We start from the raw sequence: 93,464 nt of genomic DNA, 5'->3' as shown, positions 1-93,464 counted from the left end.
GACCTGGGTGGACGAACCTCCGGTACGCCGGTTGTCACGCCAGTGGCACCGCCGGTTGGCTGCGTTCGGAAGGGATAACCGCTGAAAGCATCTAAGCGGGAAGCCCGCTCCAAGATAAGTATTCCCAGGGCCCTCCGGGGCCTGAGACCCCCCATGCAGAACACGTGGTCGATAGGCCGGACGTGGAAGCCCCGCGAGGGGTGGAGCCGACCGGTACTAACGGGGAAGCGCGACACACTCAATCCCAACCCATGGTTGGGACGGCATCAACCTCTTCTGCGAATGCACGCGACACGGAGCAACCGTGACGTCACAACCCAAACGATCAACATGAAGCGTCCACCATCCGGTCCCCAAGCCACCAGCATCCAGGGAGGAACATCCCTGATAAGAGAAGATTTGCGGCGGTCATAGCCCAGGAGAGACGCCCGGTCCCATTCCGAACCCGGAAGCTAAGACCTGGCACGGCGATGGTACTGCACCCGAGAGAGTGTGGGAGAGTAGCACGCCGCCGCATCCACACGATAAGGAAGGCCCTTGGTCGAGCAACAGCTCCCAAGGGCCCTCGCATATCTACAGACACACGCCATCACCCCCTCAGCCCGCCTCGCGGGCAGCTCCCCCTCACAAGGGGAGCAGAGGGAGGAACCACAACAACAGGTGACGGACCCCCTCAGCCCGCTTTGCGGACAGCTCCCCCTTGGAGGGGCGCAAAGAAAATGCAGGGGAGCAAAAGACGACACCAAGAGGGAGCACAAGAAGAAGGAGTGCTCAGGGGGTTTTCAGGGTTTATGCAGACGAGTACGATAGTTTCGTCAATGATTGGCTTCAACGAGGCGATGCCGATCAGGCGAACGAATGCGAGGGAATGGACAAGGAAATGACTGAGCACACGGAAGCATCGGTGACCGAGCCGCGGCGAGACCTGCCGGAGCGCATCGTGATTCCGCCCATCCGCGGCGAAATGGTGCACCTGCGCCCCGCCACCGTGGAGGACCTGCCCAAGCTCGACGAGCTCGAGGCCTTCAGCGGCGCCACGAAGATCACCGGCAAGGATGAGGCCGCCGAGCGTGCCGTCGTACACGCGTGGGTCCGTCGTTCCGTCGCGTGGACGGAAGGCCAGGCCCCCAGCGAATCCGGCGTGGGCGATCCGGAATCCCGTCGCACGATGGCATGGGCGCTGCTCACCGACGCCGATCATGACGCCGATCACGAGGTCGACGCCGCGGCTACCGGCAACGTCATCGGCATGATTTTCCTCATCGACATCGACGGATGGTCCCGGTCCGCACGCATCCAGGTCATCCTCGGCAAGGACTATCGCGGCCGCGGCTACTCGCGCGACGCGATGCCGCGCGTCATGACCTACGGCTTCGCACCCGAACCCGCCGGCCTCGGCATGCACCGCATCTGGGTGGCCGTGCCCGAACAGAACTCGCGATCCGTGTCCGTCTACCAGTCGCTCGGCTTCGAACCGTCCGGCACCTCGCGCGACGCGCTGTGGGATCCGGCGAGCGGCAAGTACCAGGACCTCATCGTCATGGACACCCTCGTCGACGAATACGATCCGATCCGCTCGCTCGACGCGTTCGGCATGCACGTCATCGAGGACAATCCCGGCGTGAAGGAGGCGCTGAGCGCGCGTGAGCACTCGATCGCCATCCAGCAGCGTCGACGCGACGGTGCCGATGCGGTGGACGGCGCGACGCGCGCCGACGACGCAATCGCGCCGAGCCGCGGCGACGCACACCACATGACGCCGGACGAGGCGCGCGAACGGCTCGGACTACCGCCGAAACAGGCGGAAGCGGCGGGAACGCACGCCGGCGAGACGGACGAGGAAAGCAACTGGCCGTACGGTCAGAGCGAACGCAAGACGTCCAAAGAAGCGTGGTGGCGCACGCTCGGCCGCGGGCGCAAACGCGAATCGGAAAAGTGACGCGTCGCGCCGGGAACCGCCGCCGGCGGCGGAACGGCGCAAAGGACCGGGCTATCGGTACAGTGGTAGCCGGTAAAGTACGACCGACAGGACGGGCCGCATCGGCGACGGGAACGTCGCGATGCGGCCATTGGTTTGAGAAGGACAAGCGATAGACATGAGTGCCGAGGATCTCGACAACTACGAAACCGACGCCGAACTGGCGCTGTACAAGGAATACCGTGACGTCATCAAGCTGTTCACCTACGTGGTGGAGACGGAACGCCGCTTCTACCTGGCGAACAAGGTGGACTTCAACGTGCGTTCCGCCGGGCAGGACGTGTACTTCGACGTGCAGCTCACCGACGCGTGGGTGTGGGACGTGTACCGTCCGAGCAGGTTTGTGAAGAACGTGCGCATCGTGACGTTCAAGGACGTCAACGTGGAGGAAGTGCAGAAGTCGGATATCGACATTCCGGACGATATCCACTGATTCTGAGCGAGTGCGGCCGGACTGAGCGGGGTCTACCCCTCAGTCGGCTTTCAGCCGACAGCTCCCCTGCAAGGGGAGCCGAGAGATGGCGGCTCGAGATTTGAGCGGGACGGGATGCTCCCTCAGTCGGCCTTCGGCCGTCAGCTCCCCCTGAAGGGGGCGCAAGGGAGCAGGGAAGGACGTCGCCCGGCGTTCATGCGGGGGTGGGGGAGAGTTCAGACGGTTCACCTCGCCGACGCGTGTCCCGTTCGATTTGCCCCGATAGAACGGGGGCATGCGTATAGAGAGAATCCACAGGGGAATCATAGGTTCCGTCGCGGGTCTCGCCGCGTTGGCCACGCTGATGGCCGGCGGCGTGACCGCGCCGATCCCGTCCGCCGCCGCGTTGTCCGGCGACGGCCAGTACTACAGCAGCAAGCAGCCGTACGTGGCGCCGAGCGACGAGACCATCGCCGCCTACAGCACGGCCCCGGCCGGCTACGAGCCGATCTACACCGAGTCGATGGCCCGCCACGGCTCGCGCGGCCTGTCCAGCTACAAGTACGACGCGTTGCTCAAGAAGATGGCCGAGGCCGCGGCCAAGGACGGCGGCTTCAAATCCGACGCCATCCGCGACGAGTTCACGAAGAACCTCGACGCCATCACCGCCGCCAACGTGGAGAACGGCTACGGCATGCTCACCGGCCAAGGCGCCGACCAGCATCAGGGCATCGGCGCACGCGCCTACCAGCGCAACAAGGCGCTGTTCGACGCCGCCGCGAAGAGCGGCGACGACGCGGCCATCGCCTACCAGACGTCCGGCGAGGCGCGTGCCACCGAATCCGGCGAGAACTTCGCGCGCGGATTCGACCAGGCATCCGGCGGCGAGCTCAAGGACAGCACCGTCACGCCCGCGGACCCGGCCGGCACGACCGGCGAGACCGCCAAATTCGACAAGACGCCCAACACCCTCTACTTCCACAAGAGCGAGAACCCGGACGGCACCACGAAGACCGGCGACGCGCTGAAGATCGCCCAGGAATACGAGGACTTCGTCGCCAACGACAAGACCATCGCCGGCGCGGAGGACACGATCGCCGCCGACCCGCAGCTCACCCAGGCCGCCCACGACCTGCTCTCGCGGATCTTCACCGACGACTTCCTGAACAAGCTCAAGGCCGGCGACTACACGTGGTACAACACCGCCGACGGCACCAAGGGCGGGGCCGTCAACTGTGCGCCCGGCGCCGATCCCGCCAAGGACGCCGACGCGTGCGGCGAGGCCAAGAAGAAGATCGCCTCCGAATACGACGCCGCGATGGACCTGTACAACCTGTACATCATCGCCGCCGACATGAAGAACGAGAACACCGGAAGCCACACGTTCGACTTCGACCAGTACTTCACCGGCGACCAGGCCAAGGACGCCGAGCTGTTCGCATGGGCGCTCGACGCCGAGGACTTCTACGAGAAGGGCCCGAGCCGCGCCGGCCAGAACGAGACGTACAAGATCGCGCAGCCGCTGCTCGACGACTTCTTCAACGCCATCGACAAGCGCGTGGCCGGCGGGAAGACCGTCGCCACGTTCCGCTTCGCCCACGCCGAGACGATGATGCCGTTCGCCGCGCTCCTCGGCCTGCCCGGCTCCACCCAGCAGGCGCCCGACAGCACGACCGACGTGTACACCTACGCGAACAACAAGTGGCGCGGCGAATCGGTCACTCCGATGGCCGCCAACGTGCAATGGGACGTGGTCGCCAAGCCCGGCAACGATCCGAAGACCGGGCGCGCCTACACGCCGCTCGTGCGCATGCTCTACAACGAGACCGAGATCCCGTTCCGCGACGAATGCATGCCGATCGCCGAAGGCTCCCACTGGTACAAGCTCACCGAACTCAAGACCTGCCTCAACGCGGACCAGAACGGCAAGCACGCCACCCTCGGCGACGCCGCCCGCCTGACCGACGGGTCCAACCCGCTCGTCGGCCTCACCTCCGAATTCGGCACCTACTGGCAGGCGCCGCAGTTCAACGACGACGGCACGCTGAAGAGCGCCGGCAAGGTGCTCAACAAGCAGGTGCTCGCCGAGAACGACGAGAAGGTCGTGGCCATCAACCATGCGGCGGCCCAGGGCGCCACCAAGGACACGCCCAGCCCGCAGCAGCAGCGCGCCCTGTCCGACCGCGACGCCGACCAGGACGTGGCCACCGCCTTCAAGGACGGCTTCGGCCCCGTCATCGGCGAATACTTCGCCGAAGGCTACAACGACGGCAGCCTCAAGGACGTCGCCGACATCATGAACGGCAACGGCTGGTCCGGCAACCCCGCCAAGAACGTCAACCAGTCGCCCCGCCCCTATGTGGACGACCGGTCCACATGGGCGCCCATCAAGGACGAGACCACCGGGTACAACGCGAACACCGGATCCAACGATCTCGCCGGACTGGCCAAGCGGCTCGACATCACCAAGGTCCCCACCAACGCCGACGGCAAGGCGCCCGGCTCCGACGGCAAGCTCCACTCGCCCGACTATCCGAAGAACTCCTATGAGGGCTCCTTCCCGTCCGGGCACACCAACAAGGCGTACTCGCGCGGCGTGGTGCTCGCCGTCATGGTGCCGCAGCTCGCCCCCGAGATCCTCGCCCGCACGTCCGAAGCCGGCAACAACCGCATCGTGCTCGGCGTGCACTACCCGCTCGACGTGATCGCCGGCCGCATCGGCGGCCAGGCGTCCGTGGCCGAGTACATCAACGCGCATCCCGACGAGTTCCGGGCCGCGGCCAAGGAACTCACCGACTACCTCACCGCGCGCTGCAAGGCCGACGGCCACGGCGACACGCTCGACCAGTGCATCGCGAACACGGGAGCCGGCTCCTCGCATGGCTACACGAACGCGTTCACCGACGAGGTCTCCACCAAGCCGGTGACCGACCGCGCCTCCGCGCTCGCCGCTTACCAGGCGCGCATGACCTACGGCTTCCAGCGCACCACCGCGGCCGGCAAGACGTTCGCCGCGCCGCAGGGCGCCTCCGCGCTGCTCGCCGCCGCCTATCCGACCCTCACCGACGTCCAGCGCGATCAGGTACTCGCCAAGACCGCCATCGACTCCGGATATCCGCTCGATTCCTCGTCGCAGGGATGGCAGCGCATCGACCTCGCGCTCGCGCTCAGCGCCAAGGTCTCGGTGAACCGTTCCGGCGACGTCGTGGCCGTCGAGGCCGCCGACAAGCCGTCCGTCGTGACCGTCGCGGACGGCGGCAACGGCGGCAACGGTCAGCAGTCCGGCCAGAACAGTCAGAACGGTCAGCAGAACGGTCAGCAGAACGGTCAGTCCGGCCAGAGCAAGCCGCAGAACCAGGCTTCCGGCAGCCGCAAGTCCGTCGCGCTGTCGCGCACCGGTGCGGATGTGTCCGGAGCCGCGTGGTTCGCTGTCGTGGCGACGGCGTTGGCGCTCGCCGGCGTCTCGATCCGCCTGTGGCGCGATCGTCGGGTCCGTCGCTGACGGTGTGACGGTACCGGCGTGAGGATGCGGCCGTCTCGTTCCTGCGGACGAGACGGCCGCATCGTTTGTCGTGTGGTTTCGCCGTTTGCCGTTCGCCGTTTCGCCGCGACTTCCGTCACGTTGTGGCGACGATGATGGGGATGATTCTGTGTGTATCCGCACATGTGCGGCGTGCGGTTCCGGGCGCTCCGGTAGGATATGCGTGATTTTTGTTATAAGGAGATGAACGTGACCGACAAGCAATCCGTGGTGATCATCGGCGGCGGCCCGGCGGGCCTGACCGCGGCATGGGAGCTCATCAAGGACGGCGGCGCCGACAAGTATGACGTCACCGTTCTGGAGGAGACCCGCGAATTCGGCGGTATCTCGCGCACCGTGAAGCATAACGGCAACCGCATGGACATCGGCGGCCACCGTTTCTTCTCGAAGGACGACCGCATCATGGACTGGTGGAAGGACGTCCTGCCGCTGCAGGGCGCGCCCTCCTACGACGACAAGAAGCTCGGCCGCGAGCACGACATGGAGCCGGGCGGCCCTGATCCGGAGAAGGAAGACAAGGTGATGCTCAAGCGCCACCGCGTCTCCCGCATCTACTGGAATCGCCACTTCTTCGACTACCCGATCTCCCTGAGCCCCAACACGCTCAAGGCGATGGGCTTCAAGCTGACCATGGTCGCCGGCTTCTCCTACCTCAAGTCGATGATCCACAAGCTGCCCGAGGACAACCTCGAGAACTTCTACATCAACCGCTTCGGCCGCAAGCTGTACTCGATGTTCTTCGAGGGCTACACGGAGAAGCTGTGGGGACGCCACCCCTCCCAGATCTCCGCCGACTGGGGCGCGCAGCGCGTCAAGGGCCTGTCCATCCTCGGCGTGCTCAAGAACGCGTTCCAGAAGCTCATGCCCAAGAAGCGCTCCAACGCCGAGGTCGAGACCTCCCTCATCGAGGAGTTCTGGTACCCGAAGTACGGCCCCGGCCAGCTGTGGGAGACCGTCGAGCACAACTGCGAGGCCGCCGGCGTCAAGGTCGTCACCGACGCGAAGGTCGTCGAGGTCCGTCAGGACGGCGGCCACATCACGTCCGTCGTGACCGAGGACTCCGAAGGCAACCGCAACGAGCTCACCGCCGACCAGTTCATCTCCTCGATGCCGGTCAAGGACCTCGTCAACGCGATCGACGCCGGCCGCGAATCCGTCGACGGCACGCACGCCCCCGCCGACATGGTCGAGGTCGCCAACGGCCTGCCGTACCGCGACTTCGTGACCGTCGGCCTGCTCGTCAAGCACCTGCGCCTCAAGAACACCACCGACATCCCCACGCTCGGCACCCCGCAGATCGTGCCGGACTGCTGGATCTACGTGCAGGACCCGGGCTACAAGGTCGGCCGCCTCCAGATCTTCAACAACTGGAGCCCGTACCTCGTCAAGGACGTCGACAACACCGTGTGGATCGGCCTCGAATACTTCTGCGAGGAAGGCGACGCCTTCTGGAACATGAGCGAGGAGGAGGCCACCAAGTTCGCCATCGCCGAGCTCACCCGCATGCACGTCATCAACGGTCCCGCCGACGTGCTCGACTCCCACCGCGAACGCGTCAAGAAGGCGTACCCCGCCTACTTCGACACCTACTCCCGCATGGACGAGCTCGTCGAATACCTCGACGGCTTCGGCAACCTCTACTGCGTCGGCCGCAACGGCCAGCACCGCTACAACAACATGGACCACTCCATGGCCACCGCCATCGAGGCCGTCGGCAACATCAAGTCCGGCAAGACCTCGAAGAAGAACGTGTGGTCGGTCAACACCGATAAGTCCTACCACGAACAGAAGTAGTCGGTAAGGCACGTCCTGCATAGCCCCCTCGGTTCCCCGAGGGGGCTTTTGCGTTGGTCGGCTCGACGTTGTAGAGTGAGTGCAGTTCGCGGGCATTGCATTGCGGCGAACGTTTCGTAGCGGCCAAGGCCGCAATCACATTTCAGGCGCGTGCCGGTGCGGTATGCCGTAACGGTGGGCGCTGTGGAAAGGTAAGAACACCGTGGCCAATAGCCAGAATCTTGAGGATATGAAGCTGCCGGAGCTCAAGGAGCTCGCCAAGCAGATGGGTCTGCGCGGCACGTCGACCATGCGCAAGCCGGAGTTGCTCGCCACGCTGCAGGCGGCGCGTTCCGGAGGTGCGGCTCCCGAAGGCGTCACCGTGCGCGCTCCGAAGAAGACCACGAAGTCCTCCGCCAAGACCGCCGCCAAGAGCGCGAAGACCGCGGCGAAGTCCGACGAGCAGCCGGCCGCCGCGACCGAATCGAACGCGGCCGAACAGGCCTCCGCCCAGACCGAGGCCCCCGTCGCCGAGTCCGCGACGAATCATGAATCCGCCGAATCCGCCCAGACCGAGGCCCAGCCGGCCGCCCAGACCGCGGAATCGCCGATCGACGCCATCGACTTTCCCGCGCCGAAGTCCCGTCGCAGCGCGCGCAGGAACGACGACGAGGAGCGTCCCGCCCGTCGCGACCGCCGCACCAACGCCGCGGCCGACACCCCGCTCATCGACACCACGCACCTGCTCGACACGCTCGACCTCGGCAAGGCGACCGACGAGCCGGAACATCCGCGCGGCCGTCGCCACACCATCGACGAGAACGGCGACGAGATCATCGTCGCGAACGTGCGTCGCCGCCGTCGCCCGTCCGAGGAGAAGGAGCCGCAGGAGGAGGTCGTGCGCGACCTCGACGACATCCTCGCCACGCTCCCCACGCAGGACAACGCCCCGCGCAAGGACGACGAGGAGGAGCCGCGCCGCGGCCGGAACGACCGCAACATGCGCGGCGAGCGTCGCGACCGCGGCGACGCGCGCGACGATCACGCGGATCGTCGCGGCCGTCGCCTGCGCGGTCGCGGACGCGACTTCGACGATCGCGACGACCGCCGCAACAACCGTGACGACCGTCGCGACGCCGATCGCGACGTGCGCGACCTGCGGTTCGACGATCGCGGCGACCGCAACATGCGCGGCGACCGCGACGCCCGCGGCGAACAGAACGACCTCGTGCCGGTCGCCGGCATCGTCGACGTGCTCGACTCCTACGCGTTCGTGCGCACGTCCGGCTACCTGCCGGGCCCGAACGACGTGTACGTCTCGATGGGACAGGTCAAGAAGTACGGTCTTCGCAAGGGCGACGCCGTGCACGGCGCCATCCGCGCGCCGCGCGAAGGCGACCGCCGCAACCAGCGTCAGAAGTTCGTGCCGCTGCAGTCCATCGATTCAATCAACGGGATGACCGTCGAGCAGGCGCTGAACCGCCCGCAGTTTAGCAAGCTGACGCCGCTGTACCCGCAGGAGCGACTCAAGCAGGAGACTACGCCGAACAAGCTGACCGGCCGCATCATGGACATCGTCTCGCCGATCGGCAAGGGTCAGCGTGGCCTGATCGTCTCCCCGCCGAAGGCCGGCAAGACGATTACGCTGCAGAACATCGCCAACTCGATTACCGCGAACAACCCGGAAGTCCACCTGATGGTCGTGCTCGTGGACGAGCGTCCGGAGGAAGTCACCGACATGGAGCGCACCGTGCAGGGCGAGGTCATCTCCTCGACCTTCGACCGCCCCGCCTCCGACCACACCACCGTCGCCGAACTCGCCATCGAGCGCGCGAAGCGACTTGTGGAGCTCGGTCAGGACGTGGTCGTGCTGCTCGACTCGATGACCCGACTCGCGCGCGCCTACAACATCGCCGCGCCCGCCTCCGGCCGCATCCTTTCCGGCGGTGTCGACGCGCAGGCCCTGTACCCGCCGAAGAAGTTCTTCGGCGCGGCCCGCAACATCGAGAACGGCGGCTCGCTGACCATCATCGCGTCCGCGCTGGTCGAAACCGGCTCCAAGATGGACGAGGTGATCTTCGAGGAGTTCAAGGGCACCGGCAACATGGAGCTGCGCCTGTCGCGCGAACTCGCCGACAAGCGACTCTTCCCGGCCATCGACATCAACGCGTCCGGCACGCGTCGCGAAGAGCTCATCACCGCGCCGCAGGAACTGCCGGTCGTCTACCGACTGCGTCGACTGCTCGGCGGCATGGAGCCCGAGCAGGCATACCAGACGCTCGTGCCGCGCCTCAAGAAGACCGCCACGAACCGCGACTTCCTCGCCGCGATCGTGCAGCAGACCGGCGGCGGCTCGGTTAACGGCAACTGAGTTAGGGAGCCGGTCGGCTGGGTTGCTGGATTGGCCGGTCCTGCCGGTCCTGCCGGTCCTGCCGGTCCTGAACCGCCGGTGACTACCCCTCAGTCCGGCTGCGCCGGCCAGCTCCCCTGACAAGGGGAGCCGAGGACATCGTGAGCCCCGTCCGTGACGATTGTTACGGACGGGGCTTGTTCGTTTCGGGGGGATTACCGGTGAGTGCACCGCGTTTCCGCGGGTTTTCGGGCGTCACCGGGCGGTTACACGGGAACAATGCGGCCGAATCACGCGCCTCGTACCGTCGGGAACCAAGATTCAAGCGAACGGTTCATACGAATCATCAAGCGGGAATCCCGACATCACGAAGCATAGAGAGGAACGTGATGAGGCTATGAGGAAGACACGAACGAAGAACACGACGCACACGAGGATCATGGCGTTGACGGCGCTGGTCGCCGCCGCGGCGATGGCGCTGGCCGGCTGCGGCTCGGCCGGCTCGGGCGATTCGGGCGCGAGCGGGTCGGGCGGCGCGAGCGGCGGCTCCGGCGCGTTCCTGGCGGCCGGACTGTTCCCGTCCACCGGTTCGATGGCGTACATCGGACCGTCCAACGTGGCTTCGCTGAAACTCGCCGTCGACGACATCAACGCGGCAGGCGGCGTGCTCGGCAAGGACGCGTCCGGCACCACCGCCGACACGTCCGACGCGGACCACGCCGACCAGAACACGGCCGCCGCGCAATCCGTGCTGAGCAAGAACCCGTCTGTCGTGATCGGCCCGCCGTCCAGCTCCGTCGTCAAGAACAGCTACAAGCAGGTGACCGCGGCCGGCGTGCCGATGATTTCCAACGGCGCCACCTCCACCGCGTTCAGTGGCCTCAACGACCTCTTCTTCCGCACGATTCCGCCGGACACCGTGCAGGGCGCCGTGCTCGGCCAGGTCATCGCCCAGGCGGGCGTGAAGAACCTCGCCATCACGGTGTTCAACGACGAATACGGCACGTCGCTGCGTGACGTCGTCGTCAAGACCGTCGAGAACGCGGGCGTCAACGTCGTCTACGGCGAGAAGGACACGTTCGATCCGACCGAGACGAATTTCTCGTCGATCGCCACCGCCGTGAAGGCCGCCAAGCCGGACGCCGTGCTCGTCATCGCGTTCGACCAGACCGTCTCGCTCGTCAAGGCGCTGAAGACCGCCGGCATCGACACGCACAAGCTGTACATGACCGACGGCAACACCGTCGACCATTCCGACGACTTCGAAGCGGGACTGCTGGAAGGCACCGTCGGCACCATCCCCGGCGCGCATCCGACCGACGAGTTCCAGGCGCGCGTGAAGAAGATCGACCCGAAGGTCAAGGACTTCACCTACGCGGCCGAGACATACGACGCGGTGATCCTCGCCGCGCTCGCCGCGCAGAAGGGCGGCGCGACCGACGGCAAGACCGTGGCCAAGAACCTGCCCGCCGTGTCCGGCGTGGGCGGCGGCGAGAAGTGCGACTCGTACAAGGCGTGCCTCGCGCTGCTGAAGGACGGCAAGGACATCCAGTACAAGGGCCAGGCCAGCATCGGACCGTTCAACGACGCGCACGACCCGTCCACCGCGTCGATTGGCATCTACAAGTTCGACGCGAACAACAAGCCGGTCTTCGACCACGCGCAGGAGGGTTCCGTGCCGAAGGCGTGAGTCGGGTGATCGCAGTCGCGGGAAGTTGCGCGTTCGCGGTGATGGACCGCGAGTCCGCAGCGACGAAGAGGCGGTTTCCGGGTGATTCCGGGAACCGCCTCTGTCGCGTCTGGGGGTACGGGAGACCCCCTCAGTCGGGCTTCGCCCGCCAGCTCCCCCTGCAGGGGGAGCAAGAAAGCCGGAATGTGGCGTATACACGATTCCTTTGCGCCCCCTTGAGGGGGGGAGCTGTCCGCGACGGCGGGCTGAGGGGGTGAAGACGCGCGCTTACGCCGCGAGGGCGCTGAGGGCGTCGATTTCGGCGTAGTAGCGGTCCGGGTCGAGACCGTCGACGGTGGCGACGTTGGTCATGTGGACGCCGTCGAGGCCGCCGTGCGCGACGATCGTCGCCAATGTCTCGCGATGCCACGCGGACTTGAGATACGGGTCGATCGCCGGCTGTCCCATTGCGCGCATCGCGCAGACGAGCGCGTGCGCGCCCCAGTTCGACGTTCCGGACACGATGAGCTCGTCCGTCGCCACACGGCACGCGATCTTCTCGCCATGGTCGACGACGCCCTCGATCGCGTATTCGGCGACGCGGCCCATGCCGATCTCGTTGCCGCCGTCGCCCACGCCGATCGTGTGCAGCTGCAGCTGCGTGAGCCGGCTCAGCGGCGCCGTCCACTCGGTGATGTCGATGCCGCGCATGTTGCGCGGATGGCCGTCCGCCGCGGGTCCGACGCGTTCGATGTAGATGATCGTGTCGATGTCGTTCGCCTTCGCCAGGTCGATGACGCCGTTCATCCATCCGTCGAACCGGTCGCGCACCGGCGCGATGAGGATGTGGTCGTCCGGCAGCATCATCGCTGCGCTCGGGCGGATCACCGATTCGCAGCAGTCGTCCGTGACGAGCCACGCGTCGCCGCCGATCGCGCGCAACGCCATGCACACCTCCAACGCGCCCAGCGGTCCGTCGGTTTCGGCGGCCGGGACCTGGGCCTTCGGGATATAGAAGCCGGTGACGACGAGCGCCTTGGCCGGTTTCCCGGTGACGAGCTGGCGCGCCGCGCGGAACAGGTCGCCGCGCGAGAACGTCATCAGCGTCTCCGAGCCGCGGCCCACGTCGCGGCTCGCCAGGTTCGCGATCTTCGCGATCCGCGGGTAGAAGCGCCAACTCGCGAGGTTCGCGATTGAAGCGGTATTGCTGTCCATGATGATTCCCTTCTCTTGTGGTGTACACGGAACCCCCTCAGTCGGCCTGCGGCCGCCAGCTCCCCCTCAAGGGGGCGCAAAGCAGTCACCGTTTCCCTGCGCCCCCTTTCAGGGGGAGCTGTCCGCGATAGCGGACTGAGGGGGTGCCTACTTTGGCCCCCCTCGTCAGAGGGGGCCAAGGTCAGCGGACCTCGCCTAATTGGCCGTCGAAGGCGACGGAGTCGCCGGGTTTGGCTTGCTGGTGGACGGTTCCGGCGATGGGGGCGTCGATCTCGGTCTCCATCTTCATCGCCTCGACCACGACCACCGGGTCGCCGGCGGCGACCGTCGCACCGTCATCGACGAGCCAACGGACCACCGTGCCGGTGATCGTCGAACGGATCGCGCCGGCCGGTCGCGCATCAACACCGGGCGCGCCCGCGGTACCGGCGATGCCGGACGCGGGTGCGGCGGAACCCGCGAGGCCGCTCGCACCATTTGCGCCGGCGAGGCCGCCGACGCCAGCGAGCGACGCGGCGAGCGTGGCGGGCAGGCCGAGCCGCATGCGTCTGCCATCCAGTTCAATCCACGCATTGACCGGTTGCGGCGCGACGCCGCGCGCGCCGGGAGCGCCGGACGCGAGCGTCGCGGCGTCCGTGCGCGGCAGCAGGTCCTCTTCGATCCATCGCGTGTAGACGCGGAAACGATCAGAGGAGGGCGTCGCGGCGTCACGTGCGTCGGTGATATCGCGGGAGTCGGGTGCGACACCGGTGGTATCACGGGAATCGTGCGTGACGGTGGTGATATCACCGGAGTCGCGCGCAACCGTGGTGATATCACTGACGGGCATTGCGGTGAAATCGGGGTCGTTGATGACCGTCTCGTCGAACGCCTTGACCGTCGGAACGCCGTCGATCTTCAGCTCGGCGAGGGCGCGACGCGCGCGTGCCAAGCACGCGGCGCGCGTCGGCGCCCACACGACGAGCTTCGCCAGCATCGAATCGAACTGGTCAGGCACGATCGAACCGGCCTCGACGCCCGTATCGAACCGGATGCCGGGACCGCTCGGCGCGCGCAGACCGTCGATCGTGCCGGGGAACGGGACGAATCCGCGCGACGGGTCCTCCGCATTGATGCGGAACTCGATCGCGTGACCGCGGGAGGGGAAGGCGGGAGTTCCGGCGGCGTCGGCTGCGGCAGGAGTGCCGGCTGCGGTAGGCGTGCCGGTCGTGCCGGGAGCGGCGGGAGTGGCAGGAGTGCCGGCTGCGGTAGGCGTGCCGGTCGCGGTGATTGTGCCGACGGGCGGCAGACCGGCGTCGGCACGGGCCCGCGCGACGATGTCCGCCGCGGACTCGCCCTCGGCGATCGCGAACTGCGCTGCCACCAGATCGACGCCGCTCGTCACCTCGGTGACCGGATGCTCCACCTGGATGCGCGTATTCACCTCCATGAACGACATCGTGCCGTCCGGATCGACCAGAAACTCGACCGTGCCGGCGCTCGTGTACCGCGCGCGCTCGCAGATCGCGACCGCCGCGCGCTTGAGCCGGTCCTCGGTCTGCGGCGCGAGGAACGGGGCGGGCGCCTCCTCGATGAGCTTCTGATTGCGGCGTTGCAGCGAACAATCGCGCGTGCCGACGGCGACCACGCGGCCGGCACGGTCGCCGAGCACCTGCACCTCCACGTGACGTGGGCGGGCGAGGAAGCGTTCGATGAAGCAGTCGCCGTTGCCGAACGCGACCTCCGCCTCATGCGTGGCCGAGACGAACGCCTCCTCGACGTCCTTGAGCTCGTGGACGACCTTGAGGCCGCGCCCGCCGCCGCCATACACGGCCTTGATGGCGAGCGGCAGACCATGCTCGCGGGCGAACGCGACCACCTGCGCCGGGTCGTGCACCGGTTCCGTCGTACCCGGGGCCATCGGCGCGCCAACCTCGGCGGCGATGCGGCGCGCCTCCACCTTCGAACCGAGCATGCGGATCGTCTCCGGGCTCGGGCCGATCCATGTGAGTCCGGCATCGATGACCGCCTGCGCGAAGTCCGCGTTTTCGGAAAGGAAGCCGTAGCCGGGGTGCACGGCGTCCGCGTGGGCCTTGGTTGTTGCGATGTCGACGATTTTCGCGATGTCGAGGTAGGTGTCCTTCGGGGTCACGCCGTCGAGCGCGTAGGCTTCGTCGGCGAGATGGACGAACAGGGCGTCCGCGTCCGGGTCGGCGTAGACGGCGATGGCTGTGCGACCCGTGTCATGGCACGCGTGGATGATGCGCACCGCGATTTCGCCGCGGTTCGCGACGAGGACGCGGGAGAGACGGGGGCGGGTTGGTGTTGGTGTGGTGGGTGTGGCTGTGGCTGGTGGGGTTGACGTGGTAGACATCGGAAGGTGCTTCTTTCGCGGGGTGTACGTGGACGTGTGGATAGGGTGTACGTGGACGTGGGCTGGTGCTGTGGGCGGAATCGGCCCCCTGACGAGGGGCCATCCGCGAAGCGGACTGGGGGAGAGACCGGCTGACCAGTGCGGTGGTCTACCCCTCAGTCCGGCTTTCGCCGGACAGCTCCCCTGTCAAGGGGAGCCGGGTCGTGGGTGGGGGTGTTGATGGTGAAACGGACTTGGGCGCCGGGCGGGAGTTGGCCGGCGGTGGCGAGGGCCGCACGGGTGAGCACGGCGATCACCGGGTAGCCGCCGGTCACCGGCTGGTCGCGCAGGAAGATGAGCGGCAGTCCGTTGCCCGGCACCTCGATGCTGCCGGGGACGGTTGCCTCGCTTTTCAGCTCGGCATGTGGGTCTCGGCGTTCGATGATGGGGGAGCCAGAGGATACGGCCGGCGCGGTGGGTGCGGCTGACGTGTGCGGCGCGGACGATGGGATTGGCCCCCTCTGTCGAGGGGGCTGTCGGCGAAGCCGACTGGGGGAGAGCACGGCCGGTACGGCCGATGTATCGGCTGGTGTGGAGGCTGCCGCTGGTACGGAAGACGGTGCGGCGAGGCGGAGGCCGACGCGGTTCGACTGGGCGGTGACGGTCCACGTGGTGCCGAGGAACGTGGCGATGCCGGCGTCGGTGAACCAGTCGTCGCGCGGGCCGAGCGTGACGGCGAACTCGGTGGGGGCGGGCGCGGCAACGTCGGTGCCGGCGTTGGCGGCGACGCGCGGCAGATCATCCGGCCACGGCTGGGGCAGTCCGATGGTAGCGATGGGGTAGGGGAGTCGGGAGAGGGGATTGACGGGGAGGAGATCGCCGGGCTTGAGCGGGGCTGGACCGATGCCGCTCATCGTGTCGGTGGAGGCGGAATCGAGAATCGTGGGGACTGCGAATCCGCCGCGCACGGCGATGTAGTCGCGCAGGCCCGCGGTGGGGGTGCCGATCGTCACGGTCTCGCCGTCGCGCAGCAGGAACGCCTCCTGACGGGTGATGGGGAAGGCGGGCTCCGGATTGCGGCGGATGCCGGTCCGACGACCATCCTCACCCGGCTTGTGTCGGGAACTTTTGTCGGTATTGGTGTGCGTGAAGGTGATGGTGATGGGGGCCGGGGCGCCGGTGACGGCGATGGTGAGGTCGCCGTGGGCGGTGAACGAGGCATTGCCGGCGGTCAGCTCGATGACCGGGGTGTGCGCGGGATTGCCGACCAGCTCGTTCGCCAGATGGAAGGTCCGCGGGTCCGCCGCGCCCGAACCGGTGACGCCCATTTCGGGCGCGTTGCGGCCGGCGTCTTGGAACGTGGCGAGAATGCCGGGATTGACGACTTCGAGGGCGGCAGGAGTGGCAGATGCGGTGCCGGCGGGACTGACCAACCGACCACCCCCACCCGCTCCGCGGGAGCCCCCGCCAGCGGGGGCGGAGAAAGGGGCGTTATGCATGGTCGAGCCGTCAACGTGCATGGTTGAGCCGTCAACCTGTACGGTTGAGGCGGCATCATGTAGGTTTTCCGATGCGACGTGCAGGTTTTCCGGGGCAACGTGTGGGGTGTCGTGCTGAAGAGCGCGCCGGACCGTGGCTTCGGCGCGCGCCGGCGTGAATCGTACGGTGTCGCCGGGGCGGAGGAGCGCGGGCGGGTTCATGGCATCGTTCCACATCGGAACGGAGGTTCTGCCGATGAGCTGCCAGCCGCCCGAACTGGCTCGCGGGTAGACGCCGGAAAACGTGCCGGCGAGCCCCACCGACCCCGCAGGAACGGCCAAACGCGGCGCTTTTCGGCGTGGCACGTCGAAGATCGGGTCGCCGTCCACGAGGTAGTCGAAGCCGGGCGCGAACCCGCCGAACGCGACCTTCCACGCGTGCCCGGAGTGCCGCGCGACCACCTGTTCAGGGCTGATGGCGAGCAATTTGGCAACGTTCCCAAGGTCCTCGCCGTCATAGACGACCGGAATCTCCACGACCCGCGCATCACGGGTCTTCAGCACCCCACCGTGCAGGTTCGTGATTTTCGACTGCAGGATACTTCGGAAATCCTGCACGTTTGCCCCCAAACCATGCACATTCATCGGCGAACCATGCACGTTCGCACGGGAACCATGCACATTCGTCGCCGCAATCGCCGCAATCAGCGGGTCGAACGCCACATACACCGTGCGCGCCGCCGGCAGCACCGTCGTCACCCCGTCGAAAGCCGCCGCTTCGATCGCCGCATACAGTTCCAGCGCGGCGTGCAGATCGGCGCATTCGACGATCATCGCCGTTTCGCCGCAAGGCAGGAACCGCAGCGCATCGGGGTTCGTGGCGTCATCCTTCACGCCGGTCGTGGCGTCGGTTCCAGCGTCGGTCATCGCGCTCACCGTCCCCTCACGCCGCGAACGGACGAATCGTCACGCCGTCGGCGGTGAGGCGCTCGCGGACCGCCTTCGCGAGCGCGACGGCCGCCGGCGAGTCGCCGTGCACGCATACCGAGTCGGCGTGGATCGGCACGATCGTGCCATCGATCGCCTTGACCGTGCCATCGGTCACCATGCACGAGACGCGCGCGGCGACCGCATCCGGATCGGCGATGACCGCGCCCGGCAGGCGACGCGAGACGAGCGTGCCGTCGGGCGTGTACGCGCGATCGGCGAACGCCTCGCGGAACACGCGCAGTCCGGCGGCCTCGGCCACGCGGCCCACCACGGAACCGGGCAACGTAAGCAGCGCGAGTGCGGGGTCGACGGCGCGGATCGCCTCGACCACCGCACGCGCCTGCGCTTCGTCGGTGACGATCCGGTTGTAGAGCGCGCCGTGCGGTTTCACGTACCGTACGCGCGTGCCGGCGGCCTTCGCCATACCTTCCAACGCGGCCAGCTGGTACATCACGTCCGCAGTGAGTTCGTCGGGAGTGTCGTCGACGTATCGGCGGCCGAATCCGGCGAGATCGCGGTAGGCGATGTGCGCGCCTACCGCGACGCCGTTCGCCGCCGCGTTTCCCAGCGTGCGGCGCATCACGATCGGGTCTCCGGCGTGGAAGCCGCAGGCGATGTTCGCGCTGGAGACGACGGTGAGCAGCGATTCGTCGTCGCCGAGCTTCCAGCGTCCGAAGCTTTCGCCCATGTCGCTGTTCAGATCGATGGTGGTCATGTCCGTATCCGTCCTTTCCGATTGCGCGTGGCTCACACCATGTAGTCGAGGTCGCGTTTCGAGGTGATGAGCATGTGGCCGGGCGCGTGGGTGATTGCGAATGGCGGTTTCGAGGCCATCGCGGCGGCCTGCGGGGTCACGCCGCACGCCCAGAAGACCGGCACGTCGCCGTTTTCGAGGATTGGGGCGTCGCCGTAGTCGGGGTGCGTGAGGTCGGTGACACCGATCGCCGCCGGATTGCCGACGCATACGGGCGCGCCGTGCACGGACGGGTAGTAGCCGGAGATGCGCACCGCGTCGGCGACCTGCGTGGACGGGATGCCGCGCATCGAGACGACCATGTTCGCGTGGAACGCGCCGGCCGGGCGGCAGGCGATCGACGTGTCGTACATCGGCACGTTGCGGCCGGCGGTGATGTGCCGCACCGGCACGCCCGCCTCCATCAGCGGGAATTCGAACGTGAAGCTGCATCCGATCACGAACGTGACGAGGTCGTCGCGCCAATAACCGGTGATGTCCGGCACTTCGGCGACGAGCTTGCCGTGCTCCCACACGCGGTATAGCGGCACGTCGGTGCGGATGTCCGCGCCGGGGCAGGTGACCGGTTCGGTCTCGCCCGCCTCCATCACCTCGAGCAGCGGGCATGGTTTCGGATTGCGCTGCGCGAACAGCAGGAAGTCGAAGGCGAGGTCCTTCGGCAGGATCATCAGATTCGCCTGCGCGTAGCCTTTCGCGATGCCGCAGGTCGGGCGCACGAGTCCGTCGCGGAAGGCGAGGCGCGCGGCCTCCGGGGTGGAATCGGCGTTCAGTGCGGGTGCCGGGTCGTCGGCGGTTCCGGCGGTTTCCGTGGTTTTCTCGGTCTCCGTGATTCCGGTCTTGTCTGCGATTGCGGTCATGACATCCCCCATTCCTGTGCTGTCCGACACGATACGGTCGTGCCGCGTTACGGTTCATGTCCGTTTGTGACTGTTGCATTTCGACCGTGCTACGCGGCTTGTTCCACATGAAACAATCCGCGGTTAGGTTGGGCGCGGATAACGGAATCCGGCGGATGGGCCCGGCAACGGGCCCGACGGCGGGACGACAGGACGACGGAATGGAAGGGAAGAGAACGAGATGAGTTCGATCGTGCTGGGAATGGGCAACGGCAAGGCGATGTTCGGCGACGAGAAGGTGAGCGACGCCGATCTCATCACGCTGGTCGACCCGAACGGGCTCAACATCAACGCGTTCGATCTGAGCGTGCTGCGCGGCGACGGCATCTTCGAGGCGACGACCGTGTGGAAGGGGTACCCGGTCTCGTTGGAGAACCATCTGCGCCGTCTCGCCCAGTCCGCGGCGATGGTCGACCTGCCCAAACCGAACTTCGACGCGATCACGCGCGGCGTCGAACAGGTCATCGACGCGTACGACGACCCCGAACCGGGCCCGCTGCTGCGCATCATCGTCTCGCGCGGCCTCGATCCGGACACCGGCGTGGGCAAGGCGTCCGACCGCACGCCCACCGTCTTCATCTTCCTCGACGCGAAGGGCACGCTGCACGAGACCGACCCGATCACGATGGCCTCGATGACGCGCGGCTACCCGTCGGACATCACCGAACGCGCGCCGTGGCTGCTCAACGGCGCGAAGACGCTCAGCTACGCGTTCAACTGCGCCGTGCACCGCGAGTGCGCGCGCCGCGGCGTCGGCGACGCCGTGCTCTACACCGAGGACGGCTACACGCTCGAATGCCCGAACTCGTCGATCGTGGCCCGCTACGGCGACACGTTCGTGACGCCCGACCCGTCGATCGGCATCCTCAACGGCACGTCCCAGCGCGAACTGTTCGCGTGGGCGCGGCAGGAGGGCAAGTCCATCGAATACCGCAAGCTGCCGATCGCCGAACTGCGCGAGGCCGACCGTCTGTACATGACGCACGGCGGCTGGATCATCCCCGTCAACGAGCTCGACGGCCGCGCGCTCGACTATTCGGCCGACGAGATCGCCCAGGCCAACGAGGCGATCCACACCGGCCGCACCCACGACGACGCCCTCACCATCGGCCCGGACTACCGGTACTGAGGGTTCCGGCTGTTCGGGGTTTTCCTGCGCCCCCTTGAGGGGGGAGCCGTCCGGCGCACGCCGGACCGAGGGGGTGCCCCGACAGTCCGGTTGGAGTAAGGTAGCTCGTATGACTGAAACGACGAGCACGACCGCATCCGAAGACGGCGGCGACTGGCTGAGCGCCACCGTCACCCGCAATCCCGGCGAACACGCCACCGTCATCGACTCCGCGAAGGCCGCGGAGGATCCCGAGACCGCCGAAACCGTGGCGAAGATCAAAGCGCTGCGCCAGTCCATCGACAACGTGGACACGGCCATCGTCTCCCTGCTCGCCGAACGCTTCAAATACACGTCGCAGGTGGGCGTGCTCAAGGCGCGCGCCGGCTTCGCGCCCGCCGACTACAAACGTGAGGACTACCAGATCGAACGCCTCCACCGCATCGCCGTGGCCGCGGGTCTCGATCCGGACATCGCCGAGATGTACCGCGAATTCGTCGTCACCGAGGCGAAGAAGCGCCACCAGCGCATCGCCGAGGCCGGGGGAGACCCGGGCGTGCTGGACGTCTTCGCCTGATCTCTCCGTTTCCCCAGGCGGCTGCGCCCGATTCCATTCGACTATGCGACGGCCGAGTGCACTCACCGGTCGACTATATTTACTGACGTACGCGCGATGAGGCCGCGACACCATGCCGGTGCGCGGCCTTTCGCGTGAGAAGACGGAACCATACGACACGCGGGCGCCGGGAATCCGGTACAAGGATTCCGGCCGCCGGATTCCCGTGGGAGGATGCCGGTAACGGGACACCGGAAACGGGAACGTCGGCAACAGGAACACCGGAAACATGAACACCGGAAACAGTTGGGAGGTGAGGTGCCATGGGCCACGCTACGGACCGCCGCCGCAACGCGTTGACCTGCGCGATCGCGGTCGTCGTCGCGGCGGCGCTCGCCTTGGGCGGCGCGGGCGGCTCGGCGGCGCTCGCCGCATACCACGCCATCCCGGCGCTCGCCGGCCACGACGTGCTCACCGTGACCGAGGTGGGCGGCGGCGCCGGCGCGTTGTATCTGACGGACGGCGGCGACGCGGCGTCGGCGGCATCGCGCGCGGTCACGCGCGTGCGCGCCGGCGCGCGACGGCTGCCGGTCGGCGCGCACGTCACCTATTCGCTCGACGGTCCGAACGTGAGCCGCGAGAAGGTCGCCGGTTCCAGCGGACTCGTCGGCGTGCACATCGAACTTTCACCGTCGTTGTTCGGCGGCGATGCGGCGCGCGCCATGCGATCGCGGCGCATGCTCGTCGCGTTCACGATACCGACTCGCGTCGCCGACGACGTGAACGCGAACCATGACGCCGTCATCACGACGCAAGGCTCGAGTACCGTCGTCGCCGCCCTGCTGCGCGTCGGCGAACGCCTCGACTGCTACATGACCGCGGAGAAATTCACGATGGGCGATCTCGTCGTCGCCTCGGCCGGTGACTCCAACGACGTCTCCGCGCTCGCCACGACCGCCGCGGCGATGGGCGACGGAACGCTGGATCCGGATTCCGGTGCCGGGAACGGCGGCGGTGACGGTGCGGGAGCCGGGAATGCGGGCGCGCATCAGGACCTCATCGACAAGCTCACCACGCTGCGCGACCTCGAACGGTCGCTCGCCACCAGCGAAATCGCCGCGAAACAGGCCGATTACGACAAGGCGTTCGCCGAATACATGACCGCCTACGTCGGGTCGTACACGAACCACCTGTCCGGGTCGATCGGGTCGTCGACGCAGCTGACCGCCCTGATGGGCACGGCCGGCGAACTCAGCGGCGACACTCCGCTCGCCGCCGCCGTGCTCGGCGAGGCGGACGCGACCGACGCGCTCGCCTCCGCGCACCAGCACACGGGCGCCGCCGACGCGCTCGACCAGGTGATTCGCATCGTGCGCACGCAGGGTACCACTGGACTCGCCGACACGTTGCGTCGTCGCGCCGGCGAAGAGACCACCGAAGGTGCGAAGGAGTACGCGGCCGGGCAGTCGCAGCTCTCGCAGGCGATGATCCCGTATTCGATGGCCTACACGGACGCGTACACGAAGCACTTGAGCGAGCTGACCGGCGGGACGTCGGCGGAGGCGTCCGTGCATGCGGGCGAGGCGAACGAGGCCACGGCGAAGGAGTTCGGAATCACCGGCGTCGGCGGTGATGGTGGCGATGCTGGTGCCGGTGCGGCGGATGGTGGCGCCGCCGGTTCTTCCGGTAATGCGCATGCGGATGATACTGCGAAGGTGGATGCGGCGATGGCTGCGCTCGCCGCGGCGCGCGAGCGTACCGGCGCGGGTAGTGCGTATTGGCAAGTGCTGCTGCGATTCGCGGGGGAACTGAACGGTTCGGGTTCGGCTGGTTCCGGCGCGGGTGCTGGCGTGGCTGATGGCGATACGACTGGCGGCAGTGACGGTGCTTCTGGTGACGGTGCCAAGAGTGCGGGGGCCGCATCCGGTGCCGCGTCGGCGGGACGGTTCGTTGATCGTGCCATGGCCGGCGACGACTCGCTCGCCGCACGCGCCGAGACGACACGTCTACGGCGTCAGGCCGCGGCCGAGCGTCGCGCCGCGAAACAATCGAGCGACGACGTGACGACCACCGTGGTCGACGAGAACGCGGGCAAAGCCGATGCCGGCGACGTGATGAAGTTCGCCGGCGGTGTGCCGGGCGTCAGCGGCGGGAAGTCGGATTCGAACGGTTCGGGCGACTCGGCCGGTTCAGCTGGTTCGGATGATGCGGCGGACTCGGGTGACGCGGCTGGCTCGGGCGATGGTGCGGCGGATGGTGCATCCTCGGCGACGGGCACGGCGGGTGACGCGACGAAGTCGGCGTCGGATTCGTCCTCTGCGGCCAGCGCGGTGGCATCCGCGCTGGCGCAACTGTCGCCGTACATCGGCATGAACGGTGCCGCCGGTGCGGCGGGTTCGGGTGCGGCGGGTTCTGCTGGTGCCAGTGGTTCCGGCACGCGTCTCGTCATCGACACCACGCAGCTCATCGACGATGCCGCGTCGCTCGGCGACGCCGGCGCACTCATCCAAACGCTGCTCGCCAATGCCGACGTTCAAGCGAAGCTGGGTGGCAGGACGTCCGGTGCCGCGGACGCTGCGGGTGCGGACACCGCGGGTGCCGCCGACAACACGTCCGCTGCATCCGCCACGGGCTCCCTCACCCGTTTCCTCATCATCCAGCCCGGCCTATGAGCTCCGCGCATAAATAACCCCATGATGCGGTAACCACACCCGTGCAATACCTCCCACCGTGCGGTGATTCTCCCATGGTGCGGTAAATCCCTCATGGTGCGGTGCGCGAAAATGGCGGAATTCCAACGTTGTGGAGAAAGTGTGTTGCCGCACCATGGGAAGGCGGAGCCGCATGTGGGCCGCGCATGTGGGCTACGGAAGCAATGCGGATGTGAAGAAAATGTGTTTTAGACTTTTTTAGAGTTTTTAGATTCTTTAGACTTTTTTAGATTCCTTGGCACTTCAGAATCGTTGGTTCCGTCGTCGGGATTTTTAGCACTGCCTCGAATCGCTCGGATGATGGAGGCACCGGCAATGGCGACTCCGGCGGCACCACCGAGAATAGCCGCGGCACTTTGCCCGTTAAGCAGTCCTACGATACACACAATCCATGGCAGCGTGGATGACGCTATCGATGCGACGATGACGGCAGTTACGTCTCCAAGTACCAGACGCGAATCGTTGGTGATATTGGCATTCAGCTGTGCTTTCGCCATACCCACGATTTCTCCGGGAAGAGCTGGATCTATGCGATGGTATGCTTCCAACGTTTCGGGAGCCGGCAACGGTCCTGAGAAACGTCGTTCCAATACGAGGTTCAGCTCTTGGGGGTCATGTCGTAGGAGTTCATCGATTGCGTCAAGCTCCTGCCTACGGCGGTCCAGGATTCCGCCATCAGATTCCTGTTCCGGAGTTCTTCGCGGCGGTGGTGCAGTATGTCCATCGGCATCGGTCTGGTCACGATGTCCAGCCCACGCAGAGTGCCGGTTGATATGGCTTTCAGCATCGTTTTGGCCGTCATAGGCATCTCCTTCGTTGTTGGTTTCGATAGTACCCTCTTGCTGATCGTGTGGAGGATTATCGGGCGCTGGCTTCTTTACTGTACCCTTCCTTTCCGTGGATTCCGTGATTCGGTAGCCGAACATTGGGTGGTACGGACAACGGTAAAGGAGCAGGGATGGGAGAGGGAATCTTATCGGAAGGATGTGGATAATGCCCTCCGGACGCTTATTCCGCAACGATGCGGTACCTCTTGCAGGGATGTGGATAACTCAGGCGGTGCGTTATCGCCCGGAATAAGAGAGGGGCTCCGACCGGGTGTAGTGGTCGGAGCCCCTTGAGGTGAGGTGGGTGGAAGGGTTGGGCCTTCTTGCCCCCCTCAGTCCGGCCTTTGGCCGGACAGCTCCCTCTGAAAGGGGGAGCGGGAATCGGATGCGCGGAGCGCGGGTCTTTGGCGCCTGTGGCGCCTGTGGCGCGGTCTCTCCCTCCGGCGCTGCACGCCACCTCCCTCATCAGAGGGAGGCAAAGGGCAGGGACACTCGCTGCGCGGCGGGAGACCGCCGCGCCCGCTGCTACTTGCGCGGCTTCTTGGCCGGGGGCTCGCCGAGTTCGGACTGCTCGACGATGATTTCGGCGGCGGCCTCGGTTTCGGCCTTGGCCTCCTTGGCGGCGTCCTTCGCTGCCGCACGGGCGGCGTCGACGGTCTCCTTGGCGGCCTTGACGGCGGCGGCGAGACCGGCGAACTGGATCTTGCCCACCACGCGGCCGGCTTCGGCGATGTCGTCCAGCGCACCGGCCAGCGATTCGCGCACGTCGTCGGCCACGCCCAGCGTGACGGACAGGATCGGCGTCTTCATCGAGACCTTCGCCTTGGACTTGATGCCACGCAGCGCGGCCAGCGCCTCGCCGGCGTGGTTGAGCAGCTCCGGGGCCACCTTGAACGCGGCCGCCTCGTACACGTCCGGGGTCGGCCATGCGGCGCGGTGCACCGAGCCGGAACCGGCGTGCATCCAGCTCCACACCTCTTCGGTGGCGTACGGCAGGAACGGCGCGAGCAGGCGGGTGAACGCATCGAGGCCGAGACCCAGCGCGGTACGCGCGGAACGCACGGCCGCCTCGGAAGGCACGTGGCCGGTCGCGTCGGCGGTGCCGTAGGCGCGGTTCTTCACCAGCTCGATGTAGTCGTCGCAGAACTGCCAGAAGTAGTTCTCGATGGCCTCGAGCGCCTTGGAGTGCTCGTAGTTGTTCAGCGCGGCGGTCGCCTCGCGAACCACGAGCGCCATGCGGGCCATGGCGGCGCGGTCGAGCGGCTCGGTCACGTCGGCCGGATCCCAGACCGCCTCGGTGCCGGAGGACACGTGGTGGTTCTCGTCCTCGCGGCCGATGGCCAGCGCGAACTTCGTCGCGTTGAGCAGCTTGATCGCCAGACGGCGACCGATCTTCATCTGACCCTCGTCGTAGGTGGCGTCCAGGCCGAGGCGCGCGGCGGCGGCCCAGTAGCGCACCGCGTCGGCGCCGAACTGCTCGATCGGCTTGTTCGGCACGACGACGTTGCCCTTGGACTTCGACATCTTCTTGTGGTCCGGATCGAGGATCCAGCCGGAGAGCGTCGTGTGCTTCCACGGCAGGCACTTGTTCTCGAGGTGCGCGCGGTCCACGGAGCTGAACAGCCAGGTGCGGATGATGTCCTGGCCCTGCGGGCGCAGATCCATCGGGAACGTGGCCTTGAACAGGGCCTGATTCTCCTCGCCGGGCTCCTCCCAGCGGGTCACGATCTGCGGAGTGAGCGAGGAGGTCGCCCACGTGTCCATGATGTCCTTCTCGGCGGTGAAGCCGCCGGGCACGTCACGCTGGTCCTCGGTGTAGCCGGACGGCACGTCGGTGGTCGGGTCGATCGGCAGGATGTCCTCGGACGGGGTGATCGGATGGTCGTAGTCGGCCGAACCGTCCTCCTTGACCGGGTACCACAGCGGGAACGGCACGCCGAAGAAGCGCTGGCGGGAGATCAGCCAGTCGCCGTTCAGGCCGTGCACCCAGTTCTCGTAGCGCACGCGCATGAAGTCCGGGTGGAATTCGAGCTCGCGGCCGCGCTCGATGAGCTCGGCGTTCAGCTTCTGGTCGGTGCCGCCGTTCTTCAGGTACCACTGGCGGGAGGTGACGATCTCGAGCGGCTTGTCGCCCTTCTCGTAGAAGTTCGTCATACGCTTCGTCGGCGTCGGCTCGCCGTCCAGGTCGCCGGACTCGCGCAGGTGGTCGACGATGATCTTGCGGGCGGAGAACGTGGTCTTGCCTTCGGTCTCCGCGAAGATCGCCTTGCCGCCCTCGTCGGTGATCCAGTCCGGCACGTTCATGATGATGCGGCCGTTGCGCTGGATGATCGGACGGGTCGGCAGGTCGAGGTCACGCCACCATTCGACGTCGGTCACGTCGCCGAAGGTGCAGCACATGGCGATGCCGGCGCCCTTGTCCATCTCGGCGGCCGGGTGCGCGAGGATCGGCACCTTCACCTTGAACAGCGGGGAGTAGACGTACTGGCCGAAGTACTGCTTGTAGCGCTCGTCGTCCGGGTGCGCGATCAGCGCGCCGCAGGCGGCCAGCAGCTCGGGGCGGGTCGTCTCGATGTAGATCGGGGTGCCGTCCTCGAAACGGAACGCCACCTTGTGGTAGAAGCCCGGGTATTCGCGGGATTCGAGCTCGGCCTGGGCCACGGCGGTCTGGAAGGTCACGTCCCACAGGCCGGGGGCGTCCTTCTGGTAGGCCTCGCCGCGGGCGAGATTGCGCAGGAACGCCTTCTGGGCGACGCGGCGCGGGTGCTCGCCGATCGTGTGGTAGGTCTGCGACCAGTCGATCGACAAACCCAGCTTGCGCCACAGCGCCTCGAACAGCTTCTCGTCCTCGGCGGTCAGCTTCTCGCACAGTTCGATGAAGTTCTGGCGGGAGCACGGCACCTGGTCCTTGGCGTCGATCTTCTTGCCGTCGGTGCCTTCGAACGGCGGCTTGAAGTCCGGATCGTACTTGAGGGAGGTGTCGACGCGCACGCCGTAGTAGTTCTGCACGCGACGCTCGGTCGGCAGGCCGTTGTCGTCCCAGCCCATCGGGTAGAACACGTCGAAGCCCTGCATGCGCTTGAAGCGGGCGATCACGTCCGTGTGCGTGTAGGAGAACACGTGGCCCACGTGCAGGTGGCCGGACACGGTGGGCGGCGGGGTGTCGATGGAGTACACGGCCTTGCGGTCGCGGGTGTCGTTGAACTTGTAGGTGCCCTGTTCGTCCCAGACGGCACGCCACTTGTCTTCGAGGCCGTCCACGCCCACGCGGTCGGGGAGCGGGGTGAGGTTGGCCGTGATGGATTTGGCTTCAGTCATACACGCGAGTTTATGCGGCTTAGGTGACAACGCCTACTGTTTTGCGAGGTCCTTCAACGGCAGTCGGGTGTCGGTGAGCTGGGTGGGATAGCCGTTCAGCGTCTTCTTCACGGCGACCGCGTTGCGCTTCGCGTACAGCCAGTCGCTGGCCGCGTCCTCGCTCACCGTGCGCGCGTACGTCTTCAGTCCGTTCGCATAGTCCGTCTCGTTCGCGGCGCCCGCCGCCGCCGCGTACTGCGACTGCGCGTCCGCGTTCGTGTAGTGCGGCGTCGAGTCGGGCGTCGCGAAGATCGCCGATCCGTCCTCGCCGTCGAGTTCGGTGAGCATGAGCTGGAAGTCGCGTGACTGCGCGCGCTGGTCGAGCTGCGTGGCGTCGACCGTCTCCACGTCGACGGGGATGCCCACCGTCTGGTACTGCGCGGCGATCGCCTGCGCCAGCGACGTGTACGTGGCCGTGGTGACGAGCTTCAGCGTGCCGATGTATCCGGAGGAGAAGTAGCTCATCATCGACCGTCCCTTCGCGCTGTCGAACGGCAGTATGGAGGTGAGGTCCTCGTAGCCGGGTTCGAGCGGGCCGATCGGGCCGCCGAGCACCTGCGCGACGTCCGCGCGGCCGTTCGCCAGCGCGGACTTGTCGAGCATGAGGCGCATCGCCTGCCGCGCCTGCACGTCGGAGAGGATCGAGTCGGCGTCGTTGTTGTAGAGCAGCGTCACCTTGCGCGTGCTGGAACCGGTCGTCGTCGTGAACGAGGAATCGCCGTTGAGATGGTCGGCGGAGGTCGCGGAATCCGGCAGGACCATGTCGAGGCCGCCGAAATCGGCCTGCTTCATCATCGTGTCGTCGTCGGCGTAATACTTGAGCGTGACGGTGCCGACCTTCGCGCCGCCGCCGGAACGCGCCTTGAGCGTCATCACGCCGTCCTTGAACGAGTCGACGGTGAACGGGCCGGAACCGGCGGTCCGCTTCGCGTAGTCGATCTTCGCCTCCGAATCGTAGACGATGCCGAGGCGGCCGGTGAGCGTGCGCGTGAGCGTCGGATCCGGCTCGCTGAGCGTGATGACCACCGTCGTCGGATTCGGGTTCGTGACGGAGGCGAGGCGCTTGAACTTCGCCTCCGCGTCCGGCCATTTGCCTTCCACGGCCTGCTGGATCGACCACACGGCGTCGGTCGAGTCGAGCGTGTGGCCGTTCGCGAACGTGAGGCCGGAGCGCATCGTGAGCGTGAGCGTTTTGCCGTCCGCCGACGTCTCCCACTTCGATGCGAGACCGCCGGTGATCTGGTTCTTGTCGTCCACGTCGAGCAGCGTCTCGTACACGTTGCCGAGGAGCACGCGGCTCAATCGGTCGGACTGCGCGCCGGACGCGGTGCGGATGTCGAGCGAGTCGGGCGCGCCGGTCAGTCCGATCGTCACGGCACCGTCCGCCGCGTCGCCGCCTTCGAACACGGCGGCGACGTCGCGGTTCCGCACGACCGTCCAGCCGAGCCAGACGAGCGCGGAGAGCGCCAGCGCGACGCCGAGGAAGACGCCCCAGCGTCTGAGTTCGTCGAGGGCGTTGCCGTTGCGTGGATTGCGTGTGCCGTTGCCGTGATTCGCCATGTGGCTCAGTCTACGCGGAAGTCCGCCGGCGGGAGCGGAAGGAGCGGGAGGCTACGCGACGGACGGTGCGGACGGACAGGTGGCGGCGAGCGGACAGTCGGCGCAATCGGGCGTGCGCGCGTGACAGACCGCACGGCCGAACAGGATGAGCCGGTGGCTCAGATCCGTCCACTCCTCGGGCGGGAAGCACGCGGTGATCTCCTTCTCGACGGCCACCGGATCGGGGTGACGGTCGCGCCAGTCGCTGCGCCAGCGCAGGCGTCCGGTCACGCGCATCACGTGCGTGTCGACGGGGAAGCCGGGCACGTCGAACGCGTTGCCGAGCACGACGTTCGCCGTTTTGCGGCCCACGCCCGGCAGGCTCGTGAGTTCCGCCATCGTGCGTGGCACCTCGCCGCCGAAACGCTCGTCGAGCGCGGCGGCGAGTCCCAGCAGATGCTTCGTCTTGGACCGGTAGAAGCCGAGTGGATGGATGATGTCCTCCACGTCCTCGGGATTCGCGACGGCCAGCGCCGCGGCGTCCGGGTAGCGGGCGAAGAGTTCCGGCGTGACCGTGTTGACACGTTTGTCGGTGGTCTGCGCGCTCAGGACGGTCGCGATGAGCAGTTGCAGCGGCGTCGAGAAATCGAGTGCGCACTTCGGTTCGGGGAACAGTCCGGTGAGGATCGCGTATTCGCCGTGCATGCGGGCGATGCGGGCCCGCTTTGATTCACGTGGCATATCGGATGCTTTGGGTGATTGGGATGATCGCGCTCGGATGATCGATGACGGCGCGGACCGTCACTCGCCCTTCGGCGCGTTGCGCGCGGCGGATTTGGCGGCCGACTCCTCGGACTCCTCGTCCGGCGGATCGAAACGGTAGCCGACGTTGCGCACGGTGCCGATGAGATGCTCGTATTCGCCGCCGAGCTTGGCGCGCAGACGACGGATGTGCACGTCGACGGTTCGCGTGCCGCCGTAGTAGTCGTAGCCCCACACCTCCTGCAGCAGCTGCGCGCGCGTGAACACGCGGCCGGGATGCTGCACGAGATACTTGAGCAGTTCGAACTCCTTGTACGCCAGATCGATCGGGCGGCCGTGCAGGGAGGCGGTGTAGCCGTTCGTGTCCACGATGAGGTCGCCGGAACGGATCTGGCCGTCCTCCGTGGTCACGCCCTTGTCACCCGCGGCCGTGCTCGCGCTCGCGGCAGGTGCGTTGCCGCGTTCGGAGACGAGGCGCAGACGGCCTTCGACCTCGGCGGGGGAGGCGGTCGCGACGACCACGTCGGCGATACCCCACTGCGAGTTGACGACGGTGAAGCCGCCCTCGGTGAGGATCAGCACGATCGGCGTGGACAGGCCGGACGCGTGGATGAGATTGCACAGGGTCTTCGCGGTGGCCAGATCGTCGCGCGCGTCGAGGAACAGGATGGTGTTCTCCGGCATCTTCACCAGACTGGCCGCGTCCATCGGCAGGACGCGTACGCGGTGGGAGAGCAGGGCGAGCGACGGCAGCACGGAGGCGGGGTTGCTTGCGAACGTCATCAACGTCAGATCAGTCACGTCTTGCCCCTCTCTTGTATCGGGCTCCGGCGCGGGCCGGGCCTTGTCAGATGGAAGGCGACCATTGCGGGAATGACCGAGACGGGTGTGGCGCACCGAATCGGAGATTCGTGATGGAGACCCTTACGAATTCTGCGCCTCATTGTACGCGCACAGATGGGACACATGATGTTAACTTCTGTGACAACAAGCGGCAATATGCGTGCGGAAAACGTTGCGTTTCCGGGGGTCGGCGGCTGCTCCGACGCGGACCGGGATGGGAAAACCGATGCGAAAACGGGGGAAATCGGGGCGGGGATGCATCCACCATGTGGTCATGTCCACTATGCGATGGCGTCTGCGATGCGGTCGCGGATATGGCCGGCGTGCGGTGCCGTGGGTTCGGCGGCGTGCGGCGGGAGCTTGCGCGGATGTCCGGCGGGTGGTGGCCCGGCATCCGCCGCGGCGGGTAGGATTGGTGCAGTTAAGAGGCCGCATTGTGGATTCGGGAGTGGATTGGTATGACCGGTGAAGCCGTAAGCCAGTGGAACGCCAAGCGCGGGGCGATGCTCGGCGTGCAGGCGCTCGCGTACGCGTTGCTCATCGTGGTCGGCGCCGTGTGGGGGCTGGCCGGCGCGGGAGCCGGCATCGTCGCGCAGATGGCCGTGATCGTGCTGTTGGCCGCGGCGCTTGTGCTGTTCCACGTGTTCTGGCCGTTCCGCGCGACGATCGTGGACCGGGTGATCGGGATCCTCGCCGGTGCGCTGTCGCTGGTGTTCGTCGCGTTCCCCGCCGCGGGCGGACTGTTCATGGTGAAGGATGACGCGCGTGGCACCCTGTTCGACGCGAACTCTGACGAGATTCGCTGGGCGGCAGCCGTGGCCGGCCTGCTCGTCGTGCTCACCATCGTCTCGTTCGGACGGCAGATGCTGCGCGAGGAGCGTTCGCATCTCATCCGCGCCCTGTCGCATTGCGTGACCGGCGGCGCCGCATCGATCTCGCTCGCCGGCTGGTACTTCATCCCGTATGTGGTCTCCGGCGGGTTCAGGGTGTCCGACGGCCTGTTCGCCGGCGTGGTCGTGGTGATGGTGCTGTTCGCGCTCGTGCTTGCCTACGCCTCCGTGTGGTGGCTCAGGGAGCTCGATCCGGATCCGGCGCAGCGTGCCCCCTGGGTCGGCGTCGCACTGCTGCCCGTCATGTTCTACGGTCTCGTCGTCTTCGCCGCCGCCCTGCTTCTGCAGATCGTCGGCTGAGTCCGGTTCATCGTACGGATACGGAGAAGGCTCGCTCACCCCGATGAGGGTGAGCGAGCCTTCTGTCTTTGGCCCCCTCTGACGAGGGGGCTCCCGGCGAAGCCGGGTGGGGGAGAGACCGCGGCCGTAGGCCGCGGGGGAGACAAGGCATCGGCCGGAGGCCGATTCAGTTTCCCCCGCGGCCTACGGCCGCTCTTCTTCTCTCCCTCCGTCATCGCTTCGCGATGACACCTCCCTCGTCAGAGGGAGGCAGCGAAGTCCGAGCTCAGAACGCGATGATGCCCAGGTGTTCGAGGAGCACCTTGACGCCGATGAGGATCAGCACGACGCCGCCGGCGATCTGCGCGGGCTTCTGCCAGCGGGCGCCGAACGCGCGGCCGATGTAGATGCCGGCGATCGAGAACAGGCCGGTCACCACGCCCATCGCGGCGACCGTGAACGCGATGTTGACCTTCATGAGACCCAGGCTCACGCCCACGGCGAACGCGTCGATGCTGCACGCCACGGCGAGCGGCAGCATGTGCTTCCAGTCGAATTCGGGCGTCTCCTTCGCGTTCTCCTCGTCCTCCTCGAACGATTCGCGGATCATGTTGCCGCCGATCACGGCCAGCAGGAAGAAGATGATCCAATGGTCCACGCTCGTCACGTAGGAGGCGAACGCGGAGGCGGCGAAGATGCCGAGCAGCGGGAACAGCGCCTGGAACCCGCCGAACCACAGGCCGCATTTCAGGGCGTCGATGAACCGTGCCTTCTTCACGGTCAGGCCCTTGCCGATGGACACGGCGAACGCGTCCATCGAAACGGAAACGGAAATCAGCAACGATTGGATAATCATCGAAATCATGGTGTGTGCGTGAATGGTTCATCCCCCGGCGGCCCGATCGGCCGTCACCACGGGATGGGCCTCGACCAGCGTTCCCACACGCCGCCTAGGCCTAGGTGAAATTACGGTATTCGATTATATACGGATGCCGGTCTTTCGGCTCCCCTTGCAGGGGAGCTGTCGTCGGAGACGACTGAGGGGTAGCGGATGCTTGGATCCGACTACCCCTCAGTCCCGCTTCGCGGGCCAGCTCCCCGGCAAGGGGAGCCTAATCACGCGAAATCACTTCGCGCCACGCGTTTCACGCGTGCTTCGCGGCAAGCCGCTCACTTCGGCTAGTGACAGTCCACTGGACTGTCACTTAGACGCCTCAGCAAGGCGCTCGCGCGCTTCCTTGATCTCCTTCTCGGCGACGTCCGCACCGGTCCAGTAGTCGCCCGGGAGGACTTCCTTGTTGGGCTCGAGGGCCTTGTACTGCTCGAAGAAGTGCTTGATCTCCTTCAGGTGGTACTCGTTGACGTCCTTGACGTCCTGGATGTCGTCGTAGCGGACGTCGGCCGGCACGCACAGCACCTTGTCGTCGCCGCCCTCTTCGTCCTCCATGTGGTACAGGCCCACGGCGCGGCACTCGATGACGCAGCCCGGGAACACGGAGTTGCGGACCATGACGAGCGCGTCCAGCGGATCGCCGTCCTCGCCCAGCGTGCCCTCGATGTAGCCGTAGTCGTCCGGGTAGCCCATGGCGGTGAACAGCTCGCGGTCCAGGAAGACGCGGCCCGTCTCCTGGTCGACTTCGTACTTGTTCTTCGAACCGCGCGGGATCTCGACCACGACGTTGAAGGTTTCAGCCATTTCGGTTTCTCCTTGATTGGTTGTTGTTCGCTAATCACCTTACCGCGAAACACGCGGCGGGCGGAATCATTCGCCGTATTCGTGCACGACGCTGAACACGTGCGCCACATCCGCCCACGGGGCGAGCGAGACGAAGTTGTCCCAGCCCCAGGCGAAGTCGCGGCCGGTCAGCTCGTCGCGCAGATGCGCGCCCCACTTCGGATCGACGCCGAACTCCGGCATCTCGAAGTGGACCATCGCCTGATGCGCGTTGTGGCAGTCGAGGTTGACGACCACGATCAGCGTCTCCGGCTTGCCGGACTTCGTCAGGTTCGCCGGCGTGTGGCGCGCGAACGCGACGATGTTCGGGTCGCTGGTCTCCAGCACGTGCAGGTTGTGGTAGCTGAACGCCTCCACATGCTCGCGGCGGATGCGGTTGAGCGAGGTGAGCAGCTCGGCGATGCCGAACTTGTCCGCCTCGGACCAGTCGCGCACCTTGATCTCGTACTTCTCGTTGTTGCGCTGCTCCTCGAAGCCGTCGCGCTGCTGGTTCTCGATTAGCTCGAAGCCGTTGTAGATGCCCCAGCTCGGCGAGCCCATCGCGGCGAGCACCGCGCGCACCGCGTGGCCGGCGATGCCGTTGTCGCGCACGTAGGCGGTGAGGATGTCCGGCGTGGTCGGCCAGAACGTGTTGTGCTGGTAGTAGCCGTCGTCGCCGTTCGTGGTGCCGAGGTACTCCTCCAGCTGCTCCTTCGTGTTGCGCCACGGGAAGTAGCAGTGCGACTGGGTGAAGCCCACGTAGCTCAGCGCGCGCATCATGCCCGGGCGGGTGAACGCCTCGGCGAGGAACAGCACCTCCGGGTGCTTCTTCGTGACCGCGGCGATGACGTCCTGCCAGAAGCGCACCGGCTTCGTGTGCGGGTTGTCGACGCGGAAGATCGTCACGCCCGCCTCGACCCACAGGTCCATGATGCGCTCGACTTCGCGCTCGATGCCCGGCATGTCCGCGTTGAAGTCGATCGGGTAGATGTCCTGGTACTTCTTCGGCGGGTTCTCGGCGAACGCGATCGTGCCGTCCGGCTTGGTACGGAACCAGTTCGGATGCTCCTTGACCCACGGGTGGTCGGGCGAGCACTGCAGGGCGAAGTCGAGCGCGATTTCCAGCCCCAGCTCATGCGCCTTCGCGCACAGGGCCTTGAAATCGTCCATCGTGCCGAGCAGCGGGTCCACGGTGTCATGGCCGCCGAGCTCGGAGCCGATGCCGAACGGCGAGCCCGGATCGTCCGGGCCGGCGACGAGGGAGTTGTCCTTGCCCTTGCGGTTCGTGTGGCCGATCGGGAAGATCGGCGGCAGGTACACGATGTCGAAGCCCTCGGCCTTCGCGCGCTCCAGGCCGGAGACGGAGGTCTTCAGCGTGCCCTGCACGATCTTGCCGGTCTCCTCGTCCACGTACGCGCCCTCGGAACGCGGGAAGAACTGGTACCAGGCGGCGAAGCTGGACTTCGGGCGCTGGACCAGGAAGCGCTGCGGGGCGCTCTCCGACAGGCCGTCGCGCAGCGGGTTCGTCTCATGCAGCTCGGTGACCTCGGCGGTCGTGGCGGCGGCGAGACGATCCTCGGGGGAGAGGGTCTCGTCGGCCATCGTCTTCGCGGCGGCCTCGAGCACCTTGCGCTGGGCGGCCTTGAGCTTCGCGTCCGGGGTGTGCGCCCAGCGGTCGAGCAGCTGCGCGCCGGAGATCAGCGCGTTCTCGACGTCGTCGTTCACCTTCACCTTGATGGTGGCGTCGTGCAGCCAGGAACGGTAGGTGTCCTCCCAGCCCTCGACGGTGACGGACCATTCGCCAAGCTGGCGCTTGATCTGGGCGAACTCCGGCTCCCACGGCTTCACGTCGGAATGTTCGCCGCAGGTCAGGGTCACGGCCCAACGGTCGAGACCCGGGTTGGCGCAGGTCATCGGGATGCGCTGCATCTCCTTGCCGCGGTGGTTGCGCACGACCGCGGTGGCGCCCACCTTCGTGCGGCCTTCGATGAACACCTGCGCGGTGACTTCGAACGGCTCGCCCAGCTCGACGCGCGCCGGGTAGACGCCGCGCTCCTCGTTCGGCGTGACGTCCATGATGTTGATGCGGCCGAACTGGCCCGGTTCGGTGATGGGAATCGACTGCGCCGGGGTCTCGCCCACGACGGTGACCTCGACCTGGGTCGGCTTCGCGGCCTTGCGGCGGCGCGTGGTGGTCCTCTTCCTCGTGGTCTTCGCGGTCTTGACGCCCTTCTCCGCCGTTGCCGCCTCGTGATCCTCCGACTTCGTATCGGCCACGGCGTTGTTCGTATCGCTGTTGGTCGTCTTCGACATGGCGACCTCCTCCTTACTTCTCACACGTATCGCACGGACCGCAGCGCAATGTTGCGGCCACGCGACCTTGGATGTGCCACGGCACCCATTGTAGGGGCGGGTGTGCCGGAAATACAGCCTTTTCGGCCCGTCGCGGTGGATAACCCGGTGGACGGGCGACAACGTTTGTGGACGACCGTCGTGGGAAGCGCCCCGAATCGGCGGAATGTGGACAAGCAAACGTTTGAACTTATCCACAACACGCCCGGCCTCGGGGGCTCCGACCACAAGGCCCGGAAAACGGGGTGCGCGCCGCCCGTTTCCGCGAACATGAACGCATCCGTCCGACGGCCCCGGCACGAGGGCGGACGTAGGGAACAAGCAGCGCCCCGTCGGGGCGCAGGACAGGGAGGACACGAGCATGACCGACGAATCGAATCTCGGGTCGCATGGTGAGACGCGCGCACGGAAGCGCCCCCGTCTCGCCGCGGTCATCGCGGCCATATCGGCAATGATGACGATGATGGCCGTCGGCGTACCCGCGGCGCTCGCCGACGGCGGCATGAGCTGGGCGCCGGTGAACACGTATCTCGAATACGACGTGGGCACGCTGAAGGGGCAGCGGATCGGCGCGATCACCAGAACCGCCGACGGACGCCTCGTCTACTGCATGGAAGCCGGCAAGACCGCCGGAACCAGCTACTCGTCGTCGCACATCCGCGACGACGGCGAGGCGGCGAGACGCATCGGATGGCTCGCCGACCACTATCGGGAGAACCGCGACGCACGCACCCACGCCGCCATCGGCATCCTCGTGCACGACCACTTCGACGCGGATCCGGGCGAATGGCAACGGCACTACGCGGCGATCCTGCAACGGTATCCCGGACTCGACGCGCGGGCCGCCGAGCTGTGGCAGGAGGCGGGCGCGCGCGTGCCGATGGGCATCCGCGTCGAATCCGAAACGGTCGACGGCGTGCGCAACGGATGGGTCGACGTGCAGGTGACCAACGCCGGCGGCCAGGGCATCGCCGGCATCCGCTACGAACTGCGCATCGAAGGCCCGGCGCGGTTCGACGCGGGCGACGGCGGCGCGGCGGGCGCCGTCGTGAGCGGCGTGACCGATCTGAAACCGATACGGCACACGTGGACCGCCACCGGCAAAGGCGAGGTGAAGGTCCACTCAAGCTACGACCGTCCGCGCATCGAACAGTTCGTCAGCGACCAGGACTACATCGGATTCGGCAAGCAGGAAAGCGTGTCCAACGTGGGCGTCGCCTTCCGCGTGCGCAAGGACTTCACGCCGACGCTCGCCACCGTCACCGCGGCGAAGATCGTCGACGCCGGGCAGGAGGTCGGCGACCAGGTGACCTCCGGCGTGGCCGGCGACGACGATCACTGGAAGGACGGATTGAAGCTCGTCGCCGACGGCTGGTACTTCGACGACATCCCCGCCGACCGGCTCGTCGACCGCATGGAACCGAAGGAAGGCGAAAGCGTCGAGGACTTCCTCGCGCGCGTGAAACGACGCGGCTACGAGCCGGCCGCCCAAGGCGAGGCGACGTTCACCGGCGCCGGACAGCAGATGACCGCGAAGGCGACCGGCAAGGACGGCAAGCCGTACCATGCGCCCGCGCGCGGCGGCTTCGGCACCTGGGTGTGGGCGATCGACGCGTCGAAACAGAGCGACGAAGCCAAGGAATACGTGCTCGCCGACGTGGTCACGCCGTTCCTCGACGCGACCGAAAGCAACTCGAACCGCGCGAAGCTGGAGGTCGAATCGACCGTCACCGAGCACGCGGCGCAGGTCGGCTCGCACCTGAGCGACACGATCACGGTGAAGGGATTCCCCGACGACCACGGCACGTTCGCCGGCGACGAGACCTACGGCATCGGCGCCGACCAGCCGCTCGCGCAGGTGAGCGTCTGGTGGTCCGGCGACCCGGACGATCCCGCGAACGATGACGCATACGAGCCGAAGGGTGCCGAGGAGCCCGTCGAGGACGCCAACCATCGGCTCGTGGGCACCTGGGACTATCCGGCCGTCAACGGGCGGATCCGCGTGGGGGCGGGATCGCCCGACGCGCACGGCAATCCGGTCGAGATCAAGGCGGACGGCCACGGCTGGTACGTGTTCGTCTGGAAATTCGCCGGCGACGACCGCGTGATGCCCGCCGCCAGCCGCTACGACGACAAATGGGAGCACACGCGCGTGACCGTCGAGGAGCCGGACGAGCCGTGCGAGCCCGAGGAGCCGTGCGAACCGGAGGAGCCGGAGGAACCCTGCGAACCGGATGAGCCGGACGAGCCATGCGAACCGGAGGAACCCGAGGAGCCGTGCGAGCCCGAGGAACCGGTCGAGCCATGCGAACCCGACAACCCCGACGAGCCGTGCGAACCGGTGGAGGAGGAGTGCAAACCGGACGAGCCGAAGGAACCGCTGCCCCAGACCGGCGTGAACGTGGGACTCGTGTTCGGCGTGGGCATTTCCGCGCTCGCGGTCGGCGCGTTCATCCTCGCCGTGATCAAGCGCCGGAGCCTGTAGCAGAGGTCCGCCTCCGTGGCGGCCCACTTCCCCTGCGCCCCCTTCAGGGGGAGCTGGCGGCGAAGCCGGCTGAGGGGGTCTGGGTATCCGCCCGGCAAATGCCCGGCCCGGAAAACGAAAAAACGCTAGGAATCATTGCGATTCCTAGCGTTTTCTGTTGGTAGCGGGGCATGGATTTGAACCATGGACCTCTGGGTTATGAGCCCAGCGAGCTACCGAGCTGCTCCACCCCGCGTCGGCTTGTCTTTGTGACAGCTCTATCTAAGATACCGGCGAATCGGTATACGTCAAATCGGAGCGCTATCGGCGTGTCGCGCTTGCGTGGTTCGCGGGGCGGAGGTTGATAATCCGCGATAAAAAAGAAGTATGGCGTCGGGGAAGCGGGCGACGTGCGGCAAATCCGCGTTACGGTCATAATGAAGACATGCCTATCAAGATTCCCAGCGGCCTGCCGGCCAGAGCCATCCTCGACTCGGAGCGCATCTTCGCGCTTGAGAAGCCCGAGGCGGAGCGTCAACGCGTCCGCCCGCTCAAGCTGGTGATCCTGAACCTCATGCCCAAGAAGATCGAGACCGAGACCCAGCTGCTGCGTCTCATCTCGAAATCCCCGCTGCAGGTCGAGGTCGACTTCATGAAGACCTCGACGCACGAGGCCACGCACGTGTCCGCCGACCATCTGCTCAAGTTCTATGAGAACCTCGACGCGTTCGCCGACAACTACTATGACGGCTTCGTCGTCACCGGCGCCCCGGTCGAGCACATGCCGTTCGAGGAAGTGGACTACTGGGAGGAGTTCCAGACGATTCTCGACTGGGCGTCCACGCACGTGTTCTCCACGATGTACCTGTGCTGGGGCGCGATGGGCGCGCTCTACCGGCGCTACGGCGTGCGCAAGGTCGACTACGCCGAGAAGGTGTTCGGCGTGTTCCCGCAGTATCTGCAGGACGAATACTGCTTCCTGACGAACGGCTTCGACGAGATCGCGCTGCAGCCGCACTCGCGCCTCGCCGGCGTGGACGAGCGCGATGTGCGCGCCAACCCCGATCTGCAGATCCTCACGTGGGGGCCGGAGTCGGGGCCGGGGCTCATCGCCACGCGCGATTTCTCCGAGGTGTTCGCGCTCGGGCATTGGGAGTACGGCAAGTACACGCTCGCCGAGGAGTACGAGCGCGACATGGCGAAGGGCATGAGCAACGTGCCGTTCCCGAAGAACTACTTCCCGCACGACGACCCGTCGATCGAGCCGCTGTTCGCGTGGCGCGCGCACGCGAACCTGCTGTGGCGCAACTGGCTCAACTGGGTGTACCAGACCACGCCGTACGACCTGACGGAGGTGCCGGAACTGCGGGCCGAGAAGCGGCTCGGCACGGACCGGTCGATCCGGCATGAGCCGGGCGGACCCCGCAAGGACGGTTTCGCGCCGTTCGCGCACGACGGCTACGGGGTGATCCGGGGCTGATCCAAGGCCGATTTCGGGTTGCTTCGGAGCCGGCCTGCTTGCGATGCGGACAGTGAACGTCCATTATTTGGTCTGGTAAATGGTCACAATATGGCAACGGATTACTTCTGGAAAACCGCTTGAAAAAGCCGGAAACCCGCGTCGTTCCAACGATGTAATACGACAACACGCCGATGTGGCGGCCATTTGGTTTTGTCCCAAGACCGGCCAATAATCGGCAATCAGTCAATTTCGGAGCTCGACGCCGGCCCGACCCATGCCGAGGCCGGTGGTTCCGAAGAGGGAAGACGGAAGACGAATTCATCGACACGTCACATTCGCCGACCCAGTTGGTCTAAACTGACACCTGACTAGAAGAAGCAGGAGGCGCGAATGATTGGTGCTGCACTCAACTCGCTGACGTTGGCGAGTGCCACGCAACCGGAGTACCCGAGCATCGACGATTTTCTCCCTCCGGAACTGCTGTTCCAGGGAACCCCGTTCGCCATCAACCGAATCATCCTGGTCCGCATTCTCGCGACCATCATCATGCTGATTGTGCTGGGCATCACCGCGCACCGCGTGAAGCTGATCCCGGGCCGTTGGCAGGGCGCGGTCGAATGGCTGATCGAGTTCGTGCGCGACCAGATCGTCTACCAGGTGATGGGCGAGGTGCGTGGCAAGCGCTACGTGCCGATGGTCACCACCGTGTTCTGCACGCTGCTGGTGTTCAACCTGTGCGGCATCATCCCGGGCTTCAACATCGCCGCCTCCGCGACGATCACGCTGCCGCTGGTGTTCGCCATGTGGTGCTTCTGCCAGTACTGGATCGCCGGCATCCGCGAGAAGGGCCTCGGCCACTTCCTGCGTGACGAGCTCTTCCCGAAGGGCGTGCCCGCGCCGATCTACATCCTGCTGTCGCCGATCCAGCTGCTCGAGCTGCTCGTCATCCGCCCGTTCTCGCTGACGATCCGACTCTTCGCCAACATGGTCTCCGGCCACCTCATCCTCGGCCTGTGCCTGTCGGCCACCCAGTTCTTCCTGATCGACATCGCCAACAAGGCGATGGCCCCGTTCGGCGTGATCACCTTCGCCGCCGGCATGTTCATGTTCCTGTTCGAGGCGCTGGTCGCCTGCCTGCAGGCCTACATCTTCGCGATCCTGACGACCGCGTACATCAATATGAGCTTCCCCGAGGCCGACTGACCCAGGGACAACAAACTGTTGCTATCACGGCAATAACCAGAAAGGAAACAACCATGGATATCGTTACCCTCGCTGCGGTTGCGGGCAACCTGAACGTCGTCGGCTACGGCCTCGCGGCCATCGGCCCCGGCATCGGTCTGGGCATCCTGATCGGCAAGACCATCGAGAGCACGGCCCGCCAGCCCGAGCTCGGCGGCCGCCTGCAGACGCTGATGTTCCTTGGTCTGGCGTTCGTCGAGGTGCTGGCGCTGCTCGGCTTCGTCGCCGCCTTCATCTTCCAGTGATCGATAGCCCATCCGAAACGAATCTCCAAGGACATGAAAGGAGGAAGACGTTATGGTGACTGAAGCCGCGAGCGGCGTCGAGCTGTTCCTGCCTGAGACCTATGACATCGTGTGGTCGCTGATCATCCTCGTCATCGTCGCCGTATTCTTCTACAAGTTCTTCCTGCCGAAGTTCCAGGCCGTGTTCGATGAGCGCGCCGCCAAGATCGAGGGTGGCATCGCCAAGGCCGAGCAGGCCCAGAAGGACGCCAACGCGGCCAAGGCCAAGTACGAGGCCCAGATGAGCGAAGCCCGCGTCGAAGCCGCGAAGATCCGCGACGACGCCCGTGCGGAAGCCTCCCACATCGTCGCCGACGCGCGCACCCGCGCCGAGGCCGATGCGGCGCAGATCACCGCCAACGCTCAGCGTTCCCTCGAATCGCAGCAGCAGCAGGCCCTCGTCTCCCTCAAGGGCGAGGTCGGCACGCTCGCAACCGCGCTGGCCGGCAAGATCCTCGGCGCCAAGCTCGAGGACAAGGACGTGCAGTCGTCGATGATCGATTCGATGCTCGACGATCTGGACGCCAAGAAGTGAACATCCGCAACGAGAAAGGGAGGTGACCATGCGAGGAGAGGCATCTCGTATTGCAGACCGCGAGTCGCGTGATTCGCTGGCCCCGAAGCTTCGCGACACCCGTGAGGACGCGTGGCGGATCGGCAACGAACTGTTCACGATCACCCGTGTGCTGGATGACAACATCGCGCTCGAGCGCGCGCTGACCGACCCGTCCCGTCCGGTCGCCGACAAGGTGGCCGTGCTCAAGGAGATCGTCGGCGACCGCGTGCACCCGATGACGATGGAGATCCTGACCGATCTGGTCGGTCGCCAGTGGAGCAAGGCCCGCCACATCGCGAACGCCGTCGAGGACTTCGGCGTCGACGCGATGATGTACTACGCGGACGCCACCGGTGCCACGCTCAAGGTGTCCATCGAGCTGTCCCAGCTGAACTCGGCGCTGCTGACCCTGCCGGTCGTGCGCGCCAAGCTGTACGACGACCAGGCCACGAGCCAGGCGCGCGTCGCGCTGTTCCGCGAGTTGTTCGGCGGCAAGGGCCTCAACAAGGTCACGATGCGTCTCGCCGAGCACGCCACGTGCAACCTGCGCCGTCGCCGCTATCTGGAGACCATCCAGTGGCTGATCAACAAGTTCTCCCGCCACATGGGCGAGTCGATGGTCACCGTGACCACCGCCACCCCGTTGACGAAGGAGCAGATCCTGCGACTGGTGAAGATCTACACGGCGAAGGTCGGACGCCCGGTGCACATCAACGCCGTGGTCGACCCGTCCGTGCTGGGCGGCATGCGCATCCAGGTCGGCGACGAGGTCACGGACAACACCGTGGTCGCGCAGCTCGAACATCTCCACCGCACGGTGAAGGCCGGCACGAACTGAGCACCGACTGACAGGCCCGCGTGCGCCGGGCGGGGCCATCGGCCTCCGCAAGCGCCGCACGGCTGAACACACAAGCAAAGACTTGCACTGAACAAGAAACCAAATGAAGGAGTGATCATGGCAGAACTGACCATCGATCCCGCCTCGGTACGCAAGGCCTTGGACGACTTCGTGTCGTCCTACCAGCCGAGCGACACTCCCACCCAGGAAGTGGGCTATGTCGCCACGGCCGGTGACGGCATCGCGCACGTGACGGGGTTGCCTGGTTGCATGGCCAATGAGCTGCTGACGTTCGAAGACGGCACGCTCGGCCTGGCGTTCAACCTTGACGCCCGTGAGATCGGCGTGGTTATCCTCGGCGATTTCGCTGGAATCGAGGAAGGCCAGGAAGTGCGCCGCACCGGCGAAGTGCTCTCCGTGCCCGTCGGCGACGGCTACCTCGGCCGCGTCGTGGACCCGCTGGGCAAGCCGATCGACGGCCTCGGCGAGATCAAGAGCGAAGGCCGCCGCATCCTCGAAGCCCAGGCTCCGGACGTGATGCACCGCCACCCGGTCGACGAGCCGCTATCCACCGGCCTCAAGGCCATCGACGCGATGACGCCGATCGGCCGCGGCCAGCGCCAGCTCATCATCGGCGACCGCCAGACCGGCAAGACCGCCATCGCGATCGACACCATCATCAACCAGAAGGCGAACTGGGAATCCGGCGATCCGAAGAAGCAGGTGCGCTGCATCTACGTCGCGGTCGGCCAGAAGGGCTCCACCATCGCCTCCGTGAAGCAGAGCCTCGAAGACGCGGGCGCCATGGAGTACACCACCATCGTGGCCTCCCCGGCCTCCGATTCCGCCGGCTTCAAGTACATCGCCCCGTACACCGGATCGGCCATCGGCCAGCACTGGATGTACAACGGCAAGCACGTCCTCATCGTCTTCGACGATCTGTCGAAGCAGGCCGAGGCGTACCGATCGATCTCCCTGCTGCTCCGTCGTCCGCCGGGGCGCGAGGCCTACCCGGGTGACGTCTTCTACCTGCACTCCCGTCTGCTCGAACGCTGCGCGAAGGTCTCCGACGACCTCGGCGGCGGCTCGATGACGGGTCTGCCGATCGTCGAGACGAAGGCGAACGACGTGTCCGCCTACATCCCGACCAACGTGATCTCCATCACCGACGGCCAGATCTTCCTTCAGTCCGATCTGTTCAACGCCAACCAGCGTCCCGCCGTGGACGTCGGCATCTCGGTCTCCCGAGTCGGCGGCGCCGCACAGACCAAGGCTCTCAAGAAGGTCTCCGGCACGCTGAAGATCTCCCTGGCGCAGTACCGTTCGCTGGAATCCTTCGCCATGTTCGCGTCCGATCTGGATGCGGCGTCCAAGGCCCAGCTGACCCGTGGTGCCCACCTGACCGAGCTGTTGAAGCAGCCGCAGTTCCATCCGTACTCGATGGAGCAGGAGGTCGTGTCCGTCTGGACCGGCACCCACGGCAAGCTCGACGACCTCGAGCTCAAGGACGTGCTGCCCTTCGAGCAGGGTCTGCTGGACTACCTCGATCACAACACCGACATCCTCAAGACCATCCGCGAGACCGAGGACTTCACCGCCGACACCGAGGCGGAGCTGGCCAAGGCCGTCGATGCGTTCCGTGCGACCTTCGTGTCGTCCACCGGCAAGCCGCTGGTCGACAAGAAGCCGGACGTGTCCAAGGCCGCTCCGGTCGAGCAGGAAAAGATCGTGGCGGGAGAGAAGTAAGCCATGGGCTCGCAACTCGCATTGAAATCACGCATCCACTCCACCGAGTCGTTGGAGAAGATCTTCAACGCCCAGGAGATGATCGCGTCTTCGCACATCGCCAAGGCCCGTGACGTCGCCTTGAACGCGAAGCCGTACACCGATGCGATTTTCGATGCCGTGCAAGCGTTGGTGGCACACACCCATATCACGCATCCGATCGCGGTGAAGGACGAGAACAACCCGCGCGTGGCCGTTCTCGCCCTCACCTCGGATCGTGGCATGGCCGGCCCGTACACCTCTTCGATCATCCGCGAGACCGAGTCGCTGCTGGCTCGTCTCGAGGATGCCGGCAAGAAGCCGGAGCTGTTCGTGTACGGGCGTCGCGGTTCGACGTACTACAAGTACCGCAACCGCGACGTCGCGGCCACATGGGAGGGCGACACCGACCAGCCCGGCGTGGAAATCGCTGAGACGATCTCCAACGCCCTGATGGACGCCTATATGAAGCCGGCGGACCAGGGCGGAGTCTCCGAACTCTACATCGTCTACACCGAGTTCATCAACATGGTGGTCCAGAAGGTGCGCGTGCTGCGCATGCTGCCCGTCGAGATCGTGGGCGCGCCGACGGCGCGCGCATCCGAGGAGGAGTCCTCCGATTCGGACGACGTCTCGCCGCTGTACGCCTTCGAGCCGAGCCTGGACGAGGTGCTGGATGCGATTCTGCCGAAGTACATCCAGTCCCGCATCCACGAGTGCCTGCTGACCGCCGCCGCCTCCGAGACGGCGAGCCGTCAGAACGCCATGCACACGGCTACGGACAACGCACGCAATCTGATCGACGATCTCACGCGCAAGCTCAACGCCTCGCGTCAGGCCTCGATCACGCAGGAACTTACCGAGATCATCGGCAGCGCCGACGCGCTGAATACAAAGGAAGAGTAGGAACGCACTATGGCTGAGAATCAGACCACTGTGGCTTCCGAGAGCAACGGCGAGCCGATTCACGGACGCGTCACCCGAGTCCAGGGTTCGGTCATCGACGTTGAGTTCCCGGTGGGCCATCTGCCCGACATCTACAACGCCCTGAAGGTGACGATCGTCAACACGGGCGCCAAGGAGGAAGGCGAGGCCAAGTCGACCACGATCACCCTCGAGGTCGAACAGCACCTCGGCGACTCCACCGTGCGCTGCGTCGCGCTGAAGCCGACCGACGGCCTGGTGCGCGGCGCCTCCGTGTTCGACACGGGCGCGCCGATCTCCGTGCCGGTCGGCGACGTGACCAAGGGCCACGTCTTCGACGTCGCGGGCAACGTGCTCAACAAGAAGCCGGACGAGACCATCACCGTGACCGAGCGTTGGCCGATCCACCGCAACCCGCCGGCGTTCGACCAGCTGGAGTCCAAGACCCAGATGTTCGAGACCGGCATCAAGGTCATCGATCTTCTGACCCCGTACGTGCAGGGCGGCAAGATCGGTCTGTTCGGCGGCGCAGGCGTCGGCAAGACCGTCCTCATCCAGGAGATGATCCAGCGCGTGGCGCAGAACCACGGCGGCGTCTCCGTGTTCGCCGGCGTCGGCGAGCGTACCCGTGAGGGCAACGATCTGATCGGCGAGATGGACGAGGCCGGCGTTCTCGAGAAGACCGCCCTGGTCTTCGGCCAGATGGACGAGCAGCCGGGCACCCGTCTGCGCGTGCCGCTGACCGCACTGACCATGGCCGAGTACTTCCGCGACGTACAGAACCAGGACGTGCTGCTGTTCATCGACAACATCTTCCGCTTCACGCAGGCTGGTTCCGAGGTGTCCACGCTGCTGGGCCGTATGCCTTCCGCCGTGGGCTACCAGCCGAACCTGGCCGACGAGATGGGCGCGCTTCAGGAGCGCATCACCTCGACGCGAGGCCACTCCATCACCTCGCTGCAGGCCATCTACGTGCCGGCCGATGATTACACCGACCCGGCCCCGGCCACGACCTTCGCCCACCTCGACGCGACGACCGAGCTTTCCCGTGACATCGCCTCGAAGGGCATCTACCCGGCCGTGGACCCGCTGAGCTCCACGTCGCGAATCCTCGATCCGCGTTACGTCGGCCAGAAGCACTACGAGTGCGCCAACCGCGTCAAGGCGATTCTGCAGCGTAACAAGGAGCTGCAGGACATCATCGCCCTGATCGGCATCGACGAGCTCTCCGAAGAGGACAAGACCACCGTCAACCGTGCCCGCCGCATCGAGCAGTTCCTCGGCCAGAACTTCTACGTGGCCGAGAAGTTCACCGGTCGCCCGGGCTCCTACGTGCCGGCCGACGAGACCATCGAGGCCTTCACCCGCATCTGCGACGGCGTGTACGACGACGTCCCGGAGCAGGCGTTCTCCGGCATCGGCGGCATCGACGACCTCGAGGAGAAGTGGCACAAGATGCAGAAGGAACTGGGTGCGTGATGGCAGGATCGGAAAAGACCACGATGAAGGTGAACATCGTCGCGGCCGACCACCCCGTGTGGCACGGCGAGGCGAAAAGCGTGACCATCCCCGCCTCCGAAGGCGGCATGGGCATCCTGCCGAACCATGAGCCGGTGCTCACGGTCATCAAGCAGGGTACGCTCACTGTGGTCGAGCCCGACGATGCCCGTCACACGTTCGAGGTGACCGACGGATTCATCTCCTTCGACTCGAACAAGCTGACCGTCGCGGTCGAACGCGGCCACGACGTGCAGTACTCCGGTCCCGAGCAGTGACCGGGTCCCCATTGACCCGCTGACCTCGGCGTCCTAAAGCCCTCTTCAGGATTCAAGGAATCCCGAAGAGGGCTTTTTCGTCCCATGGTGCGGCAACACACTTTCTCCATATCCCCGGAATCATGCGGTTTTCGGCGACCGCACCATGGGAGTTTTACCGCACCATGGGAGTTGCGCCGGGGGTGTGAGTGGGTTGTGGGTGAGGTGTGGTGAGTGGGGTGGGGAGGATGCGGTACAGTGAGCCGTTATGCGCATTCTTGTGGCCGATTGCTCGGCGGAATACTCCGGACGACTCAACGCATCCCTGCCGTTCGCCAGGCGCGTCCTGCTCATCAAGGCGGACAACAGCCTGCTGATCTTCTCCGAACTCGGCTCGTACAAGCCGCTGAACTGGATGAGCGCCCCCTGCACGATCCGCGAAATCGTCCCGGAAGCGGGGGAGAAGGGCGCGGACGCGACGGATGCAGACGCGGCGGACGCAACCGCACCGCAGCCCGAGAAGGTGCTGCGCGTCACGGCGGACAAGTCATCGGACATCCTGGAAGTCACGCTGTACCACGTGTATTCGGACGAAAGCTATGATCTGGGCGTCGATCCCGGTCTCGTCAAGGACGGCGTCGAGGACCATCTGCAGCAGTACCTCGCCGAACAGATCCACCGCATCGGCGACGGCGCGAAACTCGTGCGCCGCGAATACCCGACCGCCATCGGCCCGGTCGACATCATGGCCGTCAACGCGGACGGCGAACACGTCGCCATCGAGATCAAACGCCACGGTGGCATCGACGGCGTCGAACAGCTCACCCGATACTGCGAGCTGCTGAATCGCGACCCGCTGCTCGCCCCCGTGCACGGCATCTTCGCCGCGCAGACCATCACCCCGCAGGCGCGCGTCCTCGCCGAGGACCGTGGCTTCCGCTGTCTGATCCTCGACTACGAGGAGATGAAGGGTACCGAGGACGACTCCCTGCGTCTGTTCTGAACAGGCCGTGATGGCGCGTCGGCCGCGTTGCTCCTCGGTCGACGTGCCTGCGCACGCCTTCCCTCGGTGCGCCTTGCCGACACGCGCATCACGGCCCGTTCTAGCCCAACAGCAAAGCCCCCTCTGACGCAGTTCAGTCAGAGGGGGCCGACATGTGGGACGTAATCGTGCGACCGATCAGTAGGCGCCGAGGATGTCGATGACGAAGACGAGGGTCGAGTTCGCGGGAATCGAACCTTGGGCGGTGTCGCCATACGCCTTGTCCGGCGGGATGATGAGCAGCACCTGCGAGCCGACGGTCTGGCCTCGCAGACCCTCCTGCCAGCCGGTGATCACCTGATGCTGGCCGTTCGTCGAATCGCTGAACAGGTCGGCGTCGAGCGTCGTGTTCTTCGACCAGGAGGAGTCGAACTGTGTGCCGTCGGTCAGCCAGCCCGTGTACTTGACGACCGCGGTGTTGTCCTTGGTGAGCTCCTTGCCATTGCCCTTGACGAGCGTCTGCACGACCAGCGAATCCACGGAGCCCTGGCCGTTCATGTCGATGGACGGTTTGCCGTTCTTGGCGCGCGTCACCTTCGGCAGGTTCGACGGGATGTCGGTCACGACGTCGCCGGTGGCCTTGGTCAGGTCCTTGGAGCGGGAGACGAGCGTGTAGGCGAGCAGGTAGGACGTGCCGGAGCTGTTCGAGTCGTTGACGCCGAACACGATCGTCGAGTTGAGCTTCAGGCCCACCATCTTCGTGTACGGCGGGATCTGCTTGAGGTTCGAGTCGGACAGCTGGATCGAGCAGTCGGGCGTGTTCTTCTCCCACGAGCTCATCAGCTCGGAGCCGTCCTTCGCGTTGATCGCGATGCCCTGGGCGCACACGCGGTCGCCCTTTTCGATGGTCTCGCCGTCGCCGTTCTGCACGACCGCGTACGTGTTGTTCTGCACGGTCATCGGCGTCTTGAACTTGATGCTCGGCTTCGAGCCGAGATCGCCGGTCGCCGTCACGCCGGCGATCTGGTCCATCTTCGTCGACGAGGAGCTGGAGGAGGAGTCGGACGAGGACTTCGAGGAGTCCTTCGAATCGGAGTTCGAACCGCCGCACGCGGCGAGCGTCGCGCACATGGCGAGCGAGCAGATGGCCGCCAGAGCGGTGCGGATCACGGAATGAGAAGTGTTGCGCATGGGCACCACCCTAGCCGCCAACCGCGATTTTCCCGCCGTTCCCACCCGGCTTTCAGGCCTGGCTTGTAGAATGGCGCTCATTATGAGTGTTGAGGAATCCAAGAACGAGAACGAGCGCGCGGACGAGGCCGGCCGCAAGGACGGCCGCACTCCGCACGATCGGCGCCGCGCGACCATCATGCGCGGCGTGGTCACGCCGTTCGTCGGCCTCCTGGCCGTCGCGGCGATCGTCGTCGGCGTGCTGAACGCCACGATCTGGCAGCCGAGCCGCATCATCACCGCCGATGCCAAGGTCAGCGGCTCCCGCTACATCGTCACCGATCCGAACGTGCTCGGACTGGTCGACAGCACCGTGAACATGAACGTGGACGCGGGCGGCGGCGACGTGTGCGTCGCGACCGCCTCGTCGAAGGACGCCTCCGGGTGGCTGTCCGGCGCCGCCTACACGCGCGTCACCGGACTGGCCGACTGGGCGACGCTGTCCACCGAGAAGGCGGACGGCGGCCAGGATGAGAGCGCCTCGGGTGCCGCGTCCGCCACCGGCGACTCCACCGAAGTCGCGTTCAAGGACTCCGACATGTGGACCGCCGTCAAGTGCGGCAAGGGCGAGGTCACGATGAAGGCGACGTCGCGCAACTCCACCGACGTCGCGATCGTCGATCTCGGCTCGTCGACCGCCGCCGACGTGTCGTTCACGTGGACACGCCGCACGCTGCCCGACTATGCGACCCCGCTGTACTTCATCGGCGGACTGCTCGCCGTGCTCGCCGTGTTCACCGCCACCGTCTTCGCGATGCCGCCGCACAAGCGCCGCAAGCGCCACGTCGAAAGCGCTCCGGTCGAGCCCGAGGAGGAGGTGTCGATCGGCGCTGCCGTCGCCGGCAGCCTCGGTCTCAGCCCGAGCTACGAGCCGAAGACGAAACGCGGCGGGCGCGGCCGTCGCCGCCGCCACGCCGTCGGCACCGACACGGGCACGATCGAGCCGGTGAAGGTCGATTCGCCGGTGGTCGTCGATCCGACGTCGCGCAATCTCGTCGCCGACGCGGCGGGCGCGGCCGAAGCCGCCGCCACGCCGCAGCCGGCCGTCGCCGCGCAACCGGACGTCAACGACGAGGCGACGTCCGTGATCTCCCCCGACGAACTGCAGGCGTACTTCGCGCGTCTCGCGCAGGAGGTCGGCGGCGACGGTTCGGATGATTCCGGCGATTCGGGCGCGGCCGGAGACGCCGCGACCGACGACACGACCACGGACGGGGAGGAGAACCGATGACGAAACGTATGGGAACCATCGCGGCGAAACTCACGGCGCTCACCCTCGCCGCCGGCATGCTCGTCTCGCTCGGCGCGTGCGAAGGACAGGTGCCGAAGGTCGCGACCGCGGAATCCGCGGCCCGCACGCCCGACCTGACCGTCGCGCAGGAGAAGAGGATCCGCACGGACATCCTCGACGTGATCGACGCGGCGAACGAGTCGAAGAACGTGGACGGACTCGCCGCGCGACTGACCGGACCGCAGCTCGAGGTGCGCACCAGCGAACTCACCATCGCCGCGGCGACCGGCACGCTCGACGCGAAGGCGACGATTCCGCGCAAGATCACGCAGACCGTCATCCCCGTCGACGACGGATGGCCGCGCACCGTGTTCACGATCACGACGACCACCGAGGACCAGCAGTCGAAGCGGCTGCTCGTCATGACGCAGGATTCCGCGCGCGAGAACTACAAGCTGTGGGGCGTGGCCCGCCTGTTCCAGGGCGCGAAACTGCCGAAGTTCGAAGTGCCGAAGCTCGGCACCGAGATGGGCACCACGAAGGACGCCAAGCTCGTCGCGACCCCCCAGGACGCGGTGGACTGGTACACCGATCTGCTCAACAACGGCGACTCCAGCCAGTACAAGGACAAGTTCGCCGACGACCTGTTCCGCTCCGACCTCCAGCAGCTGAACGCCACCGTGCAGCAGGGTATGGAGGCGAACAAGGGCACGCAGGAGCAGGAGTTCACCGCGCCGAAGAACCAGCTCGCGATCATGCGGTCCACGGACGGCGGCGACCTGGTCGTCGCGCGCATCGACTCCACCTGGACGCGCCAGGCCGGCGAGGGCCGCGAATCGCTGCCCGCCTCCGACCAGGAGAAGGCGCTGTTCGGCGATGGCAAGGCCACCAGCACGATGAAGGTCACGTACGTGAACGTGATCGCCATGTACATCCCGCCGGCCGGCGCCACCGGCGACGCCGCGAAGATCACCGCCGTCGGCGCCGAACGCCAGCCCGTCAAGGTCGAAGCGCTGTAGTGAACGCTGTAGGCGAAGCGGGGATGCCGTCACTAAGATGAGTGGCGGCATCTTTTTGTATTCTCACGACAAGTTGGAGGCGTGGCATGGCCGATCAGCCGAAGTTCAATCCCGGGGTCTCGTTGGCGGGAGCCGTCGATCTCGAGGCGCTCGCGCATCAGGTGAAGGCCGAACCCGGCCAGGAGGGCGGCGCGCCCGCGGCCGGCGGCTACGTGATCGACACCACGGAGAACACGTTCCAGGCGATGGTGCAGACCTCCGCCACGTTCCCGATCCTGCTGCTCCTGTGGATTCCCACCGACGACCGTCTCTTCCCGATGGCGCGCGCGCTCGCCGACGCGGTGAACGCGATGAACGGCCAGATCCAGCTCTCCCGCATCGACATCAACGAGAACCCGTCGATCGCCCAAGCGCTGCAGGTGCAGGGCGCGCCCGCGCTGTTCGCTCTGATCGGCGGCCGTCCGATGCCGTTGCTGCAGGGTCTGCCCTCCGATGACGAGCTCACGCAGATCAAGGAGCAGGTGCTGCCGAAGATCGTCGCGATGGCGCAGCAGTCCGGCGTGACCGGCACCGCCCCATACTCGGGCGACCCGTCCGCGGCGGGCGCCGACGGTTCCGGCACGGACGGCGCGGGTGCCGCCGCGACCGCCGTCGTGCCGCCGGAGCATCAGGAGGCGCACCAGCTGGCGCAGGCCGGCGACTACGCGGGTGCCGCCGCCGCGTACGGCAGGGTGCTCGAATCCGATCCGAACGACGCGCTCGCCGCGCGCGAACGCGCCAAGGCGCTGCTGCTCGCGCGTTCGGCCGACGCCGACGTGCGCGAGGTGCGCGCCGCCGCCGCGGCCGCGCCGGATGACGTGGAGGCCCAGCTCGCCGTGGCCGACATCGACATGATCGGCGGGCAGATCCAGGACGCCTTCGACCGTCTGCTCGACTTCGTGGCCGCCGGCCACAAGGCTGACATCGAACCGGTGCGCAAGCGCCTGCTCGAATACTTCGCGATTCCCGAGCCGACCGACGCGCGCCTCAAGGCCGCCCGCCGACGCCTCGCCACGCTGATGTACTGATTTCCGCTTCCTTGCCTCCCTCTGACGAGGGAGGTGGCCGCCGTAGGCGGTCGGAGGGAGAGAAACGGAAGTGACCGTAGGTCGCGGGAATATCGCATCGACCGAAGGCCGATTCCGTTTCCTGCGGCCTACGGCCGTGGTCTCTCCCCCAGTCCGCTTCGCGGACAGCCCCCTCGTCAGAGGGGGCCGGGTGCGCGGTCTGCCCGCGTTCACTCCATTTTGTTCTTGCCGAAGAACTGTTGGAATTGGGGGCCGGTGGCGGCGAGTTCGCGCTCGAAATCGTCCTTCCATTCGCCGAATGGGCGACCGGCGAGACCATCGTTGTTGAAGCGCGGCTGGTCGGTGATTTCGGTGACGCAGAATTTCGGGATCGTGAGATTCGTGACGGGCGTGGCGCGCTCCGCCTCGGCGACGATGAGCGGCGCGTTCGCCCCGCCGAACACGTCCACGCTCCACCCGTCCTCCGCGATCCACACGGAATACCGGTTCTTGATGATCGGCCTGCCGCCCCGCCGCACCAGTTCGACGGCGATGCGCGTGTCGATCTCACGTTCCGCCTCATAGCGTGTGCCGCCCACGGACGGCCCTTTCACGGTGACGTAGGCGCGTTCGAAATCGTCGCAATGCTCCTCGAGCACCGCGCGCGGGTCGAGGTCGGGCGTCATGTCGATGCGCACACGTCGCGTCTTCAGGCGCACGCGTAGCGCATAGTTGTCCTCATAGACGAAATAGCTCTGCAGGATGAGGGCGGGTGCATCGCCGTCATCGTATTCGGGCGGCAGTTCACGACAGAAGAACCGCCGCTCGAATTCGAATTCGCTCACAGTCTCGGACATAATCCCAGTGTAGCTTTCACGGCGTCATATTCGCCCGATATCGCCGCGGATCACATGCCTTCGAACAGCACGCTCTTCTTGATCCAGTCGATCACGTCGTCGACGCCAGCGCCGCCCATCAGGTCGGTGAAGATGAACGGGCGGTCGCCGCGCATCTTCCTGGAATCGCGGGCCATCACGTCGAGGTCGGCGTGCACGAGCGGCGCGAGGTCGGCCTTGTTGATGACGAGCAGGTCGGAACGCGTCACGCCCGGGCCGCCCTTGCGCGGGATCTTGTCGCCCTCGTCGGTGGCGATCACGTAGATCGTCGCGTCGGCGAGGTCCGGGCTGAACGTGGCGGACAGATTGTCGCCACCGGACTCGACGAACATGATCTCGACGTCCGGGTGGGTGCGCGCCATCTCCTCGCACGCCTCCAGGTTCATCGAGCAGTCCTCGCGGATCGCGGTGTGCGGGCAGCCGCCGGTCTCCACGCCGACGATGCGGTCCGGCGCGAGACGCGAATGTTCGATGAGGAATTCGGCGTCCTCCTTCGTGTAGATGTCGTTGGTGACGACGCAGATGCTGTAGTCGTCGGCCATCTTGCGGGTGAGGCGTTCGATGAGTGCGGTCTTGCCGGAACCGACCGGGCCGGCCACGCCGATGCGCACGTAGGACATGTGTGCTCCTTGGGTTGGTAGATGGATGTGGGTTGCGTGTTGTGGTTTTGTGGTTTGTTTTTTGGTTGGTGATTGCGGATCGCGTCAGCTCATGTACAGGCGCGAATACAGCGTCTCGTGCTGCATCGCGGCGATGTCGAGGAACGCGCCGGAAATGCCCAGATCGTCCGGCCCGAGCGTCATCGCGATGTCGACGGCGCGCACGAGCCGTGGGAACGAATCGTGCAACGCGACCTGGCCCGCGTACTGGCTTAGCGGGATCGCCTTCGCCGCGCACATGGTGAGCGCGCTCAGCAGCGAATAGCCGTACATGATGGCCGCGTCGCGGATGTCCGGCGCATGGTCGGCCGCGTACAGGCCCATCGCGATCGAATGTAGCCCGCGGCAGCGTTTCGCGCGGATGAGTTCCGCGTACAGGCCGAGCTTGGGGGAGTGCCCGAGTCCCGGATCCATCTCGCCGGCGAGCTTGATGAGGCGCGTGCACATGCGCTCGCCGCCCTCGCGGATCTCACGCGCCGACTGCAGCGCGCCCGACAGCTCGTCGAGCGCGGCGAGCCGTTTCGCGAGCCCGTTGCGCGACAGCCGCGCGTCGGCGGCCGCCCTGCCGGCGAGCACCATCTGCCCGATCTCCTTGTACGGCGCGACCTCGAGATAGTTCTTCATGTACTGCTCGAAGTCGGGGCCGCGGCGCAGGAAATCGCGCTGCACGAAGGTCTCCATGCCGTTGGACAGCGCGAACGCGCCCACCGGGAAGACGCTGTCGCACACCTGCAGCATGGCGAGGCGGCGTGCCTCGGTCTCGTTGACGTTCATGGTTTCGGCTTTCCTGGGGCGGGATCGGGGATCAGTGCGTGTGCCAGGTGCGGCCGCCGTCGTGGCTGTGCGAGCCGTCCGGGCGGTGCAGCACGCCGTTCGACTCGTATTCGCCCGGCTTGAGCTGGTACGGGTGGTCGGCATCGACGCCGGGCTCCTCGACGACATGATGGTGGTGATGGCCGTGCTCGTCGGCGTGCTCATGCTCGGCGTGATCGTCGTGCTTCCCGCCGGCCTCCTGCGCGGCCCACGCGGCGTCCGCCTCGGCTTCCTGCTCCTCCTCGGCCACGTCGCCCGTCGTCTTGTTCGTGCCGGGGATGATCGTGCCCGAACCGGCGTGTGCCTTGACGATGAGGAATCCGTCGAAGCCGCCCTCGATGATGTGCGGCTCGTAGCCGATCTTCTTCGTGTACTCCATCGTCGGATGGTCGTAGGGGACGAGCACGCGGTCGTCCTCCACCTTGAGGCTCAGGTGACGGTTGCCGAGCTCGAAGCACAGGCGGCCCATCTCCTTCATCGAGTCCACGGGGATCTCGATGAGCTGCGCGGTGCGGATGCGCGCGAAATAGCGCTTGTCGTCGGTCTCGGCGAGCACGTCGCCGTCCTTGATGGTGCGGCCCACCATGATGCCGAACTCGGTGCCGTCCTCGGCGACCTTGCGCATGCGCTTCTTGTCCGTCTCGAACCAGTCGAACGCGATCGGCACGGCGAGCTTGCCGTCGTCATACCGCTGGCTGATGATGTTGCCGGTGATCTCCTTGGCGATCATCCGCCCTCCTTCAGTGTCGGGGTGTATGGCCGTCCGACTGCCGGGCGGCGATCTGCGAACAGTGTAGAAGCGTCGCCGCGCGCGTATGTAACGGATGGGAATCATCGGGGAAATACCGCCGGAAAATACCGTCCGGCATATGGACGGCTCGCGTCCGCGCATCGGCGTTTCGCAATGATTGCAACGGTCGGCGGGCCGCCGGACCCTGCCCGAATCACGGATGTGATATTACGTCACACGATACGACACGAAACCCACGAACCGAAGCGGAACCGACCGCGGCGGAGCAGAAGGAGCGCGCATGATCACCGACACCCCATCCGCACAGGCCGCCACGCTGGCGATGCACATCCCCGACAACTTCGTCTCGCCGTCCACCGGCGCGCTGTTCTGGGCCGTCATGATCCCGATCTGGGTGCTGTGCCTGCGCCACGTCATGCGTGACGCCACGCCGGAACGGATGGCGTATCTGGGCGCCGGCGCCGCGTTCTCCTTCCTCATCATGATGTTCAACGTGCCCACGCCCGGCGGCACCACCGCGCATGGCGTCGGCGGCGCGCTCATCGCGCTCCTGCTCGGACCGCAGTACGCGACCGTCGCCGTGTCCGTCGCGCTGTTGCTGCAGGCGCTCCTCTTCGGCGACGGCGGCATCATCACGCTCGGCGCGAACTGCTTCAACATGGCCGTCGTGCTGCCGTTCGCCGCATACGGCATTGCCGCGGCGGGTCGTGGCGTCGCGCGTCTCGTCGCCGGACGCCGCGACGGCGCGGACGGTGCGGACGGTGCGGCCGCGAACGCGCGTGCGCGTCGCGACGGCACCGCGCGCGCGGCCGGCCGCGTCGCGACGTTCCTCGCCGGCTACGTGGGCCTCACCCTCGCCGCCCTGTGCGTGGCGCTCGAACTCGGTGCGCAGCCACTGCTCTTCCACGACGCCGACGGACAGGCGCTCTACTTCCCGTTCCCGTTCGCCGTCACCATTCCCGCGATGCTCGTGCCGCACCTCGCCGTCGCCGGCGTCGTCGAAGGACTGCTCGCCGTGGTCGTCGTCGAATTCGTGCGGCGCACCGCACCCGAGATCATCGCGACGGGCGTGGGCGGCACCGGTGCCGTGACGGTTCGTGGGGAACGTGACGGACTTGTCGGACATGACGGTGGCACCGGCCGCGACGGACTGCGACGCAGCGCGTGGATCGCGCTCGGCGTCGTCGCGCTGCTCTCGCCGATCGGACTCATCGCCACCGGCGACGCGTGGGGCGAATGGGGAGCCGAGGACTTCATGACCGCGACCGGACTCGACTACGTGCCGCAGTACATCGCGCACGGATTCAGCTGGAACGCGCTCCTGCCCGACTACGCGCTCGCCGGGCTGCCGGACGTCGCCGGATACCTGCTGAGCGCCGTGATCGGCATCGCCGTGCTCACCATCGTCTTCCGCCTGCTCGCCTTCGCCGTGCGCGGGCGTGCGCGGCGCAAGGCCGTGTCCGCGGCATGACCGGCGAGGCGGACGCGCGCTTGACCGGACATTCGACCGGGCGCTCGGCCGAGCGCCTGGCCGGGCCGACGACTGGCGGCGAGACCGATGCCGTGACGATTCCCGCGTGGCTGCGGGCATCCGAACGCTACGATCCGCCCACGGACCGGTCCACGTTCATCGAACGCAATCTCGCACGGCTGGGCGGCATGCTCGGACAGGTCGGCGCTCCCGTGTCGGTCGCGGGCAGCCCGCTCGACCGCGCGCTGGGGCGGGTCTCGCCCGGACTGCGGCTCGTCGGCATCATCGCGATCATCGTCTGCGTGAACGCGACGCGCGGCATGGCGTTCTCCTATGCGGCGCTCGCGCTCGTGCTCGTCATGCTGGCGGCGCGGCCGGCGCGGCTCATCCTGGCGATTCTCAGGCCGGCGTTCGCCGTGACCCTGCTGAGCGTCGTGATCGGGCTGCCGGCGCTGCTCGTCGGACAATCCGGGGCGGTCGTGGTGCGGCTCGCCGTGCGCGCGTTCGTCGCCGTCGCGCTCGTGGTCGCGCTCGCGCGCACCGTCGCGTGGAACCGGCTGCTCGCCGGGCTGCGTGGCGTGGGCGTGCCGGACAGCGTCGTGTACGTGTGCGACGTGACCATCCAGTTCATCGACATCCTCGGGCGGTCCATGGTGGGGCTGCTCGACGCGTTGCGGTTGCGTAGCGTCGGGCGGGACCGGCGCAAGATGATGTCCGCGGGGCGTGTGATCGGCGCCGTGTTCCTGTGGGCGCACGTCGAGGCGAAGGCCATGGCCGAGGCGATGACCTGCCGCGGGTTCGACGGGCGGTACCATGTGCGGCGCGAACCGCTGGCCACCTGGGCGAACGCGGCGTATGCGGCGGGCGTGGCGGTCGTGGCGGCGGTGGCCGTGGTATTGGGATGATGGAGACGGTTATGAAGACGATGGTGAGGGGCTGTTGTGGAGGTGGTCGATGATGGCTGACGGGGCGATTCGTGAGGATGCGATTCGAGATGACGTGTTCGGCGCGGGGACGGCCAGTGTGGCTGGGACGCCGCTGGTGGAGTTGGAGCATATCGGATTCTCGTACTGCGATCCGTATGACGATGGTTCGCATGCGGTGCTGCGCGATTTCTCGCTGACCATCAGGCGCGGCGAGTGCGTGGCGCTGCTCGGCCCGAACGGGGTGGGCAAGACCACGATCATGCGCATCATCAACGCGTTGGAGTTCCCCGATGCGGGCGAATACCGGTTCGCCGGCACGCCGGTGACGCGCGCGGCCGTCGAGGCGCGGAACAGCCGGTTCGCGAAGGCGCTGCACCAGCGCGTCGGATTCGTGTTCCAGAACTCGGATACGCAGCTGTTCTGCCCGTCCGTTGAGGAGGAGATCGCGTTCGGACCGATGCAGATGGGATTGGACGAGACCGAGGTGGCGCGGCGCGTGGACGACATGGTGGCGTTGTTCGGATTGGAACGTCTGCGCGGCCGTGCGCCCTACCGGCTGTCCGGCGGCGAGAAGAAGCGCGTCGCCATCGCGTGCTGCCTGTCGATGAACCCGGATCTGCTCGTGCTCGACGAGCCCACCGACGGCTTGGACGAGCGCAACACCGATGTGGTGGTGCGCGTGCTGCGTGCGTTCGTGGATGCCGGCAAGACCGTGCTGCTCTCCACCCACCACCACGACATCGTGGAACGGCTCGGCGCACGCGTGGTACAGGTCACGCCGCTGGAGGAGTGAGTCAGAAGAGACAAAAGAGAAAGCGCCGAACCGTGAAAGCGCCTGTCGGCGCAAGGGCTGACGCGTCGAGCGGGGAATCCGGTGGATTCCCCGTAGCGTCAGCCTGAGTGAGCCGACAGGCGAACGAAGGCAGAATTGAGGCTTCGCGTAGCGAAGTCCGTAATTGCAAGGCCCGAAGGGGCTCGCGGCGGCGGATTCCGTGTGCGCGGCGTGGCATGAGCTTGTCAATGCTTATACTGTTATCCGCGTCGGGCCGTGCTTAAGCCCCGGGCTCCATTTTTTGCCGCCGCGAGCGGCCCTTGCGCCGACAGGCGCTTTCACGGTTCGGCGCTTTTCTTTTTGCTTTTTTCTTTTTTTCTTTCCGCTACTCCAGCTTGCCGCGCCGCCAGAGGTTCGCGGCGTGGTGGAAGTCCTTGGCGGTGACGAACAGGTTCGCGGCCGTGTGCATGAGCCGCGCCGCCTTGTCGGCGTTCGACTTGGCGCCCAGCGTGGCGGCCTGTTCGGCGAGATGCTTCGCCTCGATGCGCAGTCCCAGCGCCACCACGTCGGTGAACGCGGCCGCGCGTTCCATCGCCACGGCGAAATCGCCGGTGAACGCGCCGGACAGAATCGAATCGGCGAGACGCGCGATGTCGTCCTCGGTCGGCGCCTGGTCGACGCCGGCGATCGCGGAGGCGGACGTCGCGACTGGCTCGCCGACGCGCCACAGCCGCGCAATCGCGTCGCGGTGCGTGCGCATCCACGTGCGCAGCATGTACAGGCGCCACAGCACGCCGGGCAGCGTGTCCGCCGGCGACGAGCTCCACAGTTCGGCGATGTCGTCCACTCCTTCGCGCTCGACGACGGTGAGCACGCGCGCGACGACCGCCGGATCCTCGCTGTGGCGCACGCGGTCGAGCAGCGCGGAGGCGGAGGAGTGCGCGATCTCGTTGACGACGCCCGGGTCGTTGCCGCCCGCCATCTGCTCAAGCAGGGCGGGGGCGAGCTGGCCGGGGCGCGACGGGCGCGGCGCGGAGCCGGGCGTGGGCACGAAGCCGGAGCGGGAGGCGAGCACGGAGCCGTTGCCCGTGTTGCCGGTGATTCCGGCGGTTCCTGTGGTGGGGAAGCTAGTAGACAAGCGGAATGACCTTCTGGATATCGATGATGCGGGGGCCCCTCGGCGTGGCGATGGCGAACAGCGCGAGCGCGCTGCCGGTGGGCATGTAGGGCGACTTGGCGATCAGACGCTTCGCGAGCGAATCGGAGACGCACAAGGCGCGCAGATGGTCGAATATACCACCGATCACCGGCCGGTGCATGCAGACCGCGGCCGGATTGCGGTGTTTGAGCGCATAGTCGATCTCGGACTTGAAACATTCCCATGCGGCCTGCGGGTCGGCGGCGAACGCGTCCTCGGTGAGCGGGTCGAGTTTGACCATGTCGCGGCCGGTCTGCCAGGAGAACGTCTCCAGGGTCTCCATGCAGCGGATCCATGGGGAGGTGGCGAGGCGCACCGGGTTGAAGCAGGCGAGTTCGTGGCTCAGGGCGAACGCGGCGGCGGCTCCGCGCGGTGTGATCGGACGGTTCGCGTCCGTGCCCTTCCAGGATTTGCGGGCCTCCGCCTTGCCATGGCGCACGAGAATGACCGGCACCGCGTCGGCCGCGCCCTCCTGGAGGCGGTCGATGAACAGGGCGAGGATCTCCTTGTCCGTGGAATGGGTGAGCTTCTTGCGCGCCTTGTCCGGGGTGAGCCATATTACGTCGTCGATCTCGCCCACATCGGCGCGGTGTACGGGACCGAGTGCGGCGGTGCGCTTGAGCTTGTCGACGGGGGAGATGGCGGTGGCCATCCAGAAGCGGATGTGCTTCGTGTTCACGTCGGGAGCGTAGTTCTTCGTGTGGCGGCGCTTGCTGCCTTCTTCGGACTGCGGGTATTCGACGTCGCCGAGGTACGGGCCGAGCGCGACGGGCAGGCCGGTCTCCTCGCCGATCTCACGCACGGCGGCGTGCATATGCGATTCGTTCGGGTCGACCTTGCCTTTCGGCCAGCTCCAGTCGTCGTATTTCGGGCGGTGTACGAGGCAGACTTCGATGTCGTCGAACCGCGGGGTGCCGAATGCTGGGGAGGCGGTGGAAGCGGTGGTTGCGGAATTTTCCGTGGTGGTTGCGTTGCTTGCGGCGACGTCCGTGGGGATTGCGGTCGTCGCGGGGACCGCGGCGGTGGCCGTGGCCGTGATCACGGAGGAGCCTTCGTCGGCGCGTCGTCGCGCAACGTCGTCAGGAAGACGGCGACGTCTGTAGAGGATTCCGCCGGCCGCTTCCACGATCTTGCTCATTTTCTTGTTCACCCTTCGATTGTACGCAGGGTCGCAGGCGGGGGCTCGCGTAGGACTCTACGTAGTTTTCCCGCTGCAACGACGAAGGCCGACCCATATCGGGTCGGCCTTCATTTGCGTTAACGTTCACGAATTCCGGGTTTCATCATACGCCGTTTGGCGCGAATCCGTCGCGCCGGTGGCCAAAGGTTCCACCGGCGCGACCGCTATGCGAACGTCGGGCGACGGGGTCTCATGCGAGGCCCGTCGCTTCAGCTGCGGCGTCAGCTGTGGTTGTCTCAGCTGTGGTTGCCGCGACGACGCGTGTGCTTGCGGATCAGGTACTCCTGGCAATCCACCAGCGGGCGTCCCTCCTCGTCCTTCGAGTGGCGCTCGTAGGAGCCGTCCGGCAACATATGCCAGCTGGAGGTGGAATCGGCCATCTGCAGGTCGATGTAGTCCAGCAGCTCCTGGATCTGCTCGGGTGCGGTGATGCGCACCAGCGCCTCGACACGACGGTCGAGGTTGCGGTGCATCAGATCGGCGGAGCCGATCCACACCTCCGGGCCGGACAGCGGGCCTTCGCCGATCTGCGGGCCGTCCGCGTTGCAGAACGCGTAGATACGGCTGTGCTCGAGGAAGCGGCCGAGGATCGAACGCACTCGGATGTTCTCGGACAGGCCGGGAACACCGGGCTTGAGCGAGCAGATGCCGCGCTCGACGATGTCGATCTTCACGCCCGCCTGCGAGGCGCGGTACAGGGCGTCGATGGTCTTCTCATCCACCACGGAGTTGACCTTGATCTTGATCCACGCCTCCTTGCCGGCGCGGGCGGCATCCTCCTCGCGGCGGATGCGCTGGATCAGGCCGGTGCGGATGGTGCGCGGCGCGACGAGCAGACGGTGGAAGCTCGACTTCGGCGCGTAGCCGGACAGCTGGTTGAACAGGCGGGTGAGGTCCTGGCCGACCACCGGGTCGCAGGTGAGCAGGCCCAGATCGGTGTAGATGCGGGCCGTCTTCGGGTTGTAGTTGCCGGTACCCACGTGGCAGTAGCGGCGCAGGCCGTCGGCCTCCTGACGCACCACCTCGATGAGCTTGCAGTGGGTCTTGAGGCCCACGATGCCGTACACGACGTGCACTCCGGCGCGTTCCAGCTTGCGCGCCCACGCGATGTTCGCGTCCTCGTCGAAGCGGGCCTTGATCTCGACCAGCGCCAGCACCTGCTTGCCGGCATGCGCCGCGTCGATCAGCGCGTCGATGATCGGCGAGTTGGAGCTGGTTCGGTAGAGCGTCTGCTTGATGGCCAGAACCTTAGGATCCGCAGCAGCCTGCGCCAGAAACGCCTGGACGGACGTGGAGAACGAGTCGTAGGGGTGGTGCAGCAGGATGTCACGCTCGCGGATCGCGGCGAAGATGTCCTGCGCGCGGCTCGACTCGACCTCGGCGATCTGACGGTTCGTGGTCGGGATGAACGGGCGGTTCTTGAGGTCCGGACGATCGATGCCGCCGAGCTCGAACAGCACGGTCATGTCGAGCGGTGCCGGCAGACGGTACACCTCCTCCGGCGTGACGCCGAGCTGGTCGGCGAGCAGCTGGGAGAGGAACGGGCTGGTCTGGTCGGAGATCTCGAGGCGGATCGGCGGTCCGAAGCGACGGCGGAGCAGTTCCTTCTCCATCGCGTTGAGCAAGTTCTCGGCGTCATCCTCTTCGACGTCGATGTCCTCGTTGCGGGTGACGCGGAAGGAACGGGCCTCCTTGATGATCATGCCCGGGAACAGGGATTCCAGGTGGGCGATGATGAGGTTCTCCATCGTGATGAACCCGTAGCGCTCCTCCTTGGACTCCTCGTCGGTCATGTCGTCGACCGGCACGAGTCGGTTGAGGTTGCCCGGGATCTTCACGCGTGCGAAGTGGGACTTGCCGGAAGCCGGGTTCTCGACGATCACGGCGAGGTTGATGGAGCCGCCGGAGATGTACGGGAACGGGTGGGCCGGGTCCACGGCGAGCGGGGTGAGCACGGGGAACACCTGCTGGCGGTAGTAGCGCGACAGGCGCTCCTGCTCGGCGGTGGTGAGCTTGTCCCAGCTGAGCAGCACGATGTGCTGTTCGGCGAGGGCCGGGAACAGCTCGTCGATCACGTAGTGGGCGTGCTCGTTCTGCAGCGCGTGCGCCTGCTCGCTGATCGAGCGCAGCAGCTGGCGCGGGCTCAGGCCGGCGGCGGAGGGCACGGCGATGCCCGAGTCGATGCGGCGCTTGAGACCGGCCACACGGACCATGAAGAACTCGTCGAGGTTGTTGGCGAAGATCGCCGCGAAGCTGGTGCGCTCCAGCAGCGGCTGGTCCTTGTCTTCGGCGAGTTCGAGGACGCGCTTGTTGAACTTGAGCCAGCTCAGCTCGCGGTCGAAGAAGCGGTCGGTCGGCAGCGGGGCCTCGCCTTCAAGGGTCTCGCGCCGATCGTTCTTGTCGGTTTCGGCGATGTGCTCTGCGATTTGGCTTCGCAGAATCGCTTTCGATGGTGCGTCAAAAATCTGTGCCATGATTGTCATCCTAGGCCTTGAGACGGTTGGGTTGTGGGTATACGCGCCAAAGTTCAACGCGAGTTCACATTTTGGGCGTCGCCCGGTGGGCGGGAGACGGTGCTGTGAGCGGTAACGCGTGGCCGGACGGCCGGCGGATGCCTCACAGCGCGAACGAGACGATGGCCGGTATCACGCCGATGAGCACGAACGCGGGCAGGAAGCACAGTCCGGTGGGCGCGAGCAGGCGCACCGAGAGCTCGGCCGCGGCCCGCTCGATGGCCGCGGCCTCGTCCCGGCCGTACCGCTCGATGGCGAGTTCCAGCCGTGCCGTCGGCGAGACGCCGTGCATCCACGCCTCGCCGAGGCAGTCGCGGACCGATTCGAGCGGCAGGCCTCCCGCACCCGCGCCGATCCATGCCTCATGCCAGGTCGCGCCGCGCGTGAGCGCATAGCCGGCCGCGCGCAGACACGTGGGCAGGTCCCGCGCCGGGCCGCGGCGCTTCGGTCCGTCATGTCGTGGTCCGTCACGCTTCGGTCCGCCGCGCCGTGTGCCGTCGCGCCTCGCCCGGTCACGCTCCGTATCGTCCTGCGCCGGGCGCTCGATCGCCTCGCCCACGGCAATCAATGCCCCCGGGATGGATGCGCCCTGCCTGAGCGCGGCATGGAGCATGGCGAGCGTGATCGGCAGGTCGGCGTCCGTGTCGCCTCCCGCATCGTCGAACGACGCCAACATCCGATGCGTCCACACCAGACCGGCCGCATACCACAATCCGCCCAATCCCAAGCACAGCAGTCCCTGCGGTGAGCCGAACAGGAACGCGACCGGTCGCGCTCCCAACAGCTCGCCGAGCGCCACGGTCACGGCCGGCAGTGCGGAAAGCAGCCGTATCGTCGCCTTCGGCATCGCGAACGTCTGCCGTTTCAGCTCGGCGGCGCGACGTGCCCGGCTCTGGTCCGAGGCCACCGCCTCCAGGCAGCGCGCCAGCTCGCATCCCGTACGTTCGCTCAACCGGCATGCCGCGGCGAGATGCCGTGCCGCCGTCGCGACGTCCGTTTCGGATTCGTCGTCCTTGGCGCGCACGCGCAGCACCGTCGCGGCGCGCGCGACGGTCACGCGCGGCGTCGCGAACCGTACGCCTCCCTGCTCTTCGAACGCTTCGACGGCGGTGCCGCCGCCTTTCACGCGCGCGATGACGGCGGCGATCGTCGCATCGATGCCGATGCGCGGCGGCGCGGCGGAAGCGACGACGCCGTTCCCAAGCCGTCCGCGAGTCCCGCGCGCTCGGTTCCGCGCGCCCGGCGGCATGACGGGGCGCACGATGGCGGGCATGACGATGGGCGCGATGGCGACGGCCGCCGCCGCTATCGCGAGAACCGCGATGAGCGGGCCGATGACGCCCGGCGCGATGCCGGCCGAGGCGATGATCGTGGTCGTCGTCATGGCAGCCTCCACCGGTCGGTGAAACGACGCCATTGCGGCGCATATGAGGGCTGGTCCGCGCCTGTCCACGTGGCCAGCGGCACTCCCGCGAGCGCGGCCGGGCGGACAGGGGTTCCGCCCGTCGCCGTGACGCCCGTCGCCATGCCGGTCGCGTCATCCGTCATCGCGTCATCCGTCATCGCGCCGTTCGTCATCGCGCCGCCCGCCGTCCCGCCCAACAGGCCGATCTGCGCGATGCGGCGTCGTCCGTCGACGCGTTCCAGGTGCAGGACCGCGTCGAACGCGTCACGGGCGAGCATGGCCGTCGCCTCGGGGGCGAGACCCGCCAACAGGCCGAGCGCAATCAGACGCGACGGCACGCGCGCGACGCTGTCGGCGTGCAGCGTGGTCATGCCGCCATGGTGGCCGGAATTGTAGGCGCGCAGCAGGTCGGCGATTTCCTCGCCGCGGCATTCTCCCAGCACCACGCGGTCGGGGCGCATGCGCAGCGTCGCCTTCACCAGTTCCGGCAATCCGACCGCGCCGGCGCCCTCCACGTTCGCCTCACGCGTGACCATCGACACGTGATCGTCGAGCGGCAGGACGCCCAGCTCGCGCACCTCCTCCACGGTGACGATGCGTTCCGCCGGGTCGCATTCGGCGAGCAGCGCCTTGAGCAGCGTGGTCTTGCCGGCGCCGGTGCCGCCGGTGAGGAGCAGCGTGGCGCGTCGCGCGACCAGACCGCGCAGCACGGGCAGCCAAGGCGCGGGAAACAATCCACGGCGGCACAGGTCCGTGAGCGTGGACGCCGTGCGGTCCGGCAGACGGATTGACAGGGACGCGCCATACGGCACGATCGGCGGAATCACGGCGTGCACACGGATGCCGCCGCCGCTGGAAGCATCGGCGATGGGGCATGCGTCGTCGAGACGGCGGCCGAGTTGCGCGCACAGGCGCACCGCGTAGTCGCGCACGGTCCGCGCATCGCGGAACGGTATGCGCGGCCGGCGCTCGCGCATGCCGTTTCCGTCGTCCGCCCAGACGCGTCCGTCGCAGGTCACCGCCACGTCAGTGACGCGCGGATCGCGCACGATGGAGTCGAGCGGCCCGAACGCGATCGCCGTGACGTCCGTCATCGCGTCCGTCATCGCGCCCGCCATATGGTTTCCGCTCATGATGGCCTCCGTTCCCCGTCCGCCGCACGGTTTCCTCCCGGCACGCGGATGCCGGCGGCCGCGAGGATGCCGTCGGCCAACGCGTCGACCACGCGCCGGTTGCGTTTCGGCACCGTGCGGATGCCCAACCCCGCGAGCATGTCCGCGCACAACGCCGGTGCGCAGCGTACGGGGCCGAGCATGTCCTCGCCGATATAGGCGACCGCCTCCGCCACCGCGACCGACGAGGAGGCCTTGGATCGGGCCGGTCCGCGCGGCTCGACGCCGACGACGAGCGGCTGGGGAGGCACGGCTCCCGTCGTGCCGGCGCTCCCGGTCGTGCCGCCTCTGCCGCCGCGCATGGCGTCACGCAGCCGGTCGAGCATGGCGAGATGCGATTTCGCGCGGGCCATGCCCAGCACGGACAGGTCGACGGCCACCACCTGATGCGCGGCGGCGAATCGGGGCATGCGCGGGATGACCGTGCCCCGGCCCGCATCCACCATCACGATGTCGTTCGCTTCGGCCAGCGCGTCCGCCGCGGCCTCGAGCTCCCACCATTCCGGATTCCCGCCCCGCCACGGCGTATGGGCGAGCACGCGCATGCCCTCCCAGGCGGGGAGTTCGTGGTTCAGCGCCGATCCCTCGATATGCCCGAGCGGCGCGTCGAGATCCTGCAGGGTGAGGCCGGGCTCGTGCTCGATACCGAGCAGCACGCCGAGCCCGCCGCCATCCAGATCGGCGTCGAGCAGCGCGCAGTCGACGCCGTGTCCGTCCAGCGCCAATCCGGTGAGCGCCATGAGCGTGCTCGTGCCGATGCCGCCGCTGGGCGAGGTGAACACGACGAGATTGCCCGGGGGCGAGGTCTCCGGGAGCGGGCATGGTACGGACGGCTTGGCGCGATGTACCGTCGCGATCGCGCCCCGACGAGACATGAGGCGTTGCGGCGTCGCCTTTCGTCTGGGGCCCACGGCCTTGGACGCGCCTTTGCGCCGTCGCCGGTCGAGTGGCGTGGAAGCGGCGGACTGCGGTGGTACCGGCGTAACCGGAGCCGGTACCGTCACGGTCGGGACCGGCGTCGGCGTCGGCGCGAGCGTGGATTGCGGAAGGGCGTAGTGGCGCCGTGGCGTCGGCCCATGCGCCGTGGTCACGATTCGCGGCGTGGCCGGGCCGCGTCGGGGCAGGGCGACGGACGGCGGGTCGGCCGGCATCGGGATGGCCGGCGTCGGCGCGGCCGGAGGAGCGGCCGATGAGGCGGTCGATGGAACGGGCGATGGGACGACGGCGGACGACGTGATGTCGGCGTGAATCGTCCGGTCATCCATCGGCGGTGGTATCGATGGCGATGGCGTGAGTGGTGCTGGCGTGTTCATGATTCGATTGAAGCGGTGTGGGCGGGTGCCGGGCAAGCCGTGCGGGGTGATGTGGTCGGAGCCCATGGTTTACCCGCGTAAACCGCCGGATTGTCCACCGTGTTCCGGCAGGTTGTCCACAACCGCCGACGGGTTGTCCACAATCGGGCGTTGTTGTCGTCCGGATGGTGACGGTCCCTCGTATCGGTCAGGCGGCGGCCGGATGTCAATCGGACAGCGCTCGGCGCCAATTGGGCGACACGCCGCGATGACATCCGAAACGCACGCAATGGCACAGAACGCCGGCGAAAAACGAACAGGAAACGCCAAAAAAGCGTTTTTCCGACGGTCGAACGACCAATTGCGCAAAGAAACGCACAACGCCCTTTCCCAGGTTGCGTGGTGCCGCCCGCACGCCTAGATTATGAACTACAAGGAAAACCGAACAGAGCAGAGCCCACAAAGAGTAATGGTCACGAGGACTGATACGTTGGACGGGCATTGGAAAGACTTACCGTTGCAACGATGATGTTGTGCTGAGATTCTGCTCCTAGGTTGGACTTGTGGAAAAGGCCCGCTTCGGCGGGCCTTTTCGTTTGTCCGAGCCTGGTTCCGTATGTATGTATCCCTGCATGTTTCGGAATCGGGGGTTATCGGCGGAAAGCCGGTGATATCACGTGCCCTGTTATCCACAACGATGTGGATGACACGCCCGGGATGTGGAAAACCAGGGGGGTACTGACCACATGCCCCGGAATCCGTTGCGAGTTCCGGCACCCATCGCGCACAGTGGAACGACCGATCGGTCCATAACTCAATATCGTGCCTCCTCCGGCGTCGCCGCCGACCTTCATCGCCAACCCCTATGGCAGCTGCCACCCCATCCTCCGTCGATTCCCGCCAACCGGCGAACATCCACATCCATGCCAACCCCACCACCCACCATCCTCAAGGAAAGGAACTCCCATGAACACCGTCATCCCCGTCAACGGCGAAGGACGGGCCGGCATCTTCACCCATGCCCGCGAGCGCGCCGAACGCCTGCGCGAGACGTGCCGCGCCCGACTATGCGTAATGGACGCGCGCATGCGCACGCTCGCCGCCGAACCCGAGGAGGGCGCCGCCACCGCCGAATACGCGGTCGTGCTGGTCGCCGCCACCGGTTTCGCCGCCCTGCTCGTCGCCATCCTCAAATCCGACGCCGTGCGCAAGATGCTGCTCGACATCGTCAAGAAGGCGCTGATGATGGGAGGCTGATCGCCATGATCGCACGCTATATGCGGCGTCGGGCCAGACGCCCGCCGCATGCCGATCCCGGCGCGGTCACCGCGGAATTCGCCACGGTGCTGCCCGCCGTCGTGGCGCTCGCGCTGCTGCTGCTCGCGCTTGCCCGCACGGTGATGGTGTCCATCGGATGCCAGGACGCCGCTTCGGCCGCCGCGCGCACGGCGGTCACGGCCGGCGACGACGCCGATCCCTCGGCCGTCGCCCACGCCGTCGGCGGTGGCGGCATCACGGTGAACGTGAGCCGCGCCGGTGATCGGGTGACCGTGACGACGCATTGCCCGGTGATCCCCGATCCGATGGGCGTGCTGCCCACCCGGGTCGAGGGTCGGGCCGTGGGGGTGATCACATGAGCCGCGCCGCGATCGGACATGCCGACGAGGGATCCGGCACGATGGCCGGCATCGCGCTCATCATGCTCGTCGCCGTGCTGCTGACCGCCGCCGCCTCGGCCGGCCACCTGCTGGTGCGTCGCGCCGTCGGCCGGTCTGCCGCCGACCTGGCCGCGTTGTCCGCGGCGGTCGCGCGGAACGTCGGTGGCGGCGAGCCGTGCGCCGTCGCCGCCACCGTCGCGACGGCGCACGCCGGCCGCCTCGCCTCCTGCGAGGTCGGCGGCGAGGACGGCGGCGACGTGACGGTGCGCGTCGCGCTCGCCACCGACGTGCCGTTCATGCCCGAGATCACGGTCGACGCGCGCGCCGGACCGGTGCCGTGCGACGGCTGAACGCCATCGCCTCATCGGCACTGGCGGTTCCGCCGGCTTTCCGGTTATCGTGAAGGCATGACGGAGAGCAAGGATTACGGCGTGGTCGCGATGGTCGGCAACCCCGCGTCCGACAAGGGCAAGGGGACCGCGGTCGGTGAGCGCGTGCGCGGGCTGCTGGCCGCGGCCGGCGAACGGTACGGGTTCGACGTGATCGATCTGACCGGCGACGGTTTCGACGATTCCCTCGCCAACGCGCGCGGGCGTATCGCCGACTATGACCATCTCGTCGTGGTCGGCGGCGACGGCATGATCGCCCTCGGCGCGAACGCCGTCGGTTCCAGCGGCAAGCCGCTCGGCATCGTCGCCACCGGATCGGGCAACGATTTCGCCCGTGGCCTGAAGCTGCCGGTGAACCGTGTGGATACCGCGGTGGAGGGCATCGTCGGCGCCATCGTGCGCGGTTCGCACATCGACGTGGACATGGGGCGGGTGACGGCGCTGGCCGGTGCCGTCGCGACCGACCCGACCACCGGCGAGGAGGTGAAGCCGTCTAGCGAGGCGCATGCCGGAACGGCGTCCGCGTTCGACCGCTACTATGCGGGCATGCTGTCGTGCGGATTGGACGCGAGCATCAACGACCGGGCCAACCGTTCGCGGCTGCCGGGCGGTTCGCTGCGCTACTTCGCCGCCGTGCTCGTGGAGGTCGCGCATCTCGAACGGTACGGCTACCACGTGAAGGCCACGTTGGCGGACGGCTCGGTGGAGGAGCGGGACATCGTCTCGCCGATGCTCACCGTGGCGAATTCGCGGCATATCGGCGGCGGGCTGGAGGTCTCCCCGTATTCGCGGCTCGATGACGGTCTGCTCGACCTGATCTGGATCGACCACATGCCGAATGTGGTGGAGATCGCCGATGCGATCTCGAAGGGCTACAACGGCAAGCTGCTCGGCTCGAAGGTGTTCGGCTGGAAGCGTGTGCGCGACGTCGAGATCACGCGTGCGGGGGAGGGCGTCGAGCCGCCCGTGCTCATGGCTGACGGCGAGTACGTCGGCCGGCTGCCGGTCGCGGTGCGGGCGTGCGGCCATGCGTTGCGCGTGCTCGTGCCTCCCGCCGTCGCCCGGCTGCAGGAACGCGAGCATGGCGAGGACCGTGTGCTCGCCATGCTTGGGCGCGACGGCCGCGACCCGGTCACCGGCGCGTTCGTCTAGTCCGTGCCGATGTATTCGGTGAGGTGCAGGGTCTGCGCGAGCAGGCTCTTCACCGTCTCGTCCGGCGTCTCCGGGTGCGAGCGCAGCAGCGAGATGAGGCCCACGATCAGCGTGAAGAACGTCTCGTGCACGTTGCTGATCGGCAGCCCGTGGAGCGCTTCGAAATCGCGTACGGTGGTCCGTTCGAACATGTCGGCGATGCGGTCGGCGATGCGGTCGATGAACCGGATGTACAGTTCGGCGTTGCCCTCGTGGATCATGCGTGCGGAGAACGGGCTCTCGTCCGCGATCAGCGCGCGGGTGAGGCGCACGATGTCGTCGAGCGCCTTGCCGATGTTGCCGGGTTCGCGGGACGCGTCCCAGACGGCCAGCTTGGTCAGGATGTCTTCGACCACGTCGTCGAGGACGGCGTCCGCCACCGCGTCCTTGTCGGGGAAATAGTGGTAGAACAGCGATCTGGTCATGTGCACGCGTCCGGCGATGTCGCTCACGGTGATCTTGGAGAAGCCCTTCTCCAAGCAGATCTCCCGTGCCGCGCGCACAATCGCGAGCCGTCTCGCGTCACCTTTGACCGTCATTGTTGACGTCGTGTCAATGCCCATATGCCCAGTGTATGCGCGGCGGGACGGCGGACACGCGCGGTCGCCGCGGCCGTGTGCGACCCCGTGCGCGGCGTCCCGTCCGGCATCGCGCGTGCGATGCGTAGTCGCACGTGCGCCGGTTGGGATAGATTAGAGGGCAGTGCAATGGACGTCCGGGCGGGCAGCGGCCCGCGGAATCCGGCGCGGGCCCGCGTTCCGGACGATCCGATGGAAAGAAAGTAGGAACCAGCGATGGCTTTGGCGCTGTACCGCCGTTATCGACCCGACACCTTCGCGGGGGTGATCGGCCAGGACCAGGTCACGGTCCCGCTCATGCGCGCCCTCGACGAGGGCAAGCTCACGCACGCCTACCTGTTCTCCGGCCCGCGAGGTTGCGGCAAGACCAGTTCGGCGCGCATCCTCGCCCGATGCGTGAACTGCGCGAAGGGCCCCACCTCGCATCCGTGCGGCGAATGCGAATCCTGCAAGGACCTCGCCACCGGCGGTCCCGGCTCCATCGACGTGGTGGAAATCGACGCCGCCTCGCACAACGGCGTGGACGACGCCCGTGAACTGCGCGAACGCGCCGGCTTCGCCCCCGCTCGCGACCGCTACAAGATCTTCATCCTCGACGAGGCCCACATGGTCACGCCGCAGGGCTTCAACGCGCTCCTCAAGATCGTGGAGGAGCCGCCGGAGCACGTCATGTTCATCTTCGCGACGACCGAGCCGGACAAGGTGATCGGCACGATCCGCTCGCGCACCCACCACTACCCGTTCCGACTCGTGCCCGCCGAAGTCATGGGGCCGTATCTGGAACAGATCTGCGAGAAGGAACACATCACGGCGGAGCCGGGCGTGCTCAAACTGGCGATGCGCGCCGGCGGCGGCTCCGTGCGAGACACGCTCTCCGTGCTGGACCAGCTCATGGTCGGCGCGGTGGACGGCGTGATCACGCACGACGCGTCCGTGGCGTTGCTCGGCTTCACGCCGGAGGCGCTGATCGGCGAGGCCATCGACGCGGTGATCGACGCGAGCGGCGGGAACCTGTACGGCGTGATTCAGAAGGTCGTGGTCGGCGGATTCGACCCGCGCCGGTTCGTCGAGGACCTGCTCGCCCGCGTGCGCGATCTGCTCGTGCTCACCTTGGCCGGCGACCGTGCGGAGACCGTGCTCTCCGACACCGCCGAAGTGGAGGACATGGACGATCTGCACCGTCAGGCGGCGGCGCTCGGACTGTCTCAGCTCACCGCGATGGCGGACATCATCAACGCGACACTCGGCCAGATGACCGGCGCGATCTCGCCGCGCATGCGCTTGGAACTGTTGGCCGCGAGACTGCTCGCCGGCCGTGAGAACGGTTTCGCGGCACCGGTGGCCAGTGTCGGTGCGCCGGGTGCCGGTATGCCGGGTGCCAGTGCTACGTCCGGTTCCGGCGCGGGGACTTCTGTCTCCGGTTCCGGCACCGCATCCGGCACGACCGGTGCGCGTGGCGGTTTCGCCGGAGCGACGTCGGGCTCGCGTGGCGGCGGTTTCGCCGGTGCCGCCCGCAACCAGCATCACGATGCGGCAGACGGCCAATCGCAGGATTCGGGGCGGTCCACCGCCTCTACGAGTCAGGTGGCCGGTAGCGGTTTCGCGGGGTCGGCCCGCAACCAGCACCCCGAAACCGGTAGTGTCGTCGTGCAGGGCGCGACCACGGGAACGCCCGGCCGGTCTTCGTCCGGCGTGACCGGGGCGGAAACGACGACCGCACAACCCGCCGCGCAGCCTTCCGCACCTGTTCAGTCTTCTGCGACCGTACAGCCTTCCGCGCCCGCCCAGCCCGACAACCGCACGCCCGATCAGAAGTGGGATGCGATGCTCTCCTCGCTGCCCGAGGATGTGCGCCGCTACGTGGCTCGCGACAGGGCGCGCATCAAGTTCGTCCCCACCTATGCGAAGACCGGCCGCCCGCGCGTGTGGCTGCGCTTCGACACCGCGTTGAACAAGTACGCGTTCGCGCTCGCCGTGGCCTCCGAGCCGGTGGACGGCACGAACAAGGTGGTGTCGATCGTGCGCGCCGAAGTGCGCAAGCTGTTCGGCCCGCAGGCCGATCTCGCTCCCACGCCCACCACGGACGACGGTCAGAAGACGCCGCCGTTCAGCAAACTGTCGCAGGGCGAGCAGCAGAAGATCAAGGCTCAACTGTTGCAGGAGAACCTGCAGGCGGCCGCCGCGAAGGCGCAGTCCGGCGAGACGAACGCCGGTGGCGCCAAGGAAGGGGCGCGTGAGCAGTCCGCGGCCTCCTCGGCACCCGACCAGGCGGAGGACGACGACAGCCACCGAGGCGCGGCATCCGGTCCGGCGTCGCCCGGCACCTCGGCGCGAACCGCATCCGTGAACGACGACCCATGGGCGCAGCCGGCGACGACATCGCGGGATGATGACCCGTGGGCGCATCCTCTGCCGAAGCAGGGTGGATCGTCAGCGGCTCAGGAACCGGAGCATCACCGCAAGCAGGTGGCGGTGCCCGATTTGAGCGACGACACGGACCCGTGGGCGCAGCCCGCGCCCGCTGCGACGAACGACCGGAGAGCACGGTCCGCGGCCGCGTCGGATTCCGCCGATCCATGGAATACGCCGCTTCCGGCGAACGGCGGCTTTGCGAACGGGGGCCGGTCGGCTCCCGTCATGGGACAAAACGGCGGACAACCCGCGGTACGCGATCCGGGCGCGTCGAACGGGCCGGCGGAACCGGTCGAACCGGACGACCCGTGGAAGGACGTGCCGCCGCCGGCCGAACCCGATGATCCGTGGAATGCGTCCATGCCGGCGCGGAACGCGGGCGGCATGGGGAACGGCTCCGCGGCATCGCCGCAATCCGGCATGCCCGGTATGTCCGGTGTGCAGTCCGGGCAGGACGGGCGGGCGAACGACCCGTGGAACACTCCGCCGGTGCAATCCGCGGGCTCCGCGAAACCGCAGGTAGACGCGGACGATGACGAGTATTCGATGGACGACGAATCGCTCGGCAGCGCCGTGGCGATGAACCGCGACGAACTGCGCAGACTGTTCGAAGTGAAGAAGGTCGAGACGTTTGCGGCCGATGACCCGCGCAACCCGCGCAACATGCACGCCGCGCCCAAGCACGACGAGTAGATGACGGAAGGAAGATGACCACATGGCATTGGCGTATGACGGCGCGATTCAGCGTCTCATCGACGCGTTCAACAAGCTGCCTGGCATCGGGCCGAAGGGCGCGCAGCGCATCGCGTTCTATCTGCTCAGCGCCGACGAGCAGGAGGCGGCCGACCTGACGGACGCGATTACCGAAGTGAAGGCGAAGGTGCGGTTCTGCGACGTGTGCGGCAACGTGTGCGAGGCGAGTCCGTGCCCGGTGTGCGCGGACCCGCGCCGCGACCATACGGTGATCTGCGTGGTCGAGGAGCCGAAAGACGTGATGAGCATCGAGCGTACGCGCGAATACCGAGGCCTCTACCACGTGCTCGGCGGCGCCATCAACCCGATGGCGAACGTGGGCCCCAGCGATCTCAATATCGCGAAACTGCTGGAACGGTTGAAGGACGACACGGTCAAGGAGGTCATCCTCGCGCTCGACCCGAACATCGAGGGCGAGGCGACCACCACGTATCTGAGCCGGCTGCTCTCGCCGCTCGGCATCAAGGTGACGCGTCTCGCCAGCGGCCTGCCCGTCGGCTCCGACCTCGAATACGCCGACGAGATCACGCTCGGCCGGGCCCTCGCCGGCCGCCGCGAGGCGTAGCGGCGGCAAACGGGCTAGGAACGAACGAAAGGGTCCGGCGGATGCGTCCGCCGGACCCTTTCGAGAAGGAGAGAGAGGAAGAAGAAAGAGGGTTTTCAGTTATGGTTATGGGGCCGGGAAGAAGGGGTACGGCCTCGCCGGTTCGCTTTCGTCCGCCCGATGGTCTGTTCCGTCGTGGCGGTCTGTCGTTCGCCGGTGATTCATATGTAACCGCGTGAACCTCCAAGCGACGATGCGGAAGCCCGGGAAAGCCGATGCGATTCGCTGGGAAAACCCTGCGAATCGCGTATCGGCGATGGGTGCCGGTGAGGCGATGGGTGCCGGTGGCGGGCATCGGCGATGGCATTGGCGGCAAGCGCCGGCCGCAATCCCAGCGCGCCGTGAAAGCGGTGGATATGTACCGCACTCGATACGGGAATCTATACTGTGGCCTATGGCTGAGGAACCTTGGAACGACGAACCGCATGACGACGGCGACGCCGGTTTCACGCCTCCCGAAGAGGACTTCGGCGGCGCGGACGGCGGCTTCGACGAGCCTGCGGACGGTGCGCCCGCAGATCGCCCGTACGGCGACGACGCGCCCGCGGACCGCCCCTACCGTGGCGGCGACCGTGGCGGCCGCACGCGCACGGGCCGCGGGAACGGTCGCGGCGGGTACGTGCCTGGCGCGACCGGCACGCCGGTGAGGGACGCCCTGTTCGACCGCGTGCCCCCGCATGACGACGACGCGGAGATGGCCGTGCTCGGCGGCATGCTCATGAGCAAGGACGCCATCGGCGAGGTCTCGCAGATGATCGAGGTCACCGACTTCTACCAGCCGAAGCATCAGACCATCTACGAGGCGATCATCAACCTGTTCTCCGCCTCGCAGCCCGTCGACGCGGTGCTCGTGGCGAACGAGCTGCTCAAAAGCGGCGACCTGGAGAAGGTGGGCGGCGCCGACTACCTCCATTCGCTCGTCGCCTCCGTGCCCACCGCGGCGAACGCCACGTACTATGCGGAGATCGTGCACCAGCGCGCGATCCTCAGGAACGTGATCGCCGCCGGCACCAAGATCGCGCAGCTCGGCTACTCCGCCGAAGGCTCGCAGGCGGAGGACGTCGTCAACCTCGCGCAGGCCGAAGTGTACGAGATGAGCGTCGGCAAGGTGCGCCAGGACTACGCCGCGATCGGCCCTGTCGTGCACGACGCGCTCGACCAGCTCGACAAGCTCCAGCAGGGACTCGTCAACAAGGGCGTGCCCACCGGATTCCGCGACATCGACGACCTCACGCAGGGCCTCCAGCCCGGCCAGATGGTCGTCGTCGCCGGCCGCCCGGCCATGGGCAAGTCGACGCTCGGCATCGACTTCGCCCGCGCCGCCGCCCTCCACCACCACATGACCACCATCGTGTTCAGCCTCGAGATGAGCAAGGTGGAGCTCGCCCAGCGCATCATCTCCGCCGAGACGAACATCCCGCTCGGAGCCCTGCGCCGCGCCGACGAGATCACGCCGGAACGCTGGAACACGCTGAACGGCTTCTGGTCGAAGCTCGACGACGCCCCGCTGTTCATCGACGATTCGCCGAACATGAGCCTCATGGAGATCCGCGCGAAATGTCGCCGTCTCAAACAGACCAACGACCTGAAGCTTGTCGTCATCGACTACCTGCAGCTCATGACCTCCGGCAAACAGGTCGAAAGCCGCCAGCAGGAGGTCTCCGAATTCTCCCGCGCGCTGAAGCTCCTCGCCAAGGAGCTGGAGGTGCCGGTCGTGGCGCTCTCCCAGCTGAACCGAGGGCCCGAGATGCGCAACGACAAGAAGCCGCAGCTCTCCGACCTGCGTGAATCCGGCTCGATCGAGCAGGACGCCGACGTGGTGTTCCTCGTGCACCGACCGGACTTCTACGACAAGGAGGATCGTCCGGGCGAGGCCGACATCATCATGGCGAAGCACCGCAACGGACCGACCGAGACCTTCCACCTGGCGTTCCTCGGCGCCACATCGAAATTCAAGGACATGCCGCAGGACTACAACTCCGGCGGACAGGGGGTATGAGACACATGGCATGGAATTCGTTCGCCACACCCGCCATCGGCAAAGGCGTACGCTGGGCGTCCCGCCTGCTGCACCACGGCGGATCCGCGTTCCCCGGCAAGGTCATCGAGACCATCGACCCGGGCTTCCTCGCGCGCACGCTCGGACGGCTCCCGCTCGGCGTCGTGCTCGTCTCCGGCACGAACGGCAAGACCACGACCACGCGCATGGTCGCCTCGATGCTCTCCGACCTCGGGCTCAAGGTGTTCACCAATCCGACCGGCTCGAACTTCACGCGCGGCGTCGTCTCCGCGCTGCTCCAGCAGGTCACGCTGGGCGGCCGGCTCGACGCCGACATCGCCGTGCTGGAACTCGACGAGGCGTACGCCGTGCACTTCGTCAAGCAGGTCAAACCCCGTTACGCGCTCCTGCTCAACGTGATGCGCGACCAGCTCGACCGCTTCGGCGAGATCGACAACACGGCGCGGCTGCTCGGCGAGGTCGCCAAGACCACCACCGGCACCGTCGTGCTCAACCGCGAGGATCCGCGCATCGCCGCGCTCGCGGCCCTGACGCCCGCCGGCACGCAGGTGCGCTACTTCGGCCTGTCCGACGAATTGAAGAAGCTCTTCCCCTCCGACGACGACATGGCCACCACCGTGAGCGTGGAGGAAGGTGCAGTCTCCGGCACGGCCGCCGCCGGCCGGCAGGAGCGGAAAGACGACGCCGAGGCCGTCGAACTGCCGGCGGACGTGACGTTCACTGCATTCGGTGACCATCGGGCCACGTTCCGACTGGACGGAGGCGAGCACACGACCGACGTGAAGCTCGAAGGCGTGTACAACCTGTACAACGCGGCCGCCGCGCTCGCCGTCGTGCGCACGGTCGTCGCCGACGCGCCGCGGGCGCGGACCGCGGCTGCCCCCGCCGGAGGCGAGGCGTTCCGCGAGCGGCTCAGGCATTTCGCCGACTCGGACACCGACTCGCTTATCCGGGCCGTGGCGCGCGTCACGCCCGCGTTCGGGCGCGGCGAGGTCATCGAGGCGGCGGGCAGCCCGGTCGAACTGCTGCTCGTCAAGAACCCGATGGGCTTCCGGCTCTCCCTGGCGAGCTTCCCTCCCGAAGGCGCGGACACGATGATCGTCATCAACGACGAATACGCGGACGGCCGCGACATGAGCTGGTTGTGGGACGTGGACTTCACCTCCCTGCGCGGGACCGGCGTCGCGCAGGTGTCCGGCGTGCGCGCCTGGGACATGGCCCTGCGCCTCGCATACGACCAGGTGCCGGTCTCGCAGACCGACACCGACATCGAATCCGCGTTGAACCTGTTCGTGCATGCGAACCCGGGCACGCCGAAACACATCTACTGCACGTATACCGCGATGCTCAAGGTGCGCGCCGCGCTCGGCCGCATCGCCGACGTGGCGGACGCCGGCGTGGGCGAATAGGACGAAGGGAAACGAGGAACAAGACATGGGCAAGGTAATCGACGTGATGTCCCTCTACCCGAAGGACATGAACATCTACGGCGACTCCGGCAACGTGCTCACCATCACGCGCCGGCTCGCGCTCTACGGCTACGAGCCGCGCGTCACCGCGTACAACCAGGGCGACGAATGGCCCGAACACGTGGACATGATCCTCGGCGGCGGCGGGCAGGACACCGGTCAGAAGAAGATCGTCGACGACTTCTTCCGCCGTGCCGACCTGCTGCGCGCGCTCGCCACCGACGGCGTGCCCATGCTGATGATCTGCGGCATGTACCAGCTGTTCGGCGAATACTTCGAGACCGTGGACGGCACGCGCCTCGACGGCATCGGCGTGATCCAGGCGCACACCGTCGGCCGCGACGTGCGCATGATCGGCAACCTCGTCGAGCACTCCGACGAATTCGGCGACATCATCGGCTACGAGAACCATTCCGGGCAGACGTTCCTGCGGGCCGGGGTCGCGCCTCTCGGCCACGTCGACCAGGAGGGACGCGGCAACAACGGCGAGGACCATACGGAAGGCGCGCGCATGAACAACGTGATCGGCACGTACATGCACGGCTCGCTCCTGCCGAAGAACCCCGCCATCGCAGACTATCTGATCCGCGTGGCCGCCGAACGCCGCTACGGCGAATTCGGCACCGCCGACCAGACCGAGGAACAGCGCAGGGAGCTTGAGCACATCGACGAGATCGCCGAGCAGGCACGCAAGGTGGCCGCGGCGCGACCGCGGTAGTAGGCTTAGAGCGTACGTGCGCATGGCAGCGAGCCGTGCGCGACCTTCACGAAGGAGGGACATCATGGCAGACTTCGATTTGGGTGACGGCCTGCGCAAGGTCGTGCTGGCGGGCATCGGCGCCCTCGCCACCGGATACGAGAAGGGCAGCGAGCTGGTCGACGACCTCGTCAAGAAGGGCGAGCTGACCGTCGAACAGGGCAAGAGCCTCAACACCGAGCTCAAGCGCAAGGTGGGCGAGTCGCTCGTCAACAACGCCGCCAAGGACGACGAGAAGCGCGCCGCCAAGGCCGCGGACGCCGCCGATCCGGCCGAAACGCCGGAGGAGCCGGCGGACGAGAAGGCCGACGAGGCCTGACCGTCGAAGCTTCCCATCCGATTGCGCTGACGACCGTCGGCGGATGAACCCTCGTCCGTGTGGGGGATTCCGCCGACGGTCGCCGCGGTTCAAGCCCGATCAAGGAGACGTATCGTGACGAATACGAAGCCCACGTCGACAACAGAGACGAACGGCGAACAGGCGGGGGCCTCGCCGTCGCGGTCGTCCGAGACGGCACAGTCGTCCGAGGCCGCGAAGTCGTCCGAGACGGCGCCGTCCGCGGAACGGTCCGAGCGGCAGTCCGCCGCGTCGCACATCTCCCCGGACATCCCCGTGCCCGTGCCGGTGTGGGACACCGCCCAGAACGAGACCATCGGACTGTTCGGTCCGCGCCGCGACGACTTCGCCGCGCGCTACCATCTCACGCGCCGGGGCAAGGCCAAACGACTCGCGCAGATCGTGCGCATCGTCAACCATTTCGACGCGCTCAAAGGCCTCACGCCCGTCAAGATGCGCCTCATGTTCGAGGCGCTCGGACCCACGTTCGTCAAGGTCGGCCAGATCCTCTCGATGCGTTCCGAGATGCTGCCGCAGAGCTTCTGCGACGAACTCGCCAAACTGCGCGCTGACGCCGACCCCATGCCCTACGAGACCGTGCTCGACACGCTCGCCGCCGAATACGGCAGGCCCGTGGACGAGATCTTCTCGCATATCGACTCCAAGCCGCTCGGCTCCGCCTCGCTCGCCCAGGTGCATCGCGCCACGCTCGTCACCGGCGAGGACGTGGCCGTCAAGGTGCAGCGCCCCGGCGTGCGCGAGACCATGGCGCAGGACGTGTCCATCATGCGTTCCATCGCCAAAGGCGCCACCAAAGTGTTCCGCAACACGCAGATCGTCGACCTGAAAGGCGTGGTCGAGGAGCTGTGGGACACGTTCCAGTCCGAGACCGACTTCCTCGTGGAGGCGCGCAACCTCGCCGAGTTCAAACGGTTCGCCGCGCCCTTCAAATACATGGACTGCCCGACGCCCTACCCGGACCTGTGCACCGAGCACGTGGTCGTCATGGAATACGTGGAAGGCATCTCCGTCTCCCATCCGGGCAAGCTCATCGCCGCCGGCTACGACCTCAACGACATCGGCACCAAGCTCGTCGACAACTACGCCACGCAGATTCTCGACGACGGCTTCTTCCACGCCGACCCGCACCCGGGCAACATCATCATCCGAGGCGGGCAGATCGTGCTCATCGACCTCGGCATGACCGGCCGGCTCGACGCGAAGACGCGAGCCGTGATGAAGGAGATGATCTTCGCCGTCGCCAAACAGGATTCGCCGCAGCTCGCCGACGGGCTTCTGCGCTTCGCCGGCGCCGAAGCGGATCCGGCCGACTATCCGTCGCTGCTCGCCGACCTCGATACGATCGTCAAGGAATACGGCACCGTCGACCTCGCCGATTTGGACATCGCCGCGTTCATCACGGCGCTCACCAACCTCGCCACCCGGCACGGCATCGAGGTGCCGAGCACCGTCACCACCGTGGGGCGTGCGCTCGTCACGTTGGAGGGCCTGCTCGACGAGTTCATCCCCAACGTGAACATGATCGAGATCATCTCCAAGCACATCGCCACGTCGAAAAGCCCCAAGCAGATGGTCACGGACGAGCTGAAATCCCTGGGAGTGGAGGGACATGAGGCGCTGCACAGCGCGCTCGGCGCGATGAGCGAGCTCAACGTGGCCGCCCGCATGCTCACCCGCGGGCAGCTGCGCACCAACATTGAGCTCGTCGGCTCGCAGGAGCCGTTCCAGCTGCTGAGCGACATGGTGAACAGGCTCACGATGGCGCTGATTGTGGTCGGCCTGTTCATCGGATCGTCGATCGTGTACTACGCGGGCATGAAGCCGATCATCTTCGGCATCCCGATCGTCGGATTCATGGGATACGTGGTGGCGTTCGTGCTCGGATGCTGGATCGTCGCCGACATCTACCTGAAGGGCCGCAAGCAGAAGCGGCGGTAGGCCGTCAGCCGGCGAGACGGTTGGAGATGAGGCGGTTGAGGCTGATGTGCTGTTCGGCGGCCTCGATGCTCAAGGAACGGTGCAGCTCCGGGGGGATGCGCACGAGGATGCGCCCGGAGAAGCGGCGTTCCGACAGTGGTTCCGGCGCCTCCTCGCCCGCCTTCACCAGTCGCGTGACCTCGGCCTCCGCGGCGTTGCGGATACCGACGAACGCCTCCAGCTGCGAAGCGCTTTCGAACGTCACGTCCGGCAGTTCGGCGCATGAGGCGACGAACCGTTCGGACTTACCGTCCCAGCGGATGCGGTAGGCGTAATGGTTGACGTCCGGGACGGTGGTTTTCGGGTTGGCGCCGTCCGCGGCGGTGGTGTCGGCGGGGGTCTTCCGTGACCCGGTGTTCTGGGATTCGCTCATATCGGTGATGATACCACCGATATGAGCGCTGGGGTGCGGGTGTTGGATGGGGCGACGTTCGTGGCGATGATTGCGTACGGGGTATCTCTCCCCCAGTCCGCTGACGCGGACAGCCCCCTCGTCAGAGGGGGCCGGGAACCGCTCGCCCTAGAGGGCTGTCACGCGCGCTTGCGGCTCGTGAAGGTGAGGGTGATGCCGGCGGCCGTCAGCATCACCGTCGCGGCGATGATCGCGGCCACGCCGGCGCCGGTGGCGCTCAGGCCGGTCTTGCCGTTGCCGTCGCTCTTGCCGGTCTGCGGTTTGTTTCCGGCGTCGCCGTTGCCGTTCGTGTCGCCAGCCCCGTTGTTGTTGTCGCCGTTGCCGTTGTCTCCGCTTTTGTCGACGGTGACGGTGACTTGGGTGGTGACGGTCTTGTCGCCTTCGGTGTAGGTGACGGTGACGGTCTGCTGTCCGGCCTTGTTCGCGTCGAACCCGCTGACCTGGTAGGCGCCGGCGTCCAGGACCTTCGCCGATCCGTTGCTGTAGTGGGCGGTGACGGTGAGCTTGAGCTCGCCGCCGAGAGCGATGTGGTCGCTCGCGGCCTTCGCGTCGATCGACTCCAGCGTCACGCCCGGCTGAGGCTCCGGCTCGGTGTTCTCGACCTCGCCGGCGACCAGCGGGTAGAAGGTGATCTTGTCCACGTTCGGCGCGACGCCCCACGAGACCGCGGCCTTGCGGGAGCCGACCTCATCCCAGTTGCCGAGGGTCAGGTCGCCTCCGGCCGTGGTCACGTTCACCGAACGGTTCATAAAGTGCTTGTCGGTGTACGTGTAGCGGAACGCGCCGCGTGCGATCTCCTGGCCGTCGGCGCCGCCCTGGCGCACCTGCAGGCCGAGGTCGACGATCTGCGGGTTGTAGGAGTGGCTGCCGATGAACGCGTCGTTGGAGAAGCTCACGACCATGTCGTAGGTGCCGGCCGGCACGCCGGACACGGTCATCGCGCCCTTGTCATTCTGGATGACGGTGGGCACGTGGTCCGCGGTGGCCTCGACGCGCGTCTGGTCGCCGTAGCCGGCCTTGCCGCTTTCGTTGGTGACGAACTGGTTGCCCAGGCCGGTCACGAACGCCTTGCCGCTCGCGTCGGAGGAGTCGTCCTTGGCGACTTTCGCACCGCCGGAGAGCTTGGTGTTCTCGGCTTCGACCGTGATGGCCTTCTCGTCGGAGTCGGCGGCGCGTGCCGTCGTGACGCTCTGGACCAGCGTGCCGGCCGCGCCTCCCAGCGTGATGCGGTTGATGCCTTCGGACAGGGCGACCTTCACGCAGGAGGTCTGGAGTCCGTCGACGCCGGCGGTCAGGGTAGCGGCCTGCTGGCCGTTCACGGCCAGCGCGATCGTCGCGCCCTTGGCGGCGTGATAGGAGACGGCCACCTCGTGGTAGCCGGCCTGCCAGGCGTGGGCGAACACGTCGGCGGTGCCGCCGTTGAGATCGGCGAAGCCGTTCGTGCCGTCACCCGAGTAGGAGAGCTTGGCACCGTCAGACAGGCGGATGTCGGACGCCGGGTAGGTCACCTGATCGACGGGGGAGTCGCCGCCCTTGGAGACCTGGTAGAGCAGCAGCTTGTCGGACTCGTTGTCGAGGTCGGTCGCTTCGACGGTGATGGAATGCTCGCCCTTGGTGAGGCCGTCGAGCACGATCTCGGCGCTGCCGCGGTACTTCCACTTGGCGGCGTCCTTGAGCGCCAGCTCCGCGGGGATTTCCAGGTCGCCGGCGGCCTTGCCGTCGACGCTCACGTGGTTGACGCCGGGGAAGCCGGCGGGTGCGGTGATGAGCTGGAGACGGTAGTCGCCGTCCGCCGGCACGTCCACCTTCCAGGTCATCTTGGCGCCGTTCTTGAAGTTGCCGACGTCGGCGTTGCCGGAGAACATGAAGTTGCCCCAGGAGCCGGTGTTGTCGCTCTTCGTGTAGGACCGGGCGCCGTCGGTCAGCTCGGTGTCCTCGGCCTCGATCGTCTGCAGCGAGCGGCCGTTCGCCGCGTCGTCCACGGCGACGGTGGTGTCCTGGTGGGGGGTGACGACGAGCTGGTAGGAGGCGTAGCGGTCGACGCTGACGGTGGTCACGTCGAGGGTGCCGTCCTTGACTTCGGCGTTGGAGACCGCATTGACGACGCGAGGCGTGGCGGCCACACCGTCGGGGCCCGTGTAGGCGTTCTCGCGCACGGCGACGTCCACGTGGTCGCCGAACACGTCCGGGTCGAGTCCGGTCAGATGCACGGTCACCGGCACGTCCGCGCCGATCTTGGTGCTGTCGTTCGCGCCTCCGTACAGCACGGTGGCCTTACGGTTCGTCTTGTCGATCGCGGCGATGCCCTGCAGGTTGTCGACGCTGTCCGGGTGCTCGCTGGTCACCTTCACGGTCTGCGTGCCGCGCAGGTCGCCGTACCACTTGTACATCCACCAGCCGCCGTTGGCGCTGTTGGCGCGGGCCATGTTGTCGTTGAGGTTGCCCGCGTAGTTCCAGTAGGCGGTCTGCGCCTGCACCTTCGTGCCCTCGAACATGCTCATCCACTGCACGAGCTGGCCCGGCACGGACATGTCGCGCAGCTCGCCGAACTCGGAGATGTTGATGGCGCGCGGGGAGATGCCGAGCTCCTTCTCGAACCCGCGGTACTGCTCATAGTGGCTGCGGTAGTTCTTCAGCGAGCCGTTGCCGAGCTCATGCCAGACGGTCACGTCCGGCAGGGTGTTCGCCGCCTTGGCGCTTTCGAGCAGCGTCTTGGTGCGGTTCGCGCGCCACACGCTGTCGCCGGGGCCGGCGATCAGCGCGTGGTCGGCGGTCGGCTTGACGCCGTTGACGTTGGCCTTCTCGCCGCTCTTGTACTGATTCCAGACCTTCTGGATGGTCGCGTAGGCATCGTTCCAATCGGTGAGGAACTGCTTGTAGATCGCGGCGTTCGCGTTGTCGCCGGAGGCGTACCAGTTGCCGCCGTCCGGCTCGTTGAACGGCATGAAGACGATGTCGTCCGGGTGGGAGGTGTTGGCGAGGATCTTGTTCATCACCACTTCGAGCACTTCGTCGAAGTCCCAGCGGCCGTTCGCCTGGCCGTCGGCGTAGGTGCCGTAGGAGGCGTCGTTCGGGTCGACGTCGAGCTTGTAGGTGCGGGTGTCGCCGGGGCGCTTGCCGCCGTTGTACGACCAGTCCGGGTACCAGTCCTGCAGGTTGACGACGAGCTGTTCGCCGCCGTTGGCGAAGAACGAGTTCTCCACGGCGAGCACGTCGGCGCTGGGGTGCTGCAGACCGTCGGCGGGCTTCTGCGAGGTCACCTGGACACGCGCGCCGTCGAGGATCGCGTCGGTCGGCGAACCCTCGTCGCCCAAGCCGTACAGCATGCCGGAGGCGCCGCCGTGGAAGTCGCCGGTCTCGGCCGCATAGTCGGCGGTGATGGTCTGCGCCGGCTTCGGATTGTCCTGCGCCTGGGCGCTCGCCGTCGTGACGCCGCCGATGAACAGCGTGGCAAGCGCCGCGGTCGCCCCGAAGGCCGATCGCAGTATGCGTTTCGTGATGCTCATGATTCCCTTTTCCTCGTTGACTTTCCTCGTTGACTGGTTGGCGCCGTGGCTCCCACATCGAACCGCGCCAACGATTCCCACATCGAATCGCACCATCGATTCTACGCGCGTAGATAGATGACGCAAATCAGCGCGATATGCGCGGCGTGTTATCTGCCATAACGAGAACGCCGCTATGGTTTACTGGCGTAGAACACGCGCATCGGCGATCATGGTCGATGACGTGCGGCAAGGTGAAACGGCAGGCGGAGCCGCCATGGGCCACCGGGCCGGCGGCCCGGCGAATCGGCGGAACATCAGATCGGCGGAACATCAGGGAGGCGCAATGTCCGGAACCGAACGGCGGGGCGAGACGGCACGGCCGAACGGAGAGACGACGGCGGGGAAAAGCCGCCGCCGCAGGGCCACCCGCGCCGACGTCGCGCGTCTTGCCGGCGTCTCGACGGCGGTGGTCAGCTACGTGTTCAACGACGGCCCGCGCCCGGTCGCCCCGGAGACCGCGCAACGGGTCCGTGCCGCGGCCGAGAAGCTCGACTACCGCACGAATTCGGTGGCGCGGGCGCTGAGCACCGGCTCGTCGCGCACGCTGGGTGTCGTCGTGCCCGATCTGTCCAATCCGTTCTTCTCCGACGTGTACGGCGAACTGGAATCCATCGCCTCCCGCAGCGGGTATTCGGCGATGTTCATGGCATCGCACCAGGATCCGGACAAGGAGCGGGACCGCATCGCCCGGCTCATCGCCCGTGAGGTGGACGCTGTCATCGTCGCCTCGGCACGGCCCTCATCCGAATTGGCGTCGATTCCGCGCCGGGAATGCCCGTTCGTCATCCTCGACCAGACGAAGCCGGTGCCCGGCGCGAAATGCGTGTCCACCGATTTCCAGTCGGCGGTGGAATCGGCGGTGAGACACCTGCTCGCCCACGGCCACACCTCGATCGCCATGCTGTCCGGCAAAGCCGGCGACGGGCTCGACGATCCGCGCATCCAAGGGTGGCGGCGCGTGCACGACCAGGCCGGCGTCGCCGCCGGTCCCGTCGTCGATGCGGGATTCACCCGTCAGGGCGGCTATAAGGCGATGCTCGCGCTCCTGGATTCCGGCAGGTGCCCGGACGCCGTGTTCGCCGATTCCGATCTGGAAGCGATCGGCGCGCTGCGCGCGCTGCACGAGCGGGGCGTGCGCGTCCCCGAAGACATTGCCCTCATCTCGTTCGACGGTACCGTGGATTCCGCGTTCAGCTGGCCGCCGCTCACCGTCGTCCGACAGGACGCCCACGCCATCGCCGAACGCATCTTCCGCGCGGCCGTCGAACCCGACCGCGCGCCTGACCTTCAGCTGGTCGCGGCGTCGCTCGTCGCCCGCCGCTCCTGCGGATGCGGTTGCGACGTCGATTCGCGCACGATGAGCTCGCCGGGCAACTCCGTGTAGCGTGTCCAATTGTCGGTGCGCCCGCGCCCGGCCACCACGTCGTCGATCTGGGCGGCCAACATGTCGAACGCGACGCTGCCGGCCCGACGGAAGTCCTGGCGCACGGTCGTCAACGCCGGGTTCCACACCCTGGCGAGCGGATGATCGTCGAACCCGACGACGCTCACATCCTCCGGCACTCGGCGGCCCACATCACCAAGCCCGCGGATGACGCCCATCGCGACCTCGTCATTGCCGGCGAAGATCGCAGTCACGTCGCGGCGCGTGCCCAGTTCGCGTCCGATCTCACGTCCGCTGTACGGGTCCCACGTCGCCATCACCGGCTCCGGTGCGAACACGCCCGCCTCAGCCAGCGCCTGCCGCCAGCCGGACAGTCGGCTGTAGCCGCCCGAACCGCCGGGAATCGCCACATGGACGACGGTGCGGTGTCCGAGCGAGAGTAGATGGCGGGTCACGTCGCGGCCGCCGTCGTTCTCCTGCAGCGAGACCTGCGCGACGTCCGGATTGCGGTCGCCGGCGACGAGCACCACCGGCATGTCTGAGGGGAAGAACGTGGACGCCTCGGCGCTGGCCGCGTCGTAGTTGAGCAGGATCGCGCCGACCGGGTTCTGGTCCAACGCGCGGCGCACACTGCGGCGGATGTCGTCGCGCGACTCCCCGGTGATCATGTTGATGTTCAGCTGGTATTCGTCCTCGCGGGCGCGCAGTTCGATGCCGTGCAGCATCTCCGACTGTCCGTACAGCGTGGTGTCGGTCGTCAGCACGGAGATTAGACGCGTGCGCTCCCTGACCAGCGCGCGGGCGATGGGGTTCGGACGGTAGTCGAGCAGTTCGATCGCCTTGGCGATGCGCTGGCGCTTCTCCTCGCTGACGCGCTCGCGGTCGTTGAGATAGCGGGAGACCGTCGGCACGGAGACGCCGGACAATGCCGCGACGTCCTTGATCGACGCGGTCTTCGCGCGGTTCGCTGTTCTAGGCATCGGGATTCCCATTTCGTAAGGTCGTTCATCGGTTCCGGAAAGCGGAATCGTGTACACGGTAGCATGGCGGCGTCATGACGCCGTTGACGGCGGACGGCCCGGCCGCGATCCGTGGGGATGCGGCCGGGCCGTCCGGTGTTGTGCGACTGGGGCGTGGGCTGACGTGACGTGGACCGCGCGTGATGCGCGCCACGTGCCACGTCACCCCACGCCTGACGCGACGTTACGCGCGCTTGCGGCGCATGAGGGCGAGCGTGACGCCCGCCGCGGCGATCGCCACGGCCAGGACCGCGGCCGCGGCCACGCCGGCGCCGGTGGCGCTCAGGCCGGTCTTGCCGGTCTGCGGCTTGTTTCCGGCGGCACCGGAGCCGTTCGTATCGCCGGTTCCGTTGTTGTCGCCGGACCCGTTGTCGCCCTTCTTGTCGACGGTGACGGTGGCCTGGGTGGTGACGGTCTTGTCGCCTTCGGTGTAGGTGACGGTGACGGTCTGCTGTCCGGCCTTGTCCGCGTCGAACCCGCTGACCTGGTAGGCGCCGGCGTCCAGGACCTTCGCCGATCCGTCGCTGTAGCGGGCGGTGACGGTGAGCTTGAGCTCGCCGCCGAGGGCGATGTGGTCGCTCGCGGCCTTCGCGTCGATCGACTCCAGCGTCACGCCCGGCTGAGGCTCCGGCTCGGGCTCATCGGGCACGGCGTCCTTGTTGGCGACCTCGCCGATCGTCACCGGGTAGAAGGTGATCTTGTCGATGTTCGGCGCGACGCCCCACGAGACGGCGCCCTTGCCCGTGCCGGCCGGATCCCAGTTGCCGAGCGTCAGCGCGGAGCCGTCGGTGATGAACTCCAGCGAACGGTTGAGGAAGCTGGTGTCCGAGTACGTGTAGCGGAACGCGCCGCGCGCGATCTCCTGTCCGTCGGCGCCGCCCTGGCGCACCTGCAGGCCGAGGTCGACGATCTGCGGGTTGTAGGAGTGCTTGCCGATGAACGCGTCGTTGGAGAAGCTCACCACCGCCGTGTACGTGCCGGCCGGCACCTTGCCTGCGGGGATCGTCAGCGTGCCCTTGTCGTCCGTGTGGACGGTCGGGGTGTTGTTGGAGTCCTTGACCACGACGCGGGTGCGGTCGCCCATGCCGTTCGGGCCGGTCTCGGCGGTCTCGAACTGGTTGCCGAGGCCCGCCACGAACTTCTTGCCGCTCGCGTTGGAGGCGTCGGAGGTGACGACATTCGCGCCGCCGCCCAGCGTGGCGTCCTCCGCCTCGACGGAGACGACGGACTTGTCGGTGTCGGAGGAGGCCGCGCGCGCCGTGACGATGTCGCGGACGAGCACGCCGTCGCCGGCGGTCAGCGTCAGACGGTTGATGCCTTCGGACAGGGCCGCGCGCACGGTGGTGGACTGCAGGCCGTTGTACTGCGCGGTGGTGTCGAGCACGGTCACGCCGTTGATGACGAGCGTGAGCTTCGCGCCCTTGGCGGCGGTGTAGTCGAGGGTCACGTCATGGTAGCCGCTCTGCCAGGCGTGCGCGAACACGTCGGCCGAGCCGCCGGCGAGCGAGGCGAAGCCGTCCGTGCCGTCGCCGGCGTAGGAGAGCTTGGCGCCGTCCTCCAGACGGAACTGGGCGGCCGGGTATTCGGTGCGGTCCGCGGCCGCGTCGTCACCGGTGCCGGAGACCTGGTAGAGCAGGAACTTGTCGAGCGTGTTATCGAACGCGGAATCGCCGTGCAGTGTGATCGCGTGGTCGCCCTTGGTGAGCTTCAGTTCGAGTTCGGCGCTGCCGTAGTACTTCCACTTGGCGGCGTCCTTCATCGCGAGTTCGGCGCCGAACGCGAGCCTGCCGGAGTCCTTGCCGTCGACGGTCACGGCGTTCGCGCCGGGGAAGCCGGTGTTGCCGCTGGTCACCTGCAGGCGGTAGACGCCGTCCGCAGGGACGGACACGTTCCAGGTGGCGGTGCCGCCGGTCTTGAAGCTGCCGACGTCGCCGTTGCCGGAGGCCATGAAGTAACTCCAGCCGGAGCCGGAGGGCGTCTTCGTGTACGCCTGTGCGCCGCCGGCGAGCTGGGACTTCTCGGCCTCCTGGACGAGCAGGGCCTTGCCGTTCTCCGCGTCGGTGACGAGCGTACGGTCCTGGTGCGGGGTGACGACGAGCTGGTAGGAGGCGTAGCGGTCGACGCTGACGGTGGTCACGTCGAGCGTGCCGTCCTTGACTTCGGCGTTGGAGATCGCGTTGACGACGCGAGGCGTGGCGGCCACGCCGTCGGGTCCGGTGAACGCGTTCTCGCGCACCTCGACGTCGACCTTGCCGCCCAGTCCGGCCTTGTTGAGTCCGGTCAGGTGCACGGTGACGGGGATGTTCGCGCCGGTGTTCTGCACGGCGTCGGAGTTCGCGTCGTTCGCGCCGCCGTACAGCACGGTGGCCTTGCGGTTCGTGGCGTCGAGCGCGGCGATGCCCTGCAGGTTGTCCTGCTGGTTCGGGTGCTCGCTGGTCACCTGGACGGTCTTCTGGCCGCGCAGGTCGCCGTACCACTTGAACTGCCACCAGCCGGCGTTGGCCGAGTTGGCCCTCGCGGCGTTGTCGGACAGGTTGCCCGCGTAGTTCCAGTAGGCGGTCTCGGCCTGGACCTTGGTGTCTTCGAACATGGACTGCCATTGGATGAGCTGGCCCGGCACGGACATGTCGCGCAGCTCGCCGTATTCGGTGATGTTGATCTTCAGCGGGCTGATGCCGTGCTTCTTCTCCAGCGCGCGGTAGGCGGCGTAGTGGGAGCGGTAGGCGTCGAGGCTGCCGCGGCCCAGTTCGTGCCAGACGAACACGTCGGGCAGCGTGCCGGAGGCCTTCGCGTGCTCGAGGAACTTGTCGGAGCGGTTCGCGCGGTACGCGGAGTCGCCGGGGCCTGCCACGCGGGCGTGGTCGGCGGTGGGCTTGACGCCGTGCACGTTGGTCTTCTCGCCGCTCTTGTACTCGTTCCAGATCTTCTGGACGAGCTGGTATTCAGCATCCCAGTCGGTCAGGAAGGTCTGGAAGATGGCCGCGTTCGCGTTGTCGCCGGAGGCGTACCAGTTGCCGCCGTCGGGCTCGTTGAACGGGATGAACGTGTACTGGTCCGGGTGTTCGGTGTTGGCGAGCACCTTGTTCATCACGATCTCGGTGACCTGCGCGTAGTCCCACACGCCGTCGCTGCCCTCGGTGTAGGTGCCGTACGACGGGTCGGACGGGTCGACGTCGAGCTTGTAGGTGCGGTTGTCGCCGGGGCGCTTGCCCTTGTTGTACGACCAATCCGGGTAGTAGTCCTGCATGTAGATCGCGAGTTCGTTGCCGCCGTTGGCGAAGAACTGGTTCTCCAGCGCCAGCGAGTCGCCGCTGGGGTGCTGCGTGCCGAACGGGGGCTTCTGGGACGAGTTCTCGACGCGCGCGCCGTCGAGGATCGCATCGGTCGGCGAGCCGTCGTCGCCGAGGCCGTACAGCGTTCCGGACGCGCCGCCGAGGAAGTCGCCGGTCTGCTGCGAGTAGTCGACGTCAAGCGTCTGTGTGGGTTTCGTGGTCTCCTGGGCCTGGGCGGGGAACACCAGCCCCACGCCCATCATCGCCGTGGCCGCCACCGCCGCCACGACCGCACTCCATCGTTGTCCCATGCTTCCTTGCCTCTTTCTACGGGTGAACCGTTGCTTCGGGGTCTTCCGCCCCGCGCTCGCCGCCACACTGCGTCTCGACGAACACGGCCAGTGTATATCATAACGTTTTCACGAGCAAATCGAAAAATCACGCAAAGGAACGCAGAATCATTGGAATCATTGCGTTTACGGCGTCCGTAATCATCGGAAATCGCCATATGAAAACGTTATTGCGAATAACAACGCACCGTCGGCACCTGGCTTCGTCGCCCCCGTCGTCGCCGTCGCCGGGCCGCACGGCGACTCGCGTGCAGCCCGGTGCGAACGCCGGAAATCCGGGGAAGGCAGCCTGGTCCACGTCGTCGCCGGCGGGCCGTCACTGAGGTGCGTCGTGGCCGCGATGCCGCGATGCGGCCGCGGTCGATGCGGTGTCACGTCACGTTTCGGGACTTGCGTAATGGTACCGATACCATGTTGCTCGTCGCCACGGCGCGCGGAGTGTGCGTTGGTGTGTGTATGTCCGACAAATGGCGTGATTGCAGCGATGGTAGGTGATGCGTCACGTACCGTAGTTGCGGTTGCCGGTGCGTGCGATTTGCGGCGTTGCGATGCTGTCGATATGATATGAAATCGATACCACGAAATGTGCGACAGACCGTGTGGCGGTCCCGCTGCGGCGATGACGCAGGCGGGCGTCGACGGGCGCAAACGCTAAGGAGTGACATGTCGACCTTCACCTGGGGCGGTACGGCCCTGTCCCTGACCTTCGCATGGTCCGACGACGAGCCTGTGGCCGTCGCCGGACTGCGCACGGACGCCGTGGATGTCCGCTTCGACCACCGCCTGCCGCTGGTGGAGATCCTGGCAACGGGCACCGGGCACTGGCTCGCAAACGACCGTCTCGCCCACACCGATATCGGGCGCGCGCTGCGCTACGTGAGCCACGCCGCCACGCGCGACGCGCACGGCGACCATCTCGACGTGACTCTCGCCGACGCCGCGCTGGGACTCACCGTGACCGTCCACTACGATCTGCCGGACGGCGTGCCGATGTTCCGCACGTCGGTGACCGTCACGAACGACGGCGACGCGACCGACGCCGACTCGCCGGCGCTCGGCGAAGACGGCGCGGTCGTGCTCGAATCGGTGACGAGCTGGGTGTCGGCGTTCGGCGCGCCTGACGGCAAGGCAGCCGACTGCGAT

Annotated in this window: 70 protein-coding genes, 1 tRNA gene, 2 rRNA genes and 1 pseudogene (1 of these 74 cut by a window edge); 43 read left to right on the top strand and 31 right to left on the bottom strand. The window is 66.9% G+C overall.

Features of this window, described 5'->3' with window-relative positions:
* The 9 genes and pseudogenes from AC1AYD_RS06140 to AC1AYD_RS06100 all read left to right on the top strand — a co-directional run.
* Positions 1-240: ribosomal RNA gene (locus AC1AYD_RS06140) — 23S ribosomal RNA — on the top strand; the annotation flags it as partial.
* A gap of 160 nt (positions 241-400) precedes the next feature.
* A 5S ribosomal RNA gene (gene rrf / locus AC1AYD_RS06135) occupies positions 401-517 on the top strand.
* 363 nt (positions 518-880) lie between these two features.
* Entirely contained in the window at positions 881-1,939 is a 1,059-nt protein-coding gene (locus AC1AYD_RS06130) for a GNAT family N-acetyltransferase (protein WP_476544840.1), read from the top strand.
* Positions 1,940-2,096: 157 nt separating this feature from the next.
* Complete coding sequence (locus AC1AYD_RS06125; protein WP_163196996.1) at positions 2,097-2,411, top strand: DUF2469 domain-containing protein; 315 nt, start codon at positions 2,097-2,099, stop codon at positions 2,409-2,411.
* 289 nt (positions 2,412-2,700) lie between these two features.
* Positions 2,701-4,434, top strand: a pseudogene (locus tag AC1AYD_RS06120) (histidine-type phosphatase); the annotation flags it as partial.
* A gap of 252 nt (positions 4,435-4,686) precedes the next feature.
* Complete coding sequence (locus AC1AYD_RS06115; RefSeq protein WP_476544842.1) at positions 4,687-5,892, top strand: phosphatase PAP2 family protein; 1,206 nt, start codon at positions 4,687-4,689, stop codon at positions 5,890-5,892.
* Positions 5,893-6,120: 228 nt separating this feature from the next.
* Positions 6,121-7,725 carry an NAD(P)/FAD-dependent oxidoreductase gene (locus tag AC1AYD_RS06110; protein ID WP_476502709.1) on the top strand — a complete coding sequence of 535 codons (1,605 nt, stop codon included), beginning with the start codon at positions 6,121-6,123 and terminating at the stop codon, positions 7,723-7,725.
* A 202-nt stretch (positions 7,726-7,927) separates the two neighbouring features.
* Positions 7,928-10,075 (top strand): transcription termination factor Rho, encoded by a 2,148-nt coding sequence (gene rho, locus AC1AYD_RS06105; protein ID WP_476544839.1) that lies wholly within the window; start codon positions 7,928-7,930, stop codon positions 10,073-10,075.
* 376 nt (positions 10,076-10,451) lie between these two features.
* Positions 10,452-11,744, top strand: coding sequence for an ABC transporter substrate-binding protein (locus AC1AYD_RS06100; protein WP_476544838.1), 1,293 nt, complete (start codon positions 10,452-10,454; stop codon positions 11,742-11,744).
* A gap of 267 nt (positions 11,745-12,011) precedes the next feature.
* Here the strand turns inward: AC1AYD_RS06100 and AC1AYD_RS06095 are convergent, their stop codons facing one another.
* The 5 genes from AC1AYD_RS06095 to AC1AYD_RS06075 all read right to left on the bottom strand — a co-directional run bounded on the left by AC1AYD_RS06095 (position 12,012) and on the right by AC1AYD_RS06075 (position 19,349).
* Positions 12,012-12,938, bottom strand: coding sequence for a glutamate cyclase domain-containing protein (locus AC1AYD_RS06095; protein WP_476544837.1), 927 nt, complete (start codon positions 12,936-12,938; stop codon positions 12,012-12,014).
* Positions 12,939-13,119: 181 nt separating this feature from the next.
* On the bottom strand, positions 13,120-15,291 hold the full coding sequence (locus AC1AYD_RS06090) for an acetyl/propionyl/methylcrotonyl-CoA carboxylase subunit alpha (RefSeq protein ID WP_476544836.1): 2,172 nt from the start codon (positions 15,289-15,291) through the stop codon (positions 13,120-13,122).
* A 155-nt stretch (positions 15,292-15,446) separates the two neighbouring features.
* Positions 15,447-17,675, bottom strand: a complete 2,229-nt coding sequence (locus tag AC1AYD_RS06085; protein ID WP_476544835.1) for a 5-oxoprolinase subunit B/C family protein — start codon at positions 17,673-17,675, stop codon at positions 15,447-15,449.
* A gap of 16 nt (positions 17,676-17,691) precedes the next feature.
* The gene (locus AC1AYD_RS06080; RefSeq protein WP_476544834.1) at positions 17,692-18,453 is read right to left on the bottom strand and encodes a LamB/YcsF family protein; all 762 of its coding nucleotides are present in this window, start codon (positions 18,451-18,453) and stop codon (positions 17,692-17,694) included.
* A 32-nt stretch (positions 18,454-18,485) separates the two neighbouring features.
* A complete protein-coding gene (locus tag AC1AYD_RS06075; protein WP_476544833.1) occupies positions 18,486-19,349 on the bottom strand; it encodes a putative hydro-lyase in 864 nt (287 codons plus the stop codon).
* A 220-nt stretch (positions 19,350-19,569) separates the two neighbouring features.
* Between AC1AYD_RS06075 and AC1AYD_RS06070 the strand changes: the two genes are divergently transcribed.
* From AC1AYD_RS06070 to AC1AYD_RS06060, 3 genes are all read left to right on the top strand, one after another.
* Positions 19,570-20,517 (top strand): aminodeoxychorismate lyase, encoded by a 948-nt coding sequence (locus AC1AYD_RS06070; protein WP_476544832.1) that lies wholly within the window; start codon positions 19,570-19,572, stop codon positions 20,515-20,517.
* 109 nt (positions 20,518-20,626) lie between these two features.
* Positions 20,627-21,073, top strand: coding sequence for a chorismate mutase (locus AC1AYD_RS06065; RefSeq protein WP_165784867.1), 447 nt, complete (start codon positions 20,627-20,629; stop codon positions 21,071-21,073).
* Between the two features lie 302 nt (positions 21,074-21,375).
* Positions 21,376-23,724 carry a hypothetical protein gene (locus AC1AYD_RS06060; RefSeq protein ID WP_476544831.1) on the top strand — a complete coding sequence of 783 codons (2,349 nt, stop codon included), beginning with the start codon at positions 21,376-21,378 and terminating at the stop codon, positions 23,722-23,724.
* A gap of 227 nt (positions 23,725-23,951) precedes the next feature.
* Here the strand turns inward: AC1AYD_RS06060 and AC1AYD_RS06055 are convergent, their stop codons facing one another.
* From AC1AYD_RS06055 to AC1AYD_RS06030, 6 genes are all read right to left on the bottom strand, one after another.
* Positions 23,952-24,260 (bottom strand): hypothetical protein, encoded by a 309-nt coding sequence (locus AC1AYD_RS06055; RefSeq protein ID WP_476502699.1) that lies wholly within the window; start codon positions 24,258-24,260, stop codon positions 23,952-23,954.
* A gap of 101 nt (positions 24,261-24,361) precedes the next feature.
* A complete protein-coding gene (locus tag AC1AYD_RS06050; protein WP_476502698.1) occupies positions 24,362-24,565 on the bottom strand; it encodes a hypothetical protein in 204 nt (67 codons plus the stop codon).
* Positions 24,566-25,115: 550 nt separating this feature from the next.
* Complete coding sequence (valS, locus tag AC1AYD_RS06045) at positions 25,116-27,908, bottom strand: valine--tRNA ligase (protein ID WP_476544830.1); 2,793 nt, start codon at positions 27,906-27,908, stop codon at positions 25,116-25,118.
* 33 nt (positions 27,909-27,941) lie between these two features.
* The gene (locus tag AC1AYD_RS06040) at positions 27,942-29,507 is read right to left on the bottom strand and encodes an ABC transporter substrate-binding protein (protein ID WP_476544829.1); all 1,566 of its coding nucleotides are present in this window, start codon (positions 29,505-29,507) and stop codon (positions 27,942-27,944) included.
* 51 nt (positions 29,508-29,558) lie between these two features.
* Positions 29,559-30,227 carry an endonuclease III gene (gene nth, locus AC1AYD_RS06035; RefSeq protein ID WP_476502695.1) on the bottom strand — a complete coding sequence of 223 codons (669 nt, stop codon included), beginning with the start codon at positions 30,225-30,227 and terminating at the stop codon, positions 29,559-29,561.
* 60 nt (positions 30,228-30,287) lie between these two features.
* Positions 30,288-31,031 carry a winged helix-turn-helix transcriptional regulator gene (locus AC1AYD_RS06030; protein ID WP_476502715.1) on the bottom strand — a complete coding sequence of 248 codons (744 nt, stop codon included), beginning with the start codon at positions 31,029-31,031 and terminating at the stop codon, positions 30,288-30,290.
* A 518-nt stretch (positions 31,032-31,549) separates the two neighbouring features.
* On the opposite strand from AC1AYD_RS06030, the gene AC1AYD_RS06025 reads away from it, so the two are divergent.
* On the top strand, positions 31,550-32,281 hold the full coding sequence (locus AC1AYD_RS06025) for a hypothetical protein (RefSeq protein ID WP_476544828.1): 732 nt from the start codon (positions 31,550-31,552) through the stop codon (positions 32,279-32,281).
* 265 nt (positions 32,282-32,546) lie between these two features.
* Here the strand turns inward: AC1AYD_RS06025 and AC1AYD_RS06020 are convergent, their stop codons facing one another.
* The 3 genes from AC1AYD_RS06020 to AC1AYD_RS06010 all read right to left on the bottom strand — a co-directional run bounded on the left by AC1AYD_RS06020 (position 32,547) and on the right by AC1AYD_RS06010 (position 36,287).
* On the bottom strand, positions 32,547-33,125 hold the full coding sequence (locus AC1AYD_RS06020) for a manganese efflux pump MntP (RefSeq protein ID WP_476544827.1): 579 nt from the start codon (positions 33,123-33,125) through the stop codon (positions 32,547-32,549).
* Between the two features lie 336 nt (positions 33,126-33,461).
* A complete protein-coding gene (locus AC1AYD_RS06015) occupies positions 33,462-33,956 on the bottom strand; it encodes an inorganic diphosphatase (RefSeq protein ID WP_476502692.1) in 495 nt (164 codons plus the stop codon).
* Positions 33,957-34,022: 66 nt separating this feature from the next.
* Positions 34,023-36,287: an alpha-1,4-glucan--maltose-1-phosphate maltosyltransferase gene (locus AC1AYD_RS06010; RefSeq protein WP_476544826.1), complete on the bottom strand. Its 2,265-nt coding sequence runs from the start codon at positions 36,285-36,287 to the stop codon at positions 34,023-34,025.
* 400 nt (positions 36,288-36,687) lie between these two features.
* Here AC1AYD_RS06010 and AC1AYD_RS06005 point away from each other — a divergent pair, with 400 nt between their 5' ends.
* Complete coding sequence (locus AC1AYD_RS06005; RefSeq protein WP_476544825.1) at positions 36,688-38,811, top strand: hypothetical protein; 2,124 nt, start codon at positions 36,688-36,690, stop codon at positions 38,809-38,811.
* A gap of 158 nt (positions 38,812-38,969) precedes the next feature.
* Here AC1AYD_RS06005 and AC1AYD_RS06000 read toward each other — a convergent pair.
* Positions 38,970-39,046 (bottom strand) — tRNA-Met (locus AC1AYD_RS06000).
* Between the two features lie 189 nt (positions 39,047-39,235).
* Between AC1AYD_RS06000 and AC1AYD_RS05995 the strand changes: the two genes are divergently transcribed.
* The 10 genes from AC1AYD_RS05995 (at position 39,236) to nucS (ending at position 48,617) form a co-directional block, all read left to right on the top strand.
* Positions 39,236-40,270, top strand: a complete 1,035-nt coding sequence (locus tag AC1AYD_RS05995) for a homoserine O-succinyltransferase (RefSeq protein ID WP_476502689.1) — start codon at positions 39,236-39,238, stop codon at positions 40,268-40,270.
* A 372-nt stretch (positions 40,271-40,642) separates the two neighbouring features.
* Positions 40,643-41,455, top strand: a complete 813-nt coding sequence (gene atpB, locus AC1AYD_RS05990; protein WP_476502688.1) for a F0F1 ATP synthase subunit A — start codon at positions 40,643-40,645, stop codon at positions 41,453-41,455.
* Positions 41,456-41,508: 53 nt separating this feature from the next.
* The gene (atpE, locus tag AC1AYD_RS05985; protein WP_034528870.1) at positions 41,509-41,739 is read left to right on the top strand and encodes an ATP synthase F0 subunit C; all 231 of its coding nucleotides are present in this window, start codon (positions 41,509-41,511) and stop codon (positions 41,737-41,739) included.
* 55 nt (positions 41,740-41,794) lie between these two features.
* Positions 41,795-42,313: a F0F1 ATP synthase subunit B gene (locus AC1AYD_RS05980; protein WP_476502714.1), complete on the top strand. Its 519-nt coding sequence runs from the start codon at positions 41,795-41,797 to the stop codon at positions 42,311-42,313.
* 28 nt (positions 42,314-42,341) lie between these two features.
* Entirely contained in the window at positions 42,342-43,172 is an 831-nt protein-coding gene (locus tag AC1AYD_RS05975; protein WP_476502687.1) for a F0F1 ATP synthase subunit delta, read from the top strand.
* A 117-nt stretch (positions 43,173-43,289) separates the two neighbouring features.
* Positions 43,290-44,918, top strand: coding sequence for a F0F1 ATP synthase subunit alpha (atpA, locus tag AC1AYD_RS05970; protein ID WP_476502686.1), 1,629 nt, complete (start codon positions 43,290-43,292; stop codon positions 44,916-44,918).
* 3 nt (positions 44,919-44,921) lie between these two features.
* Entirely contained in the window at positions 44,922-45,842 is a 921-nt protein-coding gene (locus AC1AYD_RS05965) for a F0F1 ATP synthase subunit gamma (RefSeq protein WP_476502685.1), read from the top strand.
* Positions 45,843-45,851: 9 nt separating this feature from the next.
* Positions 45,852-47,339 carry a F0F1 ATP synthase subunit beta gene (gene atpD / locus AC1AYD_RS05960; RefSeq protein ID WP_034528882.1) on the top strand — a complete coding sequence of 496 codons (1,488 nt, stop codon included), beginning with the start codon at positions 45,852-45,854 and terminating at the stop codon, positions 47,337-47,339.
* Positions 47,339-47,635 carry a F0F1 ATP synthase subunit epsilon gene (locus AC1AYD_RS05955; protein WP_034528884.1) on the top strand — a complete coding sequence of 99 codons (297 nt, stop codon included), beginning with the start codon at positions 47,339-47,341 and terminating at the stop codon, positions 47,633-47,635. The genes atpD and AC1AYD_RS05955 overlap by 1 nt, the downstream gene beginning before the upstream one ends.
* A gap of 247 nt (positions 47,636-47,882) precedes the next feature.
* On the top strand, positions 47,883-48,617 hold the full coding sequence (gene nucS / locus AC1AYD_RS05950) for an endonuclease NucS (protein ID WP_476502684.1): 735 nt from the start codon (positions 47,883-47,885) through the stop codon (positions 48,615-48,617).
* A 177-nt stretch (positions 48,618-48,794) separates the two neighbouring features.
* Here nucS and AC1AYD_RS05945 read toward each other — a convergent pair whose 3' ends face one another.
* On the bottom strand, positions 48,795-49,787 hold the full coding sequence (locus AC1AYD_RS05945; protein WP_476544824.1) for an FKBP-type peptidyl-prolyl cis-trans isomerase: 993 nt from the start codon (positions 49,785-49,787) through the stop codon (positions 48,795-48,797).
* A gap of 82 nt (positions 49,788-49,869) precedes the next feature.
* Between AC1AYD_RS05945 and AC1AYD_RS05940 the strand changes: the two genes are divergently transcribed.
* From AC1AYD_RS05940 to AC1AYD_RS05930, 3 genes are all read left to right on the top strand, one after another.
* Positions 49,870-51,057 carry a hypothetical protein gene (locus tag AC1AYD_RS05940; protein ID WP_476544823.1) on the top strand — a complete coding sequence of 396 codons (1,188 nt, stop codon included), beginning with the start codon at positions 49,870-49,872 and terminating at the stop codon, positions 51,055-51,057.
* Positions 51,054-52,076: a DUF8094 domain-containing protein gene (locus tag AC1AYD_RS05935; RefSeq protein WP_476544822.1), complete on the top strand. Its 1,023-nt coding sequence runs from the start codon at positions 51,054-51,056 to the stop codon at positions 52,074-52,076. The genes AC1AYD_RS05940 and AC1AYD_RS05935 overlap by 4 nt, the downstream gene beginning before the upstream one ends.
* 86 nt (positions 52,077-52,162) lie before the next feature.
* Positions 52,163-53,143 carry a tetratricopeptide repeat protein gene (locus AC1AYD_RS05930; RefSeq protein ID WP_476544821.1) on the top strand — a complete coding sequence of 327 codons (981 nt, stop codon included), beginning with the start codon at positions 52,163-52,165 and terminating at the stop codon, positions 53,141-53,143.
* A 209-nt stretch (positions 53,144-53,352) separates the two neighbouring features.
* Here AC1AYD_RS05930 and AC1AYD_RS05925 read toward each other — a convergent pair whose 3' ends face one another.
* The 4 genes from AC1AYD_RS05925 to AC1AYD_RS05910 form a co-directional block, all read right to left on the bottom strand.
* Positions 53,353-53,979 carry a CYTH domain-containing protein gene (locus AC1AYD_RS05925; RefSeq protein WP_476502679.1) on the bottom strand — a complete coding sequence of 209 codons (627 nt, stop codon included), beginning with the start codon at positions 53,977-53,979 and terminating at the stop codon, positions 53,353-53,355.
* A gap of 50 nt (positions 53,980-54,029) precedes the next feature.
* The gene (ureG, locus tag AC1AYD_RS05920; protein WP_476532716.1) at positions 54,030-54,638 is read right to left on the bottom strand and encodes an urease accessory protein UreG; all 609 of its coding nucleotides are present in this window, start codon (positions 54,636-54,638) and stop codon (positions 54,030-54,032) included.
* Between the two features lie 84 nt (positions 54,639-54,722).
* Positions 54,723-55,451, bottom strand: a complete 729-nt coding sequence (locus tag AC1AYD_RS05915) for an urease accessory protein UreF (RefSeq protein WP_476544820.1) — start codon at positions 55,449-55,451, stop codon at positions 54,723-54,725.
* A gap of 31 nt (positions 55,452-55,482) precedes the next feature.
* Positions 55,483-56,220 (bottom strand): urease accessory protein UreE, encoded by a 738-nt coding sequence (locus tag AC1AYD_RS05910; RefSeq protein WP_476532714.1) that lies wholly within the window; start codon positions 56,218-56,220, stop codon positions 55,483-55,485.
* A gap of 301 nt (positions 56,221-56,521) precedes the next feature.
* Between AC1AYD_RS05910 and cbiM the strand changes: the two genes are divergently transcribed.
* Genes cbiM through AC1AYD_RS05895 form a run of 3 tightly spaced genes read left to right on the top strand, consistent with a single transcriptional unit; the run spans position 56,522 to position 59,431 of the window.
* On the top strand, positions 56,522-57,712 hold the full coding sequence (gene cbiM / locus AC1AYD_RS05905) for a cobalt transporter CbiM (RefSeq protein WP_476544819.1): 1,191 nt from the start codon (positions 56,522-56,524) through the stop codon (positions 57,710-57,712).
* On the top strand, positions 57,709-58,617 hold the full coding sequence (locus tag AC1AYD_RS05900) for an energy-coupling factor transporter transmembrane component T (RefSeq protein WP_476544818.1): 909 nt from the start codon (positions 57,709-57,711) through the stop codon (positions 58,615-58,617). The genes cbiM and AC1AYD_RS05900 overlap by 4 nt, the downstream gene beginning before the upstream one ends.
* A gap of 49 nt (positions 58,618-58,666) precedes the next feature.
* A complete protein-coding gene (locus AC1AYD_RS05895) occupies positions 58,667-59,431 on the top strand; it encodes an energy-coupling factor ABC transporter ATP-binding protein (RefSeq protein ID WP_476544817.1) in 765 nt (254 codons plus the stop codon).
* A 364-nt stretch (positions 59,432-59,795) separates the two neighbouring features.
* Here AC1AYD_RS05895 and AC1AYD_RS05890 read toward each other — a convergent pair whose 3' ends face one another.
* From AC1AYD_RS05890 to AC1AYD_RS05865, 6 genes are all read right to left on the bottom strand, one after another.
* Entirely contained in the window at positions 59,796-60,392 is a 597-nt protein-coding gene (locus AC1AYD_RS05890) for a hypothetical protein (RefSeq protein ID WP_243394372.1), read from the bottom strand.
* A 145-nt stretch (positions 60,393-60,537) separates the two neighbouring features.
* Entirely contained in the window at positions 60,538-61,758 is a 1,221-nt protein-coding gene (locus AC1AYD_RS05885; protein WP_476544816.1) for an NUDIX hydrolase, read from the bottom strand.
* Positions 61,759-62,024: 266 nt separating this feature from the next.
* A complete protein-coding gene (locus tag AC1AYD_RS05880) occupies positions 62,025-64,262 on the bottom strand; it encodes an RNA degradosome polyphosphate kinase (protein WP_476502671.1) in 2,238 nt (745 codons plus the stop codon).
* 142 nt (positions 64,263-64,404) lie between these two features.
* Positions 64,405-65,685 carry a type II secretion system F family protein gene (locus AC1AYD_RS05875; protein WP_476532709.1) on the bottom strand — a complete coding sequence of 427 codons (1,281 nt, stop codon included), beginning with the start codon at positions 65,683-65,685 and terminating at the stop codon, positions 64,405-64,407.
* Positions 65,682-66,800, bottom strand: coding sequence for a CpaF family protein (locus tag AC1AYD_RS05870; RefSeq protein WP_476532741.1), 1,119 nt, complete (start codon positions 66,798-66,800; stop codon positions 65,682-65,684). Before AC1AYD_RS05870 ends, AC1AYD_RS05875 begins: the two co-directional genes overlap by 4 nt.
* A 35-nt stretch (positions 66,801-66,835) precedes the next feature.
* On the bottom strand, positions 66,836-67,789 hold the full coding sequence (locus tag AC1AYD_RS05865) for a hypothetical protein (protein WP_476502669.1): 954 nt from the start codon (positions 67,787-67,789) through the stop codon (positions 66,836-66,838).
* A gap of 1,347 nt (positions 67,790-69,136) precedes the next feature.
* Between AC1AYD_RS05865 and AC1AYD_RS05860 the strand changes: the two genes are divergently transcribed.
* Genes AC1AYD_RS05860 through AC1AYD_RS05845 form a run of 4 tightly spaced genes read left to right on the top strand, consistent with a single transcriptional unit; the run spans position 69,137 to position 71,369 of the window.
* A complete protein-coding gene (locus tag AC1AYD_RS05860; protein WP_476502668.1) occupies positions 69,137-69,427 on the top strand; it encodes a DUF4244 domain-containing protein in 291 nt (96 codons plus the stop codon).
* 5 nt (positions 69,428-69,432) lie between these two features.
* Positions 69,433-69,807: a TadE family type IV pilus minor pilin gene (locus AC1AYD_RS05855; RefSeq protein WP_476502667.1), complete on the top strand. Its 375-nt coding sequence runs from the start codon at positions 69,433-69,435 to the stop codon at positions 69,805-69,807.
* Positions 69,804-70,178, top strand: coding sequence for an Rv3654c family TadE-like protein (locus AC1AYD_RS05850; RefSeq protein WP_476502666.1), 375 nt, complete (start codon positions 69,804-69,806; stop codon positions 70,176-70,178). Before AC1AYD_RS05855 ends, AC1AYD_RS05850 begins: the two co-directional genes overlap by 4 nt.
* A 57-nt stretch (positions 70,179-70,235) precedes the next feature.
* On the top strand, positions 70,236-71,369 hold the full coding sequence (locus AC1AYD_RS05845) for a diacylglycerol/lipid kinase family protein (protein ID WP_476502665.1): 1,134 nt from the start codon (positions 70,236-70,238) through the stop codon (positions 71,367-71,369).
* Here the strand turns inward: AC1AYD_RS05845 and AC1AYD_RS05840 are convergent.
* On the bottom strand, positions 71,366-71,947 hold the full coding sequence (locus AC1AYD_RS05840) for a TetR/AcrR family transcriptional regulator (protein ID WP_476502664.1): 582 nt from the start codon (positions 71,945-71,947) through the stop codon (positions 71,366-71,368). The two genes, AC1AYD_RS05845 and AC1AYD_RS05840, sit on opposite strands and share 4 nt — an antisense overlap.
* A gap of 255 nt (positions 71,948-72,202) precedes the next feature.
* Between AC1AYD_RS05840 and AC1AYD_RS05835 the strand changes: the two genes are divergently transcribed.
* The 7 genes from AC1AYD_RS05835 to AC1AYD_RS05805 all read left to right on the top strand — a co-directional run bounded on the left by AC1AYD_RS05835 (position 72,203) and on the right by AC1AYD_RS05805 (position 82,297).
* Positions 72,203-75,091 (top strand): DNA polymerase III subunit gamma and tau, encoded by a 2,889-nt coding sequence (locus AC1AYD_RS05835; protein WP_476502663.1) that lies wholly within the window; start codon positions 72,203-72,205, stop codon positions 75,089-75,091.
* 22 nt (positions 75,092-75,113) lie between these two features.
* Complete coding sequence (gene recR / locus AC1AYD_RS05830; protein WP_476502662.1) at positions 75,114-75,716, top strand: recombination mediator RecR; 603 nt, start codon at positions 75,114-75,116, stop codon at positions 75,714-75,716.
* A gap of 433 nt (positions 75,717-76,149) precedes the next feature.
* On the top strand, positions 76,150-77,754 hold the full coding sequence (gene dnaB / locus AC1AYD_RS05825) for a replicative DNA helicase (protein WP_476502661.1): 1,605 nt from the start codon (positions 76,150-76,152) through the stop codon (positions 77,752-77,754).
* Between the two features lie 5 nt (positions 77,755-77,759).
* Positions 77,760-79,184 (top strand): MurT ligase domain-containing protein, encoded by a 1,425-nt coding sequence (locus AC1AYD_RS05820; protein WP_476502660.1) that lies wholly within the window; start codon positions 77,760-77,762, stop codon positions 79,182-79,184.
* 25 nt (positions 79,185-79,209) lie between these two features.
* Positions 79,210-79,962 (top strand): type 1 glutamine amidotransferase, encoded by a 753-nt coding sequence (locus tag AC1AYD_RS05815; protein WP_476502659.1) that lies wholly within the window; start codon positions 79,210-79,212, stop codon positions 79,960-79,962.
* A gap of 64 nt (positions 79,963-80,026) precedes the next feature.
* Positions 80,027-80,320 (top strand): phasin family protein, encoded by a 294-nt coding sequence (locus AC1AYD_RS05810; protein WP_476502658.1) that lies wholly within the window; start codon positions 80,027-80,029, stop codon positions 80,318-80,320.
* A 276-nt stretch (positions 80,321-80,596) separates the two neighbouring features.
* Entirely contained in the window at positions 80,597-82,297 is a 1,701-nt protein-coding gene (locus AC1AYD_RS05805) for an ABC1 kinase family protein (RefSeq protein WP_476502712.1), read from the top strand.
* Positions 82,298-82,301: 4 nt separating this feature from the next.
* On the opposite strand, the gene AC1AYD_RS05800 is transcribed toward AC1AYD_RS05805, so the two are convergent.
* Both AC1AYD_RS05800 and AC1AYD_RS05795 read right to left on the bottom strand, forming a co-directional pair.
* Positions 82,302-82,709, bottom strand: coding sequence for a type II toxin-antitoxin system HicB family antitoxin (locus AC1AYD_RS05800; protein ID WP_476502657.1), 408 nt, complete (start codon positions 82,707-82,709; stop codon positions 82,302-82,304).
* Between the two features lie 158 nt (positions 82,710-82,867).
* Complete coding sequence (locus tag AC1AYD_RS05795; RefSeq protein ID WP_476544815.1) at positions 82,868-86,254, bottom strand: bacterial Ig-like domain-containing protein; 3,387 nt, start codon at positions 86,252-86,254, stop codon at positions 82,868-82,870.
* A 325-nt stretch (positions 86,255-86,579) separates the two neighbouring features.
* On the opposite strand from AC1AYD_RS05795, the gene AC1AYD_RS05790 reads away from it, so the two are divergent.
* A complete protein-coding gene (locus AC1AYD_RS05790) occupies positions 86,580-87,680 on the top strand; it encodes a LacI family DNA-binding transcriptional regulator (RefSeq protein ID WP_476502655.1) in 1,101 nt (366 codons plus the stop codon).
* On the opposite strand, the gene AC1AYD_RS05785 is transcribed toward AC1AYD_RS05790, so the two are convergent.
* Both AC1AYD_RS05785 and AC1AYD_RS05780 read right to left on the bottom strand, forming a co-directional pair.
* Entirely contained in the window at positions 87,584-88,660 is a 1,077-nt protein-coding gene (locus tag AC1AYD_RS05785) for a LacI family DNA-binding transcriptional regulator (protein ID WP_476502654.1), read from the bottom strand. The genes AC1AYD_RS05790 and AC1AYD_RS05785 overlap by 97 nt on opposite strands.
* A gap of 223 nt (positions 88,661-88,883) precedes the next feature.
* The gene (locus AC1AYD_RS05780) at positions 88,884-92,282 is read right to left on the bottom strand and encodes a bacterial Ig-like domain-containing protein (RefSeq protein WP_476544814.1); all 3,399 of its coding nucleotides are present in this window, start codon (positions 92,280-92,282) and stop codon (positions 88,884-88,886) included.
* 702 nt (positions 92,283-92,984) lie between these two features.
* Between AC1AYD_RS05780 and AC1AYD_RS05775 the strand changes: the two genes are divergently transcribed.
* Positions 92,985-93,464, top strand: partial view of a glycoside hydrolase family 36 protein gene (locus AC1AYD_RS05775; protein ID WP_476532696.1) — the start only. The gene runs 1,665 nt beyond the window's last position; 480 of the gene's 2,145 nt are visible here — the first part of the coding sequence; the start codon lies at positions 92,985-92,987; the stop codon falls past the right edge of the window.

It is taken from the genome of Bifidobacterium sp. LH_426, assembly GCF_056356875.1.
This window is presented reverse-complemented; position numbering and strand designations above follow the sequence as displayed.

Coding starts and splice junctions, on each gene's coding strand:
- atpB (WP_476502688.1), top strand. CDS start 40,643: ATGATTGGTGCTGCACTCAACTCGCTGACGTTGGCGAGTGCCACGCAA.
- AC1AYD_RS05900 (WP_476544818.1), top strand. CDS start 57,709: ATGACCGGCGAGGCGGACGCGCGCTTGACCGGACATTCGACCGGGCGC.
- AC1AYD_RS06015 (WP_476502692.1), bottom strand. CDS start 33,956: ATGGCTGAAACCTTCAACGTCGTGGTCGAGATCCCGCGCGGTTCGAAG.
- valS (WP_476544830.1), bottom strand. CDS start 27,908: ATGACTGAAGCCAAATCCATCACGGCCAACCTCACCCCGCTCCCCGAC.
- AC1AYD_RS05955 (WP_034528884.1), top strand. CDS start 47,339: ATGGCAGGATCGGAAAAGACCACGATGAAGGTGAACATCGTCGCGGCC.
- atpE (WP_034528870.1), top strand. CDS start 41,509: ATGGATATCGTTACCCTCGCTGCGGTTGCGGGCAACCTGAACGTCGTC.
- AC1AYD_RS05875 (WP_476532709.1), bottom strand. CDS start 65,685: ATGACGACGACCACGATCATCGCCTCGGCCGGCATCGCGCCGGGCGTC.
- AC1AYD_RS05820 (WP_476502660.1), top strand. CDS start 77,760: ATGGCATGGAATTCGTTCGCCACACCCGCCATCGGCAAAGGCGTACGC.
- AC1AYD_RS06075 (WP_476544833.1), bottom strand. CDS start 19,349: ATGACCGCAATCGCAGACAAGACCGGAATCACGGAGACCGAGAAAACC.
- AC1AYD_RS06040 (WP_476544829.1), bottom strand. CDS start 29,507: ATGGCGAATCACGGCAACGGCACACGCAATCCACGCAACGGCAACGCC.
- atpA (WP_476502686.1), top strand. CDS start 43,290: ATGGCAGAACTGACCATCGATCCCGCCTCGGTACGCAAGGCCTTGGAC.
- dnaB (WP_476502661.1), top strand. CDS start 76,150: ATGGCTGAGGAACCTTGGAACGACGAACCGCATGACGACGGCGACGCC.
- AC1AYD_RS06060 (WP_476544831.1), top strand. CDS start 21,376: ATGGGCCACGCTACGGACCGCCGCCGCAACGCGTTGACCTGCGCGATC.
- AC1AYD_RS05910 (WP_476532714.1), bottom strand. CDS start 56,220: ATGATCGCCAAGGAGATCACCGGCAACATCATCAGCCAGCGGTATGAC.
- AC1AYD_RS06125 (WP_163196996.1), top strand. CDS start 2,097: ATGAGTGCCGAGGATCTCGACAACTACGAAACCGACGCCGAACTGGCG.
- AC1AYD_RS06055 (WP_476502699.1), bottom strand. CDS start 24,260: ATGGCGAAAGCACAGCTGAATGCCAATATCACCAACGATTCGCGTCTG.
- AC1AYD_RS06085 (WP_476544835.1), bottom strand. CDS start 17,675: ATGACCGACGCTGGAACCGACGCCACGACCGGCGTGAAGGATGACGCC.
- AC1AYD_RS05815 (WP_476502659.1), top strand. CDS start 79,210: ATGGGCAAGGTAATCGACGTGATGTCCCTCTACCCGAAGGACATGAAC.
- AC1AYD_RS05925 (WP_476502679.1), bottom strand. CDS start 53,979: ATGTCCGAGACTGTGAGCGAATTCGAATTCGAGCGGCGGTTCTTCTGT.
- AC1AYD_RS05860 (WP_476502668.1), top strand. CDS start 69,137: ATGAACACCGTCATCCCCGTCAACGGCGAAGGACGGGCCGGCATCTTC.
- AC1AYD_RS05930 (WP_476544821.1), top strand. CDS start 52,163: ATGGCCGATCAGCCGAAGTTCAATCCCGGGGTCTCGTTGGCGGGAGCC.
- AC1AYD_RS06095 (WP_476544837.1), bottom strand. CDS start 12,938: ATGGACAGCAATACCGCTTCAATCGCGAACCTCGCGAGTTGGCGCTTC.
- atpD (WP_034528882.1), top strand. CDS start 45,852: ATGGCTGAGAATCAGACCACTGTGGCTTCCGAGAGCAACGGCGAGCCG.
- AC1AYD_RS05945 (WP_476544824.1), bottom strand. CDS start 49,787: ATGCGCAACACTTCTCATTCCGTGATCCGCACCGCTCTGGCGGCCATC.
- AC1AYD_RS06030 (WP_476502715.1), bottom strand. CDS start 31,031: ATGACGTTCGCAAGCAACCCCGCCTCCGTGCTGCCGTCGCTCGCCCTG.
- nth (WP_476502695.1), bottom strand. CDS start 30,227: ATGCCACGTGAATCAAAGCGGGCCCGCATCGCCCGCATGCACGGCGAA.
- AC1AYD_RS05935 (WP_476544822.1), top strand. CDS start 51,054: ATGACGAAACGTATGGGAACCATCGCGGCGAAACTCACGGCGCTCACC.
- AC1AYD_RS05870 (WP_476532741.1), bottom strand. CDS start 66,800: ATGACGGACGTCACGGCGATCGCGTTCGGGCCGCTCGACTCCATCGTG.
- AC1AYD_RS05995 (WP_476502689.1), top strand. CDS start 39,236: ATGCCTATCAAGATTCCCAGCGGCCTGCCGGCCAGAGCCATCCTCGAC.
- AC1AYD_RS05795 (WP_476544815.1), bottom strand. CDS start 86,254: ATGAGCATCACGAAACGCATACTGCGATCGGCCTTCGGGGCGACCGCG.
- AC1AYD_RS05965 (WP_476502685.1), top strand. CDS start 44,922: ATGGGCTCGCAACTCGCATTGAAATCACGCATCCACTCCACCGAGTCG.
- AC1AYD_RS05855 (WP_476502667.1), top strand. CDS start 69,433: ATGATCGCACGCTATATGCGGCGTCGGGCCAGACGCCCGCCGCATGCC.
- AC1AYD_RS05845 (WP_476502665.1), top strand. CDS start 70,236: ATGACGGAGAGCAAGGATTACGGCGTGGTCGCGATGGTCGGCAACCCC.
- AC1AYD_RS06065 (WP_165784867.1), top strand. CDS start 20,627: ATGACTGAAACGACGAGCACGACCGCATCCGAAGACGGCGGCGACTGG.
- recR (WP_476502662.1), top strand. CDS start 75,114: ATGGCATTGGCGTATGACGGCGCGATTCAGCGTCTCATCGACGCGTTC.
- AC1AYD_RS06090 (WP_476544836.1), bottom strand. CDS start 15,291: ATGTCTACCACGTCAACCCCACCAGCCACAGCCACACCCACCACACCA.
- AC1AYD_RS06130 (WP_476544840.1), top strand. CDS start 881: ATGACTGAGCACACGGAAGCATCGGTGACCGAGCCGCGGCGAGACCTG.
- AC1AYD_RS05880 (WP_476502671.1), bottom strand. CDS start 64,262: ATGGCACAGATTTTTGACGCACCATCGAAAGCGATTCTGCGAAGCCAA.
- AC1AYD_RS05840 (WP_476502664.1), bottom strand. CDS start 71,947: ATGACGGTCAAAGGTGACGCGAGACGGCTCGCGATTGTGCGCGCGGCA.
- AC1AYD_RS05890 (WP_243394372.1), bottom strand. CDS start 60,392: ATGGCGGGCGGCAACGACCCGGGCGTCGTCAACGAGATCGCGCACTCC.
- AC1AYD_RS06010 (WP_476544826.1), bottom strand. CDS start 36,287: ATGTCGAAGACGACCAACAGCGATACGAACAACGCCGTGGCCGATACG.
- AC1AYD_RS05895 (WP_476544817.1), top strand. CDS start 58,667: ATGATGGCTGACGGGGCGATTCGTGAGGATGCGATTCGAGATGACGTG.
- AC1AYD_RS05785 (WP_476502654.1), bottom strand. CDS start 88,660: ATGCCTAGAACAGCGAACCGCGCGAAGACCGCGTCGATCAAGGACGTC.
- AC1AYD_RS05975 (WP_476502687.1), top strand. CDS start 42,342: ATGCGAGGAGAGGCATCTCGTATTGCAGACCGCGAGTCGCGTGATTCG.
- AC1AYD_RS06005 (WP_476544825.1), top strand. CDS start 36,688: ATGACCGACGAATCGAATCTCGGGTCGCATGGTGAGACGCGCGCACGG.
- AC1AYD_RS05790 (WP_476502655.1), top strand. CDS start 86,580: ATGTCCGGAACCGAACGGCGGGGCGAGACGGCACGGCCGAACGGAGAG.
- AC1AYD_RS05810 (WP_476502658.1), top strand. CDS start 80,027: ATGGCAGACTTCGATTTGGGTGACGGCCTGCGCAAGGTCGTGCTGGCG.
- AC1AYD_RS05800 (WP_476502657.1), bottom strand. CDS start 82,709: ATGAGCGAATCCCAGAACACCGGGTCACGGAAGACCCCCGCCGACACC.
- AC1AYD_RS05915 (WP_476544820.1), bottom strand. CDS start 55,451: ATGAACGTCAACGAGACCGAGGCACGCCGCCTCGCCATGCTGCAGGTG.
- AC1AYD_RS06025 (WP_476544828.1), top strand. CDS start 31,550: ATGACCGGTGAAGCCGTAAGCCAGTGGAACGCCAAGCGCGGGGCGATG.
- AC1AYD_RS05940 (WP_476544823.1), top strand. CDS start 49,870: ATGAGTGTTGAGGAATCCAAGAACGAGAACGAGCGCGCGGACGAGGCC.
- ureG (WP_476532716.1), bottom strand. CDS start 54,638: ATGTCCTACGTGCGCATCGGCGTGGCCGGCCCGGTCGGTTCCGGCAAG.
- AC1AYD_RS05850 (WP_476502666.1), top strand. CDS start 69,804: ATGAGCCGCGCCGCGATCGGACATGCCGACGAGGGATCCGGCACGATG.
- AC1AYD_RS05780 (WP_476544814.1), bottom strand. CDS start 92,282: ATGGGACAACGATGGAGTGCGGTCGTGGCGGCGGTGGCGGCCACGGCG.
- nucS (WP_476502684.1), top strand. CDS start 47,883: ATGCGCATTCTTGTGGCCGATTGCTCGGCGGAATACTCCGGACGACTC.
- AC1AYD_RS06100 (WP_476544838.1), top strand. CDS start 10,452: ATGAGGAAGACACGAACGAAGAACACGACGCACACGAGGATCATGGCG.
- AC1AYD_RS05835 (WP_476502663.1), top strand. CDS start 72,203: ATGGCTTTGGCGCTGTACCGCCGTTATCGACCCGACACCTTCGCGGGG.
- AC1AYD_RS06080 (WP_476544834.1), bottom strand. CDS start 18,453: ATGACCACCATCGATCTGAACAGCGACATGGGCGAAAGCTTCGGACGC.
- cbiM (WP_476544819.1), top strand. CDS start 56,522: ATGATCACCGACACCCCATCCGCACAGGCCGCCACGCTGGCGATGCAC.
- AC1AYD_RS06115 (WP_476544842.1), top strand. CDS start 4,687: ATGAACGGCAACGGCTGGTCCGGCAACCCCGCCAAGAACGTCAACCAG.
- AC1AYD_RS06020 (WP_476544827.1), bottom strand. CDS start 33,125: ATGATTTCGATGATTATCCAATCGTTGCTGATTTCCGTTTCCGTTTCG.
- AC1AYD_RS06050 (WP_476502698.1), bottom strand. CDS start 24,565: ATGACGGCCAAAACGATGCTGAAAGCCATATCAACCGGCACTCTGCGT.
- AC1AYD_RS06070 (WP_476544832.1), top strand. CDS start 19,570: ATGAGTTCGATCGTGCTGGGAATGGGCAACGGCAAGGCGATGTTCGGC.